The organism is Metabacillus sp. FJAT-52054, from assembly GCF_037201815.1.
Taxonomy (GTDB): domain Bacteria; phylum Bacillota; class Bacilli; order Bacillales; family Bacillaceae; genus Metabacillus_B; species Metabacillus_B sediminis.
The window spans coordinates 2,410,599-2,525,355 of the sequence record NZ_CP147407.1 but is presented as its reverse complement, the minus strand read 5'-3'; the positions used below and the strand labels follow the sequence as shown (position 1 = coordinate 2,525,355).

General features: G+C 44.1%; 119 protein-coding genes and 1 pseudogene (1 of these 120 running past the window's edge). 87 read left to right on the top strand and 33 right to left on the bottom strand.

What is annotated here, in order from left to right:
• Positions 1-144: 144 nt before the first annotated feature.
• Entirely contained in the window at positions 145-1,026 is an 882-nt protein-coding gene (locus tag WCV65_RS13230) for a patatin-like phospholipase family protein (protein WP_035404012.1), read from the top strand.
• On the opposite strand, the gene WCV65_RS13225 is transcribed toward WCV65_RS13230, so the two are convergent.
• Positions 1,023-1,397 carry an SA1362 family protein gene (locus WCV65_RS13225; RefSeq protein WP_035404014.1) on the bottom strand — a complete coding sequence of 125 codons (375 nt, stop codon included), beginning with the start codon at positions 1,395-1,397 and terminating at the stop codon, positions 1,023-1,025. The two genes, WCV65_RS13230 and WCV65_RS13225, sit on opposite strands and share 4 nt — an antisense overlap.
• A 32-nt stretch (positions 1,398-1,429) precedes the next feature.
• The gene (locus WCV65_RS13220) at positions 1,430-2,371 is read right to left on the bottom strand and encodes a DUF1385 domain-containing protein (protein ID WP_035404016.1); all 942 of its coding nucleotides are present in this window, start codon (positions 2,369-2,371) and stop codon (positions 1,430-1,432) included.
• Between the two features lie 239 nt (positions 2,372-2,610).
• Here WCV65_RS13220 and WCV65_RS13215 point away from each other — a divergent pair, with 239 nt between their 5' ends.
• The 5 genes from WCV65_RS13215 to WCV65_RS13195 all read left to right on the top strand — a co-directional run bounded on the left by WCV65_RS13215 (position 2,611) and on the right by WCV65_RS13195 (position 7,298).
• Positions 2,611-3,135 (top strand): YqhR family membrane protein, encoded by a 525-nt coding sequence (locus WCV65_RS13215; protein ID WP_035404018.1) that lies wholly within the window; start codon positions 2,611-2,613, stop codon positions 3,133-3,135.
• Between the two features lie 100 nt (positions 3,136-3,235).
• Positions 3,236-3,676: a type II 3-dehydroquinate dehydratase gene (aroQ, locus tag WCV65_RS13210; protein WP_338777065.1), complete on the top strand. Its 441-nt coding sequence runs from the start codon at positions 3,236-3,238 to the stop codon at positions 3,674-3,676.
• Complete coding sequence (locus WCV65_RS13205; protein ID WP_338777063.1) at positions 3,673-4,737, top strand: Xaa-Pro peptidase family protein; 1,065 nt, start codon at positions 3,673-3,675, stop codon at positions 4,735-4,737. Before aroQ ends, WCV65_RS13205 begins: the two co-directional genes overlap by 4 nt.
• Positions 4,738-4,813: 76 nt before the next feature.
• Positions 4,814-5,371, top strand: coding sequence for an elongation factor P (efp, locus tag WCV65_RS13200; protein WP_035404024.1), 558 nt, complete (start codon positions 4,814-4,816; stop codon positions 5,369-5,371).
• A gap of 349 nt (positions 5,372-5,720) precedes the next feature.
• Positions 5,721-7,298, top strand: a complete 1,578-nt coding sequence (locus WCV65_RS13195) for a UDP-N-acetylmuramoyl-L-alanyl-D-glutamate--2,6-diaminopimelate ligase (protein WP_338777060.1) — start codon at positions 5,721-5,723, stop codon at positions 7,296-7,298.
• Between the two features lie 123 nt (positions 7,299-7,421).
• Here WCV65_RS13195 and WCV65_RS13190 read toward each other — a convergent pair whose 3' ends face one another.
• Positions 7,422-7,658: a hypothetical protein gene (locus WCV65_RS13190; protein WP_035404026.1), complete on the bottom strand. Its 237-nt coding sequence runs from the start codon at positions 7,656-7,658 to the stop codon at positions 7,422-7,424.
• A gap of 169 nt (positions 7,659-7,827) precedes the next feature.
• Here WCV65_RS13190 and WCV65_RS13185 point away from each other — a divergent pair, with 169 nt between their 5' ends.
• The 25 genes from WCV65_RS13185 to WCV65_RS13065 all read left to right on the top strand — a co-directional run bounded on the left by WCV65_RS13185 (position 7,828) and on the right by WCV65_RS13065 (position 29,449).
• Positions 7,828-8,109 carry a YqhV family protein gene (locus WCV65_RS13185; protein ID WP_035404027.1) on the top strand — a complete coding sequence of 94 codons (282 nt, stop codon included), beginning with the start codon at positions 7,828-7,830 and terminating at the stop codon, positions 8,107-8,109.
• Positions 8,110-8,177: 68 nt separating this feature from the next.
• Positions 8,178-9,098: a stage III sporulation protein AA gene (gene spoIIIAA, locus WCV65_RS13180; protein WP_051860474.1), complete on the top strand. Its 921-nt coding sequence runs from the start codon at positions 8,178-8,180 to the stop codon at positions 9,096-9,098.
• Entirely contained in the window at positions 9,086-9,601 is a 516-nt protein-coding gene (spoIIIAB, locus tag WCV65_RS13175) for a stage III sporulation protein SpoIIIAB (RefSeq protein ID WP_035404029.1), read from the top strand. The genes spoIIIAA and spoIIIAB overlap by 13 nt, the downstream gene beginning before the upstream one ends.
• A 25-nt stretch (positions 9,602-9,626) precedes the next feature.
• Positions 9,627-9,833, top strand: coding sequence for a stage III sporulation protein AC (gene spoIIIAC, locus WCV65_RS13170; RefSeq protein ID WP_035404031.1), 207 nt, complete (start codon positions 9,627-9,629; stop codon positions 9,831-9,833).
• A gap of 13 nt (positions 9,834-9,846) precedes the next feature.
• Positions 9,847-10,239, top strand: a complete 393-nt coding sequence (gene spoIIIAD / locus WCV65_RS13165) for a stage III sporulation protein AD (RefSeq protein ID WP_269449383.1) — start codon at positions 9,847-9,849, stop codon at positions 10,237-10,239.
• 20 nt (positions 10,240-10,259) lie between these two features.
• The gene (spoIIIAE, locus tag WCV65_RS13160; protein WP_338777054.1) at positions 10,260-11,519 is read left to right on the top strand and encodes a stage III sporulation protein AE; all 1,260 of its coding nucleotides are present in this window, start codon (positions 10,260-10,262) and stop codon (positions 11,517-11,519) included.
• A gap of 12 nt (positions 11,520-11,531) precedes the next feature.
• Complete coding sequence (gene spoIIIAF / locus WCV65_RS13155; RefSeq protein ID WP_338777052.1) at positions 11,532-12,173, top strand: stage III sporulation protein AF; 642 nt, start codon at positions 11,532-11,534, stop codon at positions 12,171-12,173.
• Positions 12,166-12,828 (top strand): stage III sporulation protein AG, encoded by a 663-nt coding sequence (gene spoIIIAG / locus WCV65_RS13150; protein ID WP_338777050.1) that lies wholly within the window; start codon positions 12,166-12,168, stop codon positions 12,826-12,828. The genes spoIIIAF and spoIIIAG overlap by 8 nt, the downstream gene beginning before the upstream one ends.
• Positions 12,829-12,832: 4 nt before the next feature.
• Positions 12,833-13,453 (top strand): SpoIIIAH-like family protein, encoded by a 621-nt coding sequence (locus WCV65_RS13145; RefSeq protein WP_338782287.1) that lies wholly within the window; start codon positions 12,833-12,835, stop codon positions 13,451-13,453.
• Between the two features lie 329 nt (positions 13,454-13,782).
• Complete coding sequence (gene accB / locus WCV65_RS13140) at positions 13,783-14,283, top strand: acetyl-CoA carboxylase biotin carboxyl carrier protein (protein WP_338777048.1); 501 nt, start codon at positions 13,783-13,785, stop codon at positions 14,281-14,283.
• 13 nt (positions 14,284-14,296) lie between these two features.
• Positions 14,297-15,649, top strand: a complete 1,353-nt coding sequence (gene accC, locus WCV65_RS13135) for an acetyl-CoA carboxylase biotin carboxylase subunit (RefSeq protein WP_035404043.1) — start codon at positions 14,297-14,299, stop codon at positions 15,647-15,649.
• 20 nt (positions 15,650-15,669) lie between these two features.
• Positions 15,670-16,077: an Asp23/Gls24 family envelope stress response protein gene (locus WCV65_RS13130; protein WP_035404045.1), complete on the top strand. Its 408-nt coding sequence runs from the start codon at positions 15,670-15,672 to the stop codon at positions 16,075-16,077.
• Positions 16,078-16,394: 317 nt separating this feature from the next.
• Positions 16,395-16,790: a transcription antitermination factor NusB gene (gene nusB / locus WCV65_RS13125; RefSeq protein ID WP_338777046.1), complete on the top strand. Its 396-nt coding sequence runs from the start codon at positions 16,395-16,397 to the stop codon at positions 16,788-16,790.
• A gap of 20 nt (positions 16,791-16,810) precedes the next feature.
• A complete protein-coding gene (gene folD, locus WCV65_RS13120) occupies positions 16,811-17,662 on the top strand; it encodes a bifunctional methylenetetrahydrofolate dehydrogenase/methenyltetrahydrofolate cyclohydrolase FolD (protein WP_338777045.1) in 852 nt (283 codons plus the stop codon).
• Positions 17,663-17,696: 34 nt separating this feature from the next.
• The gene (gene xseA / locus WCV65_RS13115; protein ID WP_035404050.1) at positions 17,697-19,046 is read left to right on the top strand and encodes an exodeoxyribonuclease VII large subunit; all 1,350 of its coding nucleotides are present in this window, start codon (positions 17,697-17,699) and stop codon (positions 19,044-19,046) included.
• On the top strand, positions 19,039-19,281 hold the full coding sequence (locus WCV65_RS13110; RefSeq protein WP_035404052.1) for an exodeoxyribonuclease VII small subunit: 243 nt from the start codon (positions 19,039-19,041) through the stop codon (positions 19,279-19,281). Before xseA ends, WCV65_RS13110 begins: the two co-directional genes overlap by 8 nt.
• Before the next feature lie 25 nt (positions 19,282-19,306).
• Positions 19,307-20,167: a polyprenyl synthetase family protein gene (locus WCV65_RS13105; protein WP_338782285.1), complete on the top strand. Its 861-nt coding sequence runs from the start codon at positions 19,307-19,309 to the stop codon at positions 20,165-20,167.
• A 302-nt stretch (positions 20,168-20,469) separates the two neighbouring features.
• Positions 20,470-22,362 (top strand): 1-deoxy-D-xylulose-5-phosphate synthase, encoded by a 1,893-nt coding sequence (gene dxs / locus WCV65_RS13100; protein WP_338777043.1) that lies wholly within the window; start codon positions 20,470-20,472, stop codon positions 22,360-22,362.
• Complete coding sequence (locus WCV65_RS13095) at positions 22,362-23,207, top strand: TlyA family RNA methyltransferase (RefSeq protein WP_338782283.1); 846 nt, start codon at positions 22,362-22,364, stop codon at positions 23,205-23,207. Before dxs ends, WCV65_RS13095 begins: the two co-directional genes overlap by 1 nt.
• Positions 23,208-23,345: 138 nt before the next feature.
• Positions 23,346-23,795: a transcriptional regulator ArgR gene (argR, locus tag WCV65_RS13090; RefSeq protein WP_035404058.1), complete on the top strand. Its 450-nt coding sequence runs from the start codon at positions 23,346-23,348 to the stop codon at positions 23,793-23,795.
• Between the two features lie 32 nt (positions 23,796-23,827).
• Complete coding sequence (gene recN / locus WCV65_RS13085; RefSeq protein WP_338777042.1) at positions 23,828-25,549, top strand: DNA repair protein RecN; 1,722 nt, start codon at positions 23,828-23,830, stop codon at positions 25,547-25,549.
• A gap of 162 nt (positions 25,550-25,711) precedes the next feature.
• Positions 25,712-27,037 carry a SpoIVB peptidase gene (gene spoIVB, locus WCV65_RS13080; RefSeq protein ID WP_051860475.1) on the top strand — a complete coding sequence of 442 codons (1,326 nt, stop codon included), beginning with the start codon at positions 25,712-25,714 and terminating at the stop codon, positions 27,035-27,037.
• A 288-nt stretch (positions 27,038-27,325) separates the two neighbouring features.
• Positions 27,326-28,117 (top strand): sporulation transcription factor Spo0A, encoded by a 792-nt coding sequence (gene spo0A, locus WCV65_RS13075; protein WP_035404263.1) that lies wholly within the window; start codon positions 27,326-27,328, stop codon positions 28,115-28,117.
• A 360-nt stretch (positions 28,118-28,477) separates the two neighbouring features.
• Positions 28,478-28,852 carry a YciI family protein gene (locus tag WCV65_RS13070; RefSeq protein WP_338777040.1) on the top strand — a complete coding sequence of 125 codons (375 nt, stop codon included), beginning with the start codon at positions 28,478-28,480 and terminating at the stop codon, positions 28,850-28,852.
• A gap of 60 nt (positions 28,853-28,912) precedes the next feature.
• Positions 28,913-29,449: a DinB family protein gene (locus WCV65_RS13065; protein ID WP_338777039.1), complete on the top strand. Its 537-nt coding sequence runs from the start codon at positions 28,913-28,915 to the stop codon at positions 29,447-29,449.
• A gap of 47 nt (positions 29,450-29,496) precedes the next feature.
• Here WCV65_RS13065 and WCV65_RS13060 read toward each other — a convergent pair whose 3' ends face one another.
• Positions 29,497-29,754 (bottom strand): hypothetical protein, encoded by a 258-nt coding sequence (locus tag WCV65_RS13060; protein ID WP_338777037.1) that lies wholly within the window; start codon positions 29,752-29,754, stop codon positions 29,497-29,499.
• Positions 29,755-29,892: 138 nt separating this feature from the next.
• On the opposite strand from WCV65_RS13060, the gene WCV65_RS13055 reads away from it, so the two are divergent.
• The 3 genes from WCV65_RS13055 to WCV65_RS13045 all read left to right on the top strand — a co-directional run bounded on the left by WCV65_RS13055 (position 29,893) and on the right by WCV65_RS13045 (position 35,536).
• Positions 29,893-32,073, top strand: coding sequence for a 5'-nucleotidase C-terminal domain-containing protein (locus WCV65_RS13055; protein WP_338777035.1), 2,181 nt, complete (start codon positions 29,893-29,895; stop codon positions 32,071-32,073).
• A gap of 58 nt (positions 32,074-32,131) precedes the next feature.
• The gene (locus WCV65_RS13050) at positions 32,132-34,702 is read left to right on the top strand and encodes a bifunctional 2',3'-cyclic-nucleotide 2'-phosphodiesterase/3'-nucleotidase (RefSeq protein ID WP_338777033.1); all 2,571 of its coding nucleotides are present in this window, start codon (positions 32,132-32,134) and stop codon (positions 34,700-34,702) included.
• 99 nt (positions 34,703-34,801) lie between these two features.
• On the top strand, positions 34,802-35,536 hold the full coding sequence (locus WCV65_RS13045) for a glycerophosphodiester phosphodiesterase (RefSeq protein WP_338777031.1): 735 nt from the start codon (positions 34,802-34,804) through the stop codon (positions 35,534-35,536).
• Between the two features lie 40 nt (positions 35,537-35,576).
• Here WCV65_RS13045 and WCV65_RS13040 read toward each other — a convergent pair whose 3' ends face one another.
• Complete coding sequence (locus tag WCV65_RS13040) at positions 35,577-35,813, bottom strand: DUF2627 domain-containing protein (protein ID WP_035404099.1); 237 nt, start codon at positions 35,811-35,813, stop codon at positions 35,577-35,579.
• A 155-nt stretch (positions 35,814-35,968) separates the two neighbouring features.
• Here WCV65_RS13040 and WCV65_RS13035 point away from each other — a divergent pair, with 155 nt between their 5' ends.
• From WCV65_RS13035 to WCV65_RS12995, 9 genes are all read left to right on the top strand, one after another.
• Positions 35,969-38,035 (top strand): sigma-54-dependent Fis family transcriptional regulator, encoded by a 2,067-nt coding sequence (locus WCV65_RS13035; RefSeq protein WP_035404101.1) that lies wholly within the window; start codon positions 35,969-35,971, stop codon positions 38,033-38,035.
• 129 nt (positions 38,036-38,164) lie between these two features.
• Positions 38,165-39,061, top strand: a complete 897-nt coding sequence (gene yqiS / locus WCV65_RS13030; protein WP_338777028.1) for a phosphate butyryltransferase — start codon at positions 38,165-38,167, stop codon at positions 39,059-39,061.
• Positions 39,062-39,091: 30 nt separating this feature from the next.
• Positions 39,092-40,186 carry a branched-chain amino acid dehydrogenase gene (gene bcd / locus WCV65_RS13025; protein ID WP_338777026.1) on the top strand — a complete coding sequence of 365 codons (1,095 nt, stop codon included), beginning with the start codon at positions 39,092-39,094 and terminating at the stop codon, positions 40,184-40,186.
• Positions 40,187-40,238: 52 nt separating this feature from the next.
• Positions 40,239-41,348 carry a butyrate kinase gene (buk, locus tag WCV65_RS13020; protein WP_035404108.1) on the top strand — a complete coding sequence of 370 codons (1,110 nt, stop codon included), beginning with the start codon at positions 40,239-40,241 and terminating at the stop codon, positions 41,346-41,348.
• Positions 41,349-41,366: 18 nt separating this feature from the next.
• A complete protein-coding gene (gene lpdA, locus WCV65_RS13015; RefSeq protein WP_338777022.1) occupies positions 41,367-42,788 on the top strand; it encodes a dihydrolipoyl dehydrogenase in 1,422 nt (473 codons plus the stop codon).
• A gap of 138 nt (positions 42,789-42,926) precedes the next feature.
• On the top strand, positions 42,927-43,919 hold the full coding sequence (locus WCV65_RS13010; protein ID WP_035404112.1) for a thiamine pyrophosphate-dependent dehydrogenase E1 component subunit alpha: 993 nt from the start codon (positions 42,927-42,929) through the stop codon (positions 43,917-43,919).
• Positions 43,920-43,931: 12 nt separating this feature from the next.
• Positions 43,932-44,915 (top strand): alpha-ketoacid dehydrogenase subunit beta, encoded by a 984-nt coding sequence (locus WCV65_RS13005; RefSeq protein WP_338777019.1) that lies wholly within the window; start codon positions 43,932-43,934, stop codon positions 44,913-44,915.
• Between the two features lie 25 nt (positions 44,916-44,940).
• Entirely contained in the window at positions 44,941-46,245 is a 1,305-nt protein-coding gene (locus tag WCV65_RS13000; RefSeq protein ID WP_338777016.1) for a dihydrolipoamide acetyltransferase family protein, read from the top strand.
• A 194-nt stretch (positions 46,246-46,439) separates the two neighbouring features.
• Positions 46,440-48,011, top strand: a complete 1,572-nt coding sequence (locus WCV65_RS12995; protein WP_338777014.1) for an IS1182 family transposase — start codon at positions 46,440-46,442, stop codon at positions 48,009-48,011.
• 117 nt (positions 48,012-48,128) lie between these two features.
• Here the strand turns inward: WCV65_RS12995 and WCV65_RS12990 are convergent, their stop codons facing one another.
• A complete protein-coding gene (locus WCV65_RS12990) occupies positions 48,129-49,025 on the bottom strand; it encodes a YegS/Rv2252/BmrU family lipid kinase (protein WP_338777013.1) in 897 nt (298 codons plus the stop codon).
• Between the two features lie 185 nt (positions 49,026-49,210).
• Between WCV65_RS12990 and WCV65_RS12985 the strand changes: the two genes are divergently transcribed.
• The 9 genes from WCV65_RS12985 to WCV65_RS12945 all read left to right on the top strand — a co-directional run bounded on the left by WCV65_RS12985 (position 49,211) and on the right by WCV65_RS12945 (position 58,957).
• Positions 49,211-51,055, top strand: a complete 1,845-nt coding sequence (locus tag WCV65_RS12985; protein ID WP_338777012.1) for a methylmalonyl-CoA mutase family protein — start codon at positions 49,211-49,213, stop codon at positions 51,053-51,055.
• Positions 51,055-53,208 carry a methylmalonyl-CoA mutase gene (gene scpA / locus WCV65_RS12980; protein ID WP_338777011.1) on the top strand — a complete coding sequence of 718 codons (2,154 nt, stop codon included), beginning with the start codon at positions 51,055-51,057 and terminating at the stop codon, positions 53,206-53,208. Before WCV65_RS12985 ends, scpA begins: the two co-directional genes overlap by 1 nt.
• Positions 53,205-54,212, top strand: coding sequence for a methylmalonyl Co-A mutase-associated GTPase MeaB (gene meaB, locus WCV65_RS12975; protein WP_338777010.1), 1,008 nt, complete (start codon positions 53,205-53,207; stop codon positions 54,210-54,212). The genes scpA and meaB overlap by 4 nt, the downstream gene beginning before the upstream one ends.
• Before the next feature lie 110 nt (positions 54,213-54,322).
• Positions 54,323-54,760 carry a BrxA/BrxB family bacilliredoxin gene (locus WCV65_RS12970; RefSeq protein WP_035404122.1) on the top strand — a complete coding sequence of 146 codons (438 nt, stop codon included), beginning with the start codon at positions 54,323-54,325 and terminating at the stop codon, positions 54,758-54,760.
• Between the two features lie 295 nt (positions 54,761-55,055).
• Positions 55,056-55,850: a transporter substrate-binding domain-containing protein gene (locus tag WCV65_RS12965; RefSeq protein WP_035404124.1), complete on the top strand. Its 795-nt coding sequence runs from the start codon at positions 55,056-55,058 to the stop codon at positions 55,848-55,850.
• Between the two features lie 64 nt (positions 55,851-55,914).
• Entirely contained in the window at positions 55,915-56,571 is a 657-nt protein-coding gene (locus WCV65_RS12960; RefSeq protein ID WP_035404126.1) for an amino acid ABC transporter permease, read from the top strand.
• Positions 56,564-57,286, top strand: a complete 723-nt coding sequence (locus WCV65_RS12955) for an amino acid ABC transporter ATP-binding protein (RefSeq protein ID WP_035404127.1) — start codon at positions 56,564-56,566, stop codon at positions 57,284-57,286. Before WCV65_RS12960 ends, WCV65_RS12955 begins: the two co-directional genes overlap by 8 nt.
• A gap of 150 nt (positions 57,287-57,436) precedes the next feature.
• Positions 57,437-58,393 (top strand): aromatic acid exporter family protein, encoded by a 957-nt coding sequence (locus WCV65_RS12950; protein ID WP_035404129.1) that lies wholly within the window; start codon positions 57,437-57,439, stop codon positions 58,391-58,393.
• A 60-nt stretch (positions 58,394-58,453) separates the two neighbouring features.
• Entirely contained in the window at positions 58,454-58,957 is a 504-nt protein-coding gene (locus WCV65_RS12945) for a L,D-transpeptidase (RefSeq protein WP_156505837.1), read from the top strand.
• A gap of 53 nt (positions 58,958-59,010) precedes the next feature.
• Here WCV65_RS12945 and WCV65_RS12940 read toward each other — a convergent pair whose 3' ends face one another.
• A complete protein-coding gene (locus tag WCV65_RS12940) occupies positions 59,011-59,394 on the bottom strand; it encodes a hypothetical protein (RefSeq protein WP_338777002.1) in 384 nt (127 codons plus the stop codon).
• 287 nt (positions 59,395-59,681) lie between these two features.
• A complete protein-coding gene (gene prli42 / locus WCV65_RS12935; protein ID WP_156505830.1) occupies positions 59,682-59,783 on the bottom strand; it encodes a stressosome-associated protein Prli42 in 102 nt (33 codons plus the stop codon).
• A 159-nt stretch (positions 59,784-59,942) separates the two neighbouring features.
• Between prli42 and mce the strand changes: the two genes are divergently transcribed.
• The 3 genes from mce to WCV65_RS12920 are packed head-to-tail and all read left to right on the top strand — an operon-like array spanning position 59,943 to position 63,052.
• Positions 59,943-60,359, top strand: a complete 417-nt coding sequence (gene mce, locus WCV65_RS12930) for a methylmalonyl-CoA epimerase (protein ID WP_035404134.1) — start codon at positions 59,943-59,945, stop codon at positions 60,357-60,359.
• A 2-nt stretch (positions 60,360-60,361) separates the two neighbouring features.
• Positions 60,362-61,909 carry an acyl-CoA carboxylase subunit beta gene (locus WCV65_RS12925; RefSeq protein ID WP_338782280.1) on the top strand — a complete coding sequence of 516 codons (1,548 nt, stop codon included), beginning with the start codon at positions 60,362-60,364 and terminating at the stop codon, positions 61,907-61,909.
• 24 nt (positions 61,910-61,933) lie between these two features.
• Positions 61,934-63,052, top strand: coding sequence for a tripeptidase T (locus WCV65_RS12920; RefSeq protein WP_338776998.1), 1,119 nt, complete (start codon positions 61,934-61,936; stop codon positions 63,050-63,052).
• A 42-nt stretch (positions 63,053-63,094) separates the two neighbouring features.
• On the opposite strand, the gene WCV65_RS12915 is transcribed toward WCV65_RS12920, so the two are convergent.
• Positions 63,095-63,805, bottom strand: coding sequence for a nucleotidyltransferase domain-containing protein (locus WCV65_RS12915; protein WP_338776996.1), 711 nt, complete (start codon positions 63,803-63,805; stop codon positions 63,095-63,097).
• A 146-nt stretch (positions 63,806-63,951) separates the two neighbouring features.
• Here WCV65_RS12915 and WCV65_RS12910 point away from each other — a divergent pair, with 146 nt between their 5' ends.
• Positions 63,952-64,434: a chemotaxis protein CheW gene (locus WCV65_RS12910; protein WP_338776994.1), complete on the top strand. Its 483-nt coding sequence runs from the start codon at positions 63,952-63,954 to the stop codon at positions 64,432-64,434.
• Between the two features lie 28 nt (positions 64,435-64,462).
• On the opposite strand, the gene WCV65_RS12905 is transcribed toward WCV65_RS12910, so the two are convergent.
• Positions 64,463-64,900, bottom strand: a complete 438-nt coding sequence (locus WCV65_RS12905) for a DUF6376 family protein (protein WP_338776993.1) — start codon at positions 64,898-64,900, stop codon at positions 64,463-64,465.
• 138 nt (positions 64,901-65,038) lie between these two features.
• Between WCV65_RS12905 and WCV65_RS12900 the strand changes: the two genes are divergently transcribed.
• The 4 genes from WCV65_RS12900 (at position 65,039) to WCV65_RS12885 (ending at position 69,655) form a co-directional block, all read left to right on the top strand.
• The gene (locus WCV65_RS12900) at positions 65,039-66,289 is read left to right on the top strand and encodes a DNA polymerase IV (protein WP_338776991.1); all 1,251 of its coding nucleotides are present in this window, start codon (positions 65,039-65,041) and stop codon (positions 66,287-66,289) included.
• A gap of 93 nt (positions 66,290-66,382) precedes the next feature.
• Positions 66,383-67,795 (top strand): NADP-dependent phosphogluconate dehydrogenase, encoded by a 1,413-nt coding sequence (gene gndA, locus WCV65_RS12895; RefSeq protein WP_035404291.1) that lies wholly within the window; start codon positions 66,383-66,385, stop codon positions 67,793-67,795.
• A 201-nt stretch (positions 67,796-67,996) separates the two neighbouring features.
• Positions 67,997-68,851: a GRP family sugar transporter gene (locus tag WCV65_RS12890; RefSeq protein ID WP_338782279.1), complete on the top strand. Its 855-nt coding sequence runs from the start codon at positions 67,997-67,999 to the stop codon at positions 68,849-68,851.
• An 18-nt stretch (positions 68,852-68,869) separates the two neighbouring features.
• Positions 68,870-69,655 carry a glucose-1-dehydrogenase gene (locus tag WCV65_RS12885; protein ID WP_035404146.1) on the top strand — a complete coding sequence of 262 codons (786 nt, stop codon included), beginning with the start codon at positions 68,870-68,872 and terminating at the stop codon, positions 69,653-69,655.
• A gap of 87 nt (positions 69,656-69,742) precedes the next feature.
• Here the strand turns inward: WCV65_RS12885 and WCV65_RS12880 are convergent, their stop codons facing one another.
• Together WCV65_RS12880 and zwf are read right to left on the bottom strand one after the other, a co-directional pair.
• Positions 69,743-70,366, bottom strand: a complete 624-nt coding sequence (locus WCV65_RS12880; RefSeq protein WP_338776987.1) for a cyclase family protein — start codon at positions 70,364-70,366, stop codon at positions 69,743-69,745.
• A gap of 61 nt (positions 70,367-70,427) precedes the next feature.
• Positions 70,428-71,915, bottom strand: a complete 1,488-nt coding sequence (gene zwf, locus WCV65_RS12875) for a glucose-6-phosphate dehydrogenase (RefSeq protein WP_338776985.1) — start codon at positions 71,913-71,915, stop codon at positions 70,428-70,430.
• A gap of 532 nt (positions 71,916-72,447) precedes the next feature.
• Between zwf and rnz the strand changes: the two genes are divergently transcribed.
• The 3 genes from rnz to WCV65_RS12860 all read left to right on the top strand — a co-directional run bounded on the left by rnz (position 72,448) and on the right by WCV65_RS12860 (position 74,462).
• Positions 72,448-73,365, top strand: coding sequence for a ribonuclease Z (rnz, locus tag WCV65_RS12870; protein ID WP_338776983.1), 918 nt, complete (start codon positions 72,448-72,450; stop codon positions 73,363-73,365).
• Positions 73,366-73,483: 118 nt separating this feature from the next.
• Positions 73,484-73,633: a 50S ribosomal protein L33 gene (rpmG, locus tag WCV65_RS12865; RefSeq protein ID WP_035404153.1), complete on the top strand. Its 150-nt coding sequence runs from the start codon at positions 73,484-73,486 to the stop codon at positions 73,631-73,633.
• Positions 73,634-73,766: 133 nt separating this feature from the next.
• Positions 73,767-74,462 carry a glucosaminidase domain-containing protein gene (locus WCV65_RS12860; RefSeq protein WP_051860483.1) on the top strand — a complete coding sequence of 232 codons (696 nt, stop codon included), beginning with the start codon at positions 73,767-73,769 and terminating at the stop codon, positions 74,460-74,462.
• 460 nt (positions 74,463-74,922) lie between these two features.
• Here WCV65_RS12860 and namA read toward each other — a convergent pair whose 3' ends face one another.
• Positions 74,923-75,942 carry an NADPH dehydrogenase NamA gene (namA, locus tag WCV65_RS12855; RefSeq protein WP_338776976.1) on the bottom strand — a complete coding sequence of 340 codons (1,020 nt, stop codon included), beginning with the start codon at positions 75,940-75,942 and terminating at the stop codon, positions 74,923-74,925.
• Positions 75,943-76,108: 166 nt separating this feature from the next.
• Between namA and WCV65_RS12850 the strand changes: the two genes are divergently transcribed.
• Positions 76,109-77,746 (top strand): M20/M25/M40 family metallo-hydrolase, encoded by a 1,638-nt coding sequence (locus WCV65_RS12850; protein WP_338776974.1) that lies wholly within the window; start codon positions 76,109-76,111, stop codon positions 77,744-77,746.
• 113 nt (positions 77,747-77,859) lie between these two features.
• The gene (locus tag WCV65_RS12845; protein WP_338776971.1) at positions 77,860-78,834 is read left to right on the top strand and encodes an NADPH:quinone oxidoreductase family protein; all 975 of its coding nucleotides are present in this window, start codon (positions 77,860-77,862) and stop codon (positions 78,832-78,834) included.
• Between the two features lie 44 nt (positions 78,835-78,878).
• Here the strand turns inward: WCV65_RS12845 and proC are convergent, their stop codons facing one another.
• Positions 78,879-79,715: a pyrroline-5-carboxylate reductase gene (gene proC / locus WCV65_RS12840; RefSeq protein WP_338776969.1), complete on the bottom strand. Its 837-nt coding sequence runs from the start codon at positions 79,713-79,715 to the stop codon at positions 78,879-78,881.
• 550 nt (positions 79,716-80,265) lie between these two features.
• On the opposite strand from proC, the gene WCV65_RS12835 reads away from it, so the two are divergent.
• From WCV65_RS12835 to WCV65_RS12815, 5 genes are all read left to right on the top strand, one after another.
• Entirely contained in the window at positions 80,266-81,225 is a 960-nt protein-coding gene (locus WCV65_RS12835; RefSeq protein ID WP_338776967.1) for an MBL fold metallo-hydrolase, read from the top strand.
• Between the two features lie 11 nt (positions 81,226-81,236).
• On the top strand, positions 81,237-82,025 hold the full coding sequence (locus WCV65_RS12830; protein ID WP_338776965.1) for an SDR family oxidoreductase: 789 nt from the start codon (positions 81,237-81,239) through the stop codon (positions 82,023-82,025).
• Positions 82,026-82,415: 390 nt separating this feature from the next.
• Positions 82,416-82,997, top strand: coding sequence for a TetR/AcrR family transcriptional regulator (locus WCV65_RS12825; protein WP_338776963.1), 582 nt, complete (start codon positions 82,416-82,418; stop codon positions 82,995-82,997).
• 27 nt (positions 82,998-83,024) lie between these two features.
• Positions 83,025-86,195: a cytochrome P450 gene (locus WCV65_RS12820; RefSeq protein WP_338776961.1), complete on the top strand. Its 3,171-nt coding sequence runs from the start codon at positions 83,025-83,027 to the stop codon at positions 86,193-86,195.
• Positions 86,196-86,482: 287 nt separating this feature from the next.
• Positions 86,483-89,650: a cytochrome P450 gene (locus WCV65_RS12815; protein WP_338776959.1), complete on the top strand. Its 3,168-nt coding sequence runs from the start codon at positions 86,483-86,485 to the stop codon at positions 89,648-89,650.
• Positions 89,651-89,664: 14 nt separating this feature from the next.
• On the opposite strand, the gene WCV65_RS12810 is transcribed toward WCV65_RS12815, so the two are convergent.
• Positions 89,665-90,102, bottom strand: coding sequence for a hypothetical protein (locus WCV65_RS12810; RefSeq protein ID WP_035404166.1), 438 nt, complete (start codon positions 90,100-90,102; stop codon positions 89,665-89,667).
• A 186-nt stretch (positions 90,103-90,288) separates the two neighbouring features.
• Here WCV65_RS12810 and WCV65_RS12805 point away from each other — a divergent pair, with 186 nt between their 5' ends.
• On the top strand, positions 90,289-90,807 hold the full coding sequence (locus WCV65_RS12805; protein WP_035404167.1) for a GNAT family protein: 519 nt from the start codon (positions 90,289-90,291) through the stop codon (positions 90,805-90,807).
• Between the two features lie 62 nt (positions 90,808-90,869).
• On the top strand, positions 90,870-91,250 hold the full coding sequence (locus WCV65_RS12800) for a hypothetical protein (RefSeq protein ID WP_338776956.1): 381 nt from the start codon (positions 90,870-90,872) through the stop codon (positions 91,248-91,250).
• A gap of 26 nt (positions 91,251-91,276) precedes the next feature.
• Here the strand turns inward: WCV65_RS12800 and WCV65_RS12795 are convergent, their stop codons facing one another.
• Together WCV65_RS12795 and WCV65_RS12790 are read right to left on the bottom strand one after the other, a co-directional pair.
• On the bottom strand, positions 91,277-91,816 hold the full coding sequence (locus WCV65_RS12795; protein ID WP_338776954.1) for a DUF1572 family protein: 540 nt from the start codon (positions 91,814-91,816) through the stop codon (positions 91,277-91,279).
• Between the two features lie 20 nt (positions 91,817-91,836).
• Positions 91,837-92,043: a YqzH family protein gene (locus WCV65_RS12790; protein WP_338782278.1), complete on the bottom strand. Its 207-nt coding sequence runs from the start codon at positions 92,041-92,043 to the stop codon at positions 91,837-91,839.
• 213 nt (positions 92,044-92,256) lie between these two features.
• On the opposite strand from WCV65_RS12790, the gene WCV65_RS12785 reads away from it, so the two are divergent.
• Positions 92,257-93,513, top strand: a complete 1,257-nt coding sequence (locus tag WCV65_RS12785; protein WP_035404172.1) for a UV damage repair protein UvrX — start codon at positions 92,257-92,259, stop codon at positions 93,511-93,513.
• An 18-nt stretch (positions 93,514-93,531) separates the two neighbouring features.
• Positions 93,532-93,867, top strand: coding sequence for a YolD-like family protein (locus WCV65_RS12780; protein WP_035404174.1), 336 nt, complete (start codon positions 93,532-93,534; stop codon positions 93,865-93,867).
• 49 nt (positions 93,868-93,916) lie between these two features.
• Here WCV65_RS12780 and WCV65_RS12775 read toward each other — a convergent pair whose 3' ends face one another.
• Positions 93,917-94,045 carry an HPr family phosphocarrier protein gene (locus tag WCV65_RS12775; RefSeq protein WP_338782277.1) on the bottom strand — a complete coding sequence of 43 codons (129 nt, stop codon included), beginning with the start codon at positions 94,043-94,045 and terminating at the stop codon, positions 93,917-93,919.
• 124 nt (positions 94,046-94,169) lie between these two features.
• Positions 94,170-94,382, bottom strand: coding sequence for a CDGSH iron-sulfur domain-containing protein (locus WCV65_RS12770; protein WP_035404178.1), 213 nt, complete (start codon positions 94,380-94,382; stop codon positions 94,170-94,172).
• A gap of 141 nt (positions 94,383-94,523) precedes the next feature.
• On the opposite strand from WCV65_RS12770, the gene WCV65_RS12765 reads away from it, so the two are divergent.
• Complete coding sequence (locus tag WCV65_RS12765) at positions 94,524-94,847, top strand: iron-sulfur cluster biosynthesis family protein (protein WP_035404179.1); 324 nt, start codon at positions 94,524-94,526, stop codon at positions 94,845-94,847.
• Positions 94,848-94,857: 10 nt separating this feature from the next.
• The gene (locus tag WCV65_RS12760; RefSeq protein ID WP_035404181.1) at positions 94,858-95,100 is read left to right on the top strand and encodes a DUF2552 family protein; all 243 of its coding nucleotides are present in this window, start codon (positions 94,858-94,860) and stop codon (positions 95,098-95,100) included.
• A gap of 328 nt (positions 95,101-95,428) precedes the next feature.
• On the opposite strand, the gene WCV65_RS12755 is transcribed toward WCV65_RS12760, so the two are convergent.
• The 4 genes from WCV65_RS12755 to WCV65_RS12740 form a co-directional block, all read right to left on the bottom strand.
• On the bottom strand, positions 95,429-96,115 hold the full coding sequence (locus tag WCV65_RS12755; protein WP_338776950.1) for a hypothetical protein: 687 nt from the start codon (positions 96,113-96,115) through the stop codon (positions 95,429-95,431).
• On the bottom strand, positions 96,112-97,008 hold the full coding sequence (locus WCV65_RS12750; RefSeq protein ID WP_338776949.1) for an ABC transporter ATP-binding protein: 897 nt from the start codon (positions 97,006-97,008) through the stop codon (positions 96,112-96,114). The genes WCV65_RS12755 and WCV65_RS12750 overlap by 4 nt, the downstream gene beginning before the upstream one ends.
• A complete protein-coding gene (locus WCV65_RS12745) occupies positions 97,005-97,376 on the bottom strand; it encodes a GntR family transcriptional regulator (protein ID WP_035404187.1) in 372 nt (123 codons plus the stop codon). Before WCV65_RS12745 ends, WCV65_RS12750 begins: the two co-directional genes overlap by 4 nt.
• Before the next feature lie 161 nt (positions 97,377-97,537).
• The gene (locus tag WCV65_RS12740) at positions 97,538-98,311 is read right to left on the bottom strand and encodes an alpha/beta hydrolase-fold protein (protein ID WP_338776948.1); all 774 of its coding nucleotides are present in this window, start codon (positions 98,309-98,311) and stop codon (positions 97,538-97,540) included.
• A gap of 143 nt (positions 98,312-98,454) precedes the next feature.
• Here WCV65_RS12740 and WCV65_RS12735 point away from each other — a divergent pair, with 143 nt between their 5' ends.
• Genes WCV65_RS12735 through WCV65_RS12725 form a run of 3 tightly spaced genes read left to right on the top strand, consistent with a single transcriptional unit; the run spans position 98,455 to position 101,212 of the window.
• Positions 98,455-99,501, top strand: a complete 1,047-nt coding sequence (locus WCV65_RS12735) for a metalloregulator ArsR/SmtB family transcription factor (protein ID WP_338776946.1) — start codon at positions 98,455-98,457, stop codon at positions 99,499-99,501.
• Between the two features lie 5 nt (positions 99,502-99,506).
• On the top strand, positions 99,507-100,757 hold the full coding sequence (locus WCV65_RS12730; RefSeq protein ID WP_338776944.1) for an MFS transporter: 1,251 nt from the start codon (positions 99,507-99,509) through the stop codon (positions 100,755-100,757).
• Positions 100,758-100,792: 35 nt separating this feature from the next.
• Positions 100,793-101,212, top strand: coding sequence for a DUF4395 domain-containing protein (locus WCV65_RS12725; RefSeq protein WP_338776942.1), 420 nt, complete (start codon positions 100,793-100,795; stop codon positions 101,210-101,212).
• Positions 101,213-101,238: 26 nt separating this feature from the next.
• Here the strand turns inward: WCV65_RS12725 and WCV65_RS12720 are convergent, their stop codons facing one another.
• Positions 101,239-102,123: an oxidoreductase gene (locus tag WCV65_RS12720; protein ID WP_338776940.1), complete on the bottom strand. Its 885-nt coding sequence runs from the start codon at positions 102,121-102,123 to the stop codon at positions 101,239-101,241.
• 12 nt (positions 102,124-102,135) lie between these two features.
• Positions 102,136-102,729 (bottom strand): DUF6434 domain-containing protein, encoded by a 594-nt coding sequence (locus WCV65_RS12715; RefSeq protein WP_338776938.1) that lies wholly within the window; start codon positions 102,727-102,729, stop codon positions 102,136-102,138.
• 167 nt (positions 102,730-102,896) lie between these two features.
• Here WCV65_RS12715 and WCV65_RS12710 point away from each other — a divergent pair.
• A pseudogene (locus tag WCV65_RS12710) lies at positions 102,897-103,514 on the top strand (Tellurium resistance); the annotation flags it as partial.
• Positions 103,515-103,570: 56 nt separating this feature from the next.
• Here WCV65_RS12710 and WCV65_RS12705 read toward each other — a convergent pair.
• The 3 genes from WCV65_RS12705 to WCV65_RS12695 all read right to left on the bottom strand — a co-directional run bounded on the left by WCV65_RS12705 (position 103,571) and on the right by WCV65_RS12695 (position 105,835).
• The gene (locus tag WCV65_RS12705) at positions 103,571-104,485 is read right to left on the bottom strand and encodes an alpha/beta hydrolase (RefSeq protein WP_338776936.1); all 915 of its coding nucleotides are present in this window, start codon (positions 104,483-104,485) and stop codon (positions 103,571-103,573) included.
• Between the two features lie 205 nt (positions 104,486-104,690).
• Positions 104,691-105,368 carry a Type 1 glutamine amidotransferase-like domain-containing protein gene (locus WCV65_RS12700; RefSeq protein ID WP_338776934.1) on the bottom strand — a complete coding sequence of 226 codons (678 nt, stop codon included), beginning with the start codon at positions 105,366-105,368 and terminating at the stop codon, positions 104,691-104,693.
• Entirely contained in the window at positions 105,359-105,835 is a 477-nt protein-coding gene (locus tag WCV65_RS12695; protein WP_338776933.1) for a GNAT family N-acetyltransferase, read from the bottom strand. The genes WCV65_RS12700 and WCV65_RS12695 overlap by 10 nt, the downstream gene beginning before the upstream one ends.
• Before the next feature lie 110 nt (positions 105,836-105,945).
• Between WCV65_RS12695 and WCV65_RS12690 the strand changes: the two genes are divergently transcribed.
• Positions 105,946-106,128, top strand: coding sequence for a hypothetical protein (locus WCV65_RS12690; RefSeq protein ID WP_338776932.1), 183 nt, complete (start codon positions 105,946-105,948; stop codon positions 106,126-106,128).
• Between the two features lie 26 nt (positions 106,129-106,154).
• Here WCV65_RS12690 and WCV65_RS12685 read toward each other — a convergent pair whose 3' ends face one another.
• Together WCV65_RS12685 and WCV65_RS12680 are read right to left on the bottom strand one after the other, a co-directional pair.
• On the bottom strand, positions 106,155-107,090 hold the full coding sequence (locus tag WCV65_RS12685; protein ID WP_338776930.1) for an alpha/beta hydrolase: 936 nt from the start codon (positions 107,088-107,090) through the stop codon (positions 106,155-106,157).
• Between the two features lie 118 nt (positions 107,091-107,208).
• Positions 107,209-108,120 (bottom strand): hydroxymethylglutaryl-CoA lyase, encoded by a 912-nt coding sequence (locus WCV65_RS12680; RefSeq protein WP_338776928.1) that lies wholly within the window; start codon positions 108,118-108,120, stop codon positions 107,209-107,211.
• Positions 108,121-108,237: 117 nt separating this feature from the next.
• Between WCV65_RS12680 and WCV65_RS12675 the strand changes: the two genes are divergently transcribed.
• From WCV65_RS12675 to WCV65_RS12660, 4 genes are all read left to right on the top strand, one after another.
• Complete coding sequence (locus WCV65_RS12675) at positions 108,238-109,428, top strand: acetyl-CoA C-acetyltransferase (RefSeq protein ID WP_338776926.1); 1,191 nt, start codon at positions 108,238-108,240, stop codon at positions 109,426-109,428.
• 14 nt (positions 109,429-109,442) lie between these two features.
• Positions 109,443-110,138, top strand: coding sequence for a CoA transferase subunit A (locus WCV65_RS12670; RefSeq protein WP_338776924.1), 696 nt, complete (start codon positions 109,443-109,445; stop codon positions 110,136-110,138).
• A 12-nt stretch (positions 110,139-110,150) separates the two neighbouring features.
• Entirely contained in the window at positions 110,151-110,819 is a 669-nt protein-coding gene (locus tag WCV65_RS12665) for a CoA transferase subunit B (RefSeq protein WP_338776922.1), read from the top strand.
• 149 nt (positions 110,820-110,968) lie between these two features.
• Positions 110,969-111,352, top strand: coding sequence for a hypothetical protein (locus WCV65_RS12660; RefSeq protein WP_338776920.1), 384 nt, complete (start codon positions 110,969-110,971; stop codon positions 111,350-111,352).
• A gap of 60 nt (positions 111,353-111,412) precedes the next feature.
• Here the strand turns inward: WCV65_RS12660 and WCV65_RS12655 are convergent, their stop codons facing one another.
• From WCV65_RS12655 to mciZ, 3 genes are all read right to left on the bottom strand, one after another.
• Positions 111,413-112,201 (bottom strand): SDR family NAD(P)-dependent oxidoreductase, encoded by a 789-nt coding sequence (locus WCV65_RS12655; protein WP_338776918.1) that lies wholly within the window; start codon positions 112,199-112,201, stop codon positions 111,413-111,415.
• Positions 112,202-112,321: 120 nt separating this feature from the next.
• Entirely contained in the window at positions 112,322-113,242 is a 921-nt protein-coding gene (locus WCV65_RS12650; RefSeq protein WP_338776916.1) for an aldo/keto reductase, read from the bottom strand.
• Between the two features lie 73 nt (positions 113,243-113,315).
• Entirely contained in the window at positions 113,316-113,438 is a 123-nt protein-coding gene (gene mciZ, locus WCV65_RS12645) for a Z-ring formation inhibitor MciZ (RefSeq protein WP_066098927.1), read from the bottom strand.
• Positions 113,439-113,519: 81 nt separating this feature from the next.
• Here mciZ and WCV65_RS12640 point away from each other — a divergent pair, with 81 nt between their 5' ends.
• Together WCV65_RS12640 and WCV65_RS12635 are read left to right on the top strand one after the other, a co-directional pair.
• The gene (locus tag WCV65_RS12640) at positions 113,520-114,074 is read left to right on the top strand and encodes an NUDIX hydrolase (RefSeq protein ID WP_338782276.1); all 555 of its coding nucleotides are present in this window, start codon (positions 113,520-113,522) and stop codon (positions 114,072-114,074) included.
• Positions 114,071-114,757, top strand: the 5' portion of a protein-coding gene (locus tag WCV65_RS12635; protein ID WP_338776913.1) for an endonuclease Q family protein. It continues 480 nt past the right edge of the window; the window shows 687 of its 1,167 coding nt (coding positions 1-687); its start codon is at positions 114,071-114,073; its stop codon lies off the right edge, out of view. Before WCV65_RS12640 ends, WCV65_RS12635 begins: the two co-directional genes overlap by 4 nt.

Below are 114,757 nucleotides of genomic sequence, written 5' to 3'. Positions count from 1 at the left end.
GCATACACTGTCCTGCTTTTCTAAACCCTCTTATTAAACACTTCACTAAAAAGTTTCCTGATTTACCCCAAGCCGGATGCCTAAGTTCTAAAAAACCAGCACGTTGAAATAGGATTAACAGACAGCATACAGAGGGGGAATCCTGTGTATATTGACGGTGTTTTTTCAGGCGGAGGAATTAAGGGGCTGGCTATGGCTGGAGCCTACCAGGCAATAGAGAAAAAGGGCCTGCGGTTTGCCCGTATAGCCGGAACAAGCGCAGGATCGATTATTGCTGCCTTTATAGCAGCCGGGTATACAAGTGATGAAATTATCGACTTGCTGGAAGAAGCGAATTTAAAGGATTTTATGGATGAACGGATCTCGTTTTTTCCGCTCCGTTTTTTAAAGTGGATTTCGATTTATTGGCGTCTTGGGTTATACAAAGGCCAAAAATTGGAGAATTGGATTGCTGAAAAACTGAAAGCGAAGGGAATCTCAACTTTCGGTGATTTGCCGACAGGATCGTTAAAAGTGATCGCATCCGACCTGACAAACGGGAAGATTGTCGTATTACCCGATGATTTGCCTGAATACGGCCTTGTTCCTGAAAACTTTTCGGTTGCGAGGGCGGTAAGAATGAGCAGCAGTCTGCCTTATTTTTTTGAACCGGTAAAGCTGACATCCCGGTTGGGAAACTGCGTGATTGTCGATGGAGGAGTACTTAGCAATTTTCCCATCTGGCTTTTTACTGCGGAACTATTTCCGAAACGGCCGGTACTGGGCATCCGGTTAACACCGAATGAACAGGAAAGGCCCAAGAATAAAATTACGAATGCCATTGAATTGTACGGGGCCTTATTTGAGACGATGAAGGACGCCCATGACGCCCGCCACATATCAAGCAAGCATGAACGGAATATTGTGTTTTTACCGGTTGATCATATTTTGACGACAGAATTTAATTTAACAGAAGAAAAAAAGCTAGCTCTAATTGAGCTAGGCAGAAGTGAAACGGAGCATTTTCTCCAGACATGGGCCTATTAAAAAAGGGCCCTATTTTTCTTTTTTCCTTTTTTTCCTTCAATGACTGTCAAGTGACTGGAGCTTTTCTTCTTAAAAGGCTTTCTTTTCACGTATTTTTTGATGGGAGTGACCGTCTTGGAAGGGGAGCTGGAATAAGTTTTTTCGTTTGCGGTACGCTTCGACTGCTTCACCGCTTTTGAATAGGACGAGTAATCAGACCCCATTTTCCTTTTCATAAAATAACGGAACACAAGATAGATAATGGCAATGGTAATGACCAAGATTGCTGCCTGCTGCAGGAGAGCAGCAGGATTTGTGATCATGGTAGTAATCAAATAGAAACCTGCAAGACCCGCAATAGCCAGAAAAAACCAGTTCGATCCGCGTTTCATGAATCCACCTCCCATTAAATTAGACAAGATTGTTAAACAATTTGCTCCTTAGACATTTGGGTTTCCTTTTCCATCCTCATTAGCTCTTCAAAGCTCTCAATTGCTACTTCCACCTGTTTGTTATCAGGTTCTTTCGTGGTTAAAAGCTGAAGCCATAACCCGGGCAGACCAAGTGCTTTTAAGATTGGTACATTGCGGAGGGAATTTGTAAGCTGCAAAACCTCAAAAGAAATACCAAGTACGACTGGTATTAAAGCTACCCGATTTACAACACGTAACCATAAAGGATCGGTTGGAACGAGCATATAAACAAAAACACCTACGATGACTGTAAACAGGATAAAACTGCTTCCGCAGCGGTAATGGAGCCTGGATTGCTTTTGTACATTTTCTACCGTCAGAGGCATATCGTTTTCATAGCAGTTAATGACTTTATGTTCTGCCCCGTGGTATTGGAATACCCGTTTAATAAGAGGGGTTAACGATATAAAATAAATGTAGGCAAGCAGCAGAATGAGTTTAAAAGCACCCTCCACCATGATTTGTGAAAAATCACTTTTAAAGATAAAGCGGGTGGACTCAGCCAGAAAAACAGGTATTAAGGTGAAGATGAATTTCCCAAACAAAAACGACAGAATACCTGCAGCGGCTACGCCAAGAATCATAGTCAGTTTTGATTCTTTTCTTTCGGAGGCCACTTTGCTGTCGTCTCCAGGGTCTACATCAAATCGGTCAGTAGAAAAATTCAAATGCTTGGTACCATTTGCACTTGCTTCCAATATAGCGATAATGCCTCTTAAAAAAGGGATTTTTTTCAGTTTTGCAAGAATAGGATTCCCTTTTCTCGGCAAATGAAAAAATTCAATTGAATCATCTTTTCTCCGGATTGCCGTTACGTAATGATGCTTTCCTCCGAACATAACTCCTTCAACCACTGCCTGCCCGCCATACGCGGGTTTTTTCTCTGTAGACATGAAACACCAACCTATCTCAACTTGGTCACTTCTGCTAAGAATTTCTGTCAAAAGTGTTATTATTCTATTTTACCTAAAATTCAGGTAAACCTCTAGGCTGATGTTTCATTGTTTTGACATTTATTTACCGTTACAGGTTGTAGGATTAGTATACCCATCCATTTTTTTCTTACACATGAGAAGCGCACTGACATTGACAGGGAAAAGTAGGGGCATACTGAGAAGTGAGGTGATGGTAAATGGACAATCAAAATTCTGGAACGGTTAAAAAGGGGCCGACAGCCGCTTCAATTCTTGGAAGAGTAGCTGCATGCGGCTTTGCTGGTGGCCTGATCTGGTCTGTGATGGCTTTTATTGCTTCGTACTTTAAGCTTTCCGAAATAAGCCCCAATATGATTTTGCAGCCGGTATCGGCAGGAGCATGGAAAGATGGAACAGCAGGAAATATTGTAAGTATATGCTTAATCAGTGTTATTTCAATCGGAGTTGCCTTTGTTTATTACGCTATTTTAAGAAGAATTCATACGATTTGGGCTGGAATTGGATTCGGTATCGCACTATGGGGGTTCGTCTTTGTATTATTGACTCCCCTGTTTCCTGTCCTAAAACCGATTACAGATTTGGATTCAAATACGGTTGTAACTACATTATGTATTTATATCCTATATGGAACGTTCGTTGGGTATTCCATATCATATGACTATAGTGAAGTAATGAAGGAGACGAAATCCAAACCTTCTAAATCATTAGAGGAAAATAGCTGACTATGGTAAAATAAACAAGCACTCATAGAAGCTTTTGCTGAATGAAGCTTGGGTGATTCCTGGCTTTTCATTTCAGTTTTTCAGGACGGGAGAGAGAAATATGCAGCGGTATTTAATCCTCAACGGCCCCAATTTAAACCGGCTTGGGAAACGCGAGCCGGCTGTATACGGCAGTAAGACTTTAACAGATCTTGAAAGAGAGCTTCTTCAATTCGCGGAAGACGCAGGAATCGAGGTAACGTGCTTTCAGTCCAACCATGAGGGAGATTTAATTGATGCCATTCATGAAGCGGATGAACAGTACGATGGAATCGTTCTGAATCCCGGGGCTTTCACCCATTACAGCTATGCAATTCGGGATGCGGTTGCAGGAGTATCGGTTCCGGTTATGGAAGTACATATATCAAATGTTTATGCCAGAGAAGAATTCCGGCACCATTCGGTTATTGCTCCTGCAGCACTTGGCCAAATCGCCGGGCTTGGATTCTATGGATATAGACTGGCGCTTCAGGCGTTAATGAATCAAACAGGGGGAAGATGAACATGCTTGAAAAATTAAGAAATTCATTTAAGAGTTCTGAAATTGATGGTCTGCTTATTACAAGCGAATACAACCGCCGTTATATGACAGGCTTCACCGGCTCTGCGGGACTAGCGATTATTTCGGAATCAAAGGCGGTATTCATCACAGATTTCCGTTATGTAGAACAGGCAGGGAAGCAGGCACAAGGCTACGAGATTATTCAGCATACAGGCTCAATCATTGAAGAAGCAGCTGAACAGGCAAAAAAGATGGGCATTACGAAGCTTGGCTTCGAGCAGGACCATATTACGTTCGCTGCATATCAGCAGTACCAAAAAGCAATGAACGGAATCTCTCTTGTTCCGGTTTCAGGTGCCGTGGAAAAGTTACGCTTGATTAAGTCTCCGGCAGAGATTAAGATATTAAAGGAAGCGGCCGAGATTGCGGATGCCGCCTATTCTCACATTCTACACTTCGTTCGCCCAGGTTTGAAAGAAATTGATGTTTCCAACGAACTGGAGTTTTTCATGCGTAAAAATGGAGCTGCTTCATCTTCATTTGATATTATTGTTGCATCCGGCTTTCGCTCTGCTCTCCCGCACGGAACAGCAAGCGAAAAAGAAATTGAAACAGGCGATTTTGTAACGCTTGATTTCGGTGCTTACTATAAAGGGTACTGCTCGGATATTACGAGAACGTTTGCAGTCGGCGAGCCTTCTGATAAGCTGAAGGAAATTTATTCGGTCGTGCTGGAATCTCAGCTTAGAGCCATGAACGGAATTAAAGCGGGCATGACAGGCAAGGAAGCAGACGCCTTAACACGTGATTACATTACAGAAAAAGGGTACGGAGAGTATTTCGGTCATTCAACAGGTCACGGCTTAGGCTTGGAAGTGCATGAAGGACCTGCATTATCCTCACGATCTGAAACGGTTTTGGAGTCCGGAATGGTGGTAACGGTAGAACCTGGTATTTATATCGCCGGACTTGGCGGAGTAAGAATTGAAGATGACACGGTTGTCACGGAAAACGGCAACGAGTCACTAACATCGTCTCCAAAAGAATTGATTATCCTTTAAAAAAAGGCGCATTCGCTTTTTTACATAAGCCCTGTTTTCAACAACGGGGCAAAAGATTGCTAGGAGGAACACATTCATGATTTCAGTAAATGATTTTCGTACAGGTTTAACAATAGAGGTGGACAATGGAATTTGGCGCGTAATTGATTTCCAGCACGTGAAGCCGGGTAAAGGAGCAGCATTCGTTCGTTCAAAGCTTCGCAACCTTCGGACTGGTGCCATTCAGGAAAAAACGTTCCGCGCAGGTGAAAAAGTAGCGAAAGCACAGATTGAGACGCGCAGAATGCAATATTTGTATGCAAGCGATGATATGCATGTATTCATGGATAATGAATCTTACGAGCAAATCGAGCTTCCAGCAAACGCAATTGAGTATGAGCTGAAATTCCTGAAAGAAAATATGGAAGTGCAAATTATGATGTTCCAGACCGAAACTCTTGGAGTGGAGCTTCCAAACACGGTTGAATTGAAGGTAACTGAAACGGAGCCGGGAATCAAAGGTGATACGGCTTCAGGCGGAACAAAACCAGCTACTCTTGAAACTGGACTTACCGTAAACGTTCCTTTCTTCATTAATGAAGGGGATGTATTAATCATCAACACAACAGAATCTTCTTACGTTTCAAGAGCGTAATAGGAAACCCGCCTACGGCGGGTTTTAGCTTTTAGAATAAAGGCATTCGGAAGTCTATCTGGATGCCTTTTGTCATTCACAGGGATTATTATGGAATGTTCGATCTATTCTTCGAGCCTGAATGAGATGTTAAAAAATATCGCATTTATTAGTGCAGGTGCAGGTTTTAATTTGCAATAAAACGGGTAGTTAGTATGAGGGTATTTGTATAGGTTTACTTATTCACAGGGTATAAAAAACCCTGACCTAATAAGAATTAGACTAATTTCTAACTGAATACAATGTGATATTCATACAAAAAATAAAACTGCAGCACAAGCAATTATACTAAACACCTGTGAGGTCAATCATGCTAATTAAATTTAACCAGCTTAACGAATTGCCAATAAAAAAGATATTAGGTCCTCCAGCCCAGCAAATCCTTCATCTTGCTTATGATTCACGGCTTGTAAAAGATTTTTCTCTTTTTTTTAGTATGAAGGGGTACACTCATGATGGTCATCAATATATTGAAGATGCGTTATCACAAGGCGCAGTTGCCGTATTTGGCTCCAGCTTGCCTCTTCTTCAGGACTTAAGCGTGAAGCATCCCCTATGTACTTTTATATTGGTTGATAATGTAAGAGAAACGATGGCGAAGTTTGCAAGAACGTATTACAGCTCTGCTGATGAAAAAATAAAAACCGTTGGAATAACTGGAACGAATGGTAAAACGACGGTTGCAGCTTATGTTAGGTCATTGTTAACGCTGCTTGGGATGCCATCGGGATCCATTGGCACCACAGGTATTTGGTCTTCTAAGGAAAAATTGTCCTACAAGAAAAGTACTCCAACAACTCCGGAATCTATAGATCTGCAAAGTATGTTTCAGGATTTAGTATCTCTCGGAGATGAAGCTGTGGCGATGGAGGTATCGTCCATTGCCCTGGATCAGAACCGTGTAGATGATATTAAGTTTGATGTAGCCATCCATACGAACCTTTCTGAAGAGCACCTGGAATACCATAAAACTTTTGCTCACTATATGGAGTGCAAGTTGAGACTGTTTAAGCAAGCTAAACAGGCCGTTATTAATGTTGATGATGAAGGAATGGGAGAGAGGCTGGCAAGTACTTTCACCGGTCCGCGAATCACTTACAGCCTGTCTTCAAATAACCATGCGGATCTAAGGGCGGTTAATATTGAGTTCAGTGAATACGGTTCGAAATTCACTTTGTTATACGCGGGTTCTACTTTCAGTATTGATGTTCCGGTATATGGGGAATACAACATTTCGAACGTTCTTTCAGCAATAGGAGCGGCTCTATTATTTGGGTTCGGGATAGAGGAGATCGTTAAAGTACTTCGCCATCTGGAAAGTCCTGAAGGGCGTTTTCAGATTATAAAAGGTCCTGACAGTCAAAAGATCATATTGGATTACGCACATACGCCTGTTGCTTTGACTCGTCTTTTAGAGGAAGTAAAGAAGCTGCCGCACAATCGGCTGATTGTCATGATTGCTGGAATCGGCATTAGAGACTTTGCAAAAATGCCAAAAATGGCACAGGTCATTGAGAACAAGGCGGATGAGATTGTCGTAACAGTCGATCATCCTGGAGACCATGATCCGCGAGTGATTGTCGAGCAGGTGATGAGTGGATTCCGTAAACCCCGCGCAGCTGAAATCCATCCGACCTTGACCAGAAAACAAGGTGTCATTAAGGCACTTAGCCTGGGGCATTCTAACGATATCATACTACTCACCAGCGGCTGTATTAACGGGGCACAAATGGTCAAAGGTGAAGCGATTCCGCACTCTGATGAGAAAATTATTGAAACTTTTTATAAATCAAAGAAAAGGGGAACGGTCACACGACGCGTTTCTGCAAAAAAAATTCTTCTTACAAGAGCGGAACTGCTTCCTCTTGCCGGCAGAAAAAATGGATAAGCCCTGTAAAAACCCGGTTCAAATGAACCGGGTTTTTCTATTGGAGTGCTAACGAAACGCTCCGTTTAAATTCTCTTGCATGTAAAAAGAATCAAGGCACATAGCTTACATTTTTTTTACCGGTCAATCTATTTCTCCATACCGGTTACGGTGCCTTTCATCTTCCTGCAGCTGATCAACAGCCAATTTCTCACTCGAACTCTTGCCTTCAATGATGTTGTCAAACGGGGTGTAGAAATTGCTTCTGGGGTACTTCTTCTTTTTCAAGGCCTTGATGATGATGATAACTGGGATAACCAGAAAAATGCCTGCAGCGAGAATCCATTGAAGTATGAAATAAGCTTGAGAAAATCCTTCCATCTTCATCCCCTCCTTCATTCCGCAGTACCGGACTGCAAAACTTTTACCAAAATAAATTTCCCTATATTTCCATTATATCATGACTCGAATCAGTTGAGAAAAAAACGCTTTTCTTTCTATTTCATGGACAAGGCGCATAGGCTGTACAAAAAGGACCCGAGGTGGAAGGATGAAGAATTGGTGGAATGGGCTTGATCAAACCGTGCTTGCTATGGCAGGACTCCGCTTTTTATCAGCAAGTATTGAATTGACTGCAGCAATTTGTATGCTCCTTGTAAATGACGTCCGTAAGGCGATTGCGATTAACTCCGTTTTGGCTATTGTCGGGCCGGCTATTTTTATTGGAACGATGGCAATCGGTATCTTTCAAATTGCTGGAGAGATTTCTTATGGGAAAATGATTTTCATCGGTCTCGGAGTCGTTTTTATATTAGCTGGAATTTATAAGTGAGGGGTGGCATAAAGCGGTCAAGCCTGCATACATTTTCTATATCAAGCAGGTATAAGGAGGAAACGTCTTTGGATGAGATTATGCGGGTCCTTCCTGAATCAATCAGAAGCCATTTGGTACGTTTAAATGAAAGCGATCGTGATCAGCTGGAGGAAATCCGGATTCGTTTATTCAGGCCTATAGAAGTTATATTGAACGGCAGGCATCTCTTTTTGCCGTATACGGCTACTCTTGATGATGGACAAGTGCTCATGAACGAAATGAGTGAATTCTCGATTTACACGCTGGAAGAGGAGCTGCGCAGGGGCTACATCACCATTTCCGGAGGACACCGGATCGGACTGGCAGGCAAGGTTATTACAACAGGGGGCCGTGTAAAAATGATTAGGGACATCACGTCTTTTAATATAAGGGTAGCCAAGCAGAAAATCGGGGCTGCCCAGCCGCTGATTCCATACCTTTACGAGGGGAGATGGCTGAATACCCTAATTATCGGACCTCCCCAAACGGGAAAGACGACTCTACTGAGAGATATAGCCCGCACGGTAAGCACTGGTGATTCGGAAAAAGAGAGCATGAAGGTTGGGATCGTTGATGAGCGGTCTGAAATAGCAGGTTCCGTTAATGGAATCCCACAGCATACCTTTGGGAACCGGCTGGACGTACTCGATTCGTGTCCAAAGGCTGAAGGAATGATGATGATGATTCGCTCACTGAGTCCTGATGTGCTGATTGCAGATGAAATCGGTTCAGCGGAGGATTGCAGTGCCATCATGGAAGCGGTCCACGCAGGAGTTCAGGTTATGGTCAGTGTCCACGGTTTTGGGGCCGGGGATGCCTCGAAGAGACCATCCATTCAGCCTCTTTTTGATAACGGTGTCTTTGAGAGGATCGTAGAGCTAAGCCGGAAAGATGGCAATCGGACCATGGAAATCCTAAACTCGCAATTTGCTTCCATATCGGGGGAGGAACTTATATGGTCAAGCTGATTGGCGCCGCCATGATTCTTTTTGCTTCCACTTGGATCGGCTTTGAAATTGCTGGCAGGTTAGGAAAAAGAACCAGACTGCTGCGGGAAATAAAGGTTGCATTACAGTCGCTTGAAGCAGAAATTGTCTACAGCCAAAAGCCTTTAAAGGCAGCTGCTGATGACTTGAGCGGACAGCTTAACAGACCGCTGTCAGAGTTTTTCACTCAATTCTCGCACATTCTTTCAAGCGGAGGCAAAAGTACAAAATCAGCATGGTCGGAAAGCCTGGAGCAGCTCGCTGCATCCAGCAGCCTTCAAAAGGGTGAACTGGAAGTAATGAAGCAATTTGGGGAGACGCTGGGCCGCCATGATCTCATCTCGCAGCAGAAGCATATAAAGCTTGCAATGGTCCACCTTGAACGGGAAGAAACAGAGGCGGCTGACAGGCAGCAGCGCTACGAGCGGATGATCAAGAGCATAGGGTTTCTGTGCGGACTGCTTGTTGTCATTGTACTGCTGTAGCAGCAAAAGGAAGGAGCTTTAAAAAATGGGCGTCGATATTAATATCATCTTTCAGATTGCCGGAATCGGCATTGTTGTGGCTTTTCTTCACACGATCCTTGATCAAATGGGCAAGAAAGAATACGCGCAATGGGTCACACTGCTTGGTTTTATCTATATTTTATTCATGGTTGCATCGATTGTAGATGACCTATTCAAAAAGATCAAAGCGGTTTTCCTGTTTCAAGGGTAGGGAGGGGAACACGATCCAAATTATTCAAATCGTTGGTCTTGGTCTTGTAGCTACGTTTCTGGCTCTGGTGATCAAAGAACAAAAACCGAACTTTGCCTTCCTTCTTGTTGTCTTTACCGGCTGTGTCATCTTTCTTTATTTAGTGGATCAAATATATGAAATCATTCGGATGATTGAAAAAATTGCCGTAAACGCCAATGTGAACCTTATTTATGTAGAAACGATCATGAAAATAATCGGGATTGCTTATATTGCCGAGTTCGGCGCCCAACTGACAAAAGACGCAGGACAGGGAGCCATTGCTTCCAAGATCGAGCTAGGCGGGAAAATCTTGATCCTGACAATGGCGATACCAATTTTAACCGTCATTATCGAAACGGTCATCAAAATGATTCCTGAATTTTAGAGCGGAGAGGAGGAGGGGTCATGAAAAGGCTGCCAGCCATAGTTTTTTGTATTCTGATTTTCTTTCCTATACATGTACAAGCCCAGGGCAATGAACCTGCCCAAAACAGCTTCAGCCAAGATGAATCATTGAAGGAAAATGGAGAAGCAGCTGACACGGTGGACCCTTCACTTTCTTCTGATCCTGCCGAGCAAGAAGGACTTATCAGACAGCAGGCGGACAAGCTTGAACTGGAGCATGTTAAAGCTTTCTGGGACGAGCTTCTTGTACAGTATGGGGGATTTCTGCCGGAAAGCCAAAAAGGCAGTCTCTATGACTTTGTAACAGGTGAAAAGCATTTTTCCATCATGGACTGGATGAAGGCACTCTTGAAATATTTGTTTCATGAAATCCTGGCGAATGGAAAGCTGCTGGGTACACTGATCCTGCTAACAATCTTCAGTGTTTTGCTTCAGCTGCTGCAAAACGCGTTTCAGCAGAGTACAGTCAGCAAAGTGGCATACGCTCTCGTTTACATGGTGCTGATGATCATTGCATTAAACAGCTTTCATATCGCGATTCAATACACAAGTGATGCAATCCAATCCATGACGAATTTCATTATGGCTCTTATTCCATTATTGCTCGCGCTTATGGCTTCATCAGGAGGATTGGTTTCTGCCGCATTCTTTCATCCTGTTATTCTCTTTCTCATGAATACGAGCGGGGTTTTAATCCAGAATGTCGTGCTTCCCCTTCTTTTTCTATCTGCTCTATTAAGCATCGTCAGTACATTGACAGATCAGTATAAAGTTACCCAGCTGGCACAGCTCTTGAGACAGGCAGGAATTGGACTTCTCGGAACATTTCTCACGATTTTTTTAGGAGTCATTTCTGTTCAGGGGGCATCAGCCGCTGTTACGGACGGCATCACGATCCGTACAGCCAAGTTTTTAACAGGAAATTTTATCCCCGTCCTAGGACGGATGTTTACAGATGCTACTGATACTGTGATAAGTGCGTCAGTTCTATTGAAGAATACAGTCGGAATTGCCGGTGTTGCGATCCTGCTTGCGATTGCTGCATTTCCTGCGCTTAAAGTCCTGTCCCTTGCGTTTATTTATAAATTTGCTGCTGCGATCCTTCAGCCTGTTGGAGGAGGACCAGTGATTAAATGCCTGGATATTATCAGCAAAAGTGTTATTTATATTTTTGCGGCACTGGCCATCGTCTCATTTATGTTCTTCCTCAGTCTGACGGTCATTATCGCCGCGGGGAATTTAACCTTAATGGTTCGATAGGAGGGTGAGAATATGACTTTTCTGACTGGCTGGATTACGAATATCCTATTATTCATTCTGCTTGCCATCGTAATTGACATGCTGCTTCCGAACTCTTCCATGCAGAAATACTCAAAGATGGTCATCGGCTTGATGCTGATTGTGGTTATATTGAATCCTGTATTCAGCTTATTCTCTGTTGATATCAACAAGCTGATCAGTGATTTCCAAATAAATGATGCTTCGCTGGATGAAGAATCAAAAAAATTGATCGAATCACAGAAAAGAGAAATACAAGCCTCCCAGCGTGCATATATTTTAGAACAAATGGCTGTCCAAATGAAAAAAGATGCCGGGGAGGATATGGAAAAAGAATATTCAATGGAAATTCGAGACATCGCCATCCAGGTTTCAGATGAGCAGAAATCAATAGGAAGCAGCAAAGATGTAAAATCCGTAGATGTTTATGTGAGCGCCCCCTCTGAAAAAGAACAGACAGCAGTCGAAACCATAGCACCCATTCAAATTGATGCATCAAGAGAAATGGTTCCTAAAGAGGATATAGCCGATAGCCGCTTGAAGGATATGGCTTCGCTGCTTGCGCAAATATGGGAGCTGGATCAGGAGCAAATCCTGATTCATGTGGAAGGAGGGGAGGATCAGGTTCATGAGTGAGAAAACATCGTTAATGGATAAAATCAAGAAGTTCTTCAGCCAGAGTGGGGGACAGTCAAAGGTGAATCCGAAAACCATCTTGATGCTGCTCGCGGCGGGAATCGGAATTATGCTTTTAAGCAACCTGACTGATCAAAGTGTCAAAACGGCAGGCGTGCAGCCGGCAGCTGTTTCCCCCGGAAGCGGAAATTCAGAAACTCAGGAAGTATTTAAGCCGGCAGCTGATACCGAAAAGGATTTAATCGCGGGCTATGAACATGATTATGAAACGCAGCTGAAGGAAGCTCTGGAAACCATCAGCGGGATTGATGATGTATCTGTCGTTGTTAATGTCGATGCAACGTCACTGAAAGTACTGGAAAAAAACCGTAACACCCAAAGCCAGTCCACGAATGAAACGGATCGGGACGGGGGCGAAAGAAAAGTTGATGATGTGACCAATGATGAGCAGGTCGTCATTATTAAGCAGGGGGATAAAGAAACGCCGATCGTGCTTCAATATACGAAGCCGGCAATCAGGGGTGTACTCGTTGTAGCCAATGGGGCGGACAACGTTCAAATAAAGAAAATGATCGTGGACTCTGTGACAAGAGTGCTTGGGGTTGAGAGCTTCAAAGTTGCAGTAGCTCCCAAAAAAATAAAGGAGGCTTCATAATATGATGCTGAAAAAACAAACCGTTTGGCTGCTAACGATGCTTAGCTTAGTCGTAGTGTTATCTGTTTATTACATTACCTCTCCTGAAGGCGGAACAGGAACCGATATGGCTGCAGTAAATAAGGACCAGAATCAAGATAAAAAAACTGCCGGGAAAGAAGAAACGGCTGCATCAAAAACGGTTTCCAAAGATACAAAGGGAAATGAAAATGCCAAAGGGGAAGCCAAATCTGCAGCCGGGGAAGATGGTACAGTCGTTTCAACAGTTGAAAGCGATGAACTCTTTACTTCCCTTCGCATGGAGCTTGAAGATCAGAGAAGCGAGCTGAAAAGCCAGCTTCAGTCCGTCGTTGCAAGCAAAGACGCATCTGCTGAAGAAAAAAGCAAAGCTTATGAGCAAATGAAAGAACTGTCTGACACGGCAGGCAAGGAAGCCATTCTTGAAACGCTAATCAAATCTGAGGATTATGATGATGCATTAGTAAGGGTAGAAGATAATCAGGTTTTGATTACGGTCAAAGCGAAAGATCATAGTGCAGCGAATGCCAATGACATCATCATGCTTGTCAGAAGCGAAATTGCCGGTATGGAAAATGTAGCGGTTTCCTTTGAACCGACCAAATAAAAAATAGAACAGAATCAGCCTGCGGATGCAGGCTGTTTTTTTGTCTGAAAACGGGAACACTGGATGGGGAAGCGAAAATCTGCGATGATGTGCAGCAAACCTTTTTGTCTAACCTGCCCTTGTAAAGGTCCATTTCAAAAAAAGGTACATTTCGACTATAATAGGATCATGGTCATTGGGGCAGGAATCATTCAAAAGTTGTATAGCGTATCGATTTAAGTTGAATTAAGCTTGCATAGTATCGTAAGATGTTTATGAGACTTAGTTTTAGTAGCAGATGATAGTAATTAGCATTTATCACGTAATTTTCCAATAAGGGGTGCCAGTTTATGTTGAAAATCCAGGAGATTCGGGAACTGATCAAGTTAATCGACCAATCTTCAATTGATGAATTTACATACGAAAATGAAGGTGCAAAGCTTTTATTGAAAAAATCAGCGCCTGAAGCTGTTTACAGTCACGCAGCGCCAGCTGCTGCTGAAGCTCCAGTGCAGCAGGCTGCACCAGTTCAGGCAGCTCAGCAGAGTGCCGGCCAGGAAGCGCCAAAAGCAGAGGAAAAACCGGCAGCTGAATCGGTACAGGATGAAAACCTGGTTAAAATTACATCTCCAATGGTAGGAACTTTTTACGCGGCTTCTTCACCGGAAACAGGTAATTATGTGGAATTAGGTTCAAAAGTAAAAAATGACACAGTCGTGTGCATCGTAGAAGCAATGAAGCTGTTTAATGAAATTGAAGCAGAAACTAAAGGAGAAATCGTGGAAATTCTGGCGGAAAACGGTCAGCTTGTAGAATACGGCCAGCCCCTGTTCCTCGTAAAGCCTGAATAAGGAGCGAACTGATATGATCAAGAAATTACTCATTGCGAATCGGGGAGAAATTGCTGTAAGAATCATCCGGGCGTGCAAAGAGCTTGAGATTGAGACCGTTGCCGTTTTTTCAGAAGCAGACAGGGACGCTCTGCATGTTCAGCTCGCAGATGAAGCGTATTGCATTGGACCGACTTCTTCAAGAGACAGCTATTTAAATTTTACCAATATTATCAGTGTTGCCAACCTGACTGGAACAGACGCCATCCATCCCGGTTATGGCTTCCTTGCTGAAAATGCGGACTTTGCTGAATTGTGCAGAGAGTGCAGCATTACCTTTGTAGGACCGAGTCCTGAAGCTATTTCAAAGATGGGTACGAAGGATGTAGCGAGAGAAACAATGCGGGAAGCGAATGTTCCGATTGTTCCGGGATCAAGGGGAATTATTAAAAATATTGAAGAAGCGGTTTCCCTTGCAGAGGAAATTGGGTATCCGGTTATTATAAAGGCAACTGCAGGCGGCGGCGGAAAAGGAATTCGCGTTGCACGGGATCAGAAAGATCTTGAAAAAGGAATCCGCATTACTCAGAAGGAAGCGGAAACAGCCTTTGGAAACCCTGGGGTATATATTGAGAAATTCATTGAAGACTTCCGCCATGTTGAAATTCAGGTGATGGCTGATACTCACGGAAACACGATTCATTTAGGCGAACGTGACTGTACCATTCAGCGCAGACTGCAAAAGCTTGTAGAAGAATCTCCTTCGCCGGCACTCGATCCTGCAATCCGTGAGAAAATGGGACAGGCGGCTGTGAGAGCGGCAGAAGCGGTTCAATACACGGGAGCTGGAACGGTTGAGTTCATTTTTGATTATAATGAACAACGTTACTATTTCATGGAAATGAACACGCGGATTCAGGTTGAGCACCCTGTAACTGAAATGGTGACCGGAATTGACTTGATTAAAGAGCAAATCAAAGTGGCATCCGGAGACACCCTCAGCATTAAGCAGGAGGATGTTGTGTTTAAAGGCTGGGCAATGGAATGCAGGATCAATGCAGAAAATCCGTCAAAGAACTTTATGCCTTCTCCCGGGAAGATCGAGATGTATCTGCCACCGGGCGGCCTTGGAGTCAGAGTGGATTCCGCGGTTTATCCCGGGTATTCAATTCCTCCATATTACGACTCCATGATTGCAAAATTGATTACATATGGAGATACAAGAGAAGAAGCGATTGCAAGAATGAAACGTGCATTGAGCGAGTTTGTAATCGAAGGAATCTCTACAACGATTCCTTTCCATTTAAAGCTGCTTGATCATGAAACATTTAAAAGCGGAAATTTTAACACGAAGTTTCTGGAGCTGTATCCAGTAATGGAATCCTAATTTTTATGGAGGTGCAGGAAATGAAGGAAAACCGTTTACTAGAAATGAACCAGGAAGACAGTACACTTGGCAAGGTTGAAATTGCACCGGAAGTTATTGAAGTGATTGCGGGTATTGCTGCTTCTGAAGTTGAAGGGGTAGGGAATATGCGCGGCAACTTTGCATCAGGTGTAGCAGAGCGCCTTGGAAAGAAAAATCATGGCAAGGGTGTAAAAGTTGAGCTTTCTGAAGAAGGAATCTCTATTGATATTTATTGCACCATGGCATTTGGCGTTTCCATTCCAAACGTTGCGCAGTCCATTCAGGATAATATCCGTCAGGCGCTTTTAACGATGACAGCTCTTGATATTACAGAGATTAATGTCCATGTAGTAGGGATTCTTTTTGACGCTAAAACGCCTGAAGTAGAAATCGATCAGGAAATGTAAGAAGCGAATCATTTTCATATGGAATCAGGACTGCATTTTGCAGTCCTTTTTCTATGCCTATACGAAAATATCGAGTGTAATATTATGGGAAAAGAGGATTAGACCCCACACAAGCTTCAGCGAATTCATTGGAGAAAAGGGAAGCAAAAGTGATAAATAACGAATGTTTAGAGAAAAAAAGAATCTTTTATTCGGTTTTGTCGCGAGAATGCGTATTTTGGAAGTGATTCAGCTCCAAAATTATGATATGATTTGGCTAGACATGGACATGGATAAAATGAATGTATATTAACGTATATAAAAGGAGCAGAAAACGAATGAATAGAAGAGCAGCCCGAGAGAAAGCTTTACAGGCATTGTTTCAAATAGATGTGAGCCAAATTGATCCATCAGATGCCCTGCAGCATGCTTTTGATGAGGAAGAAGTGAATTCCTTTACTAAAGACCTTGTGACTGGAACGATTTCAAACTTGGAAGAAATCGATTCGCTTATTACACCCCATCTTGTCAATTGGAAGCTGGAGAGGCTTGCGAACGTTGACAGAGGAATTTTGCGCCTCGCTGCCTATGAAATGAAGTACGAGACCGATATTCCTGCTTCTGTTTCAATTGATGAGGCCATTGAGCTTGCTAAAGCATTCGGAGATGATCAATCAAGCCGTTTTGTAAATGGAGTTCTTTCTAACATTAGAAAAGACATCGAAACCAACTAAACTGTTTGGAGGAATGCCCAATGACTGCTTCCATAATCAGCGGAACAGAAATTGCAAAACAAACGAGAACGAACCTGTCTGAAGAAGTAACAGCACTTAAGGAGCAAGGAGTCAATCCGGGACTGGTGATTATCCTGGTCGGAGACAACTCTGCGTCCCTTTCCTACATAAAAGGCAAGCGGAAGGCTTCGGAAGAAATCGGCATCGATTTTAAGCTCGAGCAATTTCCTGCGTCTCTTTCCGAAGAAGAGCTTCTGAAAGTCATTGACCGCTACAATGAAGATTCCAGCTATCATGGAATCCTCGTTCAGCTTCCTCTGCCTGAACATATTAATGAAATAGCTGTGATTGAAAGAATATCACCAGAAAAGGATGTAGATGGCTTCCATCCGGTCAATCTAGGGCGGATGCTGACAGGGCAAAAATGCTTCCTTTCCTGTACACCCGCTGGAATTATGGAAATGCTCCGTATTACCGGGATTGACCCCGCTGGAAAACATGCGGTAGTGGTCGGCCGAAGCAATATCGTCGGCAAGCCGGTCGGTCAGCTCTTACTCAAAGAAAATGCCACGGTCTCCTATTGCCACTCCAAAACAAAAGATTTGTCTGAAATCACCAGGCAGGCTGATATCCTTGTAGTAGCGGCTGGACGTGCAAACCTGATAACTGGGAACGATATCAAGCCCGGTGCAGTCGTTATTGATGTTGGCATGAACCGCAATGAACTTGGCAAGCTGTGCGGGGATGTTCTGTTTGATGAAGCGAAAGAAGTAGCTTCCTATATTACTCCTGTTCCGGGAGGCGTTGGCCCTATGACCATTACAATGCTCGCCCGCAACACGGTGGAAGCAGCAAAAAATACTATTTCCTAGGACAGCCTCCAATCAGGCGAAAGGAGGGGCAGTCATGAGTGAAATCCAGCATGTAACGGTAACAGCCTTGACCAAATACATTAAAAGAAAATTTGATGTTGACCCCCACCTAAGGGATATTTGGGTGAAAGGCGAGTTATCCAATGTAAAGATCCATTCAAGAGGACATTTATACTTCACTTTGAAGGATGAACAGTCGCGTATTTTGGGAGTCATGTTTGCAAGCCAAAATAAAGCGATGAAATTCCGTCCTGAAAATGGAATGAAAGTGCTGCTGCGCGGTGAAATCAGTGTATATGAACAAAGCGGACAGTACCAAATTTATGCAAAGGAAATGCAGCCGGACGGAATTGGGAGCCTGTATCTTGCCTACGAAGAGCTGAAGAAAAATCTTCAAAAGGAAGGGCTTTTTGATGAAAAATACAAAAAGCCCATTCCCGCTTTTCCGCAAACCATCGGAGTTGTCACCTCTCCTACAGGTGCTGCCATCCGGGATGTATTAATCACTATTAAAAGAAGATATCCAATTGCAAAAGTAATCATTATTCCTGCCCTTGTTCAAGGGATGAATGCAGGAAAGTCGGTTGCAGCATCCATAGAAGAAGCGAACAGGCTGGGAACTCTCGATACGCTGATTGTCGGGCGCGGCGGCGGTTCGATCGAAGAGCTTTGGGCATTCAATGAAGAAATTGTAGCAAGGGCTATTTTTAATTCAGCCGTCCCGATCATCTCTGCTGTCGGCCACGAGACGGACTACACAATCGCAGATTTTGCAGCAGATCTCAGAGCGCCTACACCGACAGGGGCAGCAGAACTGGCTGTTCCCCATTTTTCTGAACTCTTGGAAAGAGTATCAGTCCGTAAAGCGAGACTGATGAGATCGATGCAGGAAAAGATCACTAAGGATAAAGAACGGTTAAAGTCCTTTGAAAGATCCTATGCTTTCCGTTATCCTAAGCAGCTCTATGAGCAAAAAGAACAGCAGCTTGATGATCTTGTGGAGGATTTGCAGCGGGAGATGACTCGTCTGCTAACCGGTAAAAAAGAACGGTATAACAATCAGGAAAGCCGTTTAATGCGTGTACATCCAAAAGCACAAGCAAAGGCTGCCTTACAGCGGTATGAACAGGCTCTAAGGACATTAACGAGAGAAATGAACCAATCTCTTGCAGCAAAGCAGAGAGAGTTTCAGCACTCTCTAGAAAAGCTTAATGCGCTCAATCCCTTGAGTATTATGGAACGCGGGTATAGTCTTGTTTATAAAGAAGATGACCTTGTCAAATCCGTCAGCAGTGCGTCTGAGGGGGATAAAGTAACGGTGAGACTTCAGGATGGAACCCTTTTATGTGAAGTCATGGAGAAGGTGGAGAAAACAAATGAGTGAAAAAAACAGTCCCGAAGAAGTGACCTTTGAAGAGGCAATGGAGCAGCTTGAGGAAATAGTCGGAAAGCTTGAGCAGGGAGATGTCCCGCTTGAACAGGCCATCAGCTTCTTCCAGGATGGCATGAAGCTTTCCAAGCTATGCCATGACAAACTGCAAAGAGTGGAAAAGCAAATGGATTATATTCTTCGTGAAGGCGGAGAGCTGGAGCCTTTCGAAATTCAGGAGGAAGAATAATTTGTCCGAATTGTTTAAGGAATTTATGACAAGCCGCAAAGAATTAATTGAAAAGGAACTGCCGCTTTATATTGAAAATCTAAATGCACCACAGCCGTTAAAAGAAGCCATGCTTTATTCTTTAAACGCAGGAGGTAAACGTCTTCGGCCGATTCTTGTCCTTGCTTCTCTAAACGCATTCGGCAAAGAAGAAGCAATTGGGATGCCGGCAGCATGTGCTGTTGAAATGATTCATACATACTCTCTAATTCATGATGATCTCCCTTGTATGGATGATGATGATCTTCGAAGAGGAAAGCCCACTAACCATAAGGTATATGGGGAGGCACTGGCAGTACTTGCAGGTGACGGCCTTCTAACCCAAAGCTTTCAGGCCGTTATCTCTCTTGACCATATTGAACCCGCTCAAAAGCTTCGATTAATATCAGAGCTTGTTCATGCTGCAGGTGCAGAAGGAATGGCTGGCGGACAGGCTGCTGATATGGAAGGAGAGGCAAAAAACCTCACCCTTCAGGAATTGGAATACATACATATGCACAAAACAGCCAAGCTTCTGACCTTCAGTCTTGTGGCTGGAGCGATTTTAGCTGGGGCGGGGGAATCGGAAATTGAAAAAATGAGAGACTTCGGCCAGCATATCGGAATTGCTTTCCAAATTCGGGACGATATTCTGGATATAGAAGGCACAGTGGACAAAATCGGCAAGCCTGTCGGTTCTGATACACACAACCAAAAAACAACCTATCCGTCGCTTTTGACTATCAATGGCGCAAGGGACAAGCTTGCAAGTCACATAGCTCTCGCCAAAACCGTTCTCGGAGAGTTGAACATGAGTCATACGTTTTTGCAGGATTTGACTGATTTAATTGCTCTTAGAGAGTCCTGAGGGATAGGAAAATGAGCCTGTTTTTAAATTTTGTGCTATAATGTCCTAAATCAAATGGGTTGTTTAGGACTTTAAATTTTTCCCTGACAGCCGTTAACACAATTGTGCTAGCGGTTTTTATTTATCTGCTGGCATGAAACAAAGACACCTCACGGGTACGTTGATTTTCATATGCACATTGGTATAATAGGTCAGGTTCCATAAACATTTTCTTTGCAGTAAAAGTAGTTTAACATGGAGATTATAGGATATAGAATGAAAATACACGTCAAATTAGAAACCACTGAAAGTGAGTGATCCAATTGGATCTATTATCGATAAAAAATCCAAGGTTCCTGAAAAAGCTTTCAAATAATGAACTTGAGAAACTGAGTGCTGAAATCAGGCAGTTTTTAATTGAAAAACTTGCAGCAACGGGCGGCCATATCGGCCCTAACCTGGGAGTAGTCGAGTTAACCATTGCTTTGCACAAGGTTTTTGACAGTCCGAAAGATAAATTTTTGTGGGATGTCGGGCATCAATCGTACGTACACAAAATTCTTACGGGCCGGGCAGGCGATTTTGACAGCTTGAGACAGTATCAGGGACTGTGCGGATTTCCAAAACGAAACGAAAGCGAACATGATGTTTGGGAAACCGGACATAGTTCCACCTCCCTCTCTGCCGCAATGGGAATGGTTCTGGCGAGAGATTTAAAAAAGACGGATGATACAATTATTCCAATTATTGGAGACGGTGCGTTAACGGGCGGAATGGCCCTCGAAGCATTGAACCATATTGGTCATGAACAAAAAGACATGATTGTTATTTTAAATGATAACGAAATGTCAATTGCACCAAATGTGGGAGCGTTGCACAATGTTCTCGGCAGACTAAGAACAGCCGGCAAATATCAATGGGCTAAGGATGAATTGGAATTGCTGCTGAAGCGGATCCCGGCGGTAGGCGGAGCACTTGCTTCCACGGCGGAGCGAATCAAGGACAGTCTTAAATATTTGCTCGTATCAGGAGTGTTTTTCGAAGAGCTTGGCTTTACGTATCTTGGCCCAATTGACGGCCATAATTACGATGACCTGCTTGAAAATCTGCGCTATGCCAAAAAAACAAAAGGTCCTGTTCTGATGCATGTTATCACGAAAAAAGGAAAAGGCTATTCCCCGGCAGAGGCAGATAAACTTGGGAATTGGCATGGAACGCCCGCATACAAAATTGATACAGGCGATTTCGTAAAACCTTCGATTTCCGCCCCGTCCTGGAGCGGACTTGTAAGCGAAACCGTTCGCAAAATTGCAAGAGAAGACAGCCGGGTAGTAGCTGTTACTCCGGCAATGCCGGTGGGTTCTAAGCTCCTTGGATTTGCAGAGGAATTTCCGGACCGGATGTATGATGTCGGAATTGCAGAGCAGCATGCAACTACGATGGCAGCAGGTCTCGCAACTCAAGGGATGAAGCCGTTTCTTGCGATATACTCTACCTTCCTGCAGCGTGCATATGATCAGGTAGTCCATGATGTGTGCCGTCAGAATTTGAACGTCTTCTTCGGGATTGACCGCGCAGGTCTTGTAGGCGCAGATGGAGAAACGCATCAAGGTGTTTTTGATATCGCATTTATGAGGCATTTGCCGAATATGGTCATGATGATGCCGAAGGATGAAAACGAAGGTCAGCACATGGTCCATACGGCTCTTAAATATGATGACGGTCCCATTGCCATGCGCTACCCTCGGGGAAATGGCCTCGGCGTGAAAATGGATGAGGAGTTAAAGCAGATCCCGATTGGTTCATGGGAAGTTCTTCGAGAAGGAAGCGATGCAGCGATTCTGACGTTCGGTACCACCATCGAAATGGCCATGGAAGCGGCTGAACGTTTAGAAAGCCAGAATCTTTCCGTTATGGTAGTGAATGCACGATTTATTAAGCCAATGGACGAAGCAATGCTTGATAGCCTTCTGAGAAAAAACATGCCGATCCTTACGATTGAAGAGGCAGTGCTTCAAGGCGGATTCGGAAGCGCCGTGCTTGAATATGCACATGATCGCCACTTCCACCATGCTGTCATTGACCGTATGGGGATTCCGGACCGTTTCATCGAGCACGGCAGCGTGAACAAATTATTGAACGAAGTGGGCATGACAGTAGAGCATACTGTTGCAGCGATAAAAAAAATTACACCAATAAAAGAAAAAAGGGCATAATAATGAGCAAAAAAGAACGTTTGGATGTACTTCTCGTCGAGAAAGGTTTAATCGAGACGAGAGAAAAGGCGAAAAGGGCTGTAATGGCCGGACTCGTCTTTGCAAATGAAATGAGATTGGACAAACCGGGAGAAAAAGTAGACCGGGATTTGCCGTTAACTATTAAGGGGAATGTGCTTCCGTATGTCAGCCGCGGGGGACTAAAGCTTGAAAAAGCTCTAAAGCAGTTCGACGTTCAGACAGAAGGCAAAATTATGATTGATATCGGATCCTCTACAGGCGGATTTACGGATTGCGCTCTGCAGAATGGTGCGGTTAAATCTTATGCTGTAGACGTAGGCTATAATCAGCTCGCATGGAAGCTGAGGCAGGATCCGCGGGTCATTGTAATGGAAAGAACAAATTTCCGCTATTCTGAAGCTGCTGACTTCCAGGAAGGGCTTCCAGAGCTTGCTACTATTGATGTATCATTCATCTCCCTCAGGCTGATTCTTCCGGCTTTAAAGAAAATCCTTGTTCCCGGCGGAGACTGTCTTGCACTTGTGAAGCCCCAATTCGAAGCCGGCAGGGATCAAGTTGGGAAGAAAGGAATCGTCAGAGATCCGAAAGTCCACGAATATGTCGTATCAGATATGATTGATTTTGCTTTGAAAGAGGGATTCGATTGCATGAATCTGTCTTTTTCTCCAATAACCGGCGGAGACGGAAATATTGAGTTTCTTCTGCATTTGAAGTGGACTGGAAAGGACGAAGAAGCAAGTTCGTATCTTCCCGTTCAGGCAGCGGAGGTTGTCAGGAAGGCACATGAGGAACTTAAATCAAAGTCCCTGCCTGAAGCGGAATGAAACCGATGTTTCATTCCGTTTTTACATAGAAAATTTGAACCGGTTTCATTTGACAAAAAAATGTACTTTTATCATGCTTTCCTATAACATGGAGGGTATAGAACATACGATTGCTACAAAGACAGTAAGGGGTGCCGCATGAACAAAGGGCAAAGACATATCAAAATCAGAGAAATCATCACACATGATGAAATTGAAACGCAGGATGATTTAGTTGACCGTTTAAAGAGTTCCGGTTATAACGTGACTCAGGCAACTGTATCAAGGGATATTAAAGAACTGCATCTGGTAAAGGTTCCAATGATTGATGGACGATACAAGTACAGCCTTCCAGCAGATCAGCGCTTTAATCCCTTAGCCAAGCTTAAGCGTGCACTAATTGATGCTTTCGTCAAGGTTGATTCTGCCGGCCATATGATTGTGATGAAGACCCTGCCCGGAAATGCCAATGCGATTGGGGCGCTTATTGACAATCTGGATTGGGATGACATTCTCGGTACCATCTGCGGTGATGATACCATTTTAATCATCTGCAGGTCTCCGGAAGTCACCGGAGAGATTACAAATCGCTTTTTGGAAATGCTCTAGTCATAGAAACGATAAGTCGAGGTGAATTCTGTTTGCTAGCGGAATTATCGATTAAAAACTTTGCCATTATAGAATCAATGACCATTTCATTTGAAAAGGGGCTTACCGTGCTCACAGGGGAAACAGGGGCAGGAAAGTCCATTATCATTGATGCCATTCATTTGCTTGCGGGAGGACGCGGCTCTTCGGAATTTGTCCGGTACGGGGAAAGTAAAGCTGAGCTTGAAGGGTTATTTCTGCTTGAAAATGACCAGCATGCCTGCCTTGAAAAGTGTGAAGAATTCGGCATTGAAGCAAGTGATGGAATGGTTGTATTAAGAAGGGATATCTCTTCAAACGGAAAAAGCATTTGCCGCATAAACGGAAAGCTCGTTACCATTGCGATTCTCCGTGAGGTTGGCCGAATGCTGATTGATATCCATGGCCAGCATGATAATCAGGAGCTGATGAATGAGGAGCACCATCAGCCCTTGCTGGATCAGTTCGGATCAGCAAAGATTGTACCTGCGCATGAGGCCTACAGTGAACTATATAAAAAGTATTCTGCCCTCAAAAAGAAGATACGCCAGCTTTCCGACAATGAGCAGGAGATTGCACATCGTCTGGATCTCATTCAGTTTCAGCTGAATGAAATTGAGGAAGCGGGACTTCAGCCAGATGAAGACATCAAGCTTCAGGAAGAGCGGAAAGAAATCTCCAATTTTGAAAAAGTCTTTGAAGCCTTGCAGAATGCTTATAATGCTCTCAATGGCGAGCAAAGGGGATTGGATTGGACCGGCCTTGCAATGAGCAGCCTCGAGGACGTTTCCACCATTAATGACTCCCTGAAAAATATGTCTGAGAGCATGTCCAACAGCTTTTATATTTTAGAGGATTTATCCTTCCAGCTGCGCTCACAGCTGGATGAACTGGAATATGATCCGGAGCGGCTGAACTTTATCGAAAGCCGCCTAAACGAAATCAGCCATTTGAAAAGAAAATACGGAAGCTCTGTGGATGAAATTTTGGCTTATTCAGCCAAAATCGAGGAAGAAATCGAAACTCTGACAAACAGGGACAGCCACGTCCATAAAATGAGAACAGAGCTTGCTTCTTTGTTTATGGACATGAAAGTGGAAGCGGAAAATTTGACCGCTGTCAGAAAGCAAGCGGCTAAAAAGCTCTCAGCAGACATTCACCGCGAACTGAAAGAGCTATATATGGATAAATCCTCCTTTGACGTGGTTTTCACACGGAAGCCGGGGGGAAAAGAGGATCCGGAAGTGGACGGAGAATCCGTTAAGTTTACAGCAGACGGCGCTGATTACATTGAATTCTATATCTCCACCAATCCCGGTGAACCTCTCAAGCCGCTATCCAAAACAGCTTCAGGGGGAGAACTATCCAGAATTATGCTGGCGATGAAGAGCATTTTTTCAAGGCATCAAGGCGTCACTTCTATTATTTTTGATGAGGTCGATACTGGAGTAAGCGGCAGGGTCGCACAGTCGATAGCTGAAAAGATTTACCGGGTATCCATCGGATCCCAGGTGCTTTGCATTACCCACCTCCCTCAAGTTGCGGCGATGGCAGACACTCACCTTTTCATTTCAAAAGAAACGAAAAAGGGCCGTACCAAAACCAGCGTTAAACCGCTTACTGATGAAGAAAAAATCAGGGAAATCGGCCGAATGATTGCCGGTGTTGAGGTAACGAATGTAACGAAAGAACATGCTAAGGAACTTCTTTTATTAGCAAGTTCATCAAAGAAATAGCAAACTGTCCGGGCAAAACTGCCTGGGCAGTTTTAGTTTAACTTTCTTTATGAAAAAAACCATATAATTCCCATTCCTGCCTCGTTTTAATCAACTTTTTCTCTCATCCCTGGTTATAAACAAGCCTCTAAAAGGCAAAAGTAATGAGTGTAGCCATTTCATATGGTGTGGGTAAGGAGCGAGGAGAGTGAAAGTGTGTCATTTGAAAAAATCAGAAAAATAATTGGTGTAATTCTCCTTGTATCTTTAATAAGTATAGGTTTTCTCAAACCTGTGAAAGAATACATTCAGCTCCCAAAAACGGTTACGATCTTTGAATCCCAAACAGCCAGTCTTGCTTCGGCTATGCCTGTGCAGGCGGCCGCAGCAGGTTCTCATACAGAAGCCTTCAGTGTGCATCAGACAAATACTGAAGTGAAGCTTAAAGGTGAAAAAGCAGGTGAATCAAGCGTAGTCTTTGAATGGGGCGGCATGCCTGTTAAAAAGACAGAGGTCAGAGTCCTTCCGAATTTAAAAGTCATTCCAGGCGGTCAATCGATCGGAGTGAAACTGAACACCCTGGGAGTCCTCGTTGTAGGCCACCATCAGGTAAATACCGCTGAAGGCAAGCAGTCACCGGGAGAAATAGCCGGTGTGCAGGTCGGAGATATAATTACGGAAATTAACGGTACAAAAATTGAAGAAATGAATGATGTAACACCGTTTATTGAATCATCGGGTAAAACAGGAAAACCATTGAACCTTGTCATTTACAGGGACAATCAATCCCATAAAGCCAAATTGTACCCTCTCAAAGATGAAGGCGATCAGGCATACAGAATTGGATTATATATTCGTGATTCCGCTGCTGGAATCGGCACCATGACTTTTATTGAACCGCAATCTCAAAAATACGGGGCACTTGGCCACGTTATATCGGATATGGATACTAAAAAACCGATCGTCGTTCATGACGGCGAAGTCATGAGATCCACCGTCACATCCATTGAAAAAGGCAATAACGGAAATCCCGGCGAAAAAAGAGCGAGGTTTTCAAGTGACCGCGTCATTGTCGGAGATATCTCAAGAAACAGCCCATTCGGTATTTTCGGAAGACTGAATCAGGGGATGAGCAATGGAATTGCTGACAAGCCTCTGCCAGTAGCGTTATCACATGAAGTAAAAGAAGGCCCCGCGAAAATTCTAACAGTAGTGGAAGATGATAAAGTAGAGGCATTTGATGTAAAGATTGTCAGCACTATACCGCAAAAATTTCCTGCTACAAAAGGATTGGTTCTTAAAGTCACTGATCCAAAACTCCTTGAAAAAACAGGAGGCATTGTACAAGGGATGAGCGGAAGTCCAATTATCCAAAACGGAAAAGTAATCGGAGCAGTAACACATGTATTCGTAAACGATCCAACCTCAGGCTATGGAGTCCATATTGAATGGATGCTGAATGAAGCGGGTATTAATCTTTATAAAGAAAAAGTTCAAGCAGCAAGCTGAATGACTGCCGGCACGCCGGCAGTTTCTTTGTATTGTTTTAAAATTCTCTTTATTTATGCCGGGATATTGGGTACAATATCCATAGAAAGATTTTTCGACATAATTGTCAGAAAATTTAAATGTCAAATTGCGTTTATAGTCGAAATTATGAGTAAAATGGAGAAAAACAGAGATATATTTAAATTTTGAATTATTTTCAAAAATTTAAAGGTGTTTTATTCATGATTGTCGAAAACTTCTTTTAGATGACCAGTATCTATGGGAATTGAAGACTGAGGAGGAATAATGGTGAATAAAATCAAAGTGTGTATCGTGGACGATAATCGCGAATTGGTCGGGCTTCTGGAGGAATACATCTCAGGACAAAATGATATGGAAGTGCAAGGCGTGGCTTATAATGGACAAGAATGTCTGCAAATGCTGGAAGAAAAGAAACCGGATGTATTGGTTCTCGACATCATTATGCCGCATCTTGACGGCTTAGCGGTTCTGGAGAAGCTTAGAAATCTTAATCTGGAAAAACAGCCTAATGTCATTATGCTGACTGCCTTTGGCCAGGAAGATGTAACGAAAAAGGCCGTAGACCTTGGAGCATCTTATTTCATCCTAAAGCCATTCGATATGGAAAATCTCGCGAGCCACATCCGCCAGGTAAGCGGAAATGCTGCACCGATTATGAAAAGGTCATCCAGCTCCATCCTCAGCTCAAAACCTGAAAATAAATCGAGAAACCTTGACGCCAACATTACAAGCATCATCCATGAAATTGGTGTGCCGGCTCATATCAAAGGATATTTGTATTTGCGTGAAGCCATTTCCATGGTCTATAATGACATCGAACTGCTTGGATCGATCACAAAAGTGCTCTATCCGGACATCGCTAAAAAGTTCAACACGACGGCAAGCCGTGTAGAACGCGCCATCCGCCATGCAATTGAAGTAGCTTGGAGCCGCGGCAACATCGAATCCATCTCTTCGCTGTTCGGCTATACGGTCAGCATGACAAAAGCAAAGCCGACGAATTCCGAATTCATCGCGATGGTTGCGGATAAGCTTCGTTTGGAGCATATGGCTTCGTAACCAATAAGATGCCAATGAACTTCTTTCAAGCTTAATAAACGGGTTGTTTACCGAAAGACATCACTTCTTATTGGTTGTTATTTAAAACCGGTAAAGGGGAGGTGTCTTTTTTAATTTGGAATTTTATATTGTTCAAACAAGAACTTTTAGAACAAAACGTGGCGTCATAGCTCTGGAATTCTCCACTTCGTATTTCACTTTGAAATTAGTAGGGAGTAATTCAATAAAGGAAGACGCAGCTTTTTATAGAATTAAAGAGCAAAGGGGTCCAGAAATCCTTAATGAAACAGAAAATTTTTACAGGTTATTAATCGTTAAATGAACCGATGAAAAAAATTGAGTGATTGAGGAGTGGTGAACTTGATATTTTTATGTATGGGCTATTTTAACCCTGAAAAAATGGATGCACGCCCAAAAGCGGAGATTGAGGCGGTAATGAGTGAATGCCAGCCGTACATTGAAAAATTTTATGATAGCGGTAAGGTACTGCTTGATGCAGGTCTGGAGTCAGAGACCATAAGCTTGCGTCGTGTAAACGGTAAGGTAATGACAACAGATGGTCCTATTACAAAAACAAAAGAGAGGATAGGCAGCATATTCGTTTTTGAAGCAGAAAACATGGATGAAGCAATCCAGCTAGCCTCTCTTCATCCGACAACGCAAGTCAGCAAAGGGGAAGAGTTTGACTGGCACATCGAAGTCCGTCCCGTTCATTACTTAAAGAAAGACAATTGAATGACTTTTAGTGAGGAGGCTAACGCTCTATTTCAGATCAAATGACAGGAGTTGTTTACCATGAGTGATTTGAAACTGATTGAAACCTACAAAATTTCCTTGCAAAATTATTCTTTGGAGCAGCTAAGGTATATATCTGAACAAGGGATTTGGTCTATCGGTCAGATGTATAACCATTTGATTGTTGTAGCTCATGAATATCTGGATCGTGTTGAAGCCTGTGAAAAAGCTGTTGGTGATCAAAAGCAGGAAAAGACTGAGTTTGGAGTACAACTTTTTACTATTGGTGGATTTCCTCCGATTAAAATTAAATTACCTGATGAACTTGATACTCCACCCGACAATACAAAAAGTAAAGAGGACATGATCCTTGAGCTAAATGAACTAATGATTAGAATGAAAGAATTGGAAGTGCAGGTAAAAGACTCGAACCCGAATTACAAAATCAAACATGGAGGATTTGGATGGCTGAATGCACAAGAATGGTTTTCTCTTATCGGGATGCATTTTCGTCATCATCTGCGTCAGAAGGATGAATTGGATCTAAAACTTGGTTTTGAACTACCTGCCACTTCATTTTCTGGCGAAAAAATTTGAAGTGGAGGGCACCTAAATTTAACTAAATAAATCATGGGAACTCCATTTCAGCTAAGAGTTCCCTTTTTCCGTGAAGGCCCTGATGGAATATCAACTATTTCCTCCTCCACTCGAATTGATGAGGTTTTGTTGAGTAACCTTGTGAAAATTCTCTTCTGATATGCTTTTGTTGCCATTCCTGATTTTTTTTCCAAATAGACAGCTATTGAGCAAGTTAATAATACTGGTCCTAAAAAATATATCTCTATCACATCCCCCCCCACTTTTTCACCATGAAAAGCACGACAAAACTCCCTATATCCCAACAAAATACCCCCTACTTTTCTATCATTTTACAGCATTTACATAAAATACACATATTTCATAGAGGATTTTTACAATGCGCATCTAGAATAATTAGTAGTTAAAAATATACATAGCGTCATAGGAGGAAATGAGAAAATATGAGAAGAAGAATCAGGAGATCCATTCAGCGCAGGCTGTTAAAAGCCACGTTGGCATTTACGGCAGCGGCAAGTGCTATCGTTATTTCTTTTCCAGCTGCAGCTGCGGAAGAGGGAAATGTTAAGGTTCAGCTGCTGGGAATTAACGATCTGCATGGGAAAATAGACGTGACAGGTACGCTTGCGAATGATCCGAAGAAATATGGACAGGCTGATTACCTTGCGGCTTATTTGCACCAAAGGGAAGCGACCAATCCGAACACCATTATGATGCATTCCGGTGATATGGTGGGAGGAAGCTCACCGATATCCGCTTTGCTGCAGGACGAACCGACTATTGAAATCATGGAATCCATCGGTATTGATATTGGAACGGTCGGAAATCATGAGTTTGATGAAGGGGTTCCGGAAATGAACCGCCTTATTAAAGGCGGCGATCATGTAAACGGAACAAAAGGATACGACGGAATGAACTTTCCGCTCGTCGCGGCAAATGTAAAATATAAAGATACCGGAAAATTGGTTCTTGATCCTTATAAAATCATAGAATCTGGCGGAGAAAAGATTGCCTTCATTGGCGTAGCAACGACTGCCACTCCCTCAAATGTAGTAGCATCAGCTGTAGAAAATATCGATTTTACGGATGAAGCAGAAGCGATTAATAAGTATGTTCCTGAAATCAAGAGTCAAGGTGTAAAAGCCATCGTTGTTCTTGCCCACGTTCCTGTAGAAGGAGTTGGTACTCCGACAGGGGAGCTTTCTGATTTGGCGAACAAAGTAGATGACGAGGTGGATGTCATTTATGGTGCCCACAATCATAAGAAAGCGAATGGCCTAGTGGATAATAAATTGCTCGTTCAAGCCTGGGAATACGGCAAGGCATTTGTTGATGTAGATTTAGAGATTGATCGAAATACCCATGACATTGTTAAGAAGCAGGCAGAAATCGTAGATGTCGTTCAGGAAAACATCACTCCGGACCCGGCTGTTAAAGGAATTCTTAAAAAGTATGCTGATCAAACAGGTCCAAAGCTGAATGAAGTGGTGGGAAAAACGACTGAAGCGATTGAAGGAGGCTACGGTAAAAAAGGTGCCGTGGGGGACAATGCATTGGGCAATTTAATTGCAGACGGAATGAACGATGCGATGAAGAGTGATTTTGCCCTCATGAATGGAGGAGGAATCCGCGACGTTATTAATGCGGGGGATATTACATGGGGAGAATTGTTTAATGTTCAGCCTTTTGGAAATTACCTTGTGAAAACGTCCGTTACTGGTGAAGGACTGCGTGATATCGTCAATGCCCAAATTTCCTCTCAGTACGGCCCTGACTGTTCAATCGGAGGCTTCACATACAAATGGGATGGAAAAACAAACAAAGTAACGGAATTGAAAATGGCGGATGGTTCGCCTGTTCAGGATAAAAAAGTGTATACCCTGACTGTGAATAACTATATGTATGATCACGCGGATGATAAATACCGGATCCGTGCGAACGGTACAGGAAGAACAGATGGAGCGGTAGATTTAGACGCAACCGTGAATTATGTGAAATCCTTCAAGGAGCCTATCGCTTATAAAGCATCAGGGAGAATTTCAGAAGGTCCTGCTGGAGAAACTCCTTCAGAATGGGAAATGGAAAAGGAGCAAAGCCCTGTTGGCCGATTGATCCTGAAAAAACCGGTGAAACTTATGAAGCTTGAAAAAGACGGATCCATTACGGAAATTCGTACAGTAAATGCAAAGGAAAACCTTCGTGTGTATGGTTCTAACAGCAAATGGCATAACGTGGGCGGTAACTACTTTGTGGCCGCGGATCCCAATGCTGTACTTTATACAGGAAGAGTTTTGATTAAAGAGGACATGAAACTGTATTCTTCAAATGGACTGGTTTACCGAACGCTTAAAAAGGGAGAAGCAGTAAAAGTTTATTCTTTGGAAGAGGATAAATATCAGGTTGGGAATGGCTACTATGTAAAGAAAGACCGCAGCGCTGTATATTTTGAAGGGATGGTTTCCATTTCCGGAGATGTTTCGCTTTGGAAGGATGGAAAATCCGTAAAGACCCTGAAGAAAGACAGTATGTACCGAGTATACGGAGTAGAAGATGACCTTCTGTATGTTGGCGGCGGTTATTCGATCAAGCTTGAAGCAGGCAAGGTTTCTTACAGCAAAAACTAAAAAGGAAAACGGGGAAGGACTTCTCTCCTTCCCCATTAAAAATATTGGGGGAAACAAGATGAAAAAGAAAAACAGTTTAGTAAACCTTTCCTTGGCAGCAGCAGTCGCTTTAAGCGCGATATCACTTCCAACAGCCTTTCCTGTAGCAGCTCAAGGGGAGACAGCAGAATCCATTGTAAAGCTGCGCTTAATGGAAACAACAGACATACATACATTTGTTACAGATTATGACTATTATTCCGATCAGGCTAAGGAAACCTTTGGTTTGACGAGAACGGCAACTTTGATTGATAAAATGAGAGCAGAGGCTAAAAACTCTATCCTTGTAGACAATGGGGACTTAATCCAGGGAAATCCTCTTGGAGAATACATGGCTAAAGTGAAAGGCCTGAAAGAAGGAGACGTTCATCCGGTCTATAAAGCGATGAACCTGATGAACTATGACGCTGCAACGTATGGCAATCATGAGTTTAACTATGGTCTTGATTTCCTGAATGAAGCGGTGGATGACGCAAACTTTGCCTATGTGAACGCGAATGTATACAAAGCGGATGGAGATCAAAATCCGGATAATGATGAAAACTACTTCACTCCATATAAAATTGCAGAGAAGAAAGTAACAGATGAGTCCGGTGCAGAACAGACAATCAAAATCGGTTATATCGGTTTCGTTCCGCCGCAAATTAATACATGGGATAAAGCGAACTTGGAAGGCAAAGTCGTGACGAAGGATATCGTTAAATCCGCACAAAAATTCATTCCTGAAATGAAGCAAAAGGGCGCTGACATCATCGTTGTTCTATCCCATTCCGGACTTGATCCGGCTGCACAGAGTGACGGAGCTGAGAACGCTGTATTTGACCTGGCTACAAAGGTTTCGGATATTGATGCCATTGTTTCGGGACATCAGCACGGCCTGTTTCCTGGAGACGCGAAATATAACAATATCGATAAAATTGATAACAAAAAAGGAACCGTTAATGGCATACCAGTCGTTATGCCTAAGAACTGGGGCTCACATCTTGGCCTAATCGATATGACTCTTTCTAAAATGAACGGGAAATGGGAGGTTTCTGATTCCCAGTCAGCAGCTTCTCCAATTTATGATTCAGCTGCAAAAAAATCACTTGCCGAGCCTAAAAAAGAACTCGTCGATGCAGTAAAAGCTGAGCATGAAGGTACTCTGGAATATGTGCGGAAAGAAGTTGGACAGACTTCGGCCCCGATTAACAGCTTCTTTGCTCTTGTGAAGGATGATCCATCCGTACAGATCGTAAATGACGCACAGCGCTGGTATGCAGCTTCGAAGATGAAAGGAACAGAGAATGAAAAGCTTCCTCTTCTCTCAGCTGCAGCTCCGTTTAAAGCGGGCGGGCGCAATGGCTCCGGATATTTTACAAATATCCCAAAAGGAAAGCTGGCGATCAAAAATATCGGGGATTTGTACCTTTATGACAACACCCTTCAAATTGTGAAGCTTAAAGGCTCAGATGTAAAAGAATGGCTTGAAATGTCAGCGGGGGCATTCAATCAGGTTGACCCTTCAAAAACAGAGGAACAGCCGCTTTTAAATCCGGAATTTGCATCCTTTAATTATGATGTAATCGATGGTGTTACTTACAAGATCGATGTAACGAAACCTGCAAAATACGCACCTGACGGCAAGATTAAAAACGCTGATTCAAGCCGAATCAAAAACCTGCAGTATAATGGCAAACCGATTGACATGAATCAGGAATTTTTAGTTGCTACGAATAACTACCGTGCCAGCGGCGGAGGAAATTTCCCTGGTGTGACTCCGGACAAAATCGTTTTCAAAGCACCAGATGAAAACAGACAGGCATTGCTCCAGTATATTCAGTCAAAATCAGTGCTTGACCCAAGTGCAGACGAAAACTGGTCCTTTGCAAAAGTCGATTCGAAAGGAAAAGTGACTTTTAATTCTTCACCGGAAGCAAAAGCTTCTGTCCCGGCAGATGGTACGATTGCTTATAAAGGAGAAGAGGCTGAGGGATTTGCGGGTTATCAGCTTGATCTTTCCAGGATGAAAGAAGAGGAAGAAGCGAAAGATAACATTGGCGAAATGGAAATCGGGATGCTTCCATCAGCAAGACTAATTGTAAAACAGCAGGTTGATATCATGAAGCGGAACGCTGATGGAACTCTTGTAAAACACCGCACGGCAGCGAAAAACGAAACCATTCGTGTTTATGGCAGCAATGATGGATGGTATAACGTCGGAGGCGAGTATTTCATTAAGAAAGATTCTCAAACAGCTGCATACAAGGGCAGAATTCTTGTAATGAAAGAAACGAAGTTATACTCTTCAACTGGAATGGTTTACCGCACGCTGAAAAGAGGCGAAGCCATTAAGGTTTATAGTTCTGATGATACAAAGTATGAGGTTGGCGGTGGCTTCTATGTGAAAAAGTCCGCTGATGCCCGTTATTTTGAGGGGATCGTAACGATAAAAACGAATGTTCCGCTTGTTAAAGATGGCAGCAAAACCATCATGCTCAAAAAAGGTTTGCAATACCGTGTTTATGGAACGGAGGGCAAAAGCCTAATGATGGGCGGAGGCTACACCATCCTGCATGATTCTTCAAAGATGACTTATTCTAAAAACTGATTTTAAGACGCCTGATCCCCTCCCATGGGGCAGGCGTTTTTTAAGGTTGAATTTTGTGGTATAGAGTATAGGAGATACTAAAAGAGAGAAGGTGACAGAATGACACTAATTTTTGGACATAGAGGTGCGGCCGGGACAAGACCGGAAAATACAATGATATCATTTAAAGAGGCGATTCGTTTAGGGGCAGATGGAATTGAACTTGATGTTCATCTTAGCAAGGATCACATACCGGTTGTCATTCATGATGAAACGCTGGATCGAACGACAAATGGTTCGGGATTTGTAAAAGACTATTCAGCTGATGAAATCGTTCGTTTAGATGCAAGCTGGAAATTTGAGGAGTATAAGGAAGAAGCGAGAATACCGCTATTAAAAGAGGTTTTGGAATGGGCTTCTGCAAGCGCTGAACCATTTATCATTAATATTGAATTAAAGAACAATATGATCGAGTATTCAGGGCTTGAGGAAAAAGTAATTAACTTGGTGAAACAATTCGAATTGGATGAGCGAGTGATTTTATCATCCTTCAATCACTCAAGTATGGTTTTAGCTCTCAAAACAGAACCCAGGATTGAGACAGCCCTGCTTTACACAGACGGTATCTACAAGCCTTACGATTATGCCAGAAGAGCAGGCGCAAGGGCCATCCATCCATTAATGAGGACTGTTAAAAATGAACTAATCGACTTATCAAGGGAAAACAGTATCTCTGTCCGTCCTTTTACCGTTAATGATGAGAAGGAAATGCACATGCTATTCGAATGGGAAAGTGACGGTTTTTTTACCGATTATCCTGGAAAAGCAATTGAAATAAAGAAATCGATAAAGTAAAAGAAAGGAAGGCATCCCAGGAGGAGTGCCTTCCTTTTTATTATCTTTTGCTAAAACGCTTCTGAACCTTATTATGCTTGCGGTCCCGATAAAAAATAAATCCTGCAGTGAAACCGAGCCCTCCGATGAACAATAGAACTCCAAGAATGAATTGAACAAGCAAAGAAGGAATAGGCGGTTGAAGAATACCAAAAAAAAGATCCCGCAAGAGTTTGATTCCATAGGCAGCCATAATGCCCGGTATTAATACGATGAGTAATGCTATAATTCTGGACATCTCTGTAACCCTTTCCAATTGCTATTATTAAGTATATTTTTCGCTTTTAAAAAAGATTTGTCAAGGCAGTTCTGTGTGATATGATTGATTTGTGCAATAATTTGCAAAATAAGATGTTTAGGATGAAAAACTTTTCATGTTCAAAGGGGATCTTTATGCAAAAAGTGTTGCTTGTGGGTGCAGGTAAAGGCGGAACAGTCTTGTTGAAAATGCTCATCGAAACTAAGCTGATGAAAGTAGCGGCTGTTGCCGACATTGATAGTGAAGCTCCGGGAATCGTTTATGCAAGAGCGAAGGGAATTCCAGTGCACACCAATTGGAAAATGCTTTTCACTGAAGATATTGATGTTGTCATGGAAGCGACGGGGGACCCGCAAATCATGGACGGCCTTTTGAAGGCCAGAAGCAGCCGAACCATCATCGTTCCCTCAACCGTGGCACTGATTATATCAAGATTAATTAGAGAAAAAGAGCAGCTGATTACGAGGCTGAAAGAACAGACTGGCAAATATACGACGATTTTTGATTCAACAAATGACGGAATGATCGTAATTGATGCGAACGAAGACATCATTTTATTCAACAGAGTGGCAGAAAATGTGACAGGACACATGAGAAATCATGTGCTGGGCAGGAAAATAAGAGAGGTCATTCCTTCAACCAGGCTGCCAGAGGTTCTTTACAGCCAGGAACCGGAATATAACCAGGAGCAGGTTCTGGATAATGGGCTAAAAATCATTACAACTCGAATTCCTATTATGAATGAAGACGGGAGCCTAAGGGGAGCGCTCTCCATTTTTAAGGATATTACAGATGCCGTACAGCTTGCTGAAGAAGTTACAAATCTCCGGGAAATTGAAACGATGCTGACAGCTATCATTCAGTCATCAGATGAAGCAATTTCGGTAGTGGATGAAAAAGGGAGAGGGATTCTCGTGAATCCTGCATACACCCGAATGACCGGTTTAAAGGAAGAGGACATTATTGGCCTGCCTGCTACTACTGATATTTCTGAAGGAGAGAGCATGCATCTAAGGGTGCTTCAGACGAGGCGCGCTGTTCGGGGTGTCCGGATGAAAGTTGGGAGCAGCAGCAAGGATGTTTTGGTCAATGTTGCACCAGTTATTGTTGACGGTAAGCTGAAAGGAAGCGTAGGAGTTATTCACGATGTATCTGAAATAAAGACGCTGACAACGGAATTGAGCAGAGCGCGTCAAATCATCAGAACACTTGAAGCAAAATACACCTTTTTAGATATTATCGGAGAAAGTGAAGAAATGAAGCTCGCGATTGAACAGGCGAAGCTTGGCGCCAAAACGCCTGCTACCGTTCTTCTCCGCGGAGAATCGGGAACAGGAAAAGAGCTGTTTGCTCATGCAATACATAATGAGAGTGACAGGAAATATAACAAGTTTATTAGGGTTAACTGTGCTGCTATTGCGGAAAATCTGCTTGAGAGCGAGCTTTTCGGTTACGAGGAAGGTGCATTTTCCGGTGCTAAACGGGGCGGAAAAACCGGCTTTTTTGAGGAAGCGAACAATGGAAGCATATTTCTGGACGAAATTGGAGAGCTTTCCCCGCAAATGCAGGCAAAGCTTTTGCGGGTACTTCAGGAAAAAGAAATTGTCCGCGTAGGCGGGACAAAGCCAATTCCTGTTAATGTCAGGGTAATTGCTGCTACTAATATAAAAATTGAAATGGCTATGACAGAGGGGGCTTTTCGGGAGGACCTCTATTACCGGCTGAATCGGTATCCAATTTCCATTCCTCCTCTCCGGCAGCGTAAAGGTGACATTGTCCCATTATGTGTCCATTTGATCAGGAAAATTAACCAGGATTACGGAAAGAATATTGAGGAGATCTCCCCGGAGGCTGCTCAAATTCTTCACTCACATGATTGGCCGGGAAACGTAAGGGAGCTTGAAAATATTTTGGGAAGAGCCATGATTTTTATGCACCCCTCTGAAAGGTGCATAAATGCTGTCCACCTGCCAGATTTCGTTTCGCGAAAACAGGCTCAATCCGCTTCTGGAATTGATTTGAGCCAGCCGGAAATGACTCTGTCAGAGGCAATGGAAAGGACCGAAGAAGACTTTATTAAAGCATCCCTGCAAAAATTCGAGTATAATCGGACGCGAACGGCTAAATCTTTAGGAATCTCTCTTCGAAGTCTTTATTACAAGATGGAGAAGTACGGAATTGCAAAACATAGCACGCAGTAATGTGCATAGTGTGCAATAATTTGCAGAGTTGGCTCCTCGTGTATACAGAGTTGTCAGCGTTTGTATGTTGGCATAGTTCTTGCTTAGATAAACTATGGGTGCAGAATTTTTGAAGAGGGTGATTCAAGCATGAAATTGCAAACAGTTCTCCAAAATGCAGCCGGAATACAAGGGAAAAGAGTTGCAATCGCTGCTGCAGAAGATCATGAAGTCATTGAAATGATCAGGAAGGCACTCGAACTAGGCTTAGCAGAGTTTATTCTTTTTGGAGATGAAATGAAAATTTATGCCCTGTTAGAGGGGAAAATCGGCACAAGCCATTCTATTCGGATTGTACATGCCCAGTCTCCAAAGACTGCTGCAGAAATGGCCGTAAAAGCAGTAAGAAGCAAGGAGGCCGACGTTTTAATGAAAGGCGGCTTACCAACAGCTGTATTACTGAAGGAAGTTCTGAATAAAGAATACGGCCTTCGTACAGGAAGTGTATTGTCACATGTTGCAGTTTTTGATATCCCTTCAATGGACCGGCTCCTTTTTCTGACAGATGTAGCTATGAATATGCAGCCGGATCTTCAGCAAAAGCTTCAAATTACTTCAAATGCCGTTATGGTAGCGAATAGGCTTGGGGTTGCTAACCCAAAAGTTGCTCCAATTGCCGCTGTTGAAGTAGTGAATCCTTCTATGCAGGCCACTTTGGATGCAGCCGTATTAACACAGATGAATCGCAGAGGGCAAATCGAAGGCTGTCTAATCGACGGACCAATGGCGCTGGATGTCGCAGTATCTAATGAAGCGGCCATTCATAAGGGAATTGAAAGTGAAGTAGCCGGGCAAGCAGATATTCTGCTGATGCCGAATATAGAAGCGGGCAATGTTTTTTACAAATCATTGACTTATTTTGCCCAGGCAAAGGTTGGCGGACTCATTGCAGGAGCAAAAGCTCCAATCATTTTAACGAGCCGTTCTGACACTGCTGAAAGCAAATTGTATTCCCTAGCACTAGCAATCTGTACTACGAATGAATAAATACAAATGAAAATCAGGGAGGAAACAAAGATGGAACTTTTCAAATATATGGAGCAATACGATTATGAGCAAGTGGTATTCTGCCAGGACAAGCAATCAGGTTTAAAAGCAATCATTGCGATTCATGATACGACTCTTGGACCTGCCTTAGGCGGAACACGCATGTGGACATACGAATCCGAAGAAGCAGCTGTTGAGGATGCACTTAGACTTTCACGCGGCATGACCTATAAAAATGCAGCTGCAGGATTGAATCTTGGCGGAGGAAAAACGGTTATTATTGGAGATCCGAGAAAAGATAAAAATGAAGAAATGTTCCGTGCATTCGGCCGCTACATTCAAGGGTTAAACGGAAGATACATAACTGCAGAAGATGTTGGTACAACAGTTGAAGATATGGATATTATCCATGAGGAAACGAAATTTGTTACGGGTATTTCTCCGGCATTCGGCTCTTCTGGAAATCCATCCCCTGTCACTGCATTTGGCGTATACAGAGGAATGAAGGCAGCTGCTAAAGAAGCATTCGGATCCGATTCGCTTGAAGGCAAGGTAATCGCGGTACAAGGGATAGGCAACGTAGCTTTCAATCTTTGCCGCTACCTGCATGAAGAAGGGGCACAGCTGATTGTAACAGATATAAACAAAGAAGCTGTTCAGCGTGCGGTGGAAGAATTTGGTGCGAAGGCTGTTGATCCAAATGAAATTTACAGTGTGGACTGCGATATTTACGCTCCTTGTGCGCTAGGTGCAACAATAAACGACGACACGATCCCTCAGTTGAAGGCACGTGTTATCGCGGGAGCAGCAAACAATCAACTGAAAGAAACACGTCATGGAGATACCATTCATGAAATGGGAATTGTGTATGCACCGGATTACGTGATCAACGCCGGCGGAGTAATTAACGTAGCAGATGAACTTTACGGCTACAATCGCGATCGAGCTCTGAAAAAGGTTGAAAGCATATACAGCAACATTGAAAGCGTCCTTGAAATTGCGAAGCGTGACAGCATTCCGACTTATAAAGCGGCAGACCGTCTTGCGGAAGAAAGAATTGAGCGCATGAGAAATTCAAGAAGCCAATTTCTGCAGAACGGCCAGCATATCTTAAACCGCAGATAAAAGAAGCGGACTATATACGATTTGGATTTGTTTAGAAATGGAGGACATTCTTTTGCAGGAAACAGATTATCGGATATTGGTGCTCAATCCCGGATCAACCTCGACCAAAATCGGCGTGTTTGATTCCGATCGGCCCATCTTAGAGAAAACCATCAGGCACAGCACAGAGGAAATCAATGAATTTCCATCTGTCATCAGCCAATATCATTTTCGGAAAAACGCGATATTAGAAGCAATGGACGAGGAAGGGATCAACATTTCAAAGCTTTCTGCCGTATGCGGAAGAGGGGGTCTGCTCCGCCCTATAGAGGGTGGCACCTATAAGGTGAACAGCAGGATGCTGGAGGACCTGGAAAAGGGTTATGCCGGCCAGCATGCTTCCAATTTGGGCGGAATCATTGCCCATGAAATTGCTTGTGGATTAAATATTCCAGCTTTCATAGTAGATCCCGTTGTAGTGGATGAAATGGAACCCATAGCTAAAATATCCGGTATGCCTGCAATTGAACGCAAAAGCATCTTTCATGCCCTGAATCAGAAAGCGATGGCTAGAAAAGCAGCAGCGCAATACGGAAAAAAGTATGAGGAACTCAACATCATCGTGACCCATATGGGCGGCGGGATTACTGTCGGTGTCCATAAAAAAGGACGAGTTGTAGATGTAAATAATGGTCTTCACGGCGACGGGCCATTCAGTCCGGAACGTGCAGGAACTGTTCCGGCAGGAGACCTCATTTCCATGTGCTTTTCAGGAGACTATTACCGTGAAGAAGTGATGAAGAAGCTTGTAGGACAGGGCGGAATGGTTGGCTACCTTGGTACAAATGATGCTATTAAAGCGGAGAAAATGGTTGAAGATGGAGACGAAAAGGCAAAGCTTGTAATGGATGCTATGGCTTATCAGGTAGGAAAAGAAATTGGCGCGGCGAGTGCAGTATTAAAAGGAAAGGTCGACGCCATTGTTCTTACTGGAGGTCTTGCACATGGCAAACGTTTTGCCTCACTCATTTCCAGTCATGTAGATTGGATCGCGGATGTCCTTATTCTGCCGGGTGAGAATGAATTGCAGGCACTGGCTGAAGGTGCTCTTCGGGTATTAAAAAAAGAAGAACAGGCTAAAGAATATCCCGGAACGAAGAAACCGGCTAAGGTATTCGGCTAGCAGAAGGGAGTTTATTTTATGGCGACAGAATATGATCTCGTTATTGTCGGCGGAGGAACTGGCGGATATGTGGCAGCGATCCGCGCTTCTCAGCTTGGATTAAAAACAGCCATTGTTGAAAAAGGCTTGCTCGGCGGAACCTGTCTGCATGCAGGCTGTATCCCAAGCAAAGCACTTCTCAGAAGCGCAGAGGTTTTTGCACAAACGAAGAAATCAGAAGAATTCGGGGTTTCCGTTTCTGGAGTAGAACTGAATTTTCCGCGGGTGCAGGAACGGAAACAAGGTATTGTTGATCAGCTCCATAAAGGTGTGCAGCACCTAATGAAGCAAGGGAAAATCGATGTGTATGAGGGACTTGGCCGAATTTTAGGCCCTTCTATTTTCTCGCCTATGCCTGGTACGATCTCCGTAGAGATGAATAATGGCACCGAAAATGAAATGCTGATTCCTAAAAATGTGATCGTCGCTACAGGCTCGCGTCCCCGTTCCCTCCCAGGTCTTGAAATAGACGGGGATACAGTGCTGACATCAGATGATGCACTGAAGCTGGAAAGTTTACCAGATTCCATGATCATCGTCGGAGGCGGAGTAATTGGAATAGAATGGGCTTCCATGCTGTCTGACTTCGGTGTCCATATTACAGTGATCGAATATGCAGACCGGATTCTTCCGCTGGAGGATGCCGAAATTTCCAAAGAAATGCAGCGTCTTCTCAAGAAAAAAGGGGTCAACATTGTAACGGGAGCTAAAGTATTGCCGGAAACGTTGAAAAAAGAGAACGGGGTTTTCGTTGAAGCTGAGAAAAATGGATCCAATCAGTCATTTGAAGCCTCAAAAATGCTCGTATCTGTAGGAAGACAGGCTAATGTAGAAGGAATCGGTCTTGAAAATACGGATATTCAGGTAGAAAAGGGCTTTATTAAAGTAAATTCATACATGCAGACGAAGGAATCGCACATCTATGCGATTGGGGATGTGAACGGAGGACTTCAGCTGGCACACGTGGCATCGCATGAAGGAATTTTGGCTGTAGAGCATATAGCAAACCAAAATCCTCATCCGATTGACTATTCACTTGTCTCGAAGTGTATTTATTCCACTCCGGAAGCTGCAAGTGTAGGGTACACCGAGGAGGAAGCGAAAGAAAAAGGCTACAATGTTAAAACCGGCAAATTTTCTTTCCGTGCCATTGGAAAAGCACTAGTGTACGGGGAATCTGATGGATTTGTGAAAATCGTAGCTGATAAGGATACCGATGATCTATTAGGTGTTCATATGATCGGACCGCATGTAACCGATATGATTTCAGAAGCGGGCCTTGCGCGTGTGCTCGATGCCACTCCGTGGGAGATTGGCCGCACCATTCATCCTCATCCAACGTTATCGGAAGCAATTGGTGAAGCGGCGCTGGCCGTTGATGGAAAAGCCATCCACAGCTGATTCAAGCTTGCCTGATGTACGGTGTAAAAGCACGAGTGAAAAATACAGACTAATAGCGCCGCAACCTGCGGCCCTGAACGAACCGTCAGAGAAAAACACCATTCCGCTGATGGAAGTTATGATTAAGGAGGGATTATCATGGCTGAAAATCGTCATGCTGCACTTGGGCTTTCAGATGAGCAAGTGCTTGAAATGTACAAAACAATGGTTATGGCAAGAAAAATTGATGAGCGGATGTGGCTATTGAACCGCTCCGGGAAAATCCCGTTTGTTATTTCCTGTCAAGGGCAGGAGGCAGCACAGGTAGGAGCGGCGTACGCGCTGGACCGTGAAAAAGATTATGTTCTTCCTTATTATCGCGATATGGGTGTTGTGCTGACATTCGGAATGACGGCTAAAGATTTAATGCTTTCAGGCTTTGCGAAAGCAGAAGATCCGAACTCAGGCGGACGCCAGATGCCAGGACATTTTGGGCAGAAATCAAACCGTATTGTAACAGGGTCCTCACCAGTAACAACTCAGGTACCTCATGCAGTCGGAATCGCGATGGCGGGAAGAATGGAAAAGAAAGATATTGTGACGTTCGTAACATTTGGAGAAGGTTCCTCCAACCAGGGTGACTTCCATGAAGGAGCTAACTTTGCAGGAGTACATAAACTTCCGGTTATTTTCATGTGCGAAAACAACAAATATGCGATTTCGGTTCCATATGAGAAGCAGGTAGCGGCTAAAAATGTATCCGACCGTGCCATTGGATATGGCATGCCTGGATTTACAATTGACGGAAATGATCCGCTTGAAGTATATAAAGCAGTAAAAGAAGCAGCTGAACGCGGCCGCCGCGGAGAAGGCCCGACTCTGATTGAAACCATTTCCTACAGGCTGACTCCTCACTCCAGTGATGATGATGACAGAAGCTACAGGGAACAGGAAGAAGTAGCCGAAGCGAAAAAGAATGATCCAAATGTAAAATTCGCTGCTTACTTGAGAGAAGCAGGTGTACTTACAGATGAAGTAGAAAAAGCCATCTTGGATGAAATCATGCAGGCTGTGAATGAAGCAACTGATTATGCAGAAAATGCGGCTTATGCAGATCCTGAATCAGCAATGAAGCATGTATATGCGGAGTAAGGAGGAGAAAAAATGGCAGTAATATCTTATATTGATGCCGTCACGATGGCAATCCGGGAAGAGATGGAACGCGATGACAAAGTATTTATTTTAGGAGAAGATGTCGGGAAAAAAGGCGGCGTTTTTAAAGCCACTTTTGGATTGTATGACCAATTTGGGGAAGAGCGTGTCATTGATACACCGCTTGCAGAGTCGGCTATTGCGGGCGTTGGAATCGGAGCAGCCATGTACGGAATGCGTCCGATTGCCGAAATGCAATTTGCCGATTTCATTATGCCGGCTGTAAACCAAATTGTTTCAGAAGCAGCGAAGATCCGCTACCGTACGAATAATGACTGGAGCTGTCCAATCGTAATCCGTGCTCCTTATGGCGGTGGAGTTCACGGTGCTCTATATCATTCCCAGTCCGTTGAAGCACTTTTTGCCAATACACCAGGCTTGAAAATTGTCATGCCTTCTACTCCGTATGATGTAAAAGGACTGCTCAAAGCTGCGATCCGTGAAGAGGATCCTGTTTTGTTTTTCGAGCACAAACGTGCATACCGCTTAATTAAAGGGGAAGTTCCTTCAGATGATTACGTGCTGCCAATTGGAAAAGCTGATGTGAAAAGAGAGGGAGAGGACATCACGGTTATTACATACGGTCTTTGTGTCCATTTTGCGCTTCAAGCTGCGGAAAGACTGGCACAGGACGGAATTTCTGCGCACATCCTTGATTTGCGAACCGTTTATCCGCTTGATAAAGAAGCAATTATGGAAGCGGCCTCTAAAACAGGTAAGGTTCTTTTGCTGACAGAGGATAACAAAGAAGGAAGCATTATGAGCGAGGTTTCAGCAATTATAGCTGAAAATTGCCTGTTTGATCTTGATGCTCCAATCATGCGTCTTGCGGGACCTGATGTTCCTGCTATGCCTTATGCGCCGACAATGGAAAAATACTTTATGGTGAATCCGGATAAAGTGGAAGCGGCTATGAGAGAGCTTGCTGAATTTTAATCTTTTATAAAGGGAGTGCCAATCGATGGGAATGGAACAAATGACCATGCCCCAGCTTGGGGAAAGTGTTACAGAAGGTACGATCAGCAAATGGCTGGTTTCGGTAGGAGACAAGGTTAACAAATACGATCCGATTGCGGAAGTTATGACAGATAAGGTAAACGCTGAGGTTCCTTCTTCCTTTTCAGGGATTATTAAAGAGCTCACAGCTGAAGAAGGGGACACACTTGAGGTCGGACAAGTGATCTGCAAGGTGGAAGTAGAGGGAGGCGCTCAAGAAGAAGCTCCTTCAGCTGAACAGGCACCTGCGGAAACGTCAGTTAAGCCCGAAGGCAGTGGCGATCAATCTAATAAAAAAAGGTATTCACCGGCTGTCCTGCGCCTTGCCCAGGATAACGCAATCGATCTTGAGCAAGTGAACGGCACCGGAGCTGGCGGGAGAATTACACGAAAAGATCTGCAGCAGCTGATTGACGGCGGTACAGCACCAAAAGCCGGTGCTCAAAGCAGCGCGGCGGAATCCAAGCAGCAAGCACCGGCAGAAAAGAAAGAAACGATAACAGAGCAACCGGCACACACTCAAGCTACTCAAGCTAAGGCAGCCCCAGCTTCGGTTTCAGTTGCTCCTGGAGACATTGAAATTCCGGTAACAGGTGTACGAAAAGCAATAGCTGCCAATATGCTTAAAAGCAAGCATGAGGCTCCTCATGCCTGGATGATGGTTGAAGTGGATGTTACAAGCCTTGTGGAGTACCGCGGATCCATAAAAGATGAATTCAAGAAGAAAGAAGGCTTCAACTTAACCTTCTTTGCGTTCTTTGTAAAAGCTGTCTCGCAAGCGCTAAAAGAATTCCCGCAAATGAACTCCATGTGGGCGGGAGACAAGATTGTACAGAAAAAAGACATCAATTTATCCATCGCTGTCGCCACGGATGACGCATTATTCGTCCCTGTCATTAAACAAGCCGATGAAAAAACGATCAAAGGAATTGCCAGGGAAATTACGGAGCTTGCCGGAAAGGTAAGAAGCGGAAAGCTCGGTTCCAATGATATGAAGGACGGTACCTTCACTGTGAATAACACGGGTTCATTTGGTTCTGTTCAGTCAATGGGAATTATCAACCACCCGCAGGCTGCAATCCTCCAAATCGAGTCGATCGTAAAGCGTCCGGTTGTGATGAACAATGGAATGATTGCCGTTCGCGATATGGTTAATCTGTGTTTATCTCTTGATCATCGTGTATTAGACGGTCTGGTTTGCGGACGTTTCCTTGCTAGAGTGAAAGAAATTCTTGAAAATATTTCGAAAGAAACGACGTCTGTTTATTAAGAAATAAGGCTGAACACCAACTTCTATAGTGAATTGAAAAGAGGCTGGGACAAATCCCTGTAAATAAGAGAGGCCGTCGCAAATAAGTTGCGACGGCCTCTCTTTCTATTTTTTCGTGCATTTTTAATGAAGAATATAAGGACACCTTCTGATAAAATTAAAGTTACCACACAATAACCATCGGAGGTGCCCTTATGTATAAACAGTATAACATGGACCAAGTTGTTTTGCCCCTGGATTTAGAAATGAAACTCGATGAAAAAGACATTGCCTACACCGTTCATCATTTGGTTGAACAGATTCCCAACGAAGCCTTTTCTAGTTTCGTACGCGAGACCGGGTGTCCAGCTTATCATCCGAGAATGATGATGAAAATTATCTTATGCGCCTATACCCAATCTGTTTTTTCTGGCAGAAAAATTGAGGGACTCCTTACAGACAGCGTTCGGATGATGTGGCTTTCTCAAGGGTATGTCCCGTGTTATCGAACCATTAACCGGTTCCGTGTCCATCCGGAAGTTAAACACCTTCTTCGTCAAGGCTTTGTCCAATTTCGCTGTCAGCTGGTTCAAAAAAAGCTGATTGATGCCGAGGCGATTTTTATTGATGGAACCAAAATTGAAGCCAACGCCAATAAGTTTACATTTGTCTGGCGAAAATCAGTGGAAAAATTCAGTGCCAGTTTGATGGAGAAATCCAGCCAAATCTATGATGAACTATTGAAAAAAGATATTATTCTGGCCATCGAACGGGAAAGTCAGGAAGAACTCAAGATCGAAGAACTCTCCGTAATCGCCAAAAAACTAGAAGAAAAAGTCGAGGACCTGACTCAAAAAATAGAAGCAAGTGATGATATGAAAGTTCGGAAAGAACTTCGTTCCATGCGCAAAGAACCAAAGAAGCTTCATAAGATGTTTTCAGATTTTATGAGGCGCAAACAAAAATATGAGAACGATATGAAAATCTTCAAGGAACGCAACAGTTACTCCAAGACGGATTTGGACGCGACGTTCATGCGAATGAAAGATGATTACATGAAAAATGGACAACTCAAACCCGGTTATAATGTTCAGATTGCGACTCAAGGCCAATTTACACTCGCTTACGATTTATTTCCAAACCCAACGGATACACGCACATTCATTCCATTTTTGAATCATATTGAGAAGCACTTCTTCACACTCCCGGAGTATATCGTCGCGGATGCGGGGTATGGAAGCGAAGAAAACTACGCGGATGTCATAGAGAATCGAAAACGGACACCGCTCATTACCTATAATACCTATCGTAAAGAGAACAAAAAGAATTTCAAGAAGAACGAGTTTCACGCCGCCAATTGGACGTACAAGGAAGAAGACGACTCGTTCATATGCCCACAAGAAAAACGATTACCGTTCCAATATGTATCCCATCGCACCGATCGAAACGGCTTTAAGCGAGAGATGAAAGTTTACGAATGCGAGGATTGTTCCGATTGCCCTCTACGCGCTCAATGTACAAAAGCGAAGGATGGGAATAACCGCAAGGTCTATTACAATGAGAAGTGGGAACAACAAAAAAATCAGATCAAGCAGCAGCTTTCGGAAGAAAAAACGGGTTCCATCTACGCTCAGCGAAAAATTGACGTAGAACCAGTTTTTGGATATCTGAAGGCTAATTTGCGTTTCAACCGAATGTCCGTCAGGGGCAAGAACAGGGTTGAAAACGAACTAGGCTTTGCCTTCATGGCGGTGAACTTGAAAAAGTACACCGCCATGAACACATAAAAGTACAAAGAAAAGCAGATTTCAACATAAAATAGGGTCCCGATCAGAAAAACCATCTGATCGGAACCCTTTACTTATTTTTTCTGGTTAGTTTTGTCCCAGACTCTTCCTGTTTCTCTATTTCGTTTCCTCATTAGGTACCAAAAAGTCTAAATGCTGATTTAAGACCTTTATTGTTTCAGGTGTACCGGAGTATACTTCCCCATCAGTATCTGCCTTCATCGGCGTTTCTGTTGTGATTTCCATGTTTGCTCCTGTGAAATGAAGAAGATCCGATTCGTTGTTGTCCCACTGTGACGCATCTTTCATGGTAAGCAAATCCCTTATGGTAGCTAAGTTTGTATTTTTTAAAATAAACACATCTGCTTTTCCGTCATCCGGTTCAATACCAGGGTAAGGGAGAGGATTGGTGCCGATAAATCCACCGTTTGCTACAATCACCATCACAGCCTCTCCATCAAATTCCTGATCATCCGCCTTTAAATGGACAGGAAATGGATCCATTTTCTGAACCGTGCGAAATGCACTTAAAAAGTAGCTGATCTTTCCGAGCATCGCCTTTTCAGCCCCCACAATATTGTTGGAGGTTTCAGTAATCAAACCGATTCCCCAGAAATTCAGGAAATATAGCTCACTCGCCTGGAGCACATCAATCTTGCGTTTGCTGCCATTTGATAAAACTTGGACCGCCTCTTTCAAATTTGCAGGTATCCCTAATGTCCTCGCAAAATCGTTGCATGTTCCGCCTGGCAATATGCCAACTGCCGGCCTGTTCTTCAGTTGAGCGAGTCCATTTATGCATTCGTGTACCGTTCCGTCTCCACCTAGAATATAAACGATGTCCATCTCTTCTCCATACAATTCGCAGTACCGTTTTGCATCCAAAGCTCGCTGCGTCTGCAGAATCAGGAGATGCGGGCTTGCCTTCGTCAGCACCGGTACGATAATTTGAAGGCTTTTTTCTACATTTTTCTGTCCGGCGCTGCCATTAATGATTAACATGGTTTTTTTCATAAACGCTCTTCCTTTACCTACAGAATCGTTACAACTAGTATACCACCACGGGAGAGGATGAAAACTACACCCTGCAATTGCTGGATATAAATAGTTATAATACAATAAGGTATGGGATAGGAAACGCATTTCCTTATAAATGAAAACGCATTCTTAGGGGGTGGGCTTCCAATGGGAAGCAGAAAATGAACAAGGGGCAGAGTACGCAGGAAGCTACAGAGCAGGCATGGCTTGAAGCAGTCAGCAAAGCGCTAAAAGGAAAGTCTGCTGAATCACTTAAGACCATTACAAATGAAAAGATCATTTTGAAACCGCTTTATTTAAAAAAAGATTCAGTACAAGTTTCAGAGCCTGGAGAGGCTCCTTACATAAGGGGTACTAAGAAAATAAGAGAGATGTGGAAAACGTCACAATCGATTGATCATTATGAATCGATCGATCATCTCGTCTCCGCTCTGGATTCTGCGGACGAAAAAGGGTTAAATTCCTTTTATTTATCTTCTCTGCAAACCATCCTGGAGCAGGGTAATTTTCAGAAGCTCATAGCTCATCTAAAATCAAGCAATCTTCATTATATAATCGACTTTGAAGAGGCTCCGGAGCTTATGGCTTCTTTTGCAGCAGAGATGAAGAGTCTTGGAGAGGGAACGGCAGGATGTGACCCATATGAGGCGGTGATGCAGGGCAACCTTGAGGACCTTGATCATGCCCTCTGCTGGATGATGGATTATACGGAAGCGGCTGCAGGATCAGGTAATCAGAAAACCATCCTTTTTAAAGGAGATCTGCTTCACAATAGCGGCGCAAATGCTGTTCAGGAACTGGCCTATACCTTTGCGAAAGCCATCGATTTTTTAAATTGGTGCAGAGAAAATGGAAAATCAGCTGAGCTCGCTGCAGGAAAATCTGCATTCAGTTTCTCATCCGGATCCCAATTTTTCATGGAAACAGCGAAGCTCCGCGCAGCACGCCTGCTGTGGAGCTCGATTGTTTCCGCGTTTGGAGGGGACCTTGAAGCGCAAAAGCTTTATACACACGTCAAAACATCCTCCTTTAATAAGTCACGGCTGGATGTTCATGTGAATCTCCTCCGCACGTCAACCGAAGCCTTTTCAGCTGTGCTCGGGAATGCGGATGCCATTACCATTCTTCCCTTTGATGAGGTGAATGGCGGCTCTATTTTATCTGAGCGGGCAGCAAGAAATATTCATTATCTGCTGAGTGAGGAAAGCCTGCTTGGAAAAGTTAATGATCCTTCCGGAGGATCATGGTATATCGAGTCGCTTACACAGGAATTAGCCAAAGCAGCGTGGGATAAAATCTTGGAAATCGAAGAAAACGGTGGTTTTCTGAAGGTGCTTCAAGAGGGTGATATTCAAGCTGAATTATCTGCCGGCTATGACGCGCTGGCTGAGAGCTTGAATATTCAAAAGAAAAGGATGATCGGCGTCAATTATTACGCTAACCCTGAAGACCGGATTGAAGCAGCTGAGAAACACATACCTATCTCCCTTTGGCCGAAGGAATCCTTTAGCGAATCCAGATCTAAATTAGATGAAGGCAAAAAGATAAGTTATGAAACCATTAATAAAAAGACAGCACAGATCAAGCCCGTTCGATTAGCGGAATCCTTTGAAAACCTGAGAGTAAATGCGTTGGAATATACACAGCAAAAAGGCGTGGCACCATCCGTACAAATAGCTGTTCTCGGTAGTCTTAAAGAATATAAACCCCGTCTTGATTTTCTGGCGGGCCTGCTTGACTCAGGAGGAATAGAAGCCTGCATAACGCCATTCTCTGGAGCAGATTTAAACAAACCAGTGTTTTTATGCGGTAGCGATCAAAGCTATATAGAATATAAGAATGAGATTTTTTCTTTTATCCGAAACGCAAAGTCAGAAATATATACAGTCGGCAAACAGCCCGCTGAATGGGAAGAAAGACTGTCCATCCAAAGGGAAGTTGTTATGGGGATGAATCGACTGGCATTTCTTGAAGAGCTGCAAAACGTATTGGGGGTTCATAACTGATGGAAAGAGTACGGCTTACAGCAGACCATTTACATGTAACTGAAAATACAGCAGCTAATGAAACCGCACAGCCTGTATTTGAAACGAATGAAAAAATTCAGCTCAAGCAGTGGTACAGTGCGGAGGATGCATCAGGCACAGAAGAATCTTTCCCCGGGCTCGCTCCTTTTACAAGGGGGCCTTATGCAGCGATGTATGTGAACAGACCTTGGACCATCCGGCAGTATGCGGGCTTTTCTACAGCTGAGGAAAGCAATGCCTTTTACAGGCGCAATCTTGCTATGGGGCAAAAAGGATTATCCGTTGCCTTTGACTTGGCTACGCATCGGGGCTATGATTCTGACCATCCGCGTGTAGAAGGGGATGTTGGAAAAGCAGGAGTGGCGATCGACTCCATCTTAGACATGAATATTCTTTTTGATGGCATTCCTCTGGATGAGATGAGTGTTTCGATGACAATGAATGGAGCCGTGCTGCCGATCATGGCATTCTACATCGTTTCCGCAGAAGAGCAGGGAGTTGCGCTGGATAAGCTTACAGGTACCATCCAAAATGATATTTTGAAAGAATACATGGTTCGGAATACGTACATTTACCCCCCGGATATGTCGATGAGAATTATTGGCGATATTTTTAAGTATACGGCCCAGAACATGCCGAAATTCAACAGCATCAGCATTTCGGGCTACCATATGCAGGAGGCTGGAGCGCCGAATGATATAGAGCTTGCCTACACGCTTGCGGATGGCCTTGAATATGTGCGGACCGGGCTGAAAGCAGGAATGGATATCGATGCCTTTGCACCGAGGCTCTCGTTCTTTTGGGCAATCGGCATGAATTATTTCATGGAAGTAGCGAAAATGCGGGCTGCCAGACAAATGTGGGCTAAACTCATCCAGCCATTTAATCCTAAAAATCCAAAATCGCTGGCGCTTAGGACGCACTCGCAAACATCCGGCTGGAGCCTTACAGAGCAAGATCCGTTTAACAATGTGACGAGAACGGCTATTGAAGCGCATGCGGCTGCAATGGGTCATACTCAATCTCTTCATACGAATGCATTGGATGAAGCAATCGCTCTGCCGACTGACTTCAGTGCAAGAATTGCGAGGAATACCCAGCTTTATCTGCAGGAGGAAACCGGCATCTGCAGCGTAATTGATCCATGGGGAGGATCCTACTATGTTGAATCTCTTACAAATGATTTAATGGAACGGGCTTGGAGTTTAATAGAGGAAGTGGAGGAGCTCGGCGGAATGGCCAAAGCCATTGAAACCGGCCTTCCAAAGATGCGGATTGAAGAAGCAGCGGCCAGAAGGCAGGCCCGGATTGATTCAGGGATGGAAACGATAGTTGGAGTCAATCGATTCAGACTTGAAAAAGAAGACGACCTGGATGTGCTGAATATTGATAATACGGAAGTGCGAAACAAACAAATTGAAAGACTTCAAAAGCTTAAAGCTGATCGGGACGAAGCAAAGACAGAGCAATCGCTGAATGCAATCACAAAGTCTGCTGAAACAGGGGAAGGCAACCTGCTTGAGCTGGCAGTAGAGGCAGCAAGAAACCGTGCTACGCTTGGAGAGATTTCATTTGCAATTGAGCGCATTTCAAAAAGACATCAGGCGGTGATCAGATCTGTGAGCGGCGTATACAGTTCCGAATATTCCAATGAAGAAGAGATCAGCTCAGTCCGAAAGGCAGCCGATGAATTTCAGGAGTATGAGGGAAGAAGACCAAGGATTCTGATTGCAAAGATGGGCCAGGATGGACATGACCGAGGTGCGAAAGTGATTGCTACTGCTTTTGCCGATTTGGGATTTGACGTGGATATCGGACCGCTTTTCCAGACACCTGCTGAAACCGCTGCACAGGCCGTAGAAAATGATGTCCATGTAGTCGGAATGAGTTCTCTTGCAGCCGGTCACAAAACCTTGCTGCCGCAGCTGAAAGCAGAACTGAAAAGGCTTGGGAGGGAGGACATTTTGATCATCATCGGCGGTGTAATTCCTTATAGAGACTATGATTTTCTTAAAGAAAACGGAGCAGCTGAAATTTTTGGACCCGGTACGGTCATTCCTGCCGCTGCAAGGAAGGTACTGGACAAGCTTTATGACGTTCTTGGATATGAGGACGTTAAGGAAGAACGATGAAGAGAAAACGAGAACATCGCCCGATCGATCCAGATTACCTTGCAGAAGGAATAATAAGGGGAGACAGAAGCATTCTGGCTCAGTCGATAACCTTGGTTGAGAGCAATGCGGAGCGGCATTTTGATGCAGCTCAGAGCCTGCTGGATAAGGTTTTATCAAAAAGGACCAGCTCGATCCGCATTGGAATAACGGGAGTACCCGGAGCAGGAAAGAGCACGTTTATTGATACGTTCGGAACCTATTTATGCAAGAAAGGCCATAAGGTGGCAGTGCTTGCTGTTGATCCGACCAGTCATGTTTCAAAGGGCAGCATACTCGGCGACAAAACAAGGATGGAGAGGCTTTCTGTAAACCCGGATGCCTTTATTCGGCCGTCTCCTTCAAGCGGAACCCTTGGCGGGGTAGGCCGGAAAACAAGGGAAACGATGCTGCTTTGCGAGGCTGCCGGATTTGACATCATTCTTATAGAAACGATGGGAGTCGGACAGGGGGAATACCTTGTTCGGGGCATGGTTGATTTCTTTTTGCTGCTAGTCCTTACAGGAGCAGGTGACGAGCTGCAGACCATGAAGAAGGGGATAATGGAGCTTCCAGATCTCGTTGTGGTAAATAAAGCAGATGGAGGCAATCTCCCGCTCTCTAAAAAAGCAGTACAGGAATACAGCACAATGCTTCATTTTCTGAAGCCATACACCGAGGGCTGGACCACGGAGGCCCTGCCGGCAAGTGCCCTGAAAGAAACAGGGATTCAGGAGGTTTGGGAAAAGATAGAGGCATTCCAGAAAACAACGAGGGAATCTGGATTGTTTGAAAAACGGAGGCGCGGACAGCAAAAGGACTGGCTCCACGAAAGTATAAAAGATGAGCTGCTCTATGCTTTTTACAAAAATCCGTCCGTGTTGGAACGGCTCTCAGCAGCTGAGCAGAATATAGCAGAAGAGAAAGCAGCTGTCTCAGCGCTCGTCAAAGAGCTTGTTGAGGAATTTTTAAAATCAAAAAGCTAATCATCCGGTTTGCGGAAACATCCCTGCTCTTGGTAAAATAAACAGTAGGAGCGATCTTCACCAGTTTCAAAGCAGACTATTGTGATGTGTAAAGCAAAGGAGAGATTAATATGAACATAGATTTTAATTTGTTTATGAATGATGTTGTCAGACAGGCCCGCCAGGAAATAACAGCTGCAGGCTATACAGAATTAACAACAGCAGATGAGGTAGAGGATACATTCAAACAAGAGGGAACAACGCTTGTAATGGTGAACTCTGTTTGCGGATGTGCTGGAGGAATTGCGAGACCGGCTGCAGCTCATTCCGTTCATTATGATAAGCGTCCAGACCGCCTTGTAACGGTATTTGCCGGACAGGATAAAGAAGCGACAGCAAGAGCTCGTGAATTCTTTACAGGATTTCCGCCATCCTCTCCATCATTTGCCCTTATGAAGGACGGTAAGCTTGCAGCAATGGTAGAACGTCATGAAATTGAAGGGCACGAGCCGATGGCTGTAGTAGCAAAACTTCAGGAAGCATTTGAACAGCACTGCAAGGAAGTGTAATCACAGTTGTGTATAATTATTAAGAGAGACCTTTAAATAGAGGTCTCTTTTTTTTTGCTTTTATCAATTAAAGTGATGATTAACCCTGATGCATCGGTATTTTTCAAGAATAGTAAAATATAAAATTAAATTTATTTTTAATTACTATATTGCATAAATATAAAATCGTGTTAAAATACAAAATATCGTATAAATATAAGGTTAAAAACTTCTTGAAAAGTTCTAGGATATAGGACATAATTTTATTAAATTTAGAATATTTTTAACTTTACAAAATTATAGGGGGAAACAAACAATGAAAAAATGGTTATTGCTAGCAATTGGCCTCGTAATTGCTTCTATGCTTGCCGCATGCGGATCTTCAGAAGAAACATCAGGGGATGAAGGAGAAGAGAAGAAAGTTATAAAGATGGCTACATCTGCCGACTATCCACCATTTGAATACAAAGATACGACAAAAGGCGATGACATTATCGGTTTTGATATTGATTTGGTTAATGCTTTGGCAGACGAACTTGGCTACAAGGTAGAAATTCAGGACCTGGATTTTAATAGTCTTGTACCAGCCCTGCAAGCGAAACAGGTTGATATGGTTCTGGCAGGAATGACACCGACGGAAGAACGCAAAAAGAACGTAGATTTCACGGATGTTTATTACACAGCGAAGCACATGATCGTGTCTAAAAAAGGCAGCGGAATTAAAACGGTTGAGGACCTGGAAGGCAAAACAGTAGGAGTTCAGCTCGGTTCTATCCAGGAAGGGGAAGCAGAAAAAATCGCAGAGAAAACCAAAATTAAAATCGAAAACCGCAATCGTATTCCAGATATCGTTCAAGAAATTAAAGCAGGACGATTTGAGGCTGCCATTATTGAAGACACAGTAGCTAAAGGATATTTTGAAAAAGATAAAGATCTTGAAGGTTTCACAATGGAAACCGGGAATGAAGAGGAAGCGGGTTCCGCCATCGCTTTCCAAAAAGACAGCAAATACACAAAAGAATTTAATGAAGCTCTTAATAAAATGAAAGAAAACGGCGAATTGGAAAAGCTTGTTCTGAAATGGTTCGGCCAAGATCAAAAATCTGAATAAATAGGAGAAACGTTCAACTCTGAAGGTTGAACGTTTCTTTTGACAAGTAGAAAGGAGTGATCTGATGAATATCGATTTTTCAGCTATTTCAGGTTCAATCCCCTTTATACTGGGAGGACTTGGCATCACATTAAAGCTTGTGGCTCTTTCCGCTCTTTTTGGATTTACATGGGCAATCGTCCTTGCTCTGCTTAAAATCAGCCGAATAAAGCCCCTTAATTGGCTGGCCGATTTTTATACATCCATCTTTCGCGGAACGCCTCTCGTTCTGCAGCTGCTGATTATCTACTTCGGTCTTCCGCAATTTATCGGTACGATTGAACCGTATTGGGCTGCAGTTGCCGCTTTCACCCTTAATTCAGGGGCTTACATATCTGAAGTGATCCGTGCAGGAATTTTAGCTGTCGATAAAGGGCAGCGCGAGGCGGCTATGGCTCTCGGTGTTCCGTACAATCAAACGATGAAGGATATTATTCTCCCGCAGGCATTTAAAAACATCCTGCCTGCCCTGGTTAATGAGTTTATTACGCTGACAAAGGAGTCTGCGATCGTAACGGTTATTGGTCTTGGAGACGTTATGAGACGCTCTTATCAAGTCGGTGCCGATATGTATAAATACTTTGAACCGCTTTTATTCGCGGGGCTCATCTATTACATTCTCGTCATGATCCTTACGATGATCGGCAAGCTGATTGAAAGGAGATTGAGACAAAGTGATTAAAGTGGACAAGCTGCATAAATCCTTCGGGAAAAACGAAGTATTGCACAATATTTCAGTATCCATAAATAAAGGAGAAGTGGTTGCGGTTATTGGTCCATCAGGATCAGGAAAATCAACCTTTTTAAGATGCTTAAATCTTCTCGAGGTGCCAACGAGCGGTGAAATTGAAATTGGCGGAGAAAAAGTCACGGCTCCTAAAGCGAAAATTAACGTGATCCGTCAGAACTTAGGAATGGTGTTCCAGCACTTTCATCTGTTTCCTCATAAAACCGTGCTGCAAAATCTGACTTACGCTCCGACTACTGTTAAGGGTCTGTCAAAAGCAGAAGCAGAGGAAAAAGCGAAGGCGCTTCTTGTAAAGGTTGGCTTAAGCGATAAAGCAAATGAATACCCGAGCCGTCTTTCCGGGGGCCAAAAGCAGCGGGTGGCGATCGCAAGAGCACTTGCTATGAACCCGGATGTCATGCTTTTTGATGAGCCGACATCTGCTCTGGATCCTGAAATGGTCAAAGAAGTCCTTGATGTAATGAAAGACTTGGCACATACAGGAATGACGATGATTATCGTAACACATGAAATGGGCTTTGCACGGGAAGCTGCGGACCGGGTCCTTTTCCTGGATGGCGGAGCCCTTGTAGAGGATGCTCCTCCTGCGGAATTTTTTGCCCATCCTAAAACACAAAGGGCACAAGACTTTTTGAGCAAAATGCTGTAAACTAGTATCGGACTATAGAGCTGGCAAGCGGCGCCCGCCTCCTTTTGCTGCACCCAATCGAGGTGTTTGTCAAAGGAGAGGGGTGCTTCCGCTTGAACCAGTTCTTTTTTAGGTTACAATATAGGGACAACAAGAATTAGGAGTTTTTGCATGAAGCAATTTAGAATAGGCTACAGAACGATAAAAACCGCATTGGGAACTGCTGCCGCGATCAGCCTAGCCCAATTGTTCGGACTTCAAAATTTCCCCTCAGCAGGAATTATTGCGATTCTCTGCATTCAGGTAACAAAGAAAAAATCCCTGCAAAGCTCATGGGCGAGATTTCTGGCGTGTTCCATCGCTATCATATTTTCATTCGCATTTTTTGAGCTGTTCGGCTATTCTCCGCTAGTCATCGGACTTATGCTGCTGTTATTTATACCGGTAGCTGTTATGGCAAAAGCGAAGGAAGGCATTGTAACCAGCTCTGTCATCATTCTTCATTTATACGCATCCAACCATATTACTTTACCGCTCATATTGAACGAGCTTGCCCTGATTGCAACAGGCATCGGTGTTGCCCTAATCATGAACCTTTATATGCCGAGCGTCGACAGAAGGCTGGAAACATATCAAAAAAAGATAGAAGCCAATTTTGCCTCGATTTTCTGCCAGATGGAGCTGTATCTGCTTGAAGGGGACAATCAATGGGATGGCAAAGAGATAACAGAAACGGCGAGTCTCATTCATGAAGCCAAAACACTTGCCTTCCGGGATGTTGAAAACCATTTCCTCCGGAACGAAAACCTGTATTACCATTATTTTCGGATGAGAGAAAAACAATTCGAATTAATTGAACGGCTATTGCCGCTGATTTCAAACTTATCCGTTACCGTTGAACAGGGGGAAATGATCGCCGATTTCATTAAAGATCTGCGCGAGCATATTCATCCAGGAAACACCGCCCATATGTTTTTAAGAAAGCTGCACGATATGAAAGCATCCTTTCAGGAAATGGAGCTGCCGAAAACAAGAGAAGAATTTGAAACCCGTGCTTCCCTTCTTCATCTTGTGAGGGAGCTTGAACAATATTTAGTGATGAAAAGTTATTTCAAAGGACTGAAATAAGGATGGAGCACCCTCTTTTTTCTCATAATAAGTAAAAAGAGGGTGCTGCTTTTGAAATGGATGATGATTCTTTCCATACTGATGGCTTCTCCGATTTGGCCGCTGGGACATAACCCGGTTGAGGGAGATCCATACCTGATTATAAATAAGCAAACGAACGAAATGGCTTTTATTGATGATGGATCGATTCAGAAGATTTACTCTGTTGCCAGCGGTAAGGAATCAAAGCTTACACCAGAGGGAGAATTCTCAATTGTCGTTAAAGCGGTGGATCCATACTACCGGAAAAAAGACATTCCCGGCGGAGATCCGAAAAATCCTCTCGGTCCCCGATGGATCGGATTTGATGCAGAAGGAACGGATGGACGGACATATGGTATTCACGGAACGAATCGCGAATCATCCATCGGAAGCTTTGTCACACAGGGCTGTGTCCGCATGCACAATGAAGAAGTTAAACAGCTCTTTTCCAAAATTCCAATCGGAACCAAAGTCTGGATTACCGATACGAATCAAACGTTTGAAACACTGGCTAAGGAAAAAGGGGCCATTTCAACCGAATAAAAGGATTTAAAAAACTCGCCAAATTTGGCGAGTTTTTTCTGTTCTGTTATGTATTATTCAGATGGGGATGCATGTAATGCTTCTGGAGATTTCTCTGAGATTAAAAATTCCCTGTAAGTTTTTCGCTTTTTTATTTGCCAAACGGCAGCACCAGTAAAAAATAGAGTTGATATAAATGTGGCTGAAAAGTCGGTAAGCTCTATAAAGTAACATACTTGAACGGCTATTAAAAATAATACAGATAGGATGATCAGCGATAAGTTCAAAGGGAAAACTTTTTTAATTCGATTGGATATATTCTGATAGCAGCCGGTGCAGATCACTACCTTTCTAGAAGTATGCAGTAAAAAACATTCCTTGCAATACCGTTTCATGCAATAAGCACATGTATGGGTTCCAGCTGCACTATTATGATTAAAACAGGGTTCTAATTCCATTCATCATTCTCCTTTCCATATAAGCTAATATCCTGCATGAATGTAGTTCTTTACGACTATTCAATTCTCCTTCTTCGATCAATTAATTTCGGCAAAGTTAATTAATCAAGAACAGGTGTGAACAGAACGTTTCCGGATTTCGATCATATGCAAAATCGTGTTAGCTAATAAGTTGGCTGATTGGAGCGAACGACTGCAGCGAAAATCAAAGCCAAGTCTAACAAAGCAAAAATAAAAAGGACCGCTGAGGCAAATCTGCCGCAGCGATCCTTTTATATAACACCTATTTAGAACCCGATGAAAGTTGATAATCCGGCTAGAAGCGTTGTCAGGAGCATGACTCCCAGCATAACCATCACAACAATTTTCTGGACTTTTTTATTGGACATGTCAATCACTCCCAAAAATCAATAGTTTCATTTTAACGTGAATTTCAATTCCGGACAAGACCAAATCAGAAATAAGAGATTCACTCGAATAAGAAGGAATCAAGGCGGATATTGGAGAATGTATGTATGTATCCGTTTACAGCATGGGAGAGATAAAGCATGATAAAAAAAGTAGATCATATAGGGATCGCGGTAACATCTATTCAGAATTCGCTGCCGTTTTATGAAGCCACATTAGGTATGAAGCTCATTGGAGAGGAAGAAGTGCCTTCCCAGCTGGTCAAGGTCGCTTTTTTAGACGCGGGCAATCAAAAAATTGAGTTGCTTGAGCCGACTTCCTCCGATAGCCCGGTAGCAAAGTTTATTGAAAAAAGAGGCGAAGGAATTCATCACGTAGCTTATAAAGTAGAAAACATTGCAGCACGGATTGAAGAACTGAAGACGCAGGGCATTAACATGATCGACCATACTCCGCGCTTAGGTGCAGGAGGGGCTGCCATTGCGTTTCTGCACCCGAAATCAACAGGCGGAACTTTAACAGAGCTTTGTGAAAAAAAGGGGAATGATGTGAAATGAATATGGATATTTACGATAAAATTAACGAATTATATGACCGCCGGCGTGAGATTGAGATGGGCGGCGGAGATGATAAAATAGAAAAACAGCATGAAAAGGGAAAGCTAACGGCAAGAGAACGAATTGACCTACTGGTTGATGAGGGGACCTTTGTTGAACTGAATGCGTTTATTGAACACCGGTGCAATGATTTTGGCCTCCAAGGCAAAAAAGGACCGGGAGATGGAGTGGTAACCGGGTATGCAAAGGTAAATGGCAGACCCATTTATTTATTTTCACAGGACTTCACGGTATTTGGCGGAGCGCTCGGAGAAATGCATGCGAAAAAAATTGCAGCAGTGATGGACCTTGCAGCGAAGAACGGCACTCCATTCATTGGGCTGAATGACTCTGGAGGTGCGAGGATTCAAGAGGGTGTGGTATCATTAGATGGTTACGGACACATCTTTTACAGAAACAGCATATATTCAGGGGTCATTCCCCAAATATCCGTTATTCTGGGACCGTGTGCAGGCGGCGCGGTTTATTCTCCGGCTATTACTGATTTTGTTTTCATGGTGGAGAAAACAAGCCAAATGTTTATTACAGGGCCGAAGGTTATTGAAACCGTGACTGGTGAGAAAATCAGCTCAGAAGATCTTGGTGGAGCGCATGTACATAATACAGTCAGCGGGAATGCCCATTTTTCCGGCGGGACAGAGCAGGAAGTTTTGGAAAAGGTCCGGCTTCTTTTAAGCTATCTGCCTCAGAATAATGAAGAAAAGCCGCCAAATGAAGAAGAACCTGAAGGGAGCGATTACCGTCCTGATTTAACTGATTTAATCCCTTTTGATGCGATCAGACCCTATGATGTAAGAACCGTCATTCATAATATTATGGACCCGGATTCATTCATGGAAGTCCATGAGGGCTTTGCCAAAAATATGGTGGTCGGATTTGCACGGATAAAGGGAAAAACGGTCGGTTTAGTCTGCAATCAGCCGAAATACATGGCTGGAGGACTGGATATCGATTCTTCAGACAAAGCTGCGAGATTTATCCGTTTTTGTGATTCCTTTAACATTCCGATTATTACATTTGAAGATGTAACCGGATTTTTCCCTGGTGTTAAACAGGAGCATGGCGGAATTATCCGTCACGGAGCAAAAATTTTATACGCATACTCAGAAGCAACGGTTCCCAAAATTACGGTTATTTTAAGAAAAGCATACGGGGGTGCCTATGTAGCACTAAACAGCAAATCAATCGGTGCAGACCTGGTATACGCATGGCCGAACGCTGAAATTGCCGTGATGGGACCCCAAGGTGCGGCAAATATCATTTTTTCAAGAGACATTCAAAACAGTGAAGAACCGGAAGCGGAACGAGCAAAAAAAATTGAGGAATATCGTGAGAAATTCGCTAATCCATACGTAGCAGCAAGCCAGGGAATGGTCGATGATGTCATCGATCCTAGGGAAACCAGGATTAAGCTTATTCAGGCACTGGACATGCTCTCTTCTAAGAAAGAGACACGGCCATACAAAAAACACGGAAATATTCCGCTATAAGTGATTGAAAACGGAGGGAACACCATGGTAAATCAAGACAGGCTAGTAGAAGAATTTCTCGAATTGGTAAAAATCGATTCCGAAACAAAGTTTGAAGCAGAAATTGCGAAGGTGCTGAAAGAAAAATTCGCAAGCCTTGGACTGGACGTTACGGAGGATGATACGACAGGCATAACGGGGCATGGAGCAGGCAACCTGATCTGCACGCTGGAAGCAACCAAAGATGGAGTGGATCCGATTTACTTTACATCCCACATGGATACCGTTGTACCAGGCAAGGGCATTAAACCATCCATTAAAGATGGATATATCGTAACAGATGGTACAACCATTCTCGGAGCAGATGACAAAGCGGGTCTTGCTGCGATGTTTGAAGCAATCCGTATTTTAAAAGAAAAAGAAATTCCGCACGGCAAAATTGAATTTGTCATTACTGCCGGAGAAGAGTCCGGTCTTGTCGGAGCAAAAGCCCTGGATCCTAAGCTGATGACAGCTAAATTCGGATATGCACTGGACAGTGACGGGAAAGTAGGGGACATCATTGTTGCCGCTCCTACTCAGGCGAAGGTAAAAGCCGTAATCAAAGGCAAAACTGCTCATGCTGGAGTAGCGCCGGAAAAAGGTGTTTCGGCGATTACAATTGCCGCCAAGGCCATTTCTAAAATGCCTCTTGGCCGTCTGGATGATGAAACGACGGCTAACATCGGACGCTTTGAAGGGGGCACTCAAACGAATATCGTTTGTGACCATGTAGAAATTCTGGCAGAAGCAAGATCTTTAGTGCCTGAAAAAATGGAAGCCCAAGTAGAAAAAATGAAACGGGCGTTTGAAGAGGCGGCAAAAGAACTTGGCGGTCAAGCGGAAGTAGATATTCAGGTTATGTACCCGGGCTTTAAATTCGGGGAAGGCGATCACGTTGTCGAAGTTGCGAAGCGTGCTGCGGCAGCCATCGGCCGTGAGAGCCGTCTGCTTACAAGCGGCGGTGGAAGTGATGCGAACGTCATTGCAGGAAATGGAGTTCCGACCGTCAATCTCGCTGTAGGCTATGAAGATATTCACACCACTAACGAAAAGATGCCAGTCGAAGAACTGGTTAAAACCGCTGAAATGGTAGTTGCGGTAATCGAAGAAGCAGCAAAATAATAGAACAGCAGGGCCGTCCCGATTGGAGATGGCCCTGCTTTTTTAGTCTTTTCCTAATGAAAACCCATCAAACAGCCTTCCGCCAAAAGGCTTCAATATCCGGTCGGCCAGCTGGAGAAGCTTTCCGGTTTCCCCCTTCTCGTAAAAACGGTGCAGCGCCTCCATGAAATCAATCGTGAGATCTGGATCAAACGCAGCGAGTGTTCTATATTTCCACTTGCTTGACCCGAGCCATTGCCTGTTCATTCTCAAATAAAACTCATATAAAAGATCAGTAAGCGCCTGAACGATAAAAAGCTGTTCTTCCCTTGAGCTGCTATCCTTTAAATCCTCTAATGCATCGGTAATGAAGTACCTTTTCATTCTAATCATGGAATCCGGCCATGAATCAGGTCCTTTTAGCAGCTGAATTTCTGCCTCCTTCTTCAACTGAGATACAATCCCATTATCCTTAATGATTTTCCCTTCAAAAACCATTCTTTGCATGCTCGGAATCGCCCGTTTCCGGTCAGCTTCATAGATTTCGTTTATCGAAAGAAGGCTGTGTACAAAAATTTCCGCGGGCCAGCCTTTAAAATGGATAGATTCCCTGTACGACCGGATAATTCCCGTTACAAAGATAACGATGTCGAGATCTGATAAGGGGCGCGTTTCTCCTCTGGATGTACTTCCAGCTAAAAGTGCTGCCTGGCATTCGGGGTAATGCTCATTAACAAAATCATAGGCTGCTGACACTGCTTCTGGTCGGTTCATAGAAGCCCCTCCTGATAAATTTTGAATAGTTTACCATATTTAGAGGGATAAAGTCCCACTTTACGAAAAATATCCGGGAGGCTTTTCCAGATAACCAATCCATAGTATGATAGATACGATGAATATCGGAAGGGGCATGGTCTATTATGAAGGCGGTAATTTTTCAAACTCAAGGAGAAGATTTCGGGATTTCGATCGAGCATGTTGTCTCAATTGAGAAAGTGCTTGATCTCAAACCAATCCCCAATCTTCCGGACTATGTAAAGGGTGTTATGCCGATCAGAGGTGAATTGGTCCCAGTCATCGACGTTTCATGCCTTTTCAAGAAAATAGAGAACAATGAGCTGGAAAAGGCAAAGATTATCACGGTTCAGACGGATGAATTAACAGCCGGACTGCTAGTGAGTGAAGCAAAGGAAATACTGGAGCTTGAACAAGAACAGCTCAAACTGCTGCCGATTGGAGCAGGGGCCTCATCAAAATGGTTCTCTTCCATTGCCATGAAGGACAGCAGGCTGATTACACTGGTTAACCCCGCTTCATTCATCGGTACTTTGGAAGCACTGGATGACATAAAGTCTGAATTACTGACCCTCAATATTGAAGAAAACGAAAAAGCATCCATTTGACTGGATGCTTTTTGCATGTGTGATGGAATTACTTCTTCTCATCATTTTTTATGTTTTTAGCCATATTCTGTATAACCATTACCTGCCTCGGCAATCCGGGATCGGTTTTCAGATTTTCAGTATAGGTGTTATTTTCAATAGCGGTTAAATACTCTTCAATGTTTTGAAGGGCATGGTCATTCTGTTCCAACAGATCCCGGTGCCACTCTGTCATCTGCTCAGGTGCATGGATTTTATTAAAGGTTTTTATTTGGTTTTTCATACTGAGTAAAATTGATTCAAGCTCTGTCCTGGCCGTTTCACTATCAGCTGCATCATAGAAAAGAGTCGAGAGCTGTTCAGACTCATCCGCCAGTTCATAGGCAAAGTTTGCAGCTTCTTCTCCGTATGTAGCAGGCTTGCCAAAAAAAGAGCAGCCGGATAGGAAGAGTAAGAAAATGATTATTAGCGTCATCGCGCGCATCATGAGTGATATCCTCCATCATAAACATCTTTCACTTAATTATTCTAGTCTTTCCACTCTGATCCTTTTTTAAGCAAGCTGAAGAGAAAAAAATGAAATATGATAAAATAGAAGCAGGACCTTAATAGGGAAGTGAACGGAATGCAGGGAGAAGTGAAAAAAGGACGCATCATTTTTCACATCGATATGAATAGCTTTTATGCTTCAGTTGAAATGGCTTACGATCCTGAGTTAAAAGGAAAGCCGGTGGCGATAGCCGGGAACGCAGAGGAACGGAAGGGAATCATTGTAACCTGCTCCTATGAAGCAAGAAAATACGGAGTAAAAACAACGATGCAGCTTTGGCAGGCTAGAAGATTATGCCCGGATCTTGTGGTCAGGAAACCAAACTTTGACCGTTACCGCCAGTCCTCAAAAGCGATGTTTGACGTGCTGAGAGAGTATACTCCATTGGTTGAGCCTGTGAGCATCGATGAAGGGTATATGGATATTACCGAATATACGAATGGCCAAAACCCTATTGATATCGCCAAATCTCTTCAATCAAGGCTGCTTGAGGAGCTAATGCTCCCTTCGAGCATAGGGATTGCTCCAAATAAGTTTCTGGCTAAGATGGCTTCCAATATGAAAAAACCGCTTGGCATTACGGTGCTCCGCAAGCGCGAACTCAATCAGCTTCTATGGCCGCTGCCTGTTGAAGAAATGCATGGAGTCGGGGAGAAAACGGGAGAGAAGCTGAAAGGAATCGGCATTCACACCATTCATGATCTTGTAGTGGCGGAGGATGGAAAATTAAAAGAACTGCTTGGCATCAATGGGGAGCGTCTGAAAAAAAGGGCATCGGGAATAGATGACCGTCCTGTTGATCCGGATTCCATATACGATTTTAAAAGCATTGGAAATTCATCTACTCTTCCTAAGGATTCATCAAATCCGAGGGAACTGGATAAACTGATTTCGAAGCTTGCCGAATCGGTAAGCAGAAGGATGAACCGCAAAAATGTTCTGGCCTCAAGACTGTCTGTTATGATCCGCTATGGTAATCGCCAGACCTTCACACGCACAGCAAAGCTTGAAAATCCGATTGCGGGGGCATCCGATATTGAAGAAAAAGCAAAGCGGATATTTTATAAGCACTGGACAGGAGAACCAATCCGGCTGCTTGGCATAACCGGAATGGACTTGCTTGAAAAAGAAGAAGCCGTAAAACAGCTTGATTTGTTTTCCTACCAGGAGGATGCGAAGGAAGAGCCGCTTTGGAATGTACTTGACCAGATTAACGGGAAATTTGGAAAAAATACGATTAAACGCGGATTGACTGGAAGAACAGATGAGGACCATACGAGCGGAACGAGCTTTAACAAAGATTTTCTAAGAGACTCTAAGGATTAGGCCGTTCCAGGTCGCTTCGCTTGAAAGCACAGGAGCAAGTGTGATATTTTCATGATTGTAACGAACCATACGTACAGGAAAGGACGTTTTGACATGTCAAAACAGCAAATTGGTGTGATTGGTCTTGCCGTTATGGGTAAGAATTTAGCTTTAAATATTGAGAGCCGCGGGTATTCCATATCCGTTTACAACCGTTCTTCTGATAAAACAGAGGATTTCCTAGCAGAATCCGAAGGCAAGAATGTAAAAGGTACATACAGCATAGAGGAGTTTGTCCAATCGCTTGAAACTCCAAGAAAAATTTTGTTAATGGTAAAAGCGGGACCGGCAACGGATGCAACGATTGAAACGCTCCTTCCGTATTTGGATAAAGGCGACATCCTGATCGATGGAGGAAATACGTTCTTTAAAGATACACAGCGCAGGAATTCAGAGCTTGCCGAGAGCGGAATTCACTTTATCGGAACAGGTGTGTCAGGCGGTGAGGAAGGCGCGTTAAAAGGACCTTCCATCATGCCTGGGGGACAAAAAGAAGCGCACGATCTCGTAAAGCCCATTCTTGAGGCTATTTCCGCAAAAGTAGATGGCGAAGCTTGTACAACCTATATCGGTCCGGACGGCGCGGGTCATTACGTAAAAATGGTCCACAACGGAATCGAATACGGGGACATGCAGCTCATCTCAGAGGCCTATTTCCTTTTGAAAAATGTCCTGGGACTATCTGCTGAGGAATTCCATGAAGTATTTGCGGAATGGAATAAAGGGGAGCTTGACAGCTACCTAATCGAAATTACTGCCGATATCTTTACAAAAAAAGATGACGAAACTGGCAAGCCGCTAGTGGACGTTATTTTGGATACGGCCGGACAAAAAGGTACAGGAAAATGGACGAGCAGCAATGCATTGGATCTCGGTGTACCGCTGCCTATCATCACAGAGTCCGTCTTTTCGCGCTTTATTTCAGCTATGAAAGACGAACGTGTAAAGGCAAGCAAAGTATTATCAGGTCCTGAAGCGGGCACTTACACGGGCGACAAACAAGAATTAATCGAAGCGGTCCGCCAGGCACTGTTTATGAGTAAAATTTGCTCCTATGCCCAAGGCTTTGCCCAAATGAAGGCAGCCTCAGAGGAATACGGCTGGGATCTTAAATATGGTGAAATTGCGATGATTTTCAGAGGAGGATGCATCATTCGGGCAGCATTCCTGCAGCAAATTAAGGAAGCGTTTGACAGAGATGCGAATCTTTCCAACCTGCTTCTTGATCCATATTTCAAAGAAATCGTGCAAAAATATCAGGTTTCCTTACGCAAAACTCTTTCTGTGGCGATTGAACGCGGGGTAGCCGTACCTGGTTTCTCAAGTGCGCTTGCCTACTTTGACAGCTACCGTACAGAGGTGCTTCCAGCAAACTTGATCCAAGCACAGCGTGACTATTTTGGAGCTCATACGTATCAGCGAATTGATAAAGAAGGTATTTTTCACACAGAATGGATGACTAAATAAGTTTTTTGTGAAGGGTCTGGCTGACTAATAAAGCCAGGCCCTTATTTTTTTGCTTGGTAAGAATGATTGTGAGCTCCCCAAGAACCGTAAAAATTTTTCATACATGTCCTTATGAATGTTTGAAGTTTGAAGATTTGAGGAAGTATAAGAGAACACCAGCCATATCAATAGATATAGCCATAATAGGAGTCGATCATCATGATAGGAATTTTATTAGCGTTAATCCCGGCCATTACGTGGGGAAGCTTAGTATTAATCAGCGTAAAACTTGGCGGGGATGCTAAGAGCCAGACGCTTGGAATAACGATTGGCGCCCTGCTGTTTGCCATCGTGACCTATTTTTTCACCTTTCCGGATATCAATGGTTTAGCATGGGGAATTGGTATTGTTTCAGGTGTTTTATGGGCTATTGGCCAATTCGGACAGCTGTCCAGCGTCAAATACATAGGGGTTGCCAAAACGGTGCCCATTTCTACGGGTCTGCAGTTAATGGGTACAACCTTATTTGGGGTATTGCTATTTAAAGAATGGGATACAAAATCAGCGATCATTTTAGGTTCCATTGCTGTAGCCGCGATTATTATTGGAGTGGTGCTTACTTCAATCGGTCAAAAAGCAGAAAATGCAGAAGACAAAAAGCATTTCAAAAAAGGAATGCTCATTTTACTTGTTTCTTCACTTGGATATATTGGCTATGTCGTCATTATCCGGCAATTTGAAATTGACGGATGGGCAGCGATTCTTCCTCAAGGAATCGGTATGGTTGCAGGAGCAGTGGTGCTCACGATCAGAAGCCAGCCATTTAACAAATACGCAGTAAGAAATATTTTGACGGGGATTTGGTGGTCAGCAGGTAACCTTGGACTGCTGCTTTCACTGCCGCTAATAGGTGTAGCAACAAGCTTTTCCCTGTCCCAAACAGGTATTGTCATTTCAACCCTTGGCGGCCTGTTCCTGCTGCAGGAGAAATCAGCGAAAAAGCAAATCATATTTGTGATCATCGGATGCCTGCTCATTATCGCAGGAGGCGTTCTGCTCGGCTATACAAAACGATAAAAAGGGGCTGCTGCAAAGATGTTTAAAGATCTAGAAGGAAAAGTTGTTGTTGTTACAGGTGCAAGCTCTGGTCTGGGACGTGCAATTGCGAAACGCTTTGGCCAGGAGAAAGCAAAGGTTGTCATCAACTATTACAAAAACGAGGGAAAATCTGATGAACTGATTGGCGAGATTAAAGAGGCAGGCGGAGAAGCGGTTAAGATACAAGGAGATGTCTCAAAAGAAGAAGATGTGAAGAAAATCATTCAATTTGCCATTGATACATATGGAACGCTCGATGTCATGGTCAACAACGCCGGTATTCAAAACGAAGTACCATCTGAGGAATTGTCTTTAGAAGATTGGAACAAAGTCATATCGACGAATTTGACTGGTATTTTTGTTGGCAGCAGAGAAGCTATTGCCTATATGCTTAAACATGACATAAAGGGAAGCATCATCAATATGTCCTCCGTACACCAAATCATTCCGTGGCCTCATTTTGCCCATTACGCAGCATCGAAGGGCGGAATCAAAATGCTGAGTGAAACGCTGGCACTGGAATTTGCACCGCATGGCATCCGTGTTAACTGCTTGGCGCCGGGGGCCATTAACACGCCCATTAACAAAGAAAAGTTCAGTGATCCGGCTGCGAAGAAAGAAGTCCTGAAAATGATCCCTCTTAATAAAATCGGTGAGCCGGAGGAAGTAGCAGCCGCAGCTGTCTGGCTTGCCTCTAAAGAAGCAAGCTATGTAACTGGAACAACTCTTTACATTGACGGCGGAATGACGAATTATCCAAGCTTCCAGGCCGGTAAAGGCTAATAGCTATTACGCTCTGATAAGGGCATGTTTTTCTAATAAAGAAGATACAAAAAAGGCTGCCGGACATGTCCGGCAGCCTTGTATCCGTTATTCTGCTTTCAATCCTTCAAACAAAAGAATCCGGGCCGGCGCTGCGTCTTTTCCTACTATTTTTAGAGGTGCTGCCACCATAAAATAGCTTCCTTCACTGACTTCCTTCAAACGAAGGCCCTCAACAATGATGACGTCATGCTTGAATAGCGTCTTGTGGGTAGGGTGGCCTTCCTGGCTTCTCTCAACACCAAGTGCATCAATCCCCACTCCTCTGATTCCAATTTCACTTAAATGCTTCGCTGCGCATTCAGCTACAAAGATAAATTCAAAGTTAAATGCGTCCTCAAGAGAGTTTTTCGTTTTAAAAAGAACAAAGTCTCCTTTTTGAATATCAAATTTTTCGATATCTTCTTTACGGATCCGGTCTTCGACTTGCGTTAAATCAAATACCTTTGCTTCTCCGATAAGGTCGTCCAAAGAAATTGATTCCATTGTGTCTCCTTCAACAATCATGTGAAGAGGGGAGTCGACATGTGTACCTGTGTGCAAATCCATAGCGATGCGTGTTTCCGTTACATAGCCGTTCGTTGCCGTGTTTAAAACGGGCTGTTTTTCTTCCTTGTTTTTATAGACAGGCATCCCTTCGAAAATGGGTGCGGATACATCGTACATTTTCATAAATAAAGTCCCCCTTATGTATTGGATAAAACGCCCTGCAAGGCAGGGCGCTCAAAAAACATTATTCTGTGTCTGTTACAGGCCACCAATGATAACCGTCTTTTGCCAAAAGATCATCTGAATCAGCCGGTCCCATTGTGCCAGCAGCATAATTAGGAAATTCTGCTGCTACACTGGACCAGGCCTTGGCAATGGTATCGACGTAGCTCCATGTTAACGCTACTTCGTCCCAATGGGTAAAGTTTGTTGCATCACCGTGAAGACAATCATCAATCAGTTTCTCATAGGCTTCTGGCGTATTAATCCCATCGATGCAATTATTGCAGTAATCAAGCTTAATAGGTCTGGCATAAGAACCGTCGCCGGTTTTCTTTGCATTTAAGTGAAGGGTGATCCCTTCATCCGGCTGGATGTTAATGACAAGAAGGTTCGGATGCATACTATCTCCATTGTTATAATAAAGATTCATTGGGATATCTTTAAACTGAACCACAATTTTTGTTGATTTAGCGGGCATCCTCTTACCAGTTCGAATATAGATTGGAGTTCCTGCCCACCGGAAATTGTCAATCGTCAGTTTCCCTGCTACAAAGGTTTCCGTATTGGAGTTCGGATCCACGTTGCTTTCTTCGCGGTAGCCGGGAACATCCTCGTTCCGGATGCTGCCTTTTCCATACTGTCCGCGGACAAAGTAGTCTGATACTTCGTTTTCCTTCAGGGGACGAAGGGCACGCAGTACTTTTACCTTTTCACTGCGGATTTCTTCGTCGGTCAGTTTGATAGGCGGCTCCATGGCAAGCAGGGCAACCACTTGGAGAATATGGTTCTGAACCATATCTTTTAGTGCACCTGATGATTCGTAATAACGGCCTCTGTCTTCCACTCCCAATGATTCGCTGGAAGTGATCTGGATATTGGCGATATAGCGGTTGTTCCAAAGCGGTTCAAAGATGGCATTCGCAAAACGAATGACTTCAATGTTTTGAACCATTGCTTTTCCAAGGTAATGGTCAATCCGGTAAATTTGATCTTCAGAGAAGGCTGCACGAATTTCATCGTTTAATTTTTGAGCACTCGGCAGGTCGGTGCCAAATGGCTTTTCAATCACAAGACGGCTCCATCCTTGCGTAGAAGTAAGCCCTTCGTTTTTCAGGTTAATGGCAATGGTTCCGAAAAATTCAGGCGCCATTGCCATATAAAACATCCGGTTGCCTGGAATATCATATGTATGATCAAGTTCTTCAAGCAATCCCTTTAACTCTTGATAGGATTCAGGATTGGTCACATCGAAAGGATGATAATGGAAATGAGATAGGAACTCATCCATTTCTTTATGATCTGGGACTGCATTTTCAATAGAAGTATTCACATTTTTGCGGAATTCTTCATTAGTCCAAGGTCTGCGGCCAACTCCGACGACCGCAAAGTCTTTGCCGATTCGATTATTTTGAAGAAGCTGATAGATGGACGGATAGAGCTTACGTTTAGCCAAGTCGCCCGTCGCTCCGAAAATAACAATTACGGCTTTGGGATTTTGTTCTGTATTCACAATAAAGACCTCACTTTTCATATAGTCAAGTGCCAGTTCTTTGGCTTAAGGCACGATTCCGAATAAGCATAATGATGCTCTTTTAAAAAAGGTCCCGTACAGGTTCTTAATTTTAAAGGTTCATTCCGGTTAAAGCAAACAATTGAACTAATTTTCCTCTCATTAGTATGAACTGGAAACCGAAAAACAATTATTATTGCTGTAATTAAGCTTTAGAAAAGTATTTGTCGCAACGAAATGCATTTTAATGAGTATTTTCAAAAATTTTTTTCAAAGAGTATAATAAAAGGAAATCATTCAATTCATATTTTTCAATGGGAGAGAACGATGGGGGCTTCTTTTCACCGGGTAAATGCGACGTATCCATCAGGATATTTTCCTGTTTACGCGCTAAATGAAAAGTAAACCGCATTTCTCTTCAGAAAGTGCTGAAAACACAGGAATCATTAGCCATCGCATGCACAGTCCGCTGTGCATGCTTCTCTTTTTCATGTATTCTAGATGAAAGAATTGTACTTAGGAGGACTTCACGTTGAACGTATTATTTTTAGGAACCGGAGCAGGGGTGCCATCCAAACAAAGGAATGTGTCTGCGATGGCGCTGGAGCTGCTTGAAGAACGGGGAACCGTCTGGCTGTTTGACTGCGGAGAGGGAACCCAGCATCAAATCCTGCACACCTCTTTAAAACCCCGTAAAATTGAGAAAATTTTTATCACCCACATGCATGGAGATCATATATTTGGCCTTCCCGGCCTATTGGGCAGCCGCTCATTCCAGGGAGCAGAAGATCCTCTTACCATATATGGGCCAAAGGGAATTACTCAATTTGTAAAAGCGGCACTTGCTCATAGCCAGACCCATTTACGATACCCGATTGAAGTGATTGAAGGTGAAGGAGGTATTGTTTTTGAGGATGAGCAGTTTATCGTTGAAGCCATTCTTCTTGAGCATGGGCTTCCGAGCTATGGCTACAGAGTAATCGAAAAAGATAAGCCCGGCACACTCATGGCCGATAAGCTTATGGCTGCAGGAATTAAACCCGGCCCCGCCTATCAGAAATTAAAAGAAGGAGGATCCCTGGAAACGGAAGAGGGGAAACTTATTCTTGGTTCCGATTTCCTCGGGCCGCCTAAAAAAGGTAAAATCATCTCCATCTGCGGGGATACAAGAAGCTGTCCTCAGCTGGCAAAGCTTGCAGAAGATGCAGATTTGCTGATCCATGAAGCAACTTTTGGAGAAGAGGATGAGAAGCTAGCATATGAATATTATCACTCCACTACCATTCAAGCTGCAGAACTAGCCAAACAATGCAGAGTGAAGCAGCTCGTCCTTACCCATATTAGTGCAAGGTATCAGGGAGAACAGGTTGGAACACTTTTGGAAGAGGCAGTTAAGATCTTCAGTGATACGATTATTGCAGAGGATTTGCTCAGGCTAGAAGTCAAATAGTCAGCGGGTGAACTTCAGCTGAACTTCTTTTAATCAGGTTGACCCGCGCTCTATAAATGTGTAAAATGGAAACAAATCGTAATAATTACGTTTTATATTACATAAGGAGGAATTGGCTATGCGTGTAAATATTACATTAGCATGTACTGAATCTGGAGACCGGAATTATATTACGACTAAAAATAAACGAAACAATCCTGACCGGATTGAAGTGAACAAATACTGTCCCAGATTGAAACGTGTTACGCTGCACAGAGAAACGAAATAATGAAAGAAGAGGCCGGCCTTTTAAAAAAGGCATGGCCTCTTTTTCATTTTCCCGTACAAGTATCCATACCATTTCCGCAAATGTGCTTATGATGTAATATCTTTTTAAACTTTTTTGGAAAGGAGAGACGTTTGTGGAAAACTTTATTGAATTAATGCTTCCTTATGTTCTTAAAGTACAAAAGGAAGAGAATATATCTGCCTCTATGCTTATCGCTCAATCCATACTTGAAACTGGCTGGGGAGAAAGCTTTCTGGCAAAAAATGCTCTAAACTTATTCGGAATTAAAGGCTCTTATAAAGGACAATCCATTGTGATTAGAACCATTGAATATGTGGAGGGAGAAGAGAGAGTGGTTTCCTCTGCTTTCAAACGCTATCCAACCTGGTATGAATCAATTAAAGACCTGGTAGAGTTTTATAAAAGAGGGACGAGATACGCGCCTATTTTCGGAGAAACAGACTACAAGAAGGCATGTTCCGCTCTGCAGCAGGCGGGATATGCAAGTGATCCAAAGTATGCTGAAAAGCTAATTGGCATTATTGAGAGAAACAACTTGGCAAAGTATGATACGATGTCCGGCATGCCTTTTCCGCCGCCTGTCAAAGTTTCTAAACCATACCCTGGAGAATTAATTAAAAAGGGTTCGAAAGGGATGTATGTAGTCGAAGTGCAAAAACAGTTGAATAAGCTTAATTTTAAGCTGGCTGAAGATGGAATTTTCGGAGCGAAGACAGAGAGGACAGTCAGAACGTTTCAGCAAATGAAAGGTTTATCTGCTGATGGGGTTGTTGGATCTAAAACCTGGAGTGTTCTGTTTGCTAATTAAACCGTTAATTGCTGAACCAGCGCCTTATATAAGGTGAGCAGTGTTTGTTCATATAGCAACCTGTTAACTTCTATTGATGTCTTCCTCTAATTTAGTTCGTTTGGTTTGTCATTTCAGCACACAGTATTAATAATTAGCGGAATTAAGAATTGTAACTCCTCCGCGAATGATCCTCAAAATAATTGTGTCTTCCTGCTGTTTAGATGAAAGATAATGAATTAGGTGTACTATTGTGTGGGGTATTTTGGGAGCCTTTTTAAACTCATATTGTTTAAAGATGTTACGTACATGATCCAAACTATTTCGTTTTTTAGTATATTACTTATAAAACGTCCCTAATCGGTTTCAATAAGGATGTATCTCCTGAATTAAAGGTAACTGGATCAATAAGCAAAAGCATCTCAAATATCGCATGAATTCAGTGCGATTTGAGATGCTTTTTTTGGGGGGAATAAAGTACTTACTTCCATCCTCGTTCATATTGAATGGGAGATTCAATTGAGGTTCCAAGCTGTTCAGCAGCAGTCCTCGGCCAATAAGGGTCACGCAGAAGCTCACGGGCTAAGAAAACTAAGTCCGCACGTTCGCTGCGCAAAATTTCCTCTGCCTGAAGACCATGCGTGATCATACCTACTGCACCTGTAGCTATTTCAGCTTCACGGCGGATCTTTTCTGCAAATGGAACCTGGTAGCCTGGGTAAACCGGAATATCTGCCGGCACCAGAGCTCCTGAACTTACGTCGATTAGGTCGATTCCCTGCTCGCGCATCCATTTGGCGAATACAACATGATCATCCGGAGTTAATCCTTCAGGGTGGTAATCAGTGGCAGAAACCCTGACAAAGATCGGTCCATGCCATACTTCTTTTACTGCTTCAATTACTTCGCTAAGGAAGCGGTAGCGGTTTTCAGCCGAACCCCCGTATTCATCATCGCGATGATTGGATAATGGAGATAAGAATTGGTTGATCAAATAGCCGTGCGCACCATGAAGTTCAATAATATCGAATCCTGCTTCTTTCGCTCGGCGGGCTCCATCACGGAATGCCAGGATTGTTTCCTGGATTTTTTCTTTCGTCATGGCTACTGGCCTTTTTGAATTTTCATTAAAAGGGATAGCAGTCGGAGCTGCAATTTCTTCTTCTAATACAGCTTTTCGTCCCGCATGAGCAAGCTGGATCGCCGCTTTAGCTCCATAGCTTTTTATTTCTTTTACGAGGCTTGCAAAACCTTCTGTATGCTCATCATTCCAAATACCGAGATCATTTGGTGAAATTCTGCCCTGCGGCGTAACAGCAGATGCTTCAAGCATGATCAGACCGGTTTGGCCTGCTGCACGGCTTACGTAATGGGTGCGGTGGAAGCTTTCAAGCTTTCCGTCCTCATTCATGGATGAATACATGCACATCGGCGACATCACAATCCGATTTTTCAGTTCTACATTCTTTATCTTATATGGTTCAAATAATTTTCGATTCAAGTTTTTCGCCTCCATGAAATAATTTCAAAAAAAGTATACCAGCGTCATTCCTTCAAGTCACTTAATCTGCCCGGGATACTTGGTAAGAGTAGATTTTCTCCCCAAAGCTGTTGAAATTATCAGTAAATTCTATACAATAGATTCAAATGGAGAATGGGGGGAGTTTATGAAAACATTATGGCAGACAAAGGAACAGCTAACAGAATTATTAGCAAAACTGGTTGAATACGATAGCGTGACTGGAACAGCTGGAGAAGCCTCGTTTCCTGAATATGTACAGTATTTGCTGAATCAGACAAATTATTTCAACCATAATCCGGACTATTTAACTCTCCATCCACTTAAAGATGGCAGACGTTTTTTAACGGCTCTTGTGAAAGGGAAGACTGACAGAACCCTCATACTATTAAGTCATTTTGATACGGTAGAAGTGATTGATTATGGAGAGCTCCGGCATCTTGCATTCCGGCCGAAAGAGCTGACTGATACGCTGAAGGAAAAAAAAGAGTGGCTGCCTGAACAAGTCCAGAAAGAGCTGGAAAGCGGAGAGTGGCTGTTTGGCCGGGGAACGATGGATATGAAGGCGGGCCTGACCGTACAAATGGGTGTAATCGAAAAGGCAATGAAAGAAGAGTTCGACGGAAACCTGCTGCTTCTTACGGTTCCGGATGAAGAAGTAAACTCGGAAGGAATGCTTGCAGCGGTACAAGCTTTGAGTGATTTAAAAGAAAAGCATCATCTGGATTATATCGCGTGTATTAATTCAGAACCGATGTTTACGAAATATCCGAATGACCCGGACTATTATCTTTACACAGGGTCGATTGGAAAAGTCCTTGCAGGATTTCTTTGCTATGGGAAAGAGACGCATGTTGGAGAACCTTTTTCCGGATTGAATGCTAATTTAATGGCATCCAAAATCAGCGAACAGCTTGAATTGAATGATGAGTACTGTGAAACGGTGGAAGAAGAGGTCACACCGCCTCCAACGAGCTTGCTCCAAAAGGATTTGAAAGAGGAGTATTCCGTGCAGATTCCTCATATCGCGGTATCCCTGTTTAATGTTTTAACCATGCAGAGGCCGCTTGAAGAGCTTCATGAACTGCTTCTTCAATCTGCCAAAACCGCTGCGAAAGAAATCGAAGCGCATTACATAAATAGAGCCAATGCTTATTCTGCAAAAGTTCCATACAAGCCGGAGCCATTTTCGGTTAAAGTGATAAGCTATGACGAACTTTTCAGTTATGCAGTGAAAAAAGCCGGGAAGCAGGAAGTGGAAAGGAGAATTGCCAATCTTGATACCGAGGCTGGAGGTGAGTCGGATGGACGCCAAACCTCGATCCGCATTGCCGCTGAGCTGGCTGGCTTATGTAAAGAGCTTTCACCGATGATTATTCTTTTCTATGGCCCTCCGTTTTATCCTGCAGTTTCATCGAATGAAAATCGAATGATTCGGCACATCGCGGATTTTGTTTCAGCATTGGCAAAAAAAGAGTATGGAATTTCATTAAAACGTCAAGTTTATTTTCCGGGTCTTTCCGATCTAAGCTTTCTTCAGCTGCAGGATTCAGATGAATCTCTCTCAAAGCTTACAAAAAGCTTGCCGGTGTATGAAAGAGGGTATTCCTTGCCCGTTAAGAAAATTAAGGAACTAAACATGCCGGTTATTAATATCGGTCCGGTTGGGCGCGATGCCCATCAATGGACAGAAAGGCTGTACTTGCCGTATTCCTTTAGTCAGCTGCCCGAAATATTGGAGATGAGCATTAAAGAGTTTTTCTGTTGGGAAGAGAGAAGGGGCTGAGCCATATGGCTGCCTCTTCTTTTTTTTACGCTTGTGGCTTTGTCACATATATTTACTAAAAAAGGAAAAGAGAATAAAATAAAAGCAGACCGTCAGACAAAGGGGTGTCATAGATGAAAGCAATAATTGTTGAGGAGTTCGGCAGTACGGATCATATGAAATACATAGAGTGGGAAACACCGGAACCTGCATCCCATGAGGTACTTATTCAGGTAGAAAAAACAAGTGTGAATTTTGCTGATATTAAAGGAAGATACGGTAAAAAAGGAGCCAAAACTCCTTATATTCCCGGTCTTGATTTAGCGGGTACAGTCGTCTGGACTGGTGAAGGGGTAACAAAATTTCATCCTGGGCAGCGGGTTATTGCTTTTCCTTCCAGCGGTTCGTATGCGGAGTTCGCAGTTGCGGATGAGCAGCTTACCTTTGCTATTCCTGAGAGCATGGACTGGAGTACAGCTGCTGGATTTCCTGTCGTTTCTTTTACTTCCTATCAGCTGCTTGCAGATGTTGGCAGACTTCAGCCGGGTGAAACGGTGCTAATCCATGCTGCAGCAGGCGGGATCGGAACGACAGCTATTAAATTGGCTAAACGTCTAGGCGCTTCCCAAGTAATTGGAACGGTGAGCAGGGCAGAGAAAATCAAAGCTGCTTATCAGGCTGGTGCTGATCATGTGATTTGTATGGAAAGTGAGGACTTTGCTCCGGTTGTTACAGAATATACAGGCGGATTGGGCGCTGATGTTATTTTGGATTCGATTTCAGGTGAAGTTTCAGAGAAAAGTCTATCATGTCTGGCTCCTTATGGCCGGCTTGTTCACTTTGGAAATGCAGGAGGGAAAGCAGGCCATTTTAAAACGTCCGACCTTCATGCAAGCTGCCGCTCTGTATTAGGCTTTAGCTTTGGCACAACCCGGAAGAAAAGACCTCATTTATTGCAAAATACTGCGTCAAAGGTGTTCAGCCTTTTTGAAGAAGGAGTTTTAACTATTGAAATAGGGAACCGATTTCCTCTTGAACAGGCGGCAGCGGCCCATGATCTAATTGAAAGCAGGATGAGTACGGGAAAAGTTTTGCTGGATGTAAGATGAAATGCAACGGTTTAAAAGGCAGTCCGCACAATGCGGACTGCCTTCTAAGCTTCTCTGATTTTTTTTTTCTCATTTGAAACCTGTGCCTGCAATTCAACGGAGCGCTCGGCAGCTCTTTTCACGCATGCAATGATGGCATCATTAAACTGGTAGTCCTTTAGTTTCTCAATTCCGGCCTCTGTCGTTCCCCCAGGGCTCGTTACTTCTTTTCGCAATTGGGAAGCCTGCTTATCGGATTGCATCAGCATTTCGGATGCGCCTGCAAGTGTCTGAAGAATTAAGCTTTTGGCAATCTCCTGGTCAAGTCCGATTTCCATAGCCGCATTTTCCATTGCTTCAATAAAGTAATAGATATAGGCAGGGCCGCTTCCGGAAAGAGCCGTTACAGCATCGAGTCTGTGTTCCTCCACGACAGCAACCATTCCAATCGTTTCAAAGAGGTGTTTGGCCATTTTCAGCTGGTGCATGGTGACTTCTTCACTCGGAGCAATCGCAGTGGCAGACATTTGAATGGCGGCAGAGGTATTTGGCATCGCGCGTATAACTGGTGCTTTTTTACCGAGCAGCCTCTGAATCGTATGAATGGTAACTCCAGCCAGAACGGAAAGGAACAGCTGCTTTTTAACGTAAGGCCTGATGGAAAGAACGGCTTCTTCAGCATCCTTCGGTTTCATTGCCAAAATGATAATTTCTGAGCGCTCTAACAGTTCCTCTTTATTTTCAGTGACATTTACTCCGTAATGGTCCTGCATATATAAAAGCTTGCTTCTGTCGCTGCGATTGCAGACATGTATATTCCCAGGACGGACCACATTCCCATTTATTAATCCGGAAATGATCGCTTCAGCCATTGAACCTGCGCCAATTACTCCTATTTTCATTCCATTCCATCCTCCTTTTTAGTTGAAAAACAAAAAACCTTTCCATCCTCTAGTAAAAGGACGGAAAGGTTCCGCGGTACCACCTTAGTTGGCGCAAACGTTCTGCACCCAGCTCATTGCCTTTATCGCGGGCCGCGCTTAGGTTTTCCTAGCAGCTGGCAGGGTAGGTTCGATTCTCAAGCGGGCTGCACAGTCTTTCAGCCGGTGAACTGTGCTCTCTTTCGCCATTGATGAATGTACTGATCCTGGTCGTCGCCGATTCCGATATCTCGTTTATATTTGTACTCCATTATGCAAGGGTGGACAAGCCAAAGTCAATAGGCTTTGGAAAAATATTTCGCTGAATTATTTGAATATAATGACAAAAAAGAGTTAGCGGAGTAAACTAGTCATATACATAAGTACCAGGAATAGCCCGGGTTAAAACACAGAGTTTACACGTCTGTGTGATTCTCAGTCAATGGGTTTGAGCAGACCATCAGGGGGAGAGGCTAAACGCCGCAACGATCAAGAGCTCATTATAGAAAAATAATAAGTAGGAGCGATTAAGATGAACTCATCACTGAATCAGGAATCCATAATCACGATGCCGATCCCAACGCCATTTCCGGTAGGGGACATCAATGTGTATGTATACAAGGGAGATGCTCTGACGTTAATTGACGCAGGTCCGAAAACAGAAGAAGCCCTGGACTCCTTAAAAATCCAGCTTGAAAAGGCCGGATACCGGCTTGAAGATATCGAGCAGGTCATTGTCACTCATCATCACCCTGACCATGTAGGACTCCTGGATGAATTAAAAGGGGCAAGATTTATCGGGCATCCGTATAATGAGCCTTGGCTATCAAGGGATCAGGAATTTCTTGAAAGTCAAAAAACCTTCTTCCAGGGCCTGCTGCTTGAGTTTGGAGTGGATCCTGTTTTCTTGAAATACATTAAGAATTTAGAGCGGTCCCTAGCCTTTTCCTGCACCGTTTCTCTTGATGGAACCATTACCAGCGGAGATGAAGTCCCTGGAATGCCGGGCTTCCGTGTAATTGAAACACCTGGCCATGCGCAATCACATATCGCCCTTTACAGAGAAGCGGATGGCCTCCTGTTCGGGGGGGATGTCCTCTTAAAAAAAATCTCTGCTAATCCTTTGCTTGAGCCGCCAATGGAGGGAACGGAGCGGCCTAAACCGCAGCTTCAATTTAACGAAACGTTCGACAAGCTGCTTCAACTTCCTCTTTCAAGAGTATTCTCCGGCCATGGGGAGATCATTGAGAATGCTCACGAACTCATCCATTACCGGAAAAAGCGCCAGGGTGACCGCGCAGAGGAAGTAAGAAAAATGCTCGCGCAGAAACCAATGACAGCTTTCCAGGTATGCACGGAGCTCTTTCCGACCGTTTTTCATAAAGAGCTGATGCTGACCATGTCTGAAACAGTTGCCCAGTTGGATTATTTAGAGAATCTAGGTAAAATTACGTCAAACGGTGCAAAAGAAAGCCGAATGTATTTTGCTTAGGATGGTGGAGCATGAATCTTAAAAATAAAGTCGTTTACATTACCGGAGCCTCCGGAGGAATTGGAGAAGCGATGGCCAGAAAAACAGCTGCGGCCGGTGCAGTGCCTGTACTGTTTGCGAGAAGAGAAGACCGTCTGCATGCACTCGCTATGGAGCTGAAACAGACGTATGGAACGGAAGCCAAGTATGCGAAAATGGATGTTTCGGATACGACAGGCATCTCACCTGTCTTCGAGCAGCTCCTGGCTGAGACGGGCCGCATTGATGTACTCATTAACAATGCCGGATTTGGGGTCTTCAAGACGGTGGAAGAGTCCACTCTTCAGGAAATGGAAGGGATGTTTGAAGTCAATGTCTTTGGCTTGATTGCCTGCACAAAAGCTGTCCTCCCAGCCATGAAAAAACAAGGCAGCGGTCACATCATCAATATTGCTTCCCAAGCAGGGAAAATAGCTACGCCTAAATCCAGCCTGTATGCGGCAACAAAGCATGCTGTTCTGGGGTTCTCAAACAGTCTGCGGATGGAATGCAGCGGGACCGGAATCAAGGTAACAACCGTTAACCCGGGACCGATTAAAACGAATTTCTTTGAAACGGCAGATGAAAGCGGCGATTACACAAAAAACGTGGAGCGATGGATGCTATCGCCGGATTATGTGGCAGATAAAGTGATTGGCTCGATGGTTAAGTATAAACGGGAAATCAACCTGCCAAGATGGATGAATGCAGGAAGCACTATGTACCAGATCGCGCCGGGATTAGTGGAAAAACTTGCAGGGAATGCGTTTAATAAAAAATAACAGGCTAGGCTGCTTCTAAAAGACCGGAATCATTATCCGGTCTTTTTTCATGAAATTAGAAAGTGTAAATTTTTACCTGATTCTTTGTAGCCGCCTCCGCTTTTCTATGTTGTCCAGCTCCGGGCGCTAGCCCTTCGGCCGCTTCACCGGTTGTCAAAGTCAAAGAGCGACTTTGTCAGCCCCGGTTCCACCGTCTCTCACAGCTGAGCAAGCGCCCTCCGCTTTTCCTTCCCTTTATTTGTATGAAAAGTCAGATTGTACGAACATTCTGGGTTTTATAGCTCAGAAAATTTTCATTCTTCTGCTCTATTCACGGCGGCACGTTTCAAGGATTACACTTTTAAAAGAAACGGAATGAACGTTCATTCCGCTGTTTTGGAGGGGATTGGGATGGCTACAGCTGCAGCAGGAAAAGAAAATCAAATATTGCAGGCAGGACTCATTTTGTTTGCTGAAAGAGGATTCGATGCCACTGCTGTTCCAGCAATCGCTGAAAAAGCTGGAGTAGGAGCGGGGACGATTTACCGATATTTTGAGAATAAAGAGACGCTCGGAAATGTACTGTTTCAGCAATGTCTCGGCCGTTTTGAACAAACTCTTCGAAGTGGATACCCGGCAGATTCGGAAAATTCCCGTGAGCAATTTCAGCACTTTTTTTATGGAATGGTATCTTTCACAAATGAGAATGAGCATGCTTTGTGTTTTATCAGAAATCATGCACATGCTCACTTTTTGAGTGAAAAAAGCACCAATCAATTTGTTCAGGCCCTATCAGGTCTTCATGAATTTTTTGAAAAAGGCAAGACGAAACAAATTATCCGCAATTTGCCGGCAAACGGCTTAATTGCCATTTTTTTTGGATCGTTTATGGAACTTCACCGCCTTATACGGGCTGGACATCTTGAAGAAACTCCCGAGCTAATGAAAGGGATTGAAGCAAGCTGCTGGGATGCTGTCAGAATTCATGATTGAAAATCACTCTGAAAGAAGGAATGCACGATGACCACGACGAGCAAAATTCAAATGCCGGAGCTTCAGGGAGACTATGGACATCTTCCGCTTCTAAATCCGGCCAAACCTGTTCAGTCACTTATGGAAATTGCTAAAAAAATGGGGCCCATTTTCCGGTTCGAAAAACCAACGCAATCAACGGTGTATTTGTCAGGACGCGATCTTGCTGCGGAGGTTTCAGACGAAACAAGGTTTGATAAAAGTGTAAGTCAGGCACTTCAAAATGTCCGTGCTTTTTCAGGAGATGGATTGTTTACAAGCTGGACGCATGAGCCGAATTGGAAGAAGGCCCACAATATCCTGCTCCCAAGCTTCAGCCAAAAAGCGATGAAAGGCTACCATAATATGATGGCCGACATAGCCATTCAGCTCGTGCAAAAATGGGAGCGGCTGAATGCAGGGGACGCTGTAGATGTTTCTGAAGATATGACAAGACTGACGCTTGATACAATCGGACTTTGCGGATTTAACTACCGGTTCAACAGCTATTACCGCGAAAACTTCCATCCCTTCATTGAGAGTATGACAGGAGCACTTGGAGAAGCGATGAGCAAGCTTCAGCGTACGGAAACGGATGAAGCTTTTTTGAGAAAAAAAGAAGAAGTTTTTCAGCAGAACATTCAATCCATGTTCAGTCTGGTTGATCAGCTCATTGAGGAACGGAAAGAACAGCCCGAGCAGGAATGGGCAGACGATCTCCTCTCCCACATGCTGAGAAGCAAGGATCCGGAAACAGGGGAAGGGCTAAGTGATGAAAATATTCGATTCCAGATTATCACGTTCCTCATTGCAGGCCATGAAACCACGAGCGGTATGCTATCCTTTGCTTTTTACTATTTGCTGAAAAATCCAGACGTATTAAAGAAGGCGCAGGAAGAAGCCGACCGTGTATTGACGGATTCTGTTCCAAGCTACAAAGAGGTCAAGAAGCTGAAATATGTTCAGATGATTCTAAATGAAACGCTTAGACTTTGGCCAACCGCTCCTGCTTTTTCCCTCTATGCGAAAGAGGATCAAGTCATTGGAGGAGAGTATTCCATTGGAAGAGGAGAGGAAGTAACCGTTCTCCTTCCGCAGCTTCACCGCGATCGTTCCGTTTGGGGGGAAGATGCCGAAGAGTTCAAGCCTGAGCGGTTCGAGGATATGAGCACGATTCCTCCGCATGCTTTCAAACCGTTCGGAAACGGGCAGCGCGCCTGTATCGGCCAGCAGTTTGCTCTTCATGAAGCCACTCTCGTCATGGGGCTGCTCCTGAAGCATTTTGATTTTACCGATCATACCGGCTATGAGCTGGATGTGAAAGAGACGCTAACCTTAAAACCAAATCAATTTACGATGAAGGTGAAATCCCGAAAAAAATGGATGGGCTTTTCCGTACAGGCAGAAGAGGCTTTGAAAGCAAGCAAGACAGAGGCTGTCTCTAAGCCTCCAGAGGATGCTCATCAGACACCATTGCTCGTTCTTTATGGCTCAAATATGGGTACATCCGAAGGCTTGGCAATGGAGCTTGCAGAAAAAGGGGTAAGGTATGGTTTCAATGCAAAAGCCGCTCCGCTTGATGAATATACGGGAAGACTGCCTCGGGAAGGCGCGGTTGTTATTTTTTCCGCGTCCTACAACGGCAATCCTCCTGACAACGCCCAGAAGTTTACCGAATGGCTGAGGGGAGCAGATTCGGATGAAGTGAAGGGTGTGCAATATACGGTATTCGGCTGCGGGGACCGCAACTGGGCAAGTACGTATCAGCGTATTCCCGATCTTATTGACCGGACTTTAGAAGAAAAAGGCGCCATCCGCTTTGCGCTGAAGGGAGAAGGAGATGCAGACGCTGATTTTGATGGGGATTATGAAGCGTGGCAGGAAGAGTTTTGGCCATCCGCTGCTTCCTATTTTAGAGTTCAGCTGTCTGCGGAAGAACCTGCGGCAGGTGAAGGTTTGTCAGTAGAATTTGTTACAGGTGAAACGGCTGTCCCCCTTTCCGAATCCTATAACGCTTTTACAGCTGAAGTAAGTGCGGCAAAAGAGCTTCAATCTGAAGTAAGCGGGCGCAGCACCCGCCATATTGAATTACTTCTGCCTGAGGGCATAGGTTATAAAGAAGGCGGGCACATTGGAATTTTTCCTAAAAACAGCCCGGAGATCGTCAGCCGTGTTTTGCGCCGCTTCCGCTTGAATGGACAGGAACAGCTTCTTTTGAATGGGGAAGGAGCAAGCACCTCCCATTTGCCGAAGGGTCATCCTATTGGAGTTCGGGAGCTGTTCTCCAAATATGTGGAACTTCAAGAGCCGGTCACGAGATCACAGCTTAAAATACTGGCTGCTGTAAATGTTTGTCCGCCGCATCGCATGGAGCTTGAAGCAATGCTCGCCAATTATCCGGAAGAAATACTAGCAAAACGGGTAACGATGCTCGAGCTTTTGGAAACATACATGGCATGTGAACTTCCGTTTGAACAGTTCTTGAATTTGCTTCCATCACTGAAGCCGCGCTATTATTCCATTTCCAGCTCACCTGAAATGTCTCCTGAAAAAGTGAGCCTGACGGTAAGTGTATTAAAGGATACGGCTTGGAGCGGAACGGGTGAATACAATGGAGTCGCTTCTGGCTATCTTGCCCGCTTGCTCCCGGGAGACCGGGTAACGTGTTTTGTCAAAGAGCCTCAAAGCGGTTTTGAACGTCCTGCGGATTCTGAAACGCCAATCATTATGGTAGGCCCTGGTACGGGAATTGCTCCTTTTAGAGGGTTTTTACAGGGACGGCGTGCTTTAAAGGAGCGGGGATACAAGCTCGGAGAAGCCCATCTCTATTTCGGGTGCAGAGCGAGAGAGCACGATTATTTGTATGAGCAGGAGCTCCTTGACGCGGAGAAGGATGGCTTGGTAACCCTTCATACCGCTTTCTCTCGTGAGGAAGGCATGGCCAAAACGTATGTTCAGCATCTGATGAAAGAGGATTCTTCCCATTTAATATCGCTTCTTGATCTTAAGGGACACCTCTATATATGCGGGGATGGCAGCAAAATGGCTCCGGATGTGGAAACGGTTATGAAAGAGAGCTATAAGACAGAAAAAAATGCTTCTGAAGAAGACGCAGAAAAATGGCTCGCTGACCTTCAGCAGCAAGGCCGTTTTGCAAAGGATGTATGGGCAGGCAAATAACAGGGAAGAAAGCAGCCGGAATACAAGGGCTGCTTTCAATTGTTTCTCTATGAAAATATTGGCAGGAAGGGCCGGAACCGGAATAATCCGGTCTTTTTTTGTGCGAGCTAGAGCGATTGTCCACACAAAATGAGAGATTCTGCATATTTATATATCATTCTTTTGGTTTGAAAAGTATAAACGCATATGGTTATAGCAAATCTTTAACGTGATAGATTCTAAATGGGAGAAAAACATGAGATTCATGGAGTAAAGCTTGAATTATAAGCGAAAGTAGGTATCATCAGATGACACCGCGAAGCCGTGTTCCAAAGCTTGAGCTGAAAAGTTCCAATCATGCCCGGCCGGTGCTGAACCCTGAAAAACTGGTTCAATCCCTTATGAAAGTATCGGAAAGGGCAGGGCCTATTTTTCAATTCGACAGGCCCAAAAATGCGACAATTTTCATCTCGAATCATAAGCTTGCCTCAGAAGTATTCGATGAATCCCGTTTTGATAAAAGCGTGAGCCATGCCTTGCAAAACCTCCGGCCGTTATCGGGAGATGGTCTTTTTACAAGCTGGACGCATGAGCCAAATTGGAAAAAGGCTCATCATATTCTTCTTCCATGCTTCAGTCAAAAGGCGATGAAAGGCTATCATTCAATGATGATCGACATTGCGGTCCAGCTTTTGCAAAAATGGGAGCGTATGAATGAGGGAGATTCAATTGATGTATCAGAAGATATGACGAGGCTGACTTTGGATACAATCGGTCTCTGCGGTTTTAACTACCGGTTCAACAGCTTTTATCGCGAGCAATTCCATCCTTTCATAGAAAGCATGGGAGCAGCTCTTAGTGATGCGATGAGCAAGCTCATGCGCTCAAAAAAAGAGGCCGCGCTGTTTGCAGAGAAAGAAGCGTCATTTCAGGCCCACATCCAGGTAATGTTTAATCTGGTCGATCAAGTGATTGAAGAGAGGAAGCGGCTTCCGGAAGCGGAATGGGCAGACGATCTGCTGTCCCGCATGCTTCGAAACACGGATCCCGAGACGGGGGAGCTGCTTGACGATGAGAACATCCGGTTTCAGATCCTTACATTTTTAATCGCCGGCCATGAAACAACAAGCGGTCTTCTGTCTTTTGCTTTTTACCTGCTTCTTAAGAATAAACACGTGCTGCAAAGAGCTCAGGAGGAAGCGGACCGCGTTTTAACATCGTCTGTCCCAACATATAAAGAGGTTAAAAAACTGAAATATGTTCAAATGATTCTAAATGAAACGCTTCGCCTCTGGCCTACAGCTCCCGCTATTTCCCTTTACGCCAAAGAACCGGAAGTAATCGGCGGGAGATTTGCGCTTGAAAAAGGACAGGAAGTAACCGTTCTGATTCCCCGGCTCCACCGTGATAAAAGTGTATGGGGCGACGATGCAGCCGACTTTATGCCAGAGAGATTTGAGGATATGAGCACGATTCCCCCCCATGCGTTCAAACCTTTTGGAAACGGCCAGCGGGCCTGTATCGGACAGCAGTTTGCCCTTCATGAGGCCACGCTGGTCCTCGGCTTGCTGCTGAAGCATTTTGACTTCATTGATCATACAGATTATCAGCTTGATATCAAAGAGACTCTTAGCTGGAAGCCGAACGGGTTTACCATGAAGGTTAAAACGAGAAAGAAATGGATTGGTCCCGCTCCTGATATGGAAAAGTCTATCGAAGAATCAGTAATTCCGTCTATTCAATCCAAATTAGAGAACTCACACGGGTCCCCGCTTCTTATTCTCTTTGGTTCAAATATGGGTACCTCGGAAGGGCTCGCTAAACAGCTGGCGAAAAGGGCGGCCGGCCTCGGTTTTCAAGTCAAAATCGGCCCGCTCGATGATTTCGTGTGCAGGCTGCCGAATCAGGGGGCTGTCATCATCATCTCCTCTTCCTATAACGGGAGCCCGCCGGATCATGCAAGGAAGTTTATCAGCTGGGTGGCTGAGGCAAATGCAGCGGAAATGAGTGGGGTGGCCTTTGCAGTCTTTGGCTGCGGAGACCGAAGCTGGTCCGCTACCTATCAGCGAATTCCTGTCTATATTGATCAGAAGCTTGAGGAAAAAGGGGCACTTCGGATTGCAAGACTTGGTCAAGGAGATGCAGACACGGATCTTTATGGAGAATACAAAGAATGGGAACGTGAGCTATGGCCTTCACTTGCCTCCCATTTTCACATAGAGCTTCAGGCTGAGAGCTTAGAGGAATCGGATAAACTGACCGTGGAATTTGTAAGCGGCGACACCCTGGCCCCCATGGCAGAAGTGTACAAGGCGTTTACAGCGAAGATCGCGGTAAATAAGGAGCTGCAGTCGTCTTTAAGCGCCAGAAGTACCCGTTACATTGAAATTTCGCTGCCGAAAGATGTGAACTACAGGGAAGGGGGCCATATCGGAATCCTGCCATGCAACAGTCCTGAATCCGTAAATCGCGTGCTCCGCCGTTTTCGTCTATCCGGCCGGGAAACGGTTGTCCTTAAAGGAGAAGGAGCTTCTCACTTGCCTATGGGCCAGCCCATTGAAGTTCGAAAGCTGCTTTCAGCATGTGTGGAGCTGCAGCACCCTGTGACAAGAAATCAGCTTAAAGCCCTCACGGAGGCTACAGTTTGTCCTCCTCATAAGGTTGAGCTTGAGGCCATGCTAAATAGATACCAGGAGGACATCCTGGCTAAACGAATTTCAATTCTTGAGCTATTGGAAAAATACATGGCGTGCGAGCTCTCGTTTGAGCGGTACATTGGCATGCTTCCTGCATTAAAGCCCCGTTATTATTCCATCTCCAGCTCCCCGGATAAGTTCCCCGGCAGAGTCAGCCTGACCGTCAGCGTATTGAAGGAGCAAGCATGGAGCGGTGCTGGGGAATACAAGGGGGTCTCATCCGGCTATCTTGCCGGTTTGCTGCCGGGAGACGAGGTTGCATGTTTCGTAAGAGAACCGCTAAACGGCTTCCAACGCCCTGCGAATCCGGAGACGCCGATCATCATGGTCGGGGCGGGCAGCGGAGTTGCACCATTCAGAGGCTTTCTCCAGGGACGCCGTGTTCTTCAGGAGCAAGGCTGCAAGCTTGGTGTTGCCCATCTTTATTTCGGCTGCAGAAACAGCAAACACGATTTTCTTTATGAGCAGGAGCTAAAGGAAGCGGAAAAGGACGGGCTTGTCTTTTTGCACACCGCCTTTTCCCGTGAGGAAGGCAGCGCGAAAATTTACGTGCAGCAACTGATTAAAGAACATGCGTCCAAGCTGATTGCCCTTCTTTTGGAGAAAAATGGACACCTCTATATATGCGGGGACGGCAGTAAAATGGCGCCGAACGTTGAAGGGGCTTTGAAAGAGAGTTACCAGGCAGTAAAAAATGCCTCAGAGGAAGAGGCGGCCGCTTGGCTTGCTGATCTTCATCAGCAGGGGCGATTTGCGAAGGATGTATGGCCAGGAAAATAATGTGAAAGCAGCTCTTAGCCGGGCTGCTTTCTTACGCTTGAAAGCAGAGTGTATCCAAAAGCGGTGGCACAAATGGTACTAATCGTAAGACCTTGAAGGGTCCCGTATCCCCCTGTGAAAAAATCAGAAAATGGCAGCAGATTTGCTCCTGTCAGGAATTGCAGACTTCCTCCAGTCAAGTACGCGAGAGGGAGTCCGACTATTAAAAGTTTAAGCCAATTAATCTTCCAGCGTCCTTCTCTCCAAAAATCCAACATCACTTCCGGGACGGCAAACAGCATCCCTGCACCTATGGGAAAGAGAGCCAGAAAGGCATGATACGTTCTCATCTCATACGTTTCTGCCGCTTCTTTTTCTAATGTCAATCCGAATTGTGCACCGCTTAGCAATAACCATCCCGCTAAAAATAAAAACACAGCATAAACCGCACCCTGTCTGACAGTAGCCTTCATTCACCCGTCCTCCTATTCTTGATCCATTATATGCCATTTTCCGTTGATTTACACGCTGAATTGTCATATAATTCACATATCTTAACAAGAGGAGATACGCCTATGATTGCCGTGCTGAATACCAATTTTAAAAAAAGCGGGGCCGGCACCGTCTGAGCCCCCAAAATGAGGGGGGACATACATCAAATGATCGATTTATTTACTGGAACAGCTATAAGCCTTGCAGCGCCTAGAAGTTCAGATATTGAGGAAATGAAAACTTGGAGAAACAGTCATTACCTGAGAATGGTCGATACCGATTACGCTTTTCCAAAGGTTCCGGAATCGCCTTCAAAAGCACTTGAATTCAGGATCAGAACAAATGAAGAAGATCAGCTTCTCGGATTTGCCGCACTTCACAGCATCGAGTGGAATAATCAATGCGCCCTCCTTGCTATCGGAATCGGCGAGGAAGAACACCGTGGAAAAGGCTACGGTGCTGAAGCGCTTCAGCTGCTTCTCCAATACGCGTTTTACGAGCTGAATCTGAACCGTGTTGGTCTTGATGTGATTTCATACAATGAACCAGCCATTCGTACTTACCGCAAAGCAGGCTTTAAAGAAGAAGGACGGCTGAGGGAAACCGTCCTCAGAGACGGAAAAGCATTTGACCGCATTGTGATGGGGATTCTGCGGAGAGAGTGGGTTGCGCTGCAGGCTGAATAAAATGGTAGGAGAAGGACCTGTACCTGTATTGGTACGGGTTTTTTTATGTGGATTAGTATAGGGTGTGGAAAATTTTCAGCCCGGAAACAGATTGTGGCCGGCCGCTGGAAAAGGGACGGGACCGGCTGGAAAAAGAAGTTTGGCTGGAAAGGAAGACGGAACAGCTGGAATCATGTGGGTTTTGGCCGGAAACAGAAGGCGGCCGGCCGGAAAAGGGTCGGTATCGGCTGGAAAAAGAAGTTCGGCTGGAAAGGAAGACGGAACGGCTGGAATCGTGTGGGTTTTGGCCGGAAAGAGATGGGAACCAGCTGGAAAAAGGTCGGTATCGGCTGGAAAAAGAAGTTCGGCTGGAAAGGAAGACGGAACGGCTGGAATCGTGTGGGTTTTGGCCGGGAAGAGAAGGCGGCCGGCTGGAAAAGGCCAGATCCCGGCCGGAAAAATAAGATTGGCTGCAGCATCCAATCAAGCTTCAGCTCTTCCGATGTTTCTCAAGCATTTCCTTCAAAAAAGTTTCCGACTCTCCCCTCGGTATACTCAAGCTTTTCCACGCTGCATCCTTCCGTTCCTTTCCAATGTGTACAATCTGACCAGTATGATACGCGTAGTGGGCCATCTGCCTTTCAATTGCTTCCAACACGATGTGGGATTCGCCCCGGATATAGATTTCTTTTAGCAAATCTTCCTCCGTAAGCTGATGCAGTGTACGAAACAATACATTCCATCCGGTTTCCCAAACCTGCATGACAGCCGCTTTATCTCCCAGATCGTTCAGGAATTCCTGCTCACGGCTGCGGTCCGGTTTTTCACCGTCTGCTGTGAGGAAGTTGGTCCATCTGGACACCATGTTGCCGCTCATATGCTTGACAATGATTGCAGCGCTGTTTATTTCTTCGTTTTGCTTCCATTGCAAATCCTGTGCATTCAACTGCTCCATTGCCCGGTCACCTAAGTTTTTTACAGCTTTAAAGCGGTTGATCACAACATTGAGATACACGGTTCCCAGACTCATTTCATCACCCCTGCTTCGCATTAGAACCTGCAGTCATCCTTATTCACCATATATTCATACACGAGATCTTCCATAACTTCGTAATATTCCGTTTCCTCATCCTTTATATGTTCTATATCCTTCATAAATGAAACCATTTCTTTTTCGGGAAGCGGGTGCTCCTCTAAGTTGCGTCCATACTGCCTGAAGGCACGGTTCAGCATTTTCTCGAGCCATTCCCTTTGCATCGTCAATCGTCACCTGCTTTCTATTTCCTCACATTATAAGATAACTCCTTCTGTTAAAAAAGATTTTTCAGCAAATGGAACGGTTCGCTTATGGAAAATCCTCACTTTTTCACTGTTCGGCAAAAAATACCATTGAATACGAACGTTTATTCGATTATGATTAGCGGTATAATAGAACTACGAACACATATTCTTATTGGAGGGGTAAGTGCGATGGATTATGACCAGCTTCCCAAAAAGAAAATCCTTTGCGTTGATATGAAAAGCTTTTATGCGAGCTGCGCGGCCGTCCTGATGGGACTGGATCCGCATACCTGCTATCTTGCTGTCGTCGGGGACACCGAACGGCAGGGCAGTGTGGTACTGGCCGCATCTCCCCAATTGAAAAAGGACTTCAATATTAAAACTGGATCGAGAAAATTTGAAATCCCGGATGATCCCCGGATCCACGTTGTGAACCCGAAAATGGCGATGTTTATCCGCATTTCCACTGAACTTTCCAAAATGTTTCACCGCTATGTGCCGAGAGAAGCGATTCACATTTACAGTGTGGACGAAAGCTTTATCCAGGTCGACGGTGTCGAGCACCTGTGGGGCGACGCCCATACGATTGCCTGGAAGATTAAAAATGAAATGGAGCGGGAATTTCAGCTGCCGTGCGCGATCGGTATCGGGCCGAATATGCTCCTGTCCAAAGTCTGCCTTGATATTGACGCGAAGAAAACGGGTGTGGCCGAATGGACGTATGATGATGTAGAAAAAAAGCTGTGGAGCCTGAAGCCTTTGAGCAAAATGTGGGGCATTGGCGGCAGGATGGAGAAAAATCTGAACCGGATGGGAATCTTCAGCATAGGCCAGCTGGCCAATTATCCGCTTGAAAGGCTGGAGAAGAAATTCGGCATTATGGGTAATCAGCTTTACTACCATGCCTGGGGTGTGGATTTGTCCGATATCGGCGAACCGATTATGCAGGGGCAGATCAGCTTTGGGAAAAGCCAGATTCTCATGCGCGACTACACGGATCCGGAAGAGGTGAAGCATGTCATTCTTGAGATGTGCGAGGAGGTGGCGAGAAGAGCGCGCCATCACTCCCGGGCCGGCCGCACCATCAGTTTTGGCATCGGCTACAGCAAGGATGAATTAGGCGGAGGCTTTTACCGCTCCCGTACGATGGAGGAGCCTACGAACATTACGATGGATCTTTACAGAACCTGCCTGGAGCTCTTTAAGGAATTTTATGACGGAAAGACCGTACGGAAAATTTCCATTGCTCTCTCCAACATCGAAGAGGACACGGAAAGCCAGCTGAATCTGTTTCAGCCAAACCGGGAAAAGCAGCGCGAGCTCGGGTATGTCATGGACTCCATACGAAGCAAATACGGCTCCGATTCCCTGCTCCGGGCGGTTTCCTACACGAAAGCGGGAACGGCAAGACACCGGGCTACACTTGTAGGCGGGCACAAAGCATAAGGAAGGAGGAGAAGGAACATGATCCGCGACCGGGGAAACATCAAATGGACATCTATGATGCTGCCTGAGCACGTAAAGCTGCTTCGGCAATGGAAAGAGGAAGAGCGGTATACAGCGAAGCCGGAAATGGATGAGCAGCAGCTCGAGCAGTTTAACGAAATCATCTGCATCGCAATGGAAAATCATCATCCGCTGCGTTTCACCGTTCACGAGCATGAGCAGCTCGTTCCGTACACCGGATCTATTCATTTTTTCGACCAGCTTGAACAGGCAATCCGTATTATAAATACAGAAGGAAAGCGGCAGACCATTTTGCTCAAGAGCGTTGTGAAGATTGAGGAGTGCGGGGATTGAGCGGGAAAAGACCAATTGGAAGAGGCCAATTGGTCCTTGCTTTTACGGATTACTTTTCAAAAAGCCCAAGTTCGATGAACGCTTCGCCAGCAGCTGAATTGCCTTCAGCATCAATTTCAACTGTCTCGCCAGGCTGAAGAGATAGAGCCAAAACGCCAAGCAAACTCTTTGCGTCAATGACTCAATGCTCCTTTTTAATAAGGATTCTTTCCTCAAACTGATTAGCTGTATGAACCAGCTTGCTTGCTGAATCGGCAAAAACAGGCTTTAAAACGCGAACCTTCATTTCCCCATCCCCCTAATTATAAATCCAGTTCTTTTTCAGCGCGCACGCATGAGTCAAATTTGCCTTTATGAGTAGCATCACAATACGGCATGTTTTGAGATTGACCGCAGCGGCACAAGGAAAAAGCGGGCTTGGCCGGATACACATTGCCTTCTGCATCCACAAGCTCCACATCTCCAGTTACACGGAAAGGGCCATTATCCAGTATTTTGATTTGAACTTTAGACACGAGTGTCCTCCTTTCCAGAAAAAAGATACTCTAATGTTAATCCCAACCATCTGAAAAAGCAACGGTCCTTTGCACAAGTAGGGCGTTAAACCAAAGATTGTGGTACACTGTCCATACATCATCTAAAAGAAGGTGCAGGACATGAATGTAACATTTACAGAAAAGGCAATAGAACGAATTGCGCCAAGATTAAGTGAAAACCCGGAAGCTCATTTGAAGCTGAAATATGATACAGAGGGATGCGGCTGTGTCGTATCAGGGGTCGCAGCACTTTGGCTTGTGAAGGAAACAGAAGAGGATGATTTGAAGATCGAAACCAATTTTGAACCGGTCTATTTGGAAAAGACAAAAATGGTCTTTTTAGATGAAAACATGACCGTTGATTTTCTTGAATCCGCCAATACCTTTGCGCTGAAAAGCCCGTCACAAATGCTCAATCCGCGCATGAGTTTAGTCGTTAAGTGAGGAAGACACCATGAAAAAAGACAAATTCCAATCCATGAAAAACATTGCCCAGGACAAAACATGGGTATCATTTTTAAACAACAATCATCCATTCAGTCTGATGCACTGGTCAATCGGAGGAATCCATGACGAGCAAAAGAATGTCTGGCTCCTGCAGGACGAAATGACGTTCCAGGCCCAGGAATTTCCGACAATTGATGATGCGATCACCTGGATGCGCGAAAATATGGAAGATGTAACGGATGTACTTTAAGGAGAGAGGCGCTTTAGGCGCTTCTCTTTTTTTGGCTCATACAATGGGAAATTAATCTATTTCTTTCGCGCGCAGTACTGATTACGAAGGAATGCAGGGCGTCCAGTCTGATAAAAAACAGGGAGACGCATTCTAAGCGTTTCCCTGTAATTAGAGTCATTCTGATTGAAGCGGAAGGGCGACACTCCGGCGGGAACAGCGGGACAGGGTCAGGCGCTTAAGCCAGAGGAGGCTTACTGCCCGCCCCTGGATGAGGGAGCCCTGCAGTGAAAATCAGCCTAAACAAATCTAAATAGCAAGTGGGGTTATGGACAGCCCTGTTTGGAAATTAGATGGGAGACCTTCGAAGAAGCAAATAAGCGAAAACAGGGAAGATCAGGCTGATGAGAAGAATCCATAAAGAAACAGCGGTTGGATGGTCTGCTATATACCCAAAAGATGGGGCCCACCATTGAAAGTAGGTGAAGGCTAAGCTTAAACCTGTTAGAAGAAGTACGAGAATAGAGAAGAAAAGGTACAGTCCGTTTTTTCCAAAACGCTGGTACAGACCGGCTATAAGAAACCCGAACATAAAGTTATAGACTAATAGGACAAAAAAGATCCACAGCTGCCAAAATGGATTTTGGCTAAACACATCGAGCAGACTGAAAAAGTGAATATTGAAGCCCCAGCCGGCAGTGACACGGCTTTCAATAATAGAAAAGAGAGAAAGCAGAACAGCAGTCACCATGCTTGTAAGGAAGAAAATAGAGATGGTTCCTTTAAAGTAATCCTTTCTCCGCAAACTCAAATCGAGGGAAAAAGGAAAGGTTTGAGAGGGAATGACAATGCCTGAAACAAACATAAACACAAAAATAGTCATGACTCCTCCGGTATAAAATCCCTCTTCGGTTTGAATCAGATAAGCAACGAGAAAGTTAATGGCAAGGCTTGAGAGACTGATAATCCAAGGTAAATATAAAAGCGTAAGTTTGTATCTTAAATGAATTTTCATTACGGCAGCAGTTGGGTTCATTGTGCCTTTTCCTCCTTTAATTCTGCTGAAGCACTCGTTAAATAGATAATCAGCTGCTGCAGGGATACAGGGGCAAGCTCCAATCCAAGCTGATCAGCATTCTGTCTTTCTGTCGGACTCAGCCGGCCCAGTACAGTAACAGAAACAAGTCCTCCAATTGCTTCGCTTTTCAATATATTTTTCCCATTTGTAAACTCAGCCGCTTTTATTGATGGTCCGACGACCGTAAAGGCTCTGCCGCGAATAGCATCTGCCTCTTCATTCATAATCAGCTTCCCGTGATCAATGACAATGACGTGCTCCAAAATTTTACTGACTTCATCGATTAGGTGCGTCGATAGGATAATGGTGCGGGGATGGCTGCTATAGTCTTCAATTAAGCGGTCGTAAAAAATATTTCTGGCGACGGCATCAAGGCCAAGGTATGGTTCATCAAATATCGTAAGAGGTGCTCTGCTGGCAAGCCCGACAATAATGCCTGCAGAGGAGAGCATGCCGCGGGAAAGCTTTTTCATCCGCCGCTTAAGAGGGAGGTTAAAATCTTTGATTAAAGAGTCGGCATATTCCTGATCCCAGTTTGGAAAAGCAGAAGAACAAATATCAAATAAATCCGAAATGTTAAACGTATCAGGGTACTTCTGGCTTTCTTTAATGAAGCAGATTTGGCTGAGTACGCCGCGGTTCTCATATGGATCTTCCCCGAAAATCCGGATGTCTCCGCTTGCTGGAAAAAGCCGTGCCGTAATCATATTCATGATGGTCGTTTTTCCTGCACCGTTCCTCCCCAGAAGTCCATAAATTTTACCCGGCTCTAATGAAAAGCTTACATCCTTAACGGCTTCGGTCTTTCCGTACGTTTTTGTAAGTTCTTTTACCTCTAATATATGGTTCATCGCATGCTCGCCCCTTTTTGAATCATCGCATTCAGCTGATCTGCTGTAATGCCTATTTTTTCAGCTTCATGAAGCATCGTTTTGATGTATTGCTCGAAGAACTGTTCTCTTCTTTTTTCCATTAACTTTTCAAGAGCCCCTGAAGCGACAAACATGCCAACTCCTCTTTTCTTATAGAGAATTCCTTGATCGACCAATAAATTGACTCCTTTACCGGCTGTAGCCGGATTAATTTGATAAAAAGCCGCGAACTGATTGGTTGAGGGGACTTGTGATTCTTCAGGCAGGCCGCCTTCAATGATGTCATTTTCAATTCTTTCTGCAATCTGTACGTAAATTGGACGGCTGTCATCTATCAAGTGAACAATACCTCCTTTAGTTGTTTGGTTAATTACTTATGTAACTAACTATATAAGTTGTGGAAGATCATGTCAATGGGCGAAAGAGAAGAATATCAGCCTAAATTTCAGAGCGTACAAAAAAGGATGCAGCCATTGCATCCTTTGGATAAAGAAGTTGGTTATAAATTTTAACGCTTCAGCAAATATTCTAAAACCAGGGGGAACCTTTCTTTAAAATCCGAATAGTGATGACGTCCCTGATTGATGACTTCAAATCTTGATTCCTTCGTTTTCTTTCTCAGAATCTCGAAAATTCTTTGATTGGAGGATAAGAACTCCTCACTGATGGCTGAATGTTCGCCGCCCTCATTCGTCCCGCAATCCAAATAGAGACGGTTTAATGAAGCAAAGTCAGCCTCTTTCAAAAGCTTCTCCATTTCTTCCTGATTGCGGTAAAAAGCAGAGGAAAGCCCTGCCACTCTCGTGAAAATATGCGGATATTTACACGCTGCATAAACCGAAAGGGACCCGCCTAATGAAATGCCGGCCATAAAGGTTTGGTCTTGTATGGTCCGGTATGAATGATCTATACAGGGCTTCAGCTCATGAACGATAAAATCAAGATAGGCGGATCCTTTCCCTCCGGCCAGGCTTTTTCTGCCAAGCAGTTTTTCGCTGTATGGCCCGCTGACCCATGGGCATAACTCGTTGATTCGTTCTTCTCCGGCGGGATTCAAATCAATAGCCACAATAATGATTTCATATTGTTTATTATGTAATTCTTTCGCCAATTCAAGAGATACGCCGCCAACAGCCAATTCATCTGTAAAAACATTCTGTCCGTCATGCAAGTAGAGGACAGGATAGCTTTTGCTGCTGCTTGAGTAGGAGGGAGGCCGATATATACGGATGGTCCGCTCCTCGTTGAACGCATTCATTGGGATTTGAAAGCAGTCTATCAATCTCTCCAACCTCTTTCTTTCGTTTCAGCATTCTTTCGCTGTAAAAGGTAAAAATCCCTTCTGTTCAAAGATTTTTCAAAAATATTCTATTTTTATTGAATATACAATTCTAAAAATATAGAATAAAAAGAGAGGTGATGGAAATGGAATTTGTTTTTGAAACAGGAAGAGAACGTGAAACCTACCAGGTTGAGGTCCGTTATTCACTGCTATGGGAGGCTGCACTCGGAATTGCCGCCATTACGAACACGCCGCTGATTAAAACCCTGGAGCAGCCGGAGTCAGAGTGGAAGAGAATAAAAGATTCTCTTCAGGAAGAGATGCTGGATCATCTTGATTATGCAGAGAAAAACAACACATGGAAAGCGCTTCTTCAGCTGCTGCATGAAGAGAACTTTGAAAATCTCTCATCGTTTATAGACTATATAAAATCCCTTTCGAATGAAGCCTTCAAATTTATTTGTCTCCCGTTCCTTGGCACTCACTTACAGAAAACGAGAAAAGAAGCTGCGGGGGGAGATGAAGCGTCATTGCTTGAGCTGCAGAAAGCGGCAAGCTGGAATCCGTTCTTCCCGGCTTATATTGAGCTGGTGTGCAAGGAGGATCCGGGAAAGCTGAAGAAGCATTTATTACATATGCTTACCGGCTGGTATGAAGCGGCGGTGAAGCCTGATGAAGAAAGAATTAACAGAATCCTGAAAAGAGATGTTGAATCGAAAAGCAAGATGGCCGCGAAAATGAAACCTGAGCCGTTTGTAGAATGGGCGACTGAGGGGAGGATTTATCCTCCTGAGCCGAGTATTCATCACGTTCTGCTCATTCCCCACACCATTTACCGTCCGTGGAATATTGAAGCGGATTTTGAAGACACGAAAGTATTTTTTTATCCGGCATCCAATGAAAGCATCTATCCGAATGATCCATTCATTCCGCCTGCCTCGCTCGTTCAAAAACATAAAGCGCTTGGAGATGAAATCAGATTGAAAATCATTAAAATGCTCTCCGTTAAAGGGCGGACGCTGCAGGAAGTAACAGATGAACTTGGGATGGGAAAAACGACGATTCATCATCATTTAAAAACGCTTAAAGGAGCAAGGCTCGTGGAAGTAAAAGAGTCTAAGTACTTCCTGAGACAGGTCTCGCTTCAAGCGCTTTCTGAAGAACTCAACCAATTTCTGGACAGGAAGTGATATGGATGGGGGAACGTGCTTATGTGATTGGGGAAGCAAAATTAGAGCTAAAGAAAAATAGAAACATCCTGAAGCTTTTGAGCGGTAATTTTATTTCATTTTTCGGAGACCAGATCTATATGATCGCTGTACCGCTGATCGTACTCGCTCTTTCGGGGTCGCCTTTAATGATGGGATTTGCCGCTGCCGCCGAACGTCTGCCAATACTCTTTCAGCCGGCGGCAGGGATCCTGGCAGACCGGATGGACCGAAGGAGGCTTCTCCTGATCTGTGATGCAGTGAGATGTCTTTTAACAGGCATCTTGGGTACTCTGCATCTTATTGGTGCTTTGGAAATTTGGCATTTGTTCTTTAGTGTTTTTGTAATCGGAATCTTTAGCCAGGTGTATCAGACTGCGCAGTTTGCCTATATACCAAAACTCGTAAGAAAAATCGATCTACAGGCCGTAAATTCCATTAATTCAGCGATCCTTAACACATCCGTCCTAATGGCACCGGCCATTGGCGGGCTGGTAATAAGCTTGTACAATCCTGGTATTGGATTGCTGATCAACAGTGTTAGCTTTTTCATCGCGTATTTGTTCATATTATTGATCCCGATTAAATCCATTCCTATTTCTCAAAAAGTAAAGCACTCCTTTTTGAATGATGCAGTGGAGGGCTTTCAATTTGTCATAAAGACGAAGCCTATTTTTTATACGAACATGGCGCTGCTTCTGTCTGTAGTTGGAACAACTCTTTTTGTGACGATGCTGATTTTTCATTTGAAAGATATAATTGGTCTTTCTGAATGGGAAATCGGACTGCTGCTCTCCTTCAGCGGAGCTGGCGTGGTAGCGGGGGCCATGGCGGCAGGACTCTTCAAAAAAAGGATATTAAATCGAAAGCTGCTCTTTCTCTCATCTTTTATAGGCGGGTGTTCCATTTTTCTATTTGGTCTGACCGAACAATTCTTTTTGCTGCTCATACTGAATGCAGTTGGAACGGCAGCCGCTGCGGTGATGAATCCTTGTATCGCCGGAATAAGGCAAGATTTTACACCGGATCATTTGCTGGGGAGAGTTCAGGCAACAAGCAGGCTTATGACATGGGCACTTATGCCGCTCGCGGCCTTTATGGCGGGTTTTTTGGCTGAAAGGGCAGGTACACATGCTGTGATCATATTGGGGAGCTTTTTTTCGCTGGCTGGATCTGTCGTTTACTTGAAGCTTGAGAAAGAAAACAGCAAGTTTCCCAAAAAGAAAAGAATGGTGTAAAATACGTATATTCCAATCAGTAAGGTGGGTTTTTTATGAAAACCATTCCGAAACCTCTCGTTATGACCAATCAATGGTTCATCGTACTTTCTGTTTTAGCAGCATGGCTTACCGGATGGGCTTGGATACTGCTTATACCGTTAGCCGCAGGATTGATGGGGTTGATCTTTAAAGTTAATCCGGTCATGAAGACGGCCAAACTGTTCCTGAGAAAACCGGCATCCGCATACATTCCGGAGGATTTTGATCAGCAGCAGTTTAACCAGGCGATAGCCGTTAGCTGTCTTGCTCTTGGCTATATTGGGTACGTCATGAATTGGATGACTCTGGCTTATGTTTTTACGGCAATGGTTGCCCTCTCAGCCTTTATAGCAATACTGGGCTTCTGCATTGGATGCTTTATCCGCTTCCAATGGCAGCAATACCGTCAACGCAGACAATCAAGCCGCGTTTAAAGAACCCATGATGGACGGGTTCTTTTTTATTTTTTCGGCAAAAGTCTGCGTAGAATAACGGATTCCCAAATACGCCAAGGCAATATTCTTTTTAAAAGGAGTGTTAAGCGGACTCCCTTTCCAATCGGATATCTGAGCTTATACACCCTCCGTTTTTCGCATAGAACAGTTATTAATTGCACCACATCCATCGGATCCCCTTGTTTTGCGCTTCCCCGTTTGAGCTCATTTTCAATTCCTGTCATATAAGAAAAGTAGGGAGAATGCGGGTCCATGGATACTTCCGCCACCTTTTTCCCGGTTGTCCAAATGTTCGTTGAAAAGGATCCCGGCTCAATCAGCATGACATCAATGCCAAACGGTTTCACTTCCAAACGAAGGCTTTCACTGAATCCCTCTAATGCATGCTTGGATGAGACGTAAGGGGACAGACCCGGAAAGCCGATCAGTCCGCTTATGCTGCTCATGCTGATGATCTTTCCGCTTTTCTGGGCGCGCATGAAAGGAAGAACAGCCTGAGTTACCGCGATAGCACCAAAGAAATTCGTTTCGAATTGATCTTTAAACTCAAGCATCGTAATTTCCTCACTGAATCCTCCGAATGCAAATCCCGCGTTGTTGATCAGGACATCAATCTTTCCGATTTTTTTCAGAAACTGCTGGAGTGCCTCGATCGAGTCAGCACTGGTCACATCCAGAGGATGGATCGAAATCTTTTCTGCACACCCGTTATGCTCTGCTAGTTTTAAAAGTTCCTTCGATTTATCCATATTTCTTATAGCTGCGATCACGGTGTGGCCTTTTTTGGCTAATTCAAGGGAAGCGAGCATTCCAAATCCGCTTGACGCACCGGTAATGAGGATCGTTTTCATGTTTGATGTGTTTTCTATCGCCTTTTTAGCATTCTGCATACCATTTCTCCTTTAGTCTTTCTCATCTGCATGAAGCCCGTTATCCTTATACTTGCTGCCGCCGGGAAGCCCTTTGACCGAATTCCATGCATTAATGGCATCTTTGCGCGTTTTTCCTTTATTTGCAGGGTCTGCGAAAAAGTCACGAGTGAACTGGTTGTATTGAAATTGAGGGGCAATGGCTGATTTGTATGAAGGGTTCTTTTTTCGTTCTTCTTCTTCATGCCAGGCTTTTACAGCATCCTTATAGGTATACCCTGCATGCGTTTTAAAAAAGTTCTGTATGTATGTAGAAAAATGAAATCCCGGTCCAATCACTGTCTTAAAGAAGGCTCTTGCTTCCTGGCTGCAGCGGTGGTTTTCCGTAATCACCGTTTCCAGAGTCAGCTCCCGCTTGGACTTTTCTCTTCCAGGAGGATTTACAGATCGTTTTGGCTTTAGTATTTCTCCCGTCTGCAAAAACGCTGCAATTCTCGAGGAAAGCTCTGATTTGGAACCAGTTGGTGATAGTCCATTCTTTCTGCAAAAACCCTGAAGCTCCTCTTTCAGCCAATAATAGTTCGTGAAATCCTGTACCGCTATAGATAGAGTCAGTTTAGGCCTCAATCCAATCCCTCCAAATAAATAACGTACGTATGTTCCTTTTGAAGATCGTATCACAAAAAGAGGAAAAAGTAACCATAGATGAGTTGGTATTGGAGAAAATGCCCTATTTTTAGTAAACTAAAAAGTGAAATGGAAACATCATCCAGTAGGAGGAGATGAATAGAGTGATTGAGTTAAAGAAAAAAGGTGAATCCATTAATCTCTCAAAAACAAGCGGATCAGGTATTGGCGAACTATTGGTAAATTTAAACTGGAATCAGAAACAGCAGAACCAACCTGCGAAAGGAGGATTTTTATCCGGGTTGCTCGGAAAAGGTGCAAGTCAAGCAGACCTTGACTTAGGCTGTTTATATGAACTTAAGAACGGACAAAAAGGCTGCATTCAGGCCCTCGGAAATGCGTTTGGAAATCTTCAGCAGCTTCCTTATATTCAATTGGATCATGATGATCGGACAGGAGCGGCGGCGGGAGGAGAAAATCTCCGGATTAATGGAGACCGGATACAGGAGATAAAACGGATTCTTGTATATACGTTTATTTATCAGGGAGCAGCTAACTGGTCAGAGGTAGATGGTGTCGTTACACTGAAATACGGCAATGGCCAGGACATTGAGGTAAAGCTTGATGAACACCGCAATGGCCAAACGATGTGTGCAATTGCCATGATTGAAAACGTCCAAGATCAGACGTTTAACGTTACACGTTTAGTCGAATATTTTCAGGGACATGAAAAAATGGACAGGGCTTTTGGATGGGGAATGAAGTGGCAGGCAGGAAGAAAATAAAGAAAAGGGTCCTAGGCTTAGCTTAGGACCCGGATCTTCCAGATGAAACCAGCTATCTACTGTGTTCCAGGCACAGTCTCTTTCAAAAACTCATCCAATATCCTCTCATACTCTTCCCGATTCTCCGTAAACGACATCGCATGGTCACCTTTTTCGGCAAAGTAGATTTTCTTGGCGCCATTTTTTTTATCATACAGCAGCTGTGACGATTCAGATGGAATGTAAGCATCGTCCTTGCTGTGAATAAAAAGGACGGGGTTCTCAATCTGATCAATAAAATTTATCGGAGAAACTTCGTTGATCGAGTATCCATCGCGCCATTTCATGAAAGGACGGGCAATCGGCATGACGAGAAAGCCGGGCAGACGGAATTCTACTTTCAGACGGTAGAGAAGCTGTTTTTCCAGGCTGTCGAATGGACAGTCGGCAATGTAGAAGTCAGCGCCGTCCTCCAGCATCCCCGCATAAAGAAGCATCGTAACCGATCCCATGGATTCTCCGTGAATTCCTAAGGTAATGTCCTGGCCGTATTGATTTTTCAGCCAATGGACAACAGACTGCAAATCATATTTTTCATAGTGTCCATAGCTTGTTGTTTTCCCTCCGGATTCTCCGTGTCTGCGATGATCATAGATCAGGACATTGTAGCCGCGCTTTAAAAACAGATTCATGTATTTTACTGAATTGTAGCGGTTTACGGTAACACCGTGGCAGATGATGACAAATTTGCGTTCCTCGTAAGGGGCGACGAGGTAGCCTTTGACGTCGTATCCGTACGTAGAAGGAATCGTCACTTCTGATTTTTTCAGCTCATCGAAATCCTTTTGAATAAAATGCCCGTCCAGTGTTTCGCGCTCCAGAATTTCTTCGTCTGTCCGCTTCTTAATAAACATCATCATATTCGTGAAAAAGAAGCCGACAATGAAGATGTATGAGAAGGCGATGCCGAGGCCGATCCATAGCTTTTTCATTCATGCATCCTCCATTCAGGACATAGTCTATATCTATTTTAACGATTGATAGATTGAAAAGAAAGAAATAGGGGGTTCTTTAGTACGTCCATAAACTTAACAAAATACGGTGCACTGAAATAAGCTTTCAGCGGCTTTCCTTCTCTTGCCTCATCCATTTCTTATCATGCAGTGAACGCCTCAGCTTTTCCATGGTATAAAGGTGTCAAATAGGATGGCTAATACGGGCAAGCTGATTGAATGCCAGCCCGCCAAACGTATGAATTTTTGATGGTGAACCTATGATTTCAAAGGAATCTCCGTTTAGATATAAGGCACAGTCATCTTCAATTGCGATGCCTTTTCTGTCTGACTGTTCCATAAGGGAGTAAAAGGCATCCGCACGTTCAGGCTGATTATAATGCGGACAAAAAACAGCATCGATTATATGCCAGCCCTCACTTTCCATGTAGCCATCTCCTTCATAATCAGAGCGAAGTCCGCTGTTGAACCAGCAAATGGCTCCGGCACTGATTCCGGCAATTAATGTGTTGGTTTGGAGAGCCTGGGTTAAATGGTAATCGATTTTCCATTTTTTCCATCTCTCCATCATATTCAAATAGTTCCCGCCGCCAAGATATATCAAGTCAGCGGCATGAAAAGCTTTCTTTACTTCTGAGTCAGAAGGGATGAGGGAACGCATGCGCAAGACGGAGACTCTGCACGTAAGGCGATTTTCAAAAACTCCGAGGAATTCATTTATGTAGTCTTCATCATCTGCTGAGGCGGTCGGTATAAATAAGACGTCAGGATTCTCTTTTCCTGTCAGTTCCGCCAAACGTTGATTAATGGGAAACTGATCATCCTCCCTGGCGTATCCCCCTCCGATTAATACTAAACGCATTTTGCATTCTCGATCGGCAGTTTTAAAATATATTGTTCTCCAATCCTGCCGTTTTTACGATTGCCTGTGTCAAGAAATCCTGCTTTTTTATATAGATTTTGTGCAGCGAGATTTCTATGGTTGACAGCTAATACGATTTCCAAACACTCTGGAAATTCCTGCTGAACAAAGTCAATTAACAGCTGCAGTCCTTCTTTAGCATACCCTTTCCCCTGATCAGAGAAATTAATAGAGAAGGAGGTTAATAGCATCCGTTTTGGGAGATCTGTATATTCGCGCACTCTCTCACTGGAGTGAAGAAGAAAAAAGCCGACTGGTATTCCCTGATTCAGAATGACAATTGGGTGCTCGCCTGCGGAGCCTTCAAGCCTGTTAATCGGCAGGGAAGTGAATGGCAATTGCTCTGGCGGGAGGCTGAACTCTTGAAGCCTTTCAATATGATGGGGCTGGTATTTTTGTAATTCCATTTTAGTCTCCTTAATATACGAGAATTTCTAATCCATATCATACAGCAAATCCAGAAAGTATGACAAAAAATCCACTTTTTAGGTAAAATAAGGGTAAAAAGGAGCGGGAGATGTCAAAATTTGATTTTTTGTGGGACGCTATCATGTTTTTGGGAATGGCTTTTAGAGGAGTTTATTACTGGGGAATTCCGGTTTGGGTGTTTGCAGGCGTGTTTCTGCTTGGGGCGGGATTGTATGTATACTATTATAATAAGTTTAAGCGAAGAGAAAGCAGAGAAATGGAAAAGTATTGACGTGCAGAGCTGACTGAAGTGGACAACTAAATGTCCAGCTCAGTCAGTTCTTTTTCTTCGATGCCGCTCTCCTGAAGAAAGAGCTTAATCCTTCGCTCATACTCAGCCTGATTCATCGTAAAGGACATCGCATGTTCTGCATTCTCAGCGATATAGATCTTTTTTAAACCAGGTTTTTGCTTATACAAATGAATAGAGGAAGAGAAGGGAATGGTCCCATCTTTTTTTCCGTGAATAAATAGGATAGGTTTTTGAATTTGGTCTATGATTTTTATCGGTGAAACCTCATCCATGTTATACCCGTCACGCCATTTAAGAAAAAGACGGGCGATTGGCATGACAAGCCATTTAGGAATGCGGATTTCAGCTTGAAGGCGGTAAAGAAGCAGCTGCTCCAAATCCTCGAATGGGCAATCTGCTATGTAAAAATCAGCCCCGTCCTCCAGACTGCCGGCGTATAGAAGCATGGACACGGCACCCATGGATTCCCCATGGATGCCAAGGGTAATGTTTTCACCGTATTGATGCTTCAGCCAATGGACCGCAGAGCGCAGGTCGAATTTTTCATAATAGCCGTAACTCGTTGTCTTCCCTCCGGATTCACCGTGCCGCCGGTGATCGTAGATCAGGACGTTATAGCCCCGGTCAAGGAACAGATTCATATACTTAATGGAATTATACCGGTTCATCGTGACACCATGGCTGACGATGACAAATTTTTTCTCTTTGTACGGAGCGATCAGATAGCCCTTAATGCTGTACCCAAACCTGGAAGGAATGCTCACGTTCCTCTTCTCAAGCTCATCGAAATCCTTTTGGACAAAATGGCCGCCGAGTTTTTCTTTTTCGATGATCTCTTCATCCGTTTTCTTTTTCGAATACATCATCATATGAGTGAAAAAGAACCCGACAGAAACGATGTAAGAGAGGGCTGCACCAAGTCCGATTACAAGCTTCTTCATTGGTTTTTCCCCCTTTAAAAGGTTTTTGTCACATTTTACATGTATGCTGAAAAGATTAAAAATAATACGTCCTCCTCAATGTGCTAAAAAAAAGACACCCCCTGAGAGTGTCGATGCATCATTGCGCTTTTTCTGCCAATTGGGCTTTCCACAGCGTATATTGCTTGCTGGAAATCGCTTTATTAAGAAACGGCTCAATGCTGTTTACCGCCTTTAAAACCTTCTCAAGTGAAATCCCGGTTTCGATCTTCATCTCCTGAAGCATGTAAAGAACATCCTCTGTCGCGACATTGCCGCTTGCTCCGGGAGCGAATGGACATCCGCCAAGGCCGCCGGCAGAGGTATCGAACCGGTCGACTCCCGCCTGTAAAGCAGCAAGCACATTTGCGAGTCCAAGTCCCCTCGTATCATGAAAATGAGCAGTGATTAAGGTTTCGGGAAATTCCTGCTTTAAGCGGGAAAAGAGGGAGTAGACCTCTTGAGGATGGGCCATCCCGATTGTATCGGCAACACTTAAATCATCCACTCCTGCGTCAGCGAACTGACGGCAGATTTCAAGAACAGGTTCTTCTTCGATTTTTCCTTCGTACGGACAATAGAAGGATGTAGATATGCAGGCACGAATGAACAGCCCGCGATCCTTCGTTTTTGCTAGTAGCGGAAGGAGTGAATTCATGCTTTCCTCTGTTGTTCGGTTAATGTTTTTTTGATTGAATGTATTGCTTGCACCGACAAAGAAGGCGACAGCTCGGCAGTCATTGTCCAATGCTTTTTGAAGGCCTTTTTCATTGGGTGTAAGAACGATGCTTCTGCCAGCAGCAGAGCCAAATCTTACAATCTCTTCGGCATCCGCCATCTGAGGTACCCATTTTGGGGAAACGAAGGAGGTAATCTCCATTTCGTTAAAGCCAGCTTCCTTCAAAGCATTGATAAATTGAAGCTTGTTTTCAGTAGGAATTAAGTTTTTCTCATTTTGCAGCCCGTCTCTTGGTCCGACTTCAATGAGATGTGCTCTTTCGGGAAAGTTCAAATTACGTGCCTCCTTCAAATTGTAAGGGTTTACATATTGTTATTTTAGTAGGAAAATAAAGGGGAAAGCAAATGGTATTTTCAGAGTATTGGAATTTTTGCAAAGGGGATGGAAAAAATGAATGCAAAAGAAATCGTAATCGTAAGCGCAGTGAGAACGGCTTTAGGAAGCTTTAGTGGTGCACTTAAGGGGGTTTCGGCACCTGAGCTTGGAGGCATCGTCATTAAAGAGGCATTGGAAAAAGCCGGCGTTTCTGCGGAGCATGTAGACGAAGTCATCATGGGAAATGTGCTGCAGGCAGGGATCGGACAAAACCCTGCCAGACAGGCTGCAATGAAAGCCGGTTTGCCAGAGGATATTCCATCGATGACCATAAATAAAGTATGCGGATCAGGATTAAAAGCTGTCCATCTTGCATTCCAGGCAATTGCAGCTGGGGAAGCAGATGTAATAGTTGCCGGAGGAATGGAAAATATGAGCCAGGCTCCTTATTTGGTTAAAGGCGCACGGGATGGTTTCCGTATGGGCGATCAAAAGCTTGTAGACAGCCTGACCTCTGATGGTTTGACTTGTGTGTTCAATAATTACCATATGGGAATGACAGCCGAAAATCTGGCTGATCAATATAGCATTACAAGAGAAGAACAGGACCAGTTTGCTGCAGAAAGCCAGGCGAAAGCGGTACGCGCCGTTAAGGAAGGAACATTTAAGGATGAGATTGTGTCCGTCAGCATTCCGCAGCGAAAGGGAGATCCTGTCATTTTTGATACAGATGAATATCCGCGGGAAGGGACAACGGCAGAAGGGCTTGGCAAGCTGCGTCCTGCGTTCAAAAAGGATGGAAGCGTTACCGCAGGGAATGCGTCGGGAATTAATGATGGAGCAGCTGCGGTTGTTGTGATGAGCCGCGAGAAAGCCGAAGAGCTGGGCGTAAAACCGCTTGTGAAAATTTTAGCCAACGGAAACGCCGGTGTTGACCCGAGCATTATGGGAATCGGGCCGGTCAAAGCGGTGAAAAAAGCACTGGAACGGGCAAGCGTTGAGCTTTCTGAAATTGAATTAATTGAAGCGAATGAGGCATTTGCGGCGCAGACGCTGGCGGTGGATAAAGAGCTTCATTTTAATAAAGAGATTTTAAACGTCAATGGAGGAGCCATTGCTCTTGGGCATCCGATTGGAGCGAGCGGTACGAGAATCCTTGTTACCCTGATTCATGAGATGAAGCGGAGAGGATCCAAGAAAGGCCTCGCCACCTTGTGCATTGGCGGCGGACAGGGTGTGGCGACAATTGTTGAGAACGTAAACTAAAGGGAGGGAACGGAATGAAGCCGGTTTATCATTCTTCTTTAAAGGCAGTAGAGGATATCCGCGATGGTGCGGTCTTAATGGTCGGAGGATTCGGTCTTTGCGGGATTCCCGAGAACTTAATTTTGGCTTTAGCTGAAACGGGTGTAAAAGATTTGACGGTTATTTCGAACAACTGCGGTGTAGATGACTGGGGTCTTGGATTGCTGCTGAAAAACAAGCAAATAAAGAAGATGATCAGCTCCTATGTCGGTGAGAATAAAGAATTTGAGCGGCAGGTTCTCGCAGGTGAACTCGAAGTCGAGCTTCTTCCGCAGGGTACACTGGCAGAAAAGATTCGTGCAGGCGGAGCGGGTATTCCAGCCTTTTTTACTCCGGCAGGATACGGTACTGAGGTAGCGGAAGGAAAAGAAACTAGATCCTTTCACGGAAAAGAATATGTTCTGGAAGAAGCGCTCACAGCTGACTTCAGCCTTGTAAGAGCGTACCGGGCTGATAATATGGGGAACCTTATCTACAACAAGACCGCGCGTAATTTTAATCCGATGATGGCAGCAGCCGGTAAAATAACGATCGCAGAGACGGAGGAGCTTATTGAGACCGGATTAATTGGAGCGGATCAAATCCACACTCCAGGGATTTACATACAGCGTCTCATAGTCGGAGAGCAGCAGAAGAAAATCGAGCGCCGGACTGTAAAGAAAACGGGATGAGGGGGAACGGTCATGATTGAAGATAAAGTGCTGGTCAGAGAAAAAATAGCAAAGCGTGCGGAAAGAGAAATTCAAGACGGCTTCTACGTGAATCTTGGAATCGGGATGCCGACCCTTGTTGCAAATTATATTCAGGAAAACAAACAGGTTGTGCTGCAATCAGAGAACGGCCTTCTCGGCATCGGACCCTATCCTGAAGACGGCGATGTAGATCCTGATTTAATAAACGCCGGGAAAGAAACGGTCACAGCCATTTCAGGAGCTTCCTATTTTGATAGCGCCGAATCGTTTGGCATGATTCGGGGAGGCCATGTGAACCTGGCTATTTTAGGCGGGATGGAAGTATCAGAAATGGGAGACCTGGCCAATTGGATGATACCTGGTAAAATGATTAAAGGGATGGGCGGTGCGATGGACCTTGTTCATGGCGCACAGCGGATCATCGTCATTATGGAGCATGTCAGCAAGAACGGTTCTCCGAAGATTCTAAAAGAGTGCTCACTGCCTCTTACAGGAAAAAAGGTCGTACACCGTATTATTACGGACCGGGCTGTACTGGATGTTACCGACCTAGGACTAAAATTGGTGGAAATCGCAAAGGGGTATACAGTCGAAGATATTATAAATTCGACTGAGCCTGAATTAATAGCAGGAGACGACATAATTCTCGAAGCCTATTAACCTGCGAGGGCAGAACGGGGGTAAATCCCTGTTCTGCCTTATTTTTTGGCTATGTTAAAGCATAGTGTTGATCTTTGACACCTGTTGATTGGAGCGGAAAGCATGCGCCTGCAGTGGAAATCAACAGTTAAAGAAGGGTGCGGGAAGCAATGGGAAGAATCATAGAACTGAAAAAAGACAAAGCAGTTGTTCGTTTAACTGGCCTCACCGGATTTTTCGCCATTAAAATGAATCTAGGCATTCCTTACGAAACAATCAGCCAGGTCTATGTAGATCAATTTGAAGCTCCAAGATGGATGCTGAGGATGCCGGGGACATCTATATCTTTTCTCCATATTTATGAAGGGAGCTTTAAATACAGGGATGAATGGTATTTTCTTTCCTATAACGGGAGAGGACCTCTGCTTCAGCTGGAGCTGGATGGCGATCCAAAATACAAGCAGGTTGTTCTTCAGATGGAGAACCCAACTGCAACGGCTGCTGAAATTCGAACTTGGCTAAGAATAAGAGAAGAAAAGCAGGAAGAGAAATGAGAAGGTTTATCCAATGGATACATATTGAAAAAGGGCGGAATGCTCCGCCCTCGTTAGTCGTTATAGCAGGGACTCTGCCCCATCAATATAAATTTCGGTTCCGGTGATATGAGAGGACTGTTCGGATGCAAGAAAATAAACTAGATCGGCTACCTGTTCAGGCTGACCGGATCCTTGAGCAAGAGGCTGATTGCCTTCCGGGTATTCAACCGGAATTTCTACCTCTTTCAGGTTCTCTTGTTTTTCAGTTGAAGCATCGATATTTGTGTCAATAGCACCCGGGCAGATGGCATTTACTCTAATTTTAAATTGAGCCAATTCCAGCGCGGCCATTTTCATAAAGGCAACCTGAGCCGCTTTCGTTGTGCTGTAAGCCGACATTCCAAAGTTTTTATAAATTCGGTTGCCGTTGATGGAACTCGTAATGATGATACTTCCCCCATTTTCCCGGAGCATGGGGATGCTGTATTTCACAAATAAGAACGTACTTCTCAAATTGGTATGAATCGTTTTATCCCAATCATCCGCTTCCATTTCCTCTATAGAAGAGAAGACACCATTAATCCCTGCGTTATTGAAAATAATATCCAGATTCCCCCAATGGTTTTTAACCTCTTCAATTGCAGCCTTAACCATCGATTCATCCGCCATATCCGTTTCAATCGCAATGGCTTCCCCGCCAAATTGATTAATTTCATCTCTTACCTCAAGCGCGCTTTCCTTATCCAAATCCAATATACAAACGCGGATTCCTTCACGTGCAAATTTTAGGGCCGCTGCTTTTCCAATACCGGATCCTCCGCCTGAAACGATGGCAACCTTCGTGTTTTTTACCGAACTGTTTGTCATTCCTATGTACCTCCAAAGAGTTATTTACGATTTCAATACCCTTTTTGGAGAAGAATTCATCCATCGATAAAAAAAAAGATACAAAAAAGCTCTGATCCATTAGCGGCCAGAGCTTTTTTTCTATTCTCTATGCTGTTCGTATTGATCGGCCTTGCTTATCTTGCGGAGAAGTCCGGCTTCTTCATTCGTAAGCGGCTCTGCATTCACTGCCGCTGCATTCTCCTGCAGCTGCGAAAGCTTGCTTGCCCCGGGAATCACGGCTGCTACAGCGGGTGAAGCGAGGCAATATTGGAGGGCTGCTTCTGTATAAGAGTGGCGCGGTGCCGCTTTTTTCAATTCTGCGCGCAATTCAGCAAGCTCGGCAAAAGAATAGCTCATATATCCTTTTTCTTTGATACTTGAACCAGCCTGCTCCAGTTCTCTATCTGACAAAATTCCCTTAGCAAGCGGCCCTCGTGCAATCACGCTGACTCCATGTTCTTCAATAAGGGGGAACCATTCCTCCGGTCTCCGGTCAACTAGACTGTATTGCATCATAATAGAGGCAATTGATGATTTCTCAAGATACTGTTTGATTACATTTGGTCTAATGGAAGAAATGCCGTATTCCCGTATTAGGCCTTCTTTTTTCAGTTCTTCAAAGGCTTCAATCGTTTCATTTATATTGTCCTCGATTGTCCCTCCGTGCAGCTGATAAAGGTCAATATAATCGGTTCCCAGTCTTTGCAAGCTATCTTTCACTGCGTTTTGGATGTGGAATTTGGAGGGGTCCCATGTCCAGCCGTCTTTACCTTCCTCCCAGCGGTTCCCTGCCTTTGTCGCGATGATCAGGTCCTGTCTGCGGTTTTGAATGGCCCGGCCTACAAATTCCTCATTTAAACCAAAGTCGTAGAGGTCGGCTGTATCAAAATAATTAATTCCAAGTTCAATCGCTTCATCAATAATGGCTCTCGCATGTGATTCGTCCTTGCCAAGTGACATGCAGCCCAGCCCCATTTTGCTCACATATAAATCGGAGCGCCCGATTTGTCTTTTTTCCATCAGCGTTTCCCTCCTGTCCTATCTATTCTGACAGTAGTATACCGGTGATGAAATTGCAAACGGGAAGCCTGTCTTATGTTTTGTCAATCCATTCCTTGACAGTTGTGAATTGCTTGCTGTATTCCTTTAGTTTCATTCTGATTTCCCATGCTTTCCCGACAAGGATGATCCCTTTTTCCAGTTTGTATATTTTCATGCGGTCCCGTTCCTTTCGTTTAAAAGGGGTTATGATAGAATGTATGAAGATACGGTGAATATTACGACAGGAGCTGAAAAGATGGAGCATTTAAGAGAGAAAGAACTTTCATCCGAGCAAATTTATTCAGGCAAAATCATTGATTTATATGTACAGGAAGTTGAACTTCCGGACGGAAAAACGTCAAAGCGTGAAATCATTAAGCATCCTGGAGCAGTAGCTGTGATTGCTCTTACAAGCAATGGGAAAATACTGATGGTTGAGCAGTTCCGCAAGGCGCTTGAACGGACCCTAGTTGAAATTCCAGCTGGAAAACTGGAAAAAGGCGAAAAACCCGAAATAACGGCAGTTCGTGAGCTTGAGGAAGAGACAGGCTATACAGCAGGAAGTATCGACCATCTTATTTCGTTCTATACATCACCAGGTTTTGCGGATGAACTGGTTCATTTATACATAACGGAAGACTTAATTCCTTTAGAAAACAAAGCAAGCCTTGACGAGGATGAATTTGTGGAATTAATGGAAGTGACGCTTGAAGAAGCAGAGGAAATGGTGGCAAATGGGCGAATTTATGATGCGAAAACGGCCTACGCTGTTCAATACTTACAGCTGCGTCAAGCAATGAAGGGAAAATGAAGGAGTTTTTTGCCGATCTGCACGTTCATATCGGCTCTTCCATGTCGGGAAAACCGGTCAAGATAACGGCTTCCAGAGCTTTGACGCTTTCTTCTGTTTTGACGGCAGCCAGTGAAGAGAAGGGGATGGATGTGATTGGCATTATCGATGCACATGTTCCGGAGGTTCTCGAAGAGGCAGATAAGCTGCTTAAAGCAGGCGTATGCATAGAGCTTGAAGGCGGTGGAATCCGATTTCAAAACACGACTCTGATCCTGGGGTCAGAGCTCGAGATCTATGACGAAAATTGCTCCGGACCGATACATGTCCTCGTCTATTTTCCGAACTTAAAAACAATGAAAGAATTCTCAGAGTGGATCTCACACTATATGAAGAATAATACGCTGAGCTCTCAAAGAGTCTATGCTTCAGGAAAAGTCCTTCAGATGAAGGTCAAAGAGCTGGGCGGATTGTTCATTCCCGCTCATATTTTTACTCCATACAAAAGCTTGTATGGAAGGGGAGTGAAAACATCATTAACGGAGGTCTTTGATCCGGGTTTAATTGACGCGGTGGAATTGGGTTTAAGCGCGGATACAGAAATGGCGTCCGCCATTGCAGAGCTTGCTGAGTATCCTTTTGTAACAAATTCAGATGCGCATTCAACAGGGAAAATAGCAAGAGAATATCAGAAGCTGCAATTG

Coding starts and splice junctions, on each gene's coding strand:
- WCV65_RS12945 (WP_156505837.1), top strand. CDS start 58,454: ATGATGATTCTTTCCATACTGATGGCTTCTCCGATTTGGCCGCTGGGA.
- accB (WP_338777048.1), top strand. CDS start 13,783: ATGTTGAAAATCCAGGAGATTCGGGAACTGATCAAGTTAATCGACCAA.
- WCV65_RS13225 (WP_035404014.1), bottom strand. CDS start 1,397: ATGAAACGCGGATCGAACTGGTTTTTTCTGGCTATTGCGGGTCTTGCA.
- WCV65_RS12795 (WP_338776954.1), bottom strand. CDS start 91,816: ATGAGTCTGGGAACCGTGTATCTCAATGTTGTGATCAACCGCTTTAAA.
- WCV65_RS13035 (WP_035404101.1), top strand. CDS start 35,969: ATGCAAAAAGTGTTGCTTGTGGGTGCAGGTAAAGGCGGAACAGTCTTG.
- WCV65_RS13000 (WP_338777016.1), top strand. CDS start 44,941: ATGGGAATGGAACAAATGACCATGCCCCAGCTTGGGGAAAGTGTTACA.
- WCV65_RS13195 (WP_338777060.1), top strand. CDS start 5,721: ATGCTAATTAAATTTAACCAGCTTAACGAATTGCCAATAAAAAAGATA.
- efp (WP_035404024.1), top strand. CDS start 4,814: ATGATTTCAGTAAATGATTTTCGTACAGGTTTAACAATAGAGGTGGAC.
- spoIIIAF (WP_338777052.1), top strand. CDS start 11,532: ATGACTTTTCTGACTGGCTGGATTACGAATATCCTATTATTCATTCTG.
- WCV65_RS12880 (WP_338776987.1), bottom strand. CDS start 70,366: ATGAAAATGTACGATGTATCCGCACCCATTTTCGAAGGGATGCCTGTC.
- WCV65_RS12785 (WP_035404172.1), top strand. CDS start 92,257: ATGGATTATGACCAGCTTCCCAAAAAGAAAATCCTTTGCGTTGATATG.
- argR (WP_035404058.1), top strand. CDS start 23,346: ATGAACAAAGGGCAAAGACATATCAAAATCAGAGAAATCATCACACAT.
- WCV65_RS13065 (WP_338777039.1), top strand. CDS start 28,913: ATGAGTGATTTGAAACTGATTGAAACCTACAAAATTTCCTTGCAAAAT.
- WCV65_RS13185 (WP_035404027.1), top strand. CDS start 7,828: ATGAAGAATTGGTGGAATGGGCTTGATCAAACCGTGCTTGCTATGGCA.
- WCV65_RS12685 (WP_338776930.1), bottom strand. CDS start 107,090: ATGAAGAAGCTTGTAATCGGACTTGGTGCAGCCCTCTCTTACATCGTT.
- WCV65_RS13105 (WP_338782285.1), top strand. CDS start 19,307: ATGACAAGCCGCAAAGAATTAATTGAAAAGGAACTGCCGCTTTATATT.
- WCV65_RS12725 (WP_338776942.1), top strand. CDS start 100,793: ATGAAAACCATTCCGAAACCTCTCGTTATGACCAATCAATGGTTCATC.
- WCV65_RS12805 (WP_035404167.1), top strand. CDS start 90,289: ATGATCGATTTATTTACTGGAACAGCTATAAGCCTTGCAGCGCCTAGA.
- WCV65_RS12885 (WP_035404146.1), top strand. CDS start 68,870: ATGTTTAAAGATCTAGAAGGAAAAGTTGTTGTTGTTACAGGTGCAAGC.
- yqiS (WP_338777028.1), top strand. CDS start 38,165: ATGAAATTGCAAACAGTTCTCCAAAATGCAGCCGGAATACAAGGGAAA.
- WCV65_RS12910 (WP_338776994.1), top strand. CDS start 63,952: ATGAAGGCGGTAATTTTTCAAACTCAAGGAGAAGATTTCGGGATTTCG.
- meaB (WP_338777010.1), top strand. CDS start 53,205: ATGAAGAGAAAACGAGAACATCGCCCGATCGATCCAGATTACCTTGCA.
- WCV65_RS12985 (WP_338777012.1), top strand. CDS start 49,211: ATGAACAAGGGGCAGAGTACGCAGGAAGCTACAGAGCAGGCATGGCTT.
- WCV65_RS12650 (WP_338776916.1), bottom strand. CDS start 113,242: ATGGAAAAAAGACAAATCGGGCGCTCCGATTTATATGTGAGCAAAATG.
- WCV65_RS12925 (WP_338782280.1), top strand. CDS start 60,362: ATGGATATTTACGATAAAATTAACGAATTATATGACCGCCGGCGTGAG.
- lpdA (WP_338777022.1), top strand. CDS start 41,367: ATGGCGACAGAATATGATCTCGTTATTGTCGGCGGAGGAACTGGCGGA.
- WCV65_RS12810 (WP_035404166.1), bottom strand. CDS start 90,102: ATGAAGGCTACTGTCAGACAGGGTGCGGTTTATGCTGTGTTTTTATTT.
- xseA (WP_035404050.1), top strand. CDS start 17,697: ATGAGTGAAATCCAGCATGTAACGGTAACAGCCTTGACCAAATACATT.
- WCV65_RS12720 (WP_338776940.1), bottom strand. CDS start 102,123: ATGCAGAATGCTAAAAAGGCGATAGAAAACACATCAAACATGAAAACG.
- WCV65_RS12900 (WP_338776991.1), top strand. CDS start 65,039: ATGCAGGGAGAAGTGAAAAAAGGACGCATCATTTTTCACATCGATATG.
- WCV65_RS12950 (WP_035404129.1), top strand. CDS start 57,437: ATGAAGCAATTTAGAATAGGCTACAGAACGATAAAAACCGCATTGGGA.
- WCV65_RS13190 (WP_035404026.1), bottom strand. CDS start 7,658: ATGGAAGGATTTTCTCAAGCTTATTTCATACTTCAATGGATTCTCGCT.
- WCV65_RS12765 (WP_035404179.1), top strand. CDS start 94,524: ATGAATGTAACATTTACAGAAAAGGCAATAGAACGAATTGCGCCAAGA.
- WCV65_RS13040 (WP_035404099.1), bottom strand. CDS start 35,813: ATGTCCAGAATTATAGCATTACTCATCGTATTAATACCGGGCATTATG.
- WCV65_RS12640 (WP_338782276.1), top strand. CDS start 113,520: ATGGAGCATTTAAGAGAGAAAGAACTTTCATCCGAGCAAATTTATTCA.
- mce (WP_035404134.1), top strand. CDS start 59,943: ATGATAAAAAAAGTAGATCATATAGGGATCGCGGTAACATCTATTCAG.
- gndA (WP_035404291.1), top strand. CDS start 66,383: ATGTCAAAACAGCAAATTGGTGTGATTGGTCTTGCCGTTATGGGTAAG.
- WCV65_RS12920 (WP_338776998.1), top strand. CDS start 61,934: ATGGTAAATCAAGACAGGCTAGTAGAAGAATTTCTCGAATTGGTAAAA.
- WCV65_RS12970 (WP_035404122.1), top strand. CDS start 54,323: ATGAACATAGATTTTAATTTGTTTATGAATGATGTTGTCAGACAGGCC.
- aroQ (WP_338777065.1), top strand. CDS start 3,236: ATGCAGCGGTATTTAATCCTCAACGGCCCCAATTTAAACCGGCTTGGG.
- spoIIIAC (WP_035404031.1), top strand. CDS start 9,627: ATGGGCGTCGATATTAATATCATCTTTCAGATTGCCGGAATCGGCATT.
- WCV65_RS12705 (WP_338776936.1), bottom strand. CDS start 104,485: ATGAAAAAGCTATGGATCGGCCTCGGCATCGCCTTCTCATACATCTTC.
- WCV65_RS12780 (WP_035404174.1), top strand. CDS start 93,532: ATGATCCGCGACCGGGGAAACATCAAATGGACATCTATGATGCTGCCT.
- WCV65_RS12735 (WP_338776946.1), top strand. CDS start 98,455: ATGGAATTTGTTTTTGAAACAGGAAGAGAACGTGAAACCTACCAGGTT.
- WCV65_RS12940 (WP_338777002.1), bottom strand. CDS start 59,394: ATGGAATTAGAACCCTGTTTTAATCATAATAGTGCAGCTGGAACCCAT.
- WCV65_RS12790 (WP_338782278.1), bottom strand. CDS start 92,043: ATGCAAAGGGAATGGCTCGAGAAAATGCTGAACCGTGCCTTCAGGCAG.
- WCV65_RS12655 (WP_338776918.1), bottom strand. CDS start 112,201: ATGACAAACAGTTCGGTAAAAAACACGAAGGTTGCCATCGTTTCAGGC.
- WCV65_RS13110 (WP_035404052.1), top strand. CDS start 19,039: ATGAGTGAAAAAAACAGTCCCGAAGAAGTGACCTTTGAAGAGGCAATG.
- WCV65_RS12750 (WP_338776949.1), bottom strand. CDS start 97,008: ATGAACCATATATTAGAGGTAAAAGAACTTACAAAAACGTACGGAAAG.
- folD (WP_338777045.1), top strand. CDS start 16,811: ATGACTGCTTCCATAATCAGCGGAACAGAAATTGCAAAACAAACGAGA.
- WCV65_RS12815 (WP_338776959.1), top strand. CDS start 86,483: ATGACACCGCGAAGCCGTGTTCCAAAGCTTGAGCTGAAAAGTTCCAAT.
- WCV65_RS13130 (WP_035404045.1), top strand. CDS start 15,670: ATGAAGGAAAACCGTTTACTAGAAATGAACCAGGAAGACAGTACACTT.
- WCV65_RS12730 (WP_338776944.1), top strand. CDS start 99,507: ATGGGGGAACGTGCTTATGTGATTGGGGAAGCAAAATTAGAGCTAAAG.
- prli42 (WP_156505830.1), bottom strand. CDS start 59,783: ATGTCCAATAAAAAAGTCCAGAAAATTGTTGTGATGGTTATGCTGGGA.
- WCV65_RS12695 (WP_338776933.1), bottom strand. CDS start 105,835: ATGGAATTACAAAAATACCAGCCCCATCATATTGAAAGGCTTCAAGAG.
- WCV65_RS12660 (WP_338776920.1), top strand. CDS start 110,969: ATGGGAAGAATCATAGAACTGAAAAAAGACAAAGCAGTTGTTCGTTTA.
- WCV65_RS13045 (WP_338777031.1), top strand. CDS start 34,802: ATGACACTAATTTTTGGACATAGAGGTGCGGCCGGGACAAGACCGGAA.
- WCV65_RS12690 (WP_338776932.1), top strand. CDS start 105,946: ATGTCAAAATTTGATTTTTTGTGGGACGCTATCATGTTTTTGGGAATG.
- bcd (WP_338777026.1), top strand. CDS start 39,092: ATGGAACTTTTCAAATATATGGAGCAATACGATTATGAGCAAGTGGTA.
- WCV65_RS13010 (WP_035404112.1), top strand. CDS start 42,927: ATGGCTGAAAATCGTCATGCTGCACTTGGGCTTTCAGATGAGCAAGTG.
- WCV65_RS12965 (WP_035404124.1), top strand. CDS start 55,056: ATGAAAAAATGGTTATTGCTAGCAATTGGCCTCGTAATTGCTTCTATG.
- rpmG (WP_035404153.1), top strand. CDS start 73,484: ATGCGTGTAAATATTACATTAGCATGTACTGAATCTGGAGACCGGAAT.
- WCV65_RS13220 (WP_035404016.1), bottom strand. CDS start 2,371: ATGTCTACAGAGAAAAAACCCGCGTATGGCGGGCAGGCAGTGGTTGAA.
- scpA (WP_338777011.1), top strand. CDS start 51,055: ATGGAAAGAGTACGGCTTACAGCAGACCATTTACATGTAACTGAAAAT.
- WCV65_RS12830 (WP_338776965.1), top strand. CDS start 81,237: ATGAATCTTAAAAATAAAGTCGTTTACATTACCGGAGCCTCCGGAGGA.
- WCV65_RS13205 (WP_338777063.1), top strand. CDS start 3,673: ATGAACATGCTTGAAAAATTAAGAAATTCATTTAAGAGTTCTGAAATT.
- WCV65_RS13055 (WP_338777035.1), top strand. CDS start 29,893: ATGAGAAGAAGAATCAGGAGATCCATTCAGCGCAGGCTGTTAAAAGCC.
- WCV65_RS12915 (WP_338776996.1), bottom strand. CDS start 63,805: ATGAACCGACCAGAAGCAGTGTCAGCAGCCTATGATTTTGTTAATGAG.
- accC (WP_035404043.1), top strand. CDS start 14,297: ATGATCAAGAAATTACTCATTGCGAATCGGGGAGAAATTGCTGTAAGA.
- WCV65_RS12960 (WP_035404126.1), top strand. CDS start 55,915: ATGAATATCGATTTTTCAGCTATTTCAGGTTCAATCCCCTTTATACTG.
- WCV65_RS13215 (WP_035404018.1), top strand. CDS start 2,611: ATGGACAATCAAAATTCTGGAACGGTTAAAAAGGGGCCGACAGCCGCT.
- WCV65_RS12760 (WP_035404181.1), top strand. CDS start 94,858: ATGAAAAAAGACAAATTCCAATCCATGAAAAACATTGCCCAGGACAAA.
- mciZ (WP_066098927.1), bottom strand. CDS start 113,438: ATGAAAATATACAAACTGGAAAAAGGGATCATCCTTGTCGGGAAAGCA.
- spoIVB (WP_051860475.1), top strand. CDS start 25,712: ATGGTGTGGGTAAGGAGCGAGGAGAGTGAAAGTGTGTCATTTGAAAAA.
- WCV65_RS12670 (WP_338776924.1), top strand. CDS start 109,443: ATGAAGCCGGTTTATCATTCTTCTTTAAAGGCAGTAGAGGATATCCGC.
- WCV65_RS12700 (WP_338776934.1), bottom strand. CDS start 105,368: ATGCGTTTAGTATTAATCGGAGGGGGATACGCCAGGGAGGATGATCAG.
- WCV65_RS12755 (WP_338776950.1), bottom strand. CDS start 96,115: ATGAACCCAACTGCTGCCGTAATGAAAATTCATTTAAGATACAAACTT.
- WCV65_RS12905 (WP_338776993.1), bottom strand. CDS start 64,900: ATGATGCGCGCGATGACGCTAATAATCATTTTCTTACTCTTCCTATCC.
- WCV65_RS12820 (WP_338776961.1), top strand. CDS start 83,025: ATGACCACGACGAGCAAAATTCAAATGCCGGAGCTTCAGGGAGACTAT.
- spoIIIAE (WP_338777054.1), top strand. CDS start 10,260: ATGAAAAGGCTGCCAGCCATAGTTTTTTGTATTCTGATTTTCTTTCCT.
- WCV65_RS12665 (WP_338776922.1), top strand. CDS start 110,151: ATGATTGAAGATAAAGTGCTGGTCAGAGAAAAAATAGCAAAGCGTGCG.
- WCV65_RS12835 (WP_338776967.1), top strand. CDS start 80,266: ATGAACTCATCACTGAATCAGGAATCCATAATCACGATGCCGATCCCA.
- WCV65_RS12990 (WP_338777013.1), bottom strand. CDS start 49,025: ATGAAAAAAACCATGTTAATCATTAATGGCAGCGCCGGACAGAAAAAT.
- spoIIIAG (WP_338777050.1), top strand. CDS start 12,166: ATGAGTGAGAAAACATCGTTAATGGATAAAATCAAGAAGTTCTTCAGC.
- nusB (WP_338777046.1), top strand. CDS start 16,395: ATGAATAGAAGAGCAGCCCGAGAGAAAGCTTTACAGGCATTGTTTCAA.
- spoIIIAB (WP_035404029.1), top strand. CDS start 9,086: ATGGTCAAGCTGATTGGCGCCGCCATGATTCTTTTTGCTTCCACTTGG.
- proC (WP_338776969.1), bottom strand. CDS start 79,715: ATGAAAATAGGAGTAATTGGCGCAGGTTCAATGGCTGAAGCGATCATT.
- WCV65_RS12675 (WP_338776926.1), top strand. CDS start 108,238: ATGAATGCAAAAGAAATCGTAATCGTAAGCGCAGTGAGAACGGCTTTA.
- WCV65_RS12845 (WP_338776971.1), top strand. CDS start 77,860: ATGAAAGCAATAATTGTTGAGGAGTTCGGCAGTACGGATCATATGAAA.
- WCV65_RS12995 (WP_338777014.1), top strand. CDS start 46,440: ATGTATAAACAGTATAACATGGACCAAGTTGTTTTGCCCCTGGATTTA.
- WCV65_RS12850 (WP_338776974.1), top strand. CDS start 76,109: ATGAAAACATTATGGCAGACAAAGGAACAGCTAACAGAATTATTAGCA.
- WCV65_RS13145 (WP_338782287.1), top strand. CDS start 12,833: ATGCTGAAAAAACAAACCGTTTGGCTGCTAACGATGCTTAGCTTAGTC.
- WCV65_RS12825 (WP_338776963.1), top strand. CDS start 82,416: ATGGCTACAGCTGCAGCAGGAAAAGAAAATCAAATATTGCAGGCAGGA.
- WCV65_RS13050 (WP_338777033.1), top strand. CDS start 32,132: ATGAAAAAGAAAAACAGTTTAGTAAACCTTTCCTTGGCAGCAGCAGTC.
- WCV65_RS13005 (WP_338777019.1), top strand. CDS start 43,932: ATGGCAGTAATATCTTATATTGATGCCGTCACGATGGCAATCCGGGAA.